The organism is Niveispirillum sp. SYP-B3756 (assembly GCF_009495745.1).
GTDB lineage: Bacteria > Pseudomonadota > Alphaproteobacteria > Azospirillales > Azospirillaceae > Niveispirillum.
In genome coordinates this window covers 225147-336466 of sequence record NZ_WIDQ01000001.1, presented here as the reverse complement: position 1 = coordinate 336466, position 111320 = coordinate 225147, and the positions used below count along the sequence as shown (strand labels likewise).

Below are 111320 nucleotides of genomic sequence, written 5' to 3'. Positions count from 1 at the left end.
AGACTGGATAATCTCTCCGGTCCCAACGGCACCTACACGCTGACGCTGGGCACGGAAGGCCCGGTGAAGCTGGAAGGCAAGGCCGAACAGGTCTTCAAGGGGCTGCGCAAGGGTACCAAGGTGACGGCGACCCGCAGCCTGCTGGCCGGTGATCCCGGCTATGGCGTGCTGGTGCTGACGGTGAAGGGGCCGGAAGGCTACAGCCTGACCCGCCGCCTGCCGGTGAATATCCGCCCCGCCCATCCGCTGACGGTGGTGGAGGCCCGTGGCCGCATCGCCCCCGGTGCCCAGGTGGCGCTGACCGCGCCTAAGACCGATGGCCCGGTGGCCGGCAATGCTACCCGTGTGGCGATGCTGGGCAGCCGGCCGCTGCTGGACGCGGCGGCCAGCCTGTTGGCGCTGGACAGCCAACCCTTCGGCTCGGCCGACCAGTTGGCGGCCCGCCTGCTGCCCCTGGCCGGTTCCAATGAATGGGCCAAGGCCGCCGGCCTGCCGGCGGATGACAAGCTGAAGGCCAAGGCCGACGATCTGGTGGAACGGCTGGTCAGCCACCAGCGGGCCGATGGTGCCTTCTCGCTCTGGTCGCATGACGGGGTGGGTGATGTCTGGCTGACCGCTTTTGCCCTGGATGTGCTGACCCGGTCGCGGGAGGCCGGCTATGCCGTGCCCGACGATGCCTATCGCCGGGGCATGGATTATCTGGTCCGCTCCATCGGCAATAGCTGGATCGAGGATGCGGAACTGCCGGCACGGGCCTATGCGCTCTATACGGCGGCGCGGGCCAAGGCGATTGATATCAAGCCGCTGCGCTTCTTCCAGGAAACTTTCTATGCCCGCACGCCCACCCGGCTGGCACGGGCCCAGGTGGCGGCGGCCTATGCGGCGCTGGGGGATGGGGAGCGCGCGGCCGGCATCTTCGCCCGGCTGGATGAGCCCTTGCCGGTGGCTGTCGGCATCCATGATTTCGGCAGCACCCTGCGCGACCGCGCCGCCGTGTTGGCCCTGCTGATCGGGGCCAATGCCGATGGCGGGCTGATCGATGCCGAACTGGCCGCCTTGGAACCGCTGCTGCGCGATGCCGCCCATACCTCCACCCAGGAACATGCCTGGCTGCTGCTGGCGGCGGAGGCGGTGGCCGGGCGGGGTGGGCCGCTGAATCTGGTGATCAACGGGCAGGCGGTGACGGGTGACCGGCCGGTGATCCGCCCGCTTGCCGGGGCGGAAGCCAAGCTGACCGTGCGCAATAATGGCGACCGCCCGGTCAACAGCCTGACCGCCACCGCCGCGATCCTGGCCAAGGCCGACAAGGAAGCGGCGGAAGGCCTGTCGCTGACCCGTCAGATCATGGACACCAAGGGCAAGCCGGCCAATCTGGCCCGCATCCGCAATGGCGACCTGCTGGTGGTGGTGCTGGAAGGCAAGGCCGACCGGCCCATCACCACGCCGCTGCTGCTGACCGACCCGCTGCCCGGCGGTCTGGTGGTGGAGAATGTGCGGCTGGCCGGCAGCGCGCAGTTGGGGGACTTGTCCTGGCTGGGTGAACTGTCGGATGCGGCGCGGGTGGAGTTCCGCGATGACCGTTTCATCGCCGCCCTGGACGGGATGCCGGAAAGCGGTAGCTTCCGGCTTGTCTATCTGGCACGCGCCCTGACACCCGGCAGCTTCACCCTGCCGGCGGCCCGCCTGGATGATCTGGTGGACGGCAGCCGTTTTGCCCGTACCGCGTCGGGCAGCCTGACGGTGCTGGCCAAGTAATACCAATCTGCCAAGGCAGCAGATGCCGCCGCCCGGCGCTCGAGGGAATATGAAATCCGTCTTGATCGGTCACGATCAAGACGGATTGGTATAAATGGCCGGCATAGATGACAGAAGATTGGAGGCGGCCGGCTGGACCGCCTCCAATTCGTCTGGTGCAAACTGGTCGGAAATCGTTGACAATAATGGCTATTGTACAGCTTCCCGACGTTCCTGCTCCGCGTCTTCTGCGGAACACGCCACCACGACTTTGCCCGTTATGCCACCGCTTTCCACCAGCCGGTGGGCCTCGCGCAAACTGGCGGCGTTTAGCGGTTGGAATATGCGGTTGGCAGTGGAGCGCAACACGCCAGCATCGACCAGTGCGGCCACTTCCTTGAGGACGCGATGCTGCGCCACCATGTCCGGCGTGCCAAACAGCGGGCGTGTGAAGACCATTTCCCAATGCAGCGACACGCTCTTGGCCTTGAACGGTACGGCATCTAGCGTATCATGATCGGTAATGATGCCGAGCCGTCCCTGCGGTGCAATCAACGCCGCCAGCTCGGCCCAGTGTTCAGCCGTGTTCGACAGCGCCGTGATGTGCGTGACAGGGGGCACCGGCAGCGCAGCGACTTGTGCCGGTAGGGACTGCCGATGGTCAATGACGTGATGGGCACCCAGGGCCAGGCACCAGTCACGGCTTTGCGCGCGTGACGCCGTGGCGATCACTGTCAACCCCGTAAGGCGGCGGGCAAGCTGGATCAGCATCGAACCGACCCCGCCGGCACCGCCCAGTACCAGCAGGCTACCGGTATCGGTCGGCTTGCCGGGTTGCACGCCCAGGCGCTCGAACAGCAATTGCCAAGCTGTCAGCGAGGTCAGCGGCAGCGCCGCTGCTTCGGCAAAGCTCAGGCTTTCGGGTTTGTGTGCAACGATACGCTCATCGACGATGTGCGACTGTGCGTTGCTGCCGGTTCGGTCGAATGATCCAGCGTAATAGACCTTATCGCCAGGCCGGAACAGTGTGACCGCCTGGCCCACAGCTTCCACAATCCCGGCGGCATCCCAGCCCAGGCTGTGGACGATATCCGGTGCTGCGACCAGTCCCGCTCTTATCTTGGTATCCAAGGGATTAACCGAGACGGCGCGGACGGCAACGCGCAGATCGTGCGGCCCGGGTGCCGGGCGCTCCCTCACCACGTCAACAAGGCAGTCCGGATCGTCCAGCCTGGAGTGCTTGCGAAACACCACGGCGGCGACGCTGGGAGATGAGATCGTCATCATCACCGCCCCCTGCCGGCCACAGGTCCATTCCAGCGCATGGCGCGGGAATGGTTGGCGTTGTGCGAACCGACATGCAGCCGATGCGCCTGAATGTCGGTGGAAATACGGAGAGGCATCCCGGACAGACCCTTCGTTGAGAGGTAAGGCCGTGACGTTAGAGGTCTCCGTATTAAAGAGAAAGCCGGGTACAGTTCCTTTCTATGCGGTATTTTCTGTCCGCAATCGAGGTGTGAAATGGATAGCCTGAGCGGCTTTGTGGTGTTCGTGCAGGTTGCGGAAACGGGTAGTTTCGTGGCGGCTGGCCGACTGTTGGGCGTGTCCGCCTCCGCTGTTGGCAAGAGCGTGGCGCGGCTGGAGGATAGGCTGGGCGTGCGCTTGTTCCACCGCAGCACCCGCAGCGTCATGCTGACGGCTGAAGGCGCGCTCTTTCTGGAACGCAGCCGCCGCATCCTTGCCGAGATCGAAGCCGCGGAAATGGAATTATCTCAGGCAACGGCGGCTCCGCGCGGTCGTTTGCGCGTCAGTTTGCCGATGGTGAGTTCACTGATGCTGCCGGTACTGGGGGAGTTCATGCGCGAATACCCTGAGATCGTACTGGATCTGGATTTCACCGACCGGTTGGTCGATGTGGTCGAAGAAGGTTTCGATGCCGTTATCAGGGCCGGCGAGCCGGCAGACTCGCGCCTTGTCGCTCGAAAACTTGGTTCGTTCCGCTCGGTGCTGGTGGCTTCCCCAGACTATCTGCTGCGCCGTGGCACCCCCCAGGTTCCCGCCGATCTGCTGGGGCACGCCTGTCTGCATTATCGCTTTCCTCATACCGGAAAGCTGGAGCCGTGGGAGCTGCACCGTGTTGCCGGAGAGCCCGAGCTGCAATTGCCCGTCTCCATGATCTGCAACAACATCGAGACGCGACTGCGCTTTTCGCTGCAAGGCTTGGGGATTGCATATTTGCCCGAATTTGCCGTCAAGAAGCCCCTGGCGGATGGGCGACTACGCGCGATATTGGAGGGATATGCACGGCGATCAGGGGTGTTTTATGTGCTCTGGCCTGCAAGCAAATACCCGTCACCGAAAGTGCGGGCTTTCGTGGACTTTCTCAGTAAGCACGTATTCTCTGCACCCTGCCCGACGTAAAAGTTAATCGGCACTGACGACCGATAAGACCATTGGTCATCATTGATAACCGTTGGCACTAAGACGACGAGTGCTGCCTTCGTGCTAAATTTCATCACGCCGTCAGCAGGTTGCCGGAGGTGACCAGCACCTTCCGCCCGGCGATGGACAGCAGAATATCCCCCGGCCCGGCATAGCGGCATTGCCGGCGGGACCAGACGGGGCCGTCGGTGCCGGCATGGCAAAGGTGGCGCTCCCCTGTTGCCGGGTCCATCACCGTCGCCACATGCTGGCCGGCCGTGACCTGATCCCCCAGCGCCACATGATAAAGCGCCACCCCGCCCACCGGTGTGCGCACCCGGTCCACGGCGGCCAGCGGGGTGGCAAGGGTAAGGTCCACCTCAATGGTGGGGGCGGGCAGGGCCAGCACCCCGCGCCAGGCCAGATGGCCGATGATGGCGGCGGCATCCTGTGCGGCCAACCCCTCATCCACATCGCTTTCGCCGCGCAGTTCCACTGTGGTGGCGTGACAGCCGACGGGGATGGGGGTTTCCGGCGTGTCGAACAGGGCGCGCAGCCGGTCCCATGGGGTGGAACAGGCCTCATCAAACGGCTCCCCGCCGGAGCTTTCCGCCAGCAGGGCGGCCAGACAGCCCAGCCGGGTGGCCAGATCGGCAAAATCGGGCCAGCAGGCCGGCGTGGTGTAGAGATGCATGGCCGCTTCGCTGTCGCAATGCAGATCCAGCATCAGATCGGCATCCACGGCATTCAGCAGCAGCAGGCGGCGCAGCGCATCCGCCTCCGTTCGCGGTGTCAGGGCCAGGGCGGCGTCGGCCAGGGCCTGCTGAATCAGGCGCCGGTTGGCATCGGCATCCGGTCCCAGCGGGCCGGCGCGGCCATTGCGCAGGGCCTGGGCCACCGGTTCCCACAGGTCGGCAAAGCTGCGGTTGAAATTCACCCCCGCCGCCAGATCGAATCGGCCCAGATGCGTGCCCAGCAGCATCTGGTCCAGCCCGATCGGGTTGGCCATGGGGACCAGCACAATCTCCCCCGTCACGGCCCCGGCCGCGTCCAGCGCTGCCAGATGCCGCACCAGTTGCTGGGCCACCAGCATTCCCGGCAGTTCGCCGGCATGAAGCCCCGCCTGGATATAGGCCTTCGGCCGCGCGCCCGGCTGGCCGAAACGGTGAATGCGGACCGTGCGGCTGGTGCCGGGGCGACCATGCGGCAGGGTGATGGTGTCGATCGCGTGTGTCATGGTCCCGGATTTGGCCTCAAGCCCGGCTGATTGTCCATTCACCTTTGCAGCCGGATGCCGGCATGGCATGGTCGGGCATGGTTGCATGACGGATATGGATATCGGCTTGAAGGCGATCGGCGGATGGCGTGCGGGGGCGCTGGCGGCGGCCATCCTGGCCTATGGCGCGTTCAGTGCCCCGGCCCCACCCGGCCTGCGCCCGCAGGAAATGCTGATCTTCGCCGGGCTGATCCTGTTCATCGGCTGGCGTGGGCCGCTGCTGCTGGCCAGCGGGCTTTCCCTGTTCAGCCGCTTGTCCGGTCCCACGCTCGCCTTTCGCCTGGCCTCCCTGGTGCTGGTGTTTCTGCTTTGGCTAGGGGTGCTGCGGGGCCTGTGGAATGGTTGGGGCGTCACCGACATGGCGCGGGATATCCTCCCCTTTCTATTTTTATCGCTGCCCGTGCTGCTGGCCCCGGGCCTGTCCCGCCTGTCACCGGCCCAGTTCACCCGGATGGTGGATTGCGCCGGCTGGGCCGGCTGTGCCCTGGCCTTGCGCTGGTGGGTGGGGGCGGGGCTGACCCTGTCGGCCCTGGGCAGCACGTCTTTGGGGGAGGGCAAGGACTACCTACTGAACAGCGCCCTGGTTCCCTTCGCCGGTGTCTGGCTCTGCCTGCGGGCCTTGTCACGGCCGGGCGGTGACGCGGGGCGGCTTTGGCGGCTGGGCCTGCCGCTGCTCTATGGGGTGGGCGGGCTTGCCTGCCTGCTGGCGCTGGCGGCCACCATCCACCGGGCCGCCCTCGGCCTGTCGCTGCTGGCTATCCTGCTGGGCCTGTGGCGGGTGCTGGCCCGCCGCCCGCTCTTTGCCCTGTTGCTGGGTGGTGGGCTGGTGGTGCTGGTTGTTGTTGCCGGGGTGCCGCTGGCGGGTGTGGCCGGGCTGGTGGCAGCGAAGACCGAATCGGTCGGCATGAACAACCGGGTGGGGGAGGTGCTGGCGGTGCTGGATCAGGTGGGGCGCGATCCGCTGGCTTTCGTGATCGGTGATGGCTGGGGGGCGCTGGTCGCCAATCCGGCTGTTGGCTATTGGCGCGTCTCCTACACGCACAGCGCGCTCAGCTATTTCCTGCTGAAGGCGGGCCTGCTGGGCCTGATCGGAATGGCACTCTATGCCGGTGCCTTGGCGGGGCAGGTGCTTCGCCGGCTCTCCCTCCAGCCGATGCTGTTCCTGGCAGCGCTACCACCGTTACTGATTGGCAGCTTCCTGCATACAAGTTTTAAATATATTTGCTTCAGCATCATCCTCTCGTTGGTCGTTTCAACGCCAGAAATACCCTTTACAAGGGAGTAAATGGTATTCAATCTTCACGATAGGTGATGATAAGAGAATTCAGTCTCGTGCCTGACAGTGTCGCCACCCCTATTGACTTTCCTGTCCAAACCCCCGGGTTGGCGCCTGGGCTGGCACCGTTACTGTTGGCCCTGGGGCGGGCGTGGCGTTGGCTGGCGCTGGCAACACTTGTCGGTGCGGTCTTGATGTCCCTGGCCCTGCATGTCGTGCCGCCGCAATTCACCGCCACCATGGTGGTTGGGCCGACCGGCCGCAGCGGGCCGGTCTCGATGGGGCCGCGCACACCGGCCCTGACTCCGGCTGCCGGCCGCTCCATCGCCGAACAGGGCACGGCGGATGAGCTTGTATCTGATTTTTCCCGCTATCTGGCGCTGCTCACCTCTGTTCCGGTGGCGGAAAAGCTGGAGGGTGATCCGGAGATCATGCGGGAGATATTTCGGACCTCCTGGGATGTGGAGGCGGGGCAGTGGCGCCCGCCCACCGGGTTGGCGTCACGGTTGGGGCAGGCACTGCGCTGGCTGGCCGGGCACCAGACCTGGGCACCCCCGGATGCTGCCGATCTGTCACGCCATCTCAAACGCCAACTCTCCATCGAATCGGTGTCTGGCGGACCGCTGCGTCGGCTTGTTTACCGTCATGAAAAGCGGGATTTCGCTATCGTGCTGCTGACCCGCCTGCATGGGGCGACGGAGGCACATTTGCGCGAGGAGGCGGCGCGCCGGGTCAAGGCTGAAATGGACCATGTCGGTCGTCGCCTGGAAAGCCTGTCCAATATGGAGAATTCCCGTGCGCTGTCCGCCCTGATGGGGGAGCAGGAACGATTGCTGCTGATGCTGGATGTGGGCTTGCCCTATGCGGCTGATGCGCTGGAGGCACCATCCGCCCTCAGCCTGGCGGATTGGCCTAATCCGATCCTGCTGGTGCCGGCGGGGGCCGTTGGCGGGCTGTTTCTGGCCCTGTTCGGCATTGGGGCCTATCATGGCTGGCGGCGGGGGTAGCGAGATGCCAGCAGCACACCCGATCCCAGTTTCCGTGGTCGTGATGACCCGCAATGAGGCGACGAATATCGCTGATTGCCTGAGTTGCCTGGATGCCTTCGCCCAGGTGCTGGTGGTGGACAGCCACAGCAGCGACGATACCGCCAGCATCGCAGAGGGGATGGGGGCGGATATCGTGCTGTTCCGCTGGAACGGCCGTTATCCCAAGAAAAAGCAATGGTCGCTGGAATGGCCGGGGCTGGCGCATGACTGGGTGCTGTTCGTCGATGCCGATGAACGGCTGCCCCCTGCCCTGGTGGCGGAAATCGCCGCCCTGATGACGCAACCCCGCCCGGAGGCGGCATTCTTCATCGACAGCCGGCCGGTCTGGCTGGGGCGGATGCTGCGCTATGGCAGCCCTTACCGTAAAATGGCGCTGCTGCACCGTCGCCGCAGCCATTTTCCGGTTTGTGATGACCTGCAGGTCAGCGCGATGTGGGAGGTGGAGGGCCATTACCAGCCCGAGATTGACGGGCCGGTCGGGCATCTGCGCACGGCGATGATCCATGCCGACGAGAAACCACCCTTTGCCTGGTTCGACCGGCATAACCGCTATTCCGACTGGGAAGCGGCATTGGATATGGCCGGTACGGCCGAATATTGCCGGCTGGCCGGGGAAAGGGGCTGGCGTCGTCTGGCCAAACGGCTGGTGGCATACCTGCCAGGTCGCCCGCTCTGGGCCTTCCTGCACTCTTATGTCTTGTATCTGGGATTTCTCGATGGGCCGCCGGGCCTGCACCATGCGGCGGCCCGGGCTTTCTACTACTGGTCGATCAGCCTGAAGCGTGACTGGCTGCGGGCGCGGCGGACAGCATTGCCACCCGCCTGCCCGCCAGCGACTCAGGCATCCTTGCTGGATTCGTTCGTGTCACCGGCCAATGCCTTGACCAGTTCGAAGGTGCGCCGCCGCACCATCTCTTCCGGAATGCGATAATAAGCACGGACCAGTTCCAGCGTTTCGCGCCGTGCCATGGATTCGAATTCCTGCGTCTCGCTCGGCTCTTCCATCGCGGTTTCGACATCCTGCACCGGCAGATCGTCGAAGAAGAAGGTCACCGGAACGCCAAGAACCTGACTGAGGTTGAACAGGCGGCTGGCGCTGATGCGGTTGGCCCCCCGTTCATATTTCTGCAGCTGCTGAAAAGTAATGCCAACAGCTTCGCCAAGAATTTCCTGGCTGAGACCAAGGAGGGTGCGGCGCAGGCGCAAACGCTGACCCACATGAATATCAATGGGATTGGGGCCCTCCCCACGCTTGGAGAGAGAGTAGGGCTGCGCCAGCCCGTTCTTGGTCACCAGCTTTTTCTCAAGCATCACGCACTCCATACAAAAACCTATCCTTAGGTATATAGCAGCGCGCGCACCGGTCAAATACGACAGGTTGCATAGCTCGCGCATATTCGTGCACACAACTTTGATTAAAATTGTTTACTTTTAATGGAAAGGTTGCGGGTCGATACCCCCTAAGCCCATGTAAATGGTGAATTAACAGCCTTTTGATGAGTGGACATGCCGAATCAATGGTCCCGAAACCTCAGAAAGGCATATGCCTTCGGTACGTGTTTGCGAAAAATGGATGCGACACTTTGTAGCAGTTTCAGGGCGAGCGAAAAGCTTGGAGACAGCCTTAGCTGGTACATTCTGATCCGATGTTGTTCATCCCGACCCCGCGCTGCCTGTTGTCGGGACAAGCCGCCGGGGGCGAAGCAGGCAATCAGCAGGGGAATCCGTCGGATTGAGTCGGCGCGGGCCAGGGCTTGCAGGGTCACCGCATAGTCACCCGCGATGCGATAGCCGCAATTGAAATGCAGACCGGCCAGCAGGTGCCGGCGGTAGAGGATGGCGCAATGATGGGCTGGCATCCCATAGAAGGCCCAGCGCCAGTGACGGGCCGGTTTGCGCCGCATCACCCCGTCGCCCGGATCCTCGGCCGCGTCGCCATAGATCAGGTCGGCCGCGTCAGCGGGCCGTGTCAGTGCCAGCAGGGTCGGCAGGACCGACGCATCGGCCAGCCGGTCGCCGGCGTTGAGGAACAGGACGAACCGGCCCGTGGCCTGCGCCAGGCCGCGATCCATGCCGCCAAACGGGCCGCCATCGGCCCGGCTGTCCAGCCAATGGGGCCGGGGACCGGCCCCCGCCAGGGCGGCCAGCGTATCGTCGCTGGAGCCCCCATCGACCACCAGCCATTCCACCCCGACCGGCAAGATCCCGAGGCTGGCACGCGTGGCCGCCAGCCCGGCACGATCATGGCGCACCACGGTGATGATGCTGAGGTCGGGGGCGGTCATTTCAATCGCTGATGCTGGCGATGGCGGCGGCGCCGAAGGCGATCTGGCTCAAGATGGTGGTGATGCTCTGGGCCAGGGGCAGGATTTCCAGCGGTTCGGCGTCGCGCGGTACCACCAGCATGGCCCCCGGCGTCACCGCCACCCGGCCATGACGGCCGCGTGGCTGGTCCAGCGGCTCGGCGCTGCCATCGGGATGGATCAGGAAGATGCGGTCATCATCGGCAAAGCGGGTCAGGCCGCCGGCATCCCGCAGGTAATCCTCCGCCTGTTTTTGCGGATCGAACAGCAGGCTGGCCGGGGCCAGCACCTCGCCCGCGACGGTGACGGTGGCAGGGCGCTTGGGGATATAGAGCCGGTCACCGGCCTGCAGGCTGATATCCAGCTCCGGTCGGCTGGCCAGGATCTCAGGGTCAATCTGCACTGTGATGCGTCCCAGGCCGCTGGTGCTGCGCAATTCCTCCGCCAATTGCCGGGCGAGCGCCACGCGCTGTGGATCGGGCGGGTTCTTGCCACCCAGCATCTGCGCCAGTTCCCGATCCATCTCACGCGCAGCCCGGCGCAACCCTTCCTCCTCGGCCACCCGGGCGCTGTCGCGGGTGAAAATGGCGCCGGCCGGATAGGCCTGGGGTGTCAGGCCCCCCGCCCGTGCCAGCAGGCTGGACAGTTTTTCCCCTGGTGCCAGATCGAACCCTCCTGGTTCCATCACCTCTCCCGCCACCATGACGCTGCGCAATTCCGTCGGGCGGCGGTGCAGGGCCACCCGCAACGCCTCACCGGGGCGGATGGGGCGCTCCGCCCCCACGCCGCCAGCCAGCAGGCTGGTGGGCGCGTCGGTTCCCGCTGCGGGCACCAGTTCCACCCGGTTTGGGTCCGCTTCATCCCGCAATCCCCCCGCCGCCCGCAACAGCGCGGCCAGCGGCAGGGGACCGGCCACCGGATAATCACCCGGCATCGCCACAGCCCCGCGCACGCTGATGATACGTTCTGCCAGTAAGGCACGGATCTCCGCTGACAGGGGGATGGGGGCAACTGCCTGTGCTGCTCGTTGCGCCACCGGTGTTCGTTCCGTATTGGGAATGATGTCTCGTTCAACGCTCGGAAAGGCCAGCCGCACCTGATCGCGGGACAGGATGGTGAGCCGGTCACCGTCGCGCAGGCGCAGGTCGAAATGCCCGGCCACCACCTCGGCCGGGGCGAACAGCAGTTTTTGGCGCGCGATATTTGCGCTGTCGAAACGGTCCAGAATGGCGACAAGCCCATAGGCATCATCGCGCAGCAAAGCACCATCCCCCAGCAGGCTGACCAGCGTGCCGGCTGTGGTCAGGGGGCGGAGCCCTGGCTGCCGGACGGCCCCGGAAAGGGAGACGCCATCGCCGCCAATATCCACCACCTCCCCCGGCTGCAGGCGGTGATCGTCCATCGCGGCCGCACCTGCCAGAGGGGCGATCAGGCTCAGCTTTGCGCCGGGCAGGATCGGATAAGGGCCGGGACGCAGGGCACCCTGGCGCAGAAAGGCCGACTGGCTCAACAGAAAGGGCAACAGGTCCGGCTGATCCTGGAACAAGGGGGGGCAGGGCAGGTCAGGCCCTACCATCTCCCGCGCGGCCAGCGCCAGGGGGCCGGCGGCCAGCGGGCCTGCCGGGTCGGCGGTCAGTGCGGCAGAAAGGCTGCGCAGGCCCGGACAATCGCCCTCCTGTGCTGGCGTAGCCTTGGTGAATTCCGACAGCACTGCGCGCGAGCGTAAAAAGGCGATATCGTCCGCCCCCAGCAGCACCAACTCATCCCCATCCTGGCTGGGAATGTCGCTGCGCCCGGCCAGCATTTCCCCCAAATCGACCGCTCGCATCTCTGCCGCACCGCCGGCCCGGTTGCGTCGCAGCAGCACGGCCAGCGGTTGATAGAGATCGGGCGGCAGGTCGTTCCGGTCGATCAGATCAACCAGACGGGCGGCAAAGGGCCGGGCCCCCGGCGTTTCCACATGGCCGGAGAGGGACAGGCTGCCGGCCCGTGTGCCGCCATCGGGCGTATGCAGCAACAGGTCGCCATCCTGCATTCCCACCATGTCGGGTGCGGGCAGGGGCCTTGCCGCCTCCACCCCCTCACGGTCATAGCGCAGCAGCACGGTCCGGTCTCCGCCCGGTCGCAGGGGACCGCCGGCCAGGGCCAGCGCCATTTCCCCATCGATGATGTCATCGGCGGGCAGCTCATAGATGCCGGGCCGTTTCACTGCACCGGCCACGGCGATGGTGGGGCCCAGCGGCGGCACCACCAGCCGCGCCCCGTCGCCCAGCACCTGGGTGGCCGGTCCGTCCCCCTGTTCCAGCAAGGCGTAAAGGTCCAGCACCAGCGGTTCTTCGCCCGGTCGCAACAGCCGGATGGCACGCAGGCTGCCCTGGGGGCCGATGCCGCCGGCCGCCAGCAGCGCATCCAGCGGGGTGGCGAAAGCGTTCAACTGCTGGCGGCCCGGCCGCGCCACCTCCCCCAGCACCAGTACCCCCACCTGCCGGGTGCGCCCGATGGAAAGATAGGCCTGGGTTTGCAGATGCGCGGCGGACACCGCCTCTTCCACCTCCCGCCGCAGGTCACCCAGGGTACGGCCGGTGGCCTGCAGGGGGCGCAGATCCTCCACCGTCAGCAGCCCGTCCTGGCCGATCAGGTGGCGGCTGCTGCGGCTGACCTGTCCGCGCAGATGCAGAACCAGTTCATCCCCCGGTCCCAGCCGGTAATCGTCGGCGATGGCACCCATGGGCGGCAGGATGGCCGAATCCGCGCCTGGCCTGAACAGATCGCGGCCATAAAGCCGCAATTCCTGCCCAGCGCGGCGGCTGAACAGCAATTCCACCGCGCTGGGGGCCTCTGCCCCCCACACCGCATTGCCGCTCAGCGCGCAGAACGCGAGTGTGAAAAGGGTGATCAGTATTTTCAGCGGCAAATCCACGGCATATGCAGGCGATGAATAGTATATGACCCATCATACACAATTCATCGCCTGCTGCCATGTTGGCAGTGCAACCTTATATGAGCGGGTTGCGGCCGTCGGCCCCCATGATGGGGGCATAGAGCGCCGGCCGACGGTCGCGGAAGACGCCCCAGCCATTGCGGGTGCGGGCCACCGCATCCAGGTCGAAGGTGGCGGTCAGCAGGGCCTCGCCCGTGCGCTCCGCCTCGGCAATCTTCTCTCCTTTCGGTCCCGTAATGAAACTGGAACCGTAGAAGGTGATGCTGCCTGTCTCGAATGTTTCGGTACCGATCCGGTTGCTGGCCACCAGCGGCACCAGATTGGCGCCGGCATGGCCCTGCATGACGCGCTGCCAATGGTCGCGGCTGTCCAGGCTGGCATCCTGCGGTTCAGAGCCGATGGCGGTGGGGTAGAACAGGATTTCCGCCCCCTGCAGGGCCATCACGCGGGCGGCCTCGGGGAACCATTGATCCCAGCAGATGCCGGTGCCGATACGGGCATAGCGGGTCTGATAGACCTGGAAGCCGCTATCGCCCGGGGTGAAATAGAATTTCTCCTGATAGCCCGGCCCGTCGGGGATATGGCTCTTGCGATAGATGCCCAGGATGCTGCCGTCGGCATCAATGGTGGCCAGCGAATTATAATGCGCATTGTTGGCCTTCTCAAAAAAGCTGAGCGGCAGCACCACCGAGAGTTCGCGGGCCAGTTCGCACATGCGGGCCAGCAGCGGGTTGCCATCCGCCGGGGCGGCCAGCTCAAAATATTCCGGCTTCTGGTCCTGGCAGAAATAGGGTGTTTCGAACAGTTCCTGGATCAGGATGATCTGTGCGCCCTGGGCGTGGGCGGCACGGATCATCGCCTCGGCCTTGGCGATATTGGCTGCACGGTCCCAGCTGCAGGCAAATTGCGTGGCGGCAACGGTCACTTGGCGCATGGATGGGCTTCCCGGCTGAGGATGGTTGTCCCCACCATAGCCAAGCCGGCCCCCTGCTGCCCAGGGGGCTTTGGCATGTTCGTTTTATGACAGTTGATTGTATCATCCCAAGGGGCATGGGACATGGCCCTTGGCGGCCAGCGACTGCTGGCCCGCCGCACGTGCGGCGTGAGCCAAGGGCGCGGATGCGCCCGCCCGGCGATTGAGGGAACGTATAGAATCACAAGAGCCATGATCAATGGCTCTTGCGATCACGCCAAATTGCGCCGGTGGCGCAGCACCAGGGCCAGGAAGAAGGGGGCACCCAGCAGGGCGGTGACCACACCCAACTTCAGTTCCGGTCCTGGTCCGCCCAGCCGCACGGCGATATCGGCTGCCAGCAGCAAGGCCGCCCCACCCAGGGCCGACAAAGGCAGCAGGCGGGAGGGCTGATAGCCGGCCAGCGGCCGCAACAGATGCGGCACGATCAGGCCGATAAAGCCGATGGCCCCGGCCACGGCGACGGCCGCCCCCACGGCCAGCGCGGTGCCGCCAATGGTGAACAGGGCCAGCCGCGCGGTGGAAAAGCCCAGGGAGCGGGCGGTATCCTCCCCCAATGACAGCGCATCCAGCCCGCGCCCGACCGAGAGCAGGGCCAGCGATCCCGCCAGCATGAACGGCGCCGACACATATATATGTGTCATCGATCGATCGGCCAGAGAGCCCAGCATCCAGAACACGATCTCCGACAGGGCGAATGGGTTGGGGGACAGCGACAGCGCCAGGGAGGTCAGGGCGCCGGCCAGGGAGTTGATGGCCACCCCGGCCAGAATCAGCGTCAGCATCCCCGCCTGTTTGCCGGCCAGCAGATAAAGCAGTGTCACCGCGATCAGGGCCCCGGCGATCCCCCCCGCTGGCAGCGCCAGCGGGAACAGCAGGCCGGCCCCGCTGTAAAAGGCGATGACGGCGCCCAGCCCGGCACTGGCGGAAACGCCGATCAGGCCCGGTTCGGCCAGCGGGTTGCGCAGCAGCCCCTGCAAGGCGGCACCGGAAAGGCCCAGCACCGCCCCGATCATCAAAGCCAGCAGGGCGCGTGGCAGGCGGATATCGGCAAAGATAATGGCGGCGGTGCTGTCCCCGCCGCGCCACCAATCAGCCAGGGCCAGCGGCAGAGAGATGGCGCTGGGCCCCACCGACAGGGACAAGACGAACAGCGCCACCACCAGCAGCAGCAGGGCAGGGACCAGCCAACGTCGCATCATGGCCGCCGCTCCGTTGCCAGAAGATCGCGTGCTGCCGCCAGCCGGCGCACGGCTTCGGCGGTGAAGGGGCCACCGCAGGTCCAGAGCCGGGCGGGAACGGTGGGGCGGCGTGTTACAGGTACGGCATGGGTCAGGGCGGGATGGTTCAACAGCTGGCCATTCAACGAAGGGGCTTGCCCTTCGTCCCTATCCATCAGCAACAGGTCTGGCGGATCGGCGGCGATGCTTTCCAGGGGCAGATAGCCGTAACCGGCCAGCCCCTTGGTGGCCGCGTAATTTTCCATCCCGGCCGCCTGCATCGCCGAATCGGACAGGGTACCACTGCCGGCGGTGAAGGCACCGGGTGCCAGCGCCAGCACGCGCAGCCGCGCCTGACCAGGGGGCGGCCGTGCTTGATCCAGCGTGCTGTCCATGGCGGCGATCACTGCTTCCCCCCGTTCTACCGTGCCCAGGGCGGCGGCGACGCTGCGTATCTGCTGGCGGATGGCCGTGAAATCAGCGGTCAGACCAACCTCCACCACCTTGATGCCATGGGCGCGCAACAGCGCCACGGTGGGGCGCGCGGTATATTGCCCCGCCAGCACCAGATCGGGCCGCAGTGGCAAGACCTCCTCCGCCTGGCCACGCAGCAGCGGCAGACCCGCCGCCTCCGCTGCCAGGGCGGAAAGGCTGGGGTCGGCGGCCAGGAAGGACAGGCCGGCAATCCGCTCCCGCGGGGCCAGCGTCAGCAACAACTGATCGGTGCAGAGATTCAGTGAGACGATGCGGCTCGGCGGTGTGTCCGCTTTTGCCATGATTGGATCGAGAATCGCCATAAACAGAACAAAGAGGCCAGCAAAAAAGGGGTGGTGGCCCCACCTTCGCTCTGGCTTTGCCCCGGCGGATGGCGGTGGTCGCACGATCAATATCCCCCTCCCGGCGTGGCAGGCGGACTTAAGCCGCCCTGCCACGCTTATAGGGTGGGGGCCGGGCAGGCTGCAACCGCGCAAGGGGCGGCATGGCGTCATGGGGGTGACAATGGGACGGGGACATATCGGCCTCACCGGCAGTGCCGGCACCGGCAAGACGACGCTGGGCAAGGGGCTGGCGGCACGGCTGGACCGGGAACTGGTGGCGGAGGCGATGCGGGCCAGGCTGATGGCCGGCTTCGATCTGCATCAATTGACGCGGGCGGGGCACCGGAGCTTGCTGCTGGAGGACGCCACCAGCCTGGCGCGGCGGCTGACCAACGACAATACCCCGCTGCTGACTGACCGGACACCGCTGGATATGGCCGCTTTCTGGCTGGCCAATGGGTACGGTGTGGAGGCTCCGGCGGCGACGGAGGCGTTGCTGGCCCGCGCCATCTGCGCCATGGCTGACTATGAGCGGGTGATTCTGTTGCCTTGGGGGGCCTTGCCGCTGGCCGATGACGGTATCCGCAGCACCAATCCCTGGATGCAGCTGCACTTCCAGACGATACTGGAAGGTCTGTGCCGGCGCTATGTGGTGCCGGAACGCTTGGTGCTGCTGCCCGAAACGATCACAGCTCCGGCAGATCGGCTGGGCTGGGTGCTGGACCAGCTTGATCGGTAGTACCAGGGGTCATGTCACATGCCCCCTGCAGGCCAGCGACCGCTGGCCCGCGCCCGCGTGGGCGCGTGAGCCAAGGCGGCGGATGCCGCCGCCCGGCGCTGAGGGAGCTGATAAATACCAATCGACTCAGAGGAAATCATCCTCGTCATCGTCCGGTTCCGGCAGGCTGGCACCGGTGGTGATGGCATCGGTCAGCTTGGCGCCCCGTATATTGGCTTCCAGCAGGTTGGCCGATGTCAGATCGGCCCCGCGAAGATCAGCGCCCGACAGGTTGGCCCCGCGCAGCATGGCGCGGGTCAGACTGGCCTGGACCAGAATGGTATTGGACAGGTTGGCCGGCCATTTGCGCCCGGTGCCCCGGCCGTTTGGCCCCTTGATTTCCACCGAGCCGACCTTGGCGGCATCCAGCTTGGCTCCTGTCAGATTGCTGCCGCGCAGGTTGGCGCCGTCCAGCGTCGCCCCCGTCAGGTCGGCAAATTGCAGGCTGGCCCCGGACAGGTCGGCCATCACGAACATGCCGTCGCGCAGCTTGGCGCCGGAAAAATTGACGCCCTTCAGGTTGGAGCCGCCCAGATTGGCGCCGATCAGATCGATATGGGAGAGATCCTGGCCTTCCAGATCGGCCCGCTCCCCCTTTTCGCCATTGCTGACGATCCATTGCTGGTGCGCGGTCAGGATGCGTTGGATGGTGGCGGAGAAGCTTTCCGCCGAGCGGCTGAAATTAGCCCCCAGCATATCGACGCTGGACAGGTCCACCCCTTCCAGGTTGGCCCCCTGAAGGTCGGCATTGCGCAGATTGGCCCCGCTCAGCATGGCGCCCGTCAAATTGCAATCCCGCAGCCGGGCCCCGGCCAGGTTGGCTCCGGCCAGATTGACGCCGCGCAGGTCGCTGCCGGAAAAATTGGTGTTCTTCAGCGCCGACCGGGTCAGGTTGCAGCCAGCCATCTGCGCCCCGGAGCAATCGGCTCCCACCAGGGAACATTCCGACAGGTCGGCCCCGGCCAGATTGGCATTGGCCAGGGTGGCATCCTCCATCTCTGCGCCGCGCAGATCGGAGGGTTCCATCTTCACCGAACCGGGGTTGCGCCGGTCCAGCAGGGCGCCGCCGCGCAGGTCCGCCCCGCGCAGGATAGCGCATTTCATCCGCGCCCCCCGCAGATGGGCACCGCGCAGATCGGCGTTGGTCAGGTTGCAATTGATCATGATGGCGCGGTTCAGCCGCGCGGCGAACAGATCGGCCGCCGTCAGATTGACGCCGGTGAAATCGCATTCGGTCAGGTTGGCCCCCGACATCTTGCAGTTCTGCAGGTTGGCGCCGGAGAAATTATGCCCCTGCAGGTCAGCCAGGGCCAACATGGCGCGGGCCCCGCCCATCTGGCGTTTCAGCCAACGTTCGTGCTTGTCGATGACGGCGATCAACTCGTGCGGGGTCATGTGGCCGACAATCCCGGGAACGGGGCCTAATGCCCCAAGATGAACTTTCCTTGAACGTGCCACATCCAAAGTGAAATGTGTTAGAGAGTTCGGAGATTTTTCCGCATCGCCCGCCCGCCGGGCATCAGCTTTCGGAGTCTGTTCCCGTGGACGATAAGATCAGCGCCGTGCCGACCCGCCATATCGTCACCGCCTATGACGAACAGCTGAACAAGCTGCATGGCTTCATCCGCGAGATGGGGCAGCTGGCCGGGGCGCAGATCGTGGATGCCGTGGCCGCCATGACCGACCGTGACGGCGCGCTGGCCACCCGCGTGATGGAGCGGGACCGCCGCCTGGATGAACTGGAGCGTGAGGCGGAGGCCCAGACCATTCGCCTGCTGGCCCTGCGCCAGCCGGTAGCCAATGATCTGCGCGTGGTGGTGGCAGCCCTGCGCATTTCCAGCAATCTGGAACGGATCGGCGATTTTGCCAGTAATGTGGCCAAGCGCAGCCTGGCGCTGGACGCGCTGCCGGAAATATCGCTGACCCATTCGATGAACCCCATCGGCCGCGCCGTCAGCGAAATGTTGTCCAACGTCATGCAGGCCTATGAGACAGATGATCTCCAGGCTGCCCTTGCCGTGCGTCAGCGCGATGAAGAGGTGGATCGCGCCTATACGGCGCTGTTCCGCGAATTGCTGACCTATATGATGGAAAGCCCGCAGCGCATTACCGCCTGCACCCATCTGCTGTTTGCCGCCAAGAATTTGGAGCGGATCGGCGATCACACCACGAACATCGCCGAAACCATCTGCTTCCGCATCCAGGGGGAGGCGCTGGCCGTAGAGCGGGCCAAGGGCGATGACACGTCCACCGTCACGGTGATGCCGGGCTGATTCTGGCCTTCGGTCCTGGCACAAGGTTTGCTTTGCCTTAGGGGTAAACCAGAACCGGAACCGATCCCATGCCCCGCCAGACAGCCAACACCCAGTGCGACTTTTCCAGGCCGGTCGGGCGTCATGGGCGCCGGGCCGGCCTTTTCTGTGCGGCATTGGCCCTGTGCCTGGGTTTGGGCGGCTGTACGGCGCGGCCGATGGCCACCAGCATTCCCATGGCACCGCAGCCGGTTTTGCAATCGGCCGGGCAGTGGCAGGTGGTGGCGGAAGATGTCGCCTCGGCAATTTCAGCCCATCTGGAATTCCAGATGGGCAGGAAGGTGCCGGTCCAGCTTTATATGATGCGTCGGGAGGACACGCTGTTCGCCGACGCATTCCTGAACGCGGTGACGACCCGGCTGGTGCAGAAGGGCCATCCGGTGGCCGTTGATTCGCGCCCCGACGTCACGTCGGTGGGAATCGATGTGCTGACGGTGAAAAGCAATGCGCCGCGCCTGGATGCCGCCCCGATCCCCGGTCCCTTGACCTTTCTGGCGGCCGGTGTGGGGGTGGCCTCGGCCCTGTCCGGCGGCACCTTGTCGAAATTCCCCTGGGGGATCACCGCAGGGGCGGCGGCGGCCAGCCTGGAAATGTGGAACAACAAGGCGCCGGAAACGGATACGGAGCTGATTCTCACCGTCTCCATCGCGCGGGAGGGTTTCTATACCTTCCGCACCAGTGCGGTCTATTACGTGAATGAAGCCGATATCTGGCAATATATCGGCAATAACGGCGTTGCGGGTGGCGCGCGCGGGGTCAATCTGAACAGCGTGCCACAGGGCGTGGTGCGCTATGACCTCGCTGGCAAGCCATACGTTATGAGGAATTGAAGGCCTGTCTGCCTCAGGGGGAGGCGCGGGCGGGGCCGCTGGTGCCGGTTGTCAGGATTGAACTGACGACCTACCGCTTACAAGGCGGTTGCTCTACCACTGAGCTAAACCGGCTGACCAGGGTTCGACCGGTTGCAGGGGACTTCCCTGCAACCGGGCCGGGACATTAGCGCCGTCGCGCGACCTCGTAAAGAGCTACAGCAGCTGCATTCGAAACATTCAGGCTGCCGATGGGGCCGCCGGTCGGCAAACGCACGATTTCATCGCAACGTTCGCCCGTCAGACGGCGGATACCTTCGCCCTCAGAGCCCATGACCAGGGCGCTGCGGCCAGTCAAGTCAACCTGATGCAGGTTGCGCACGCCTGATTCGGCCAGACCGACGGTCCAGAAGCCGGCGGCCTTCAGATCATCAATGGCCCGGGCCAGGTTGGTGACGCGCACCAGCGGCACCACCTCCACCGCACCGGAGGCCGTTTTGGCCAGGGTGCCGGTGACGGGCGGGGCATGGCGATCCTGCACAATGACGGCCTTGGCGCCGAATGCAGCGGCAGAGCGCAGCACAGCGCCGACATTGTGCGGATCGGTCACCTGATCCAGCACCACCACCGTGGCGGATGGATCATTGGCGGCGGCGATGCAGATATCCTCGATCTGCACTTCCGGCAGCGGGGCGCAGGACAGCGCCACGCCCTGGTGCACGGCACCCGGCGGCAGCAGCTTGTCCAGGTCGTCCTTTTCCACCAGCTGCGGCTCCGGCCGGTCCAACTCCGCCTGCGAGGCCTTGTCGAAGGCGCTGTCCAGCGCCTCCAGCCCGGCCTCGGTCACGAACAGGTCACGAATCTTGCGGGCCGGGTTGGTCCAGGCGGCGGCGACGGCGTGAATGCCATAAAGCAGATTGTGCTTATTCAGTGCCGGGCCGACGCTGGCGCGCAACGGGGCTGATTCTTCCAGGCCCAGTTCCTCGGCGGCCGAGAGCGGCCGGCCGGGATTGCTGCGAACCGGGCGACTGTCACCGCGCGGCGGGCGCGAGGGGGCGCCATCGCGGCTGATGCGTGCCGGTCCGCCATCGCGGCCGGGACGCCCGCCGGAGCGGGCGTCGTCGCGGGCAGGGGCACGCCCGCCGGGGCGGGTATCATCACGGCGGGGACCGCGTTGGGGCTGGCGATCATCCCCCTGATGTTCTGCGCGCTCACGCGTGACGCGCGGGCCACGGGCGGGCCTTTCCTCGTCACGGGTGAAGCTTTTGGCCGCGCGGGGGCCCTTTGCGGGCGCGCCGGGCTTGCCACGACCAGTGTCGCGGCCGGTGGTGGAGGGGCCGCTTTTGCCGCGGCGGTCGGATTTGGAGGAGGGGGGTCGGTTTCTCATAGGCGCACTTTCCGTCAAACCCAGCATTTCCGCCAGCCATGAAAAAATCTTGAGGGGTGTGTAAGAAAGTCATTGACGGAAAAATCCGAGCCTTTATAAAGCGCCCCGTTCCGGCCGCTGGCCGAGAGCGGCACCGAGGAAGGGTGGCCGAGTGGTTAAAGGCAGCAGACTGTAAATCTGCCCGCATAGCGTACGCTGGTTCGAATCCAGCCCCTTCCACCAGTTCAGGCGCGCCTCAGATGATGGGGCGCGCCGTTCTGCTTGTGGTGCGCTCTCTTAAGGTAGGCGACGGGGCGTTCCCGTGCGGGTGTAGCTCAATGGTAGAGCAGAAGCCTTCCAAGCTTACGACGAGGGTTCGATTCCCTTCACCCGCTCCAACGTTTCAAGTTTTCCACGACCCGGCGTCTCAGGACGGATCAGGCAAGGGCACAGGATACCATGGCGAAGGCAAAGTTTGAGCGGACGAAGCCGCACTGCAACATCGGCACGATCGGCCACGTTGACCACGGCAAGACGTCGCTGACCGCGGCGATCACCAAGGTTCTGGCCGAGAAGGGCGGCGCGACCTTCACCGCCTATGACCAGATCGACAAGGCCCCGGAAGAGAAGGCTCGTGGTATCACGATCTCGACCGCACACGTTGAGTATGAGACGGACAACCGTCACTATGCGCACGTGGACTGCCCGGGCCACGCCGACTATGTGAAGAACATGATCACCGGTGCCGCCCAGATGGACGGCGCGATCCTGGTTTGCTCTGCCGCTGACGGCCCGATGCCGCAGACGCGCGAGCACATCCTGCTGGCCCGTCAGGTCGGCGTGCCGGCGCTGGTGGTGTTCCTGAACAAGATGGATCTGGCCGATCCGGATCTGGTTGAGCTGGTCGAGCTGGAACTGCGCGAGCTGCTGTCTTCCTATGGCTTCCCCGGCGACGATATTCCGATCGTTCCCGGCTCTGCCGTTTGCGCCCTGAACGACACGCAGCCGGAAATCGGCCGCGAAGCTGTTCTGAAGCTGATGGCCGAGGTTGACCGTTACATCCCGCAGCCGGAGCGTCCGGTTGACCTGCCGTTCCTGATGCCGATCGAAGACGTGTTCTCGATCTCGGGCCGTGGCACCGTGGTGACCGGTCGCGTTGAGAAGGGTATCGTCAAGGTCGGTGAAGAAGTTGAAATCGTCGGTCTGAAGGACACGGTGAAGACGACGGTGACCGGCGTTGAAATGTTCCGCAAGCTGCTGGACCAGGGCCAGGCTGGCGATAACATTGGTGCGCTGCTGCGCGGCACGAAGCGTGAAGACGTTGAGCGCGGTCAGGTTCTGGCCAAGCCGGGTTCGATCAAGCCGCACACGGACTTCGAAGCCGAGACCTATATCCTGACCAAGGAAGAAGGCGGCCGTCACACCCCGTTCTTCGCCAATTACCGTCCGCAGTTCTACTTCCGTACCACGGACGTGACGGGTTCGGTGACCCTGCCGGAAGGCACGGAAATGGTGATGCCGGGCGACAATATCCGCTTCGCCGTGAAGCTGATCGCCCCGATCGCCATGGACGAAGGCCTGCGCTTCGCCATCCGTGAAGGCGGCCGCACCGTCGGCGCCGGCGTCGTGTCGAAGATCGTCAAGTAATCACGCTGCCTTCGGGTGGTTTGTGAGGGGAAGAGGCCGCTGGCAACAGCGGCCTCTTCCTTATTATAGGAGGCCATCCTCGGGATGGTTTTCGTATGCGGCGGGCGCAACGTTCCAATGCGATGAAAATTCGACAGACAGTGTCATCTGACTGTTGCGTCGCGGCGTTATCTGCGCTATCAACCCGCACTCCCGAGCGGGTGGGCCGGATTGGAAATAAAATTCCATGACAGCCAGCTGGTATCGGGCGCGTAGGAGTGTAGCTCAATTGGTAGAGCACCGGTCTCCAAAACCGGGGGTTGGGGGTTCGAGCCCCTCCACTCCTGCCATCCCTTCAAGGGGACGGCACCTCGCAGAAAATCGGCTCCTTCGCCGATGCCCGTGCAAGGAGCGCAATGTCGGGTTATTCCCAATCAGGAATGATGGCTAAAGCCGCCATGGCGAAGACAAATCCCGCAGAATTCTTGCGCGAGGTGCGCCGTGAGGTCGCCAAGGTCACTTGGCCGACGCGGAAAGAGACGACCGTTTCGACCATCATGGTGTTTGTCATGGTCATCCTGGCGTCCGTCTTTTTCCTGGGGGTGGACCAGATCATCGGGCTTGGCATCCGCCTGATTCTCGGCATTGGAGGCTGACCATGGCGATGCGCTGGTACGTCGTTCACGTTTATTCCGGTTTCGAGAAGAAGGTCGCCCAGGCGATCCGCGAAAAGGCCGCTCAGAAGGGCCTTGAAGACAAGTTTGGCGACATCCTGGTTCCGACCGAAGAGGTCGTTGAGGTTCGTCGCGGCGCCAAGATCAACTCCGAGCGCAAGTTCTTCCCCGGCTACGTGCTGGTGAAGATGGAGCTGGAGGATGAGACCTGGCATCTGGTGAAGAATGCGCCGAAGGTGACAGACTTCCTGGGCGGTGGTGGCAAGCCGCAGCCGATTTCGGAAGCCGAGGCGCTGCGCATCATGAATCAGGTGCAGGAAGGCGTGGAGCGGCCCAAGCCCTCCATCAGCTTCGAAGTGGGTGAGCAGGTGCGCGTCACGGACGGGCCGTTTACCTCCTTCACCGGTCTCATTGAGGAGGTCGACGAGGACAAGGCCCGCGTCAAGGTCGCGGTCTCCATCTTCGGTCGCGCCACCCCGGTGGAGCTGGAATATACCCAGGTCGAAAAGATCTGACCCCATTCCGGCCGATGCTCACATCGGCCGGATTTCATGCGTGGGAGGCCGGGCCCCAGAAGTCCAGGGGCAGCCGCACCACGCGATCCCATGATGGGGCGGCCTGGCCGCCCTGTCAGTTTTTGAGGATTGTGTCATGGCGAAGAAAATCGTCGGTTACATCAAGTTGCAGGTTCCGGCCGGCAAGGCCAACCCGTCGCCGCCGATCGGCCCGGCGCTGGGTCAGCGCGGCCTGAACATCATGGAATTCGTCAAGCAGTTCAATGCAAAGACGGCCCAGCTGGAACAGGGTATGCCGATCCCGGTGGTCATCACCGCTTTCGGTGATCGTACCTTTACCTTCGTTACCAAGACCCCGCCGGTGACCTACTTCCTGAAGAAGGCCTCGGGCATCACCAAGGGTTCGTCCACCGTCGGCAAGTCCGCCACTGTCGGCAAGGTCACGACCTCTCAGGTCCGCGCCATTGCTGAACAGAAGATGGTCGACCTGAACGCGAACGACGTGGAAGCCGCGATGAGCATGATCATCGGTTCCGCTCGTTCCATGGGTCTCGAAGTGGTGGAGGGCTGATAAATGGCCATCGGTAAGCGTCTGAAGAAGGCCAACGCCAACGTTGACCGCACCAAGTTCTACGCCCTGGGCGAGGCTGTTGCGACCGTCAAGGGCAATGCCACCGCCAAGTTCGACGAAACCGTCGAAATCGCGATGAATCTGGGCATCGATCCGCGTCACGCCGACCAGCAGGTCCGTGGCATGGTGGTGCTGCCGAACGGTACCGGCAAGACCGTGCGCGTCGCCGTGTTTGCTCGCAACGCCAAGGCTGAGGAAGCCAAGGCCGCTGGTGCCGATCTGGTCGGTGCCGACGATCTGGCCGAGCAGATCCTGGCCGGCAAGATGGATTTCGATCGCTGCATCGCCACCCCGGACATGATGGGCGTGGTCGGCAAGCTGGGTAAGGTGCTGGGCCCGCGCGGCCTGATGCCGAACCCGAAGCTGGGCACCGTGACCCCGAACGTGACCGAGGCCGTCAAGGCTGCCAAGGGCGGTTCGGTCGAGTTCCGCGCCGAGAAGACCGGTATCATCCATGCCGGTGTTGGCAAGGCCAGCTTCACCGCTGAAGCCCTGGAACAGAATGTCAAGGCCTTCGTGGCTGCGATCAACCGTGCTAAGCCGACCGGCGCCAAGGGCACCTATATCGAGAAGGTCTCGCTGTCCTCCTCGATGGGTCCGGGCCTGAAGGTCGATGTGGCCGATCTGGTTGCTGCGCTGCAGGGCTAAGGCCTTACAGATTTCCCGTCATCCGGCTTGCCGGGTGACGGGCCGGGTTCGGGGGCGCTTTACCCCGGGCCCACCCTGTCCGAGACTGCCGCGCGCCGATGGGAACCCGTTCCCTGACGCTTAATAATCCAGCCGGCATAGACGGGAGCGGAAGAACAATTCCGGGATGGTTCACCGTGGTGGATCGCTTCGGACATGATGTTTGTATGCTTCTGGGACAGGTAAGCCTGGTCTGGTTCGGCCGTTGTCGGATCGGACTTTTCGTGTGACCGGACGGAGGGGGTGACCCACCCGTTCATTCGTGGAGGCGAACCGTGGATCGTTCACAAAAGGAAGCGACGATCGCGGCCCTTAATCTTGAGCTGCAGTCGGCAGCCCTCGTCGTCGTGACTAAGCAGTCCGGCATGACGGTGGCTGAAGTTACCGATCTGCGCCGCAAGATGCGGGCCGCGGGTGCCAGCTTCAAAGTGACCAAGAACCGGCTCGCCCGCATCGCCCTCAAGGGCACGCAGTTCGAGAAGACCGAGGACCTGTTCAAGGGTCCGACCGCCATTGCTTGGTCCAAGGACCCGGTTGCGGCGGCCAAGGTTGCCATTGACTACGCCAAGACCAACGACAAGTTCAAGGTCATTGGCGGCGGTCTCGGCTCGACGGTTCTGAATACGCAGGGTGTTGAAGCCCTGTCGAAGCTGCCGTCGCTCAACGAACTGCGCGCGTCCCTGCTCGGTATGATCCAGACCCCGGCGACCCGTATCGCTGGTGTTCTGCAGGCTCCGGGTGGCCAAGTGGCTCGCGTTCTCGCGGCCTACGCCAAGAAGGACGAGGCGGCCTGAGCCGCATCCTGTTTTCAACAAAGTCAGTGTCCCTAGGAGAACACCATGTCCAAGCTCGAAAAGCTGGTTGAAGAACTGTCCGCTCTGACCGTCATCGAAGCGGCCGAGCTGTCCAAGCTGCTGGAAGAGAAGTGGGGCGTTTCCGCCGCCGCTCCGGTGGCCGTTGCCGCTGCGCCGGCCGCTGCCGCTGCCGCTGCCCCGGTCGAAGAGCAGACCGAGTTCACCATCGAACTGGTTGACGGTGGCGACAAGAAGATCAACGTCATTAAGGAAGTCCGCGCCATCACCGGCCTGGGCCTGAAGGAAGCCAAGGACCTGGTCGAAGGCGCTCCGAAGGTCGTCAAGGAAGGCGTGCCGAAGGAAGAAGCGGCCAAGATCAAGAAGCTGCTGGAAGACGCCGGCGCCAAGGTCGCCGTCAAGTAATAGTGGCGTTCTTCGCTGCATAAGAGGGCGCCGGACGGTGGCTATCCTGAAAGGGATGCCCGCCGCCCGGCGTCGTCTGTCTTTTCTGGACCGGGCTTTCCCGCTATCATCGCGGGCTCGCCCGGGACAGATCCAGGGTGAGGGTTCTGGCAGCATCGGCAATACCGGTGGGGTCGGGCCAAAAACCAAGCATTTCCTCGCTTTTTGCCCAGCGCCGAAGAGCGGAAATGCCGGTTATACGACGCGGAACGGTGGTGCCCCGGCAGGGGTTCCCGCCCGCGTCGATTCGCGTTTTGGCAGGGGGAATCTATTCCGCCTGTCATCAGGGCACTGAATTTTAGCGCGCGACAGCACCGGGCGAGTTCACGAGAGGCACCATGGCCAAGTCGTTCACGGGACGTAAGCGTATCCGCAAGAGCTTCGGACGTATTCCCGAAGTGACCCGTATGCCGAACCTGATCGAGGTTCAGCGCAGCTCCTACGACCATTTCCTGCAAATGGATGTGGCGCCGGAGAAGCGGGCGGTTCTCGGCCTCCAGGAGGTCTTCAAGTCGGTATTCCCGATCAAGGACTTCTCTGACCGCGCCGTTCTGGACTTCGTGCGGTACGAGTTGGAACAGCCGAAGTATGACGTCGAGGAATGCCAGCAGCGCGGCATGACCTTCGCCGCCCCGCTGAAGGTGACCCTGCGTCTGACCGTGTTCGATATCGACGAAGATACGGGCCTGCGCTCCATCCGCGACATCAAGGAGCAGGACGTCTATATGGGCGACATGCCCCTGATGACGGCCAACGGCACCTTCATCATCAATGGCACCGAGCGCGTCATCGTGTCGCAGATGCACCGCAGTCCCGGTGTCTTCTTCGACCATGACAAGGGCAAGACCCACAGCTCGGGCAAGTATCTCTTCGCCGCGCGCGTGATCCCCTATCGCGGTTCCTGGCTGGACTTTGAGTTCGACGCCAAGGACATCGTCTATGTCCGCATCGATCGCCGCCGCAAGTTGCCGGCCACCACGCTGCTGTACGCGCTGGATGGGGCCGACACCGAAGAGCTGCGTGCGCAGCGTCGCGGTCTGGGCAAGGATCTGCTGCCCTATGAGGCGCAGGGCATGACCAAGGAGGAAATCCTTGGCAATTTCTATGAAACGGTGACCTATCAGCGTGCCCGCGACGGCTGGACGACCAAGTTCGACGCCGAGCGCCTGAAGGGCCAGAAGCTGGCGAATGATCTGATTGATGCCCGGACCGGCGAAGTGCTGGCCCAGGCTGAAACCAAGATGACCCCGCGCGTGCTGAAGCGCCTGGTCGAAGGGGGGCTGAGCGACGTCAAGGCCTCCATCGAGGAGATCATCAGTCGCTATCTGGCCGTCGATATCATTGATGAGAAGACCGGCGAAGTCCTGTACGAAGCCGGTGATGAGATCAGCAGCGCTGCTCTGGACCGTCTGGAAAAGATGGGCGTGGAAGAGCTGCCGGTTCTGGCCATCGATCATTTGAATATCGGCGCCTATATGCGCAACACCATGGCGGCGGATCGCAATGCCAGCCGTGAAGATGCGCTGATCGATATTTACCGCGTCATGCGTCCGGGCGAGCCGCCGACGCTGGAAAGTGCAGAAGCGCTGTTCCGGGGTCTGTTCTTCGACCAGGAACGCTATGACCTGTCGGCCGTTGGTCGTGTGAAGATGAACGCCCGCCTCAATTTTGAGACGGACGATCAGATGCGCGTGCTGCGCAAGGAAGACATCCTGAAGATCCTCCGTATTCTGGTGGAGTTGAAGGATGGCCGCGGCGAAATCGACGATATCGACCATCTGGGCAACCGTCGCGTCCGCTCTGTCGGCGAGCTGATGGAAAACCAATATCGTGTCGGTCTGCTGCGCATGGAGCGCGCGATCCGCGAGCGTATGTCGTCGGTGGAAATCGATACGGTCATGCCGCATGACCTGATCAATGCCAAGCCGGCCGCTGCCGCTGTGCGTGAATTCTTCGGCTCCTCGCAGCTGTCGCAGTTCATGGACCAGACCAACCCGCTGTCCGAGATCACGCATAAGCGTCGTCTTTCGGCCTTGGGGCCGGGCGGTCTGACCCGTGAGCGCGCCGGCTTCGAAGTCCGCGACGTGCATCCCACGCACTATGGCCGTATCTGCCCGATTGAGACGCCGGAAGGCCCGAATATCGGTCTGATCAACAGCTTGGCCACCTATGCCCGCGTCAACCAGTACGGCTTCATCGAAAGCCCCTACCGCAAGGTGGTGGACCAGAAGGTGACGTCGGAAGTGGTGTACCTGTCGGCCATGGAAGAAGGCCGCTACATGGTGGCCCAGGCCAACGCGCCCTTGCATGGCGATGGCAAGTTCGCCGAACTGCTGGTGTCCTGCCGTAAGGGTGGTGAATATCTGTTGGCCCGCCCCGACATGATCGACCTGATCGACGTGTCGCCGAAGCAGGTTGTGTCCGTCGCCGCGGCGCTGATCCCGTTCCTGGAGAACGACGACGCGAACCGCGCGCTGATGGGTTCCAACATGCAGCGTCAGGCCGTGCCGCTGATCAAGGCTGACAGTCCGCTGGTCGGTACCGGCATGGAAGCCACGGTTGCCCGTGACTCAGGCGTGACCATCGTGGCCCGCCGCGCCGGCATCGTCGACCAGGTGGACGCCACCCGTATCGTGGTCCGCGCGACCGAGGATACGGACCCGGCGGCCCCCGGTGTCGATATCTATAATATGCTGAAGTTCCAGCGCTCCAACCAGAACACCTGTATCAACCAGAAGCCGCTGGTGAAGGTGGGCGACCGGGTGCAGAAGGGTGACATCATCGCCGATGGTCCCTCCACGGACCTGGGCGAACTGGCGCTCGGCCGCAACGTGCTCGTCGCGTTCATGCCCTGGAATGGTTACAACTTCGAAGACTCGATCCTGATTTCCGAGCGGATCGTGCGCGATGACGTCTTCACCTCGATCCATATCGAGGAGTTTGAGGTTGCCGCCCGCGATACCAAGCTGGGCCAGGAAGAAATCACCCGCGATATTCCCAATGTGGGTGAAGAGGCGCTGAAGAACCTCGACGAGGCTGGCATCGTCTATATCGGTGCCGAAGTCCGTCCGGGTGACATTCTGGTCGGCAAGGTGACGCCGAAGGGCGAAAGCCCGATGACGCCGGAAGAAAAGCTGCTGCGCGCCATCTTCGGTGAAAAGGCCTCTGATGTGCGCGACACGTCGCTGCGTCTGCCGCCGGGCGTGGTCGGTACGGTCGTGGAAGTGCGCGTGTTCAGCCGCCGTGGCGTGGACAAGGACGAGCGTTCCTTGGCCATCGAGCGGGCCGAAATCGAGAAGCTGGCCAAGGACCGCGACGACGAAAAGGGCATCCTGGAGCGCAGCTTCTATACCCGCCTGAAGGAACTGCTGGTCGGTCAGACCACGGTTTCCGGTCCGAAGGGTATCAAGGCGGGCGAAGTGATCGGCGACGATCTGCTGGCTGGCCTGACCCGTGGCCAGTGGCGTCACATCTCTGTGGCCGACGACCATGTGATGGAGTTCATCGAACAGACCGGCAAGGTGTTTGACGAGAGCGTCCAGCGCCTGCAGGAGAAGTTCGAGAACAAAGTCGAGAAGCTGCAGCGCGGCGACGAGCTGCCGCCCGGCGTGATGAAGATGGTCAAGGTCTTCGTGGCGGTGAAGCGCAAGCTGCAGCCCGGCGACAAGATGGCCGGTCGTCACGGCAACAAGGGCGTTATCTCGCGCATCACCCCGATCGAAGACATGCCGTACCTGGAAGATGGCCGGAATGTCGACATCGTGCTGAACCCGCTGGGTGTGCCGTCACGCATGAATGTCGGGCAGATCCTGGAGACCCATCTGGGCTGGGCTGCTGCCGGTATTGGTCGTCAGATCGGCGCGATGCTGGACAAGATGCGGGCCCAGGCCTCGGATGCGGCCGTCAAGTCCAAGACCCTGGACGAGCTGCGTCAGCGCCTGCGCCACATCTATGGCGAAGATGTCTATGGTGATGACATCTCCGACATGACCGATGCCGAGCTGCTGGAACTGGGCAACAACCTGCGTCGCGGCATCCCCTTCGCCACCCCCGTCTTTGACGGTGCGCGCGAAGAGGATATCTGCCGGATGCTGGAAGAGGCCGGTATTGACCGCTCGGGCCAGATGCAGCTGATCGATGGTCGTACGGGTGATCCGTTCGACCGCCGCGTTACGGTTGGCTACATCTACATGCTGAAGCTGCATCACCTGGTCGACGACAAGATCCACGCCCGCTCCATTGGCCCCTACAGCCTGGTTACCCAGCAGCCGCTGGGTGGTAAGGCCCAGTTCGGTGGTCAGCGCTTCGGTGAAATGGAAGTGTGGGCGCTGGAAGCTTACGGCGCGGCCTATACGCTGCAGGAAATGCTGACGGTGAAGTCGGACGACGTGTCCGGTCGTACCAAGGTTTACGAAGCCATCGTCCGTGGCGACGATAACTTCGAAGCCGGCATTCCCGAAAGCTTCAACGTTCTGGTCAAGGAACTGCGGTCGCTGGGTCTGAATGTCGAGCTGAGCCAGCGCGACTTGTAGGACCGGTCCGGTTTGAGGGAAAGCGGCGGGCAGGGGTCCGCCGCTTTCCGGTTCCCGATGATTTTCGAGGCCAGGGCCCGATCCGGCCCACCCCCTGGGGAGACGGCATATGAATAATGAGTTGATGAACATCTTCGGCCAGCCGCAAGGGCCGCAGAGCTTCGACCAGATCCGCATCTCGATCGCCAGCCCGGAGCGCATCCGCTCCTGGTCGTTCGGCGAAATCAAGAAGCCCGAGACGATCAATTACCGGACCTTCAAGCCGGAGCGCGACGGCCTGTTCTGCGCCCGCATTTTCGGTCCGATCAAGGATTACGAGTGCTTGTGCGGTAAGTACAAGCGCATGAAATATCGCGGCATCATCTGCGAAAAGTGCGGCGTGGAAGTGACCCTGTCGAAGGTCCGCCGCGAGCGCATGGGCCATATCGAACTGGCCTCGCCCGTTGCCCATATCTGGTTCCTGAAGTCGCTGCCCTCCCGTATCGGCCTGTTGCTGGACAACACGCTGAAGGATCTGGAGCGCGTCCTTTATTTCGAAAACTATGTCGTCATTGAGCCGGGCCTGACCGACCTGAAGCAGGGTCAGTTGCTGTCCGAAGATGATCTGGTCGACAAGCAGGACAAGTTCGGCGAAGACGCCTTCACCGCCAAGATCGGTGCCGAGGCCCTGAAGGACATGCTGTCCTCGCTCGACCTGATCACCGAGAAGGCCAATTGCCGCGACGATCTGCGCGAAACCGCCTCGGAAGCCAAGCGCAAGAAGCTGGTCAAGCGTCTGAAGATGCTGGAAAGCTTCCTGGGCGAGCCGGTCGAGGTGGAGAATGGTCCCGCCTATGAGGCCTTCGAAGGCTACAAGGAGCGGATCGAGCGCGCCGACGGCACCACACTTTATAAGACCTATCCGAACGCCACGCGTCCGGAATGGATGATTCTGGATGTCGTGCCGGTCATCCCGCCGGAACTGCGCCCGCTGGTGCCGCTGGATGGTGGCCGTTTCGCCACGTCGGATCTGAATGATCTCTATCGCCGCGTCATCAACCGCAACAACCGTCTGAAGCGGCTGATCGAGTTGAAGGCGCCGGACATCATTGTCCGTAACGAAAAGCGTATGCTGCAGGAGGCCGTCGACGCGTTGTTCGACAATGGCCGCCGCGGCCGCGTCATCACCGGTGCCAACAAGCGTCCGCTGAAGTCCATCAGCGACATGCTGAAGGGCAAGCAGGGTCGCTTCCGTCAGAACCTGCTGGGTAAGCGCGTCGATTATTCCGGTCGTTCGGTTATCGTGGTGGGCCCGGAGCTGAAGCTGCACCAGTGCGGCCTGCCGAAGAAGATGGCGCTTGAGCTGTTCAAGCCCTTCATCTACGCCAAGCTGGAGCTGTACGGTCTGGCCAGCACCATCAAGGCCGCCAAGCGGATGGTGGAAAAGGAACGTCCCGAGGTGTGGGACATCCTGGAAGAGGTCATCCGCGAGCATCCGGTGATGCTGAACCGCGCGCCGACCCTGCACCGTCTGGGCATCCAGGCCTTTGAGCCGACCCTGATCGAAGGCAAGGCGATCCAGCTGCATCCGCTGGTCTGCACGGCGTTCAACGCCGACTTCGACGGTGACCAGATGGCCGTGCACGTGCCGCTGAGCCTTGAGGCTCAGCTGGAAGCGCGCGTCCTGATGATGTCCACCAACAACATCCTGTCGCCCGCGTCGGGCCGTCCCATCATTGTGCCGTCGCAGGATATCATCCTGGGTCTGTACTACATCACGATGGAACTGCCGGGTGCCAAGGGCGAAGGCATGGCCTTCGGTTCCATCGGCGAGATTGAGCACGCGCTGGCGGCCAAGGTCGTCACCCTGCATTCCAAGGTGCAGTCGCGCTATCACACGGTGGATGCCGAGGGTAAGCCGATCACCGTCCGCGTCACGGCCACGCCTGGCCGTATGCTGCTGTCGGAAATCCTGCCGCGCCATCCGGCCATCAAGTTCGAGCTGATCAACCGCCTTCTGACCAAGAAGGAAATCGGCAACATCATCGACGTCGTCTACCGCCATTGCGGTCAGAAAGAGACGGTGATTTTCGCCGATCGGCTGATGCGCCTGGGCTTCACCAACGCGTTCAAGGCCGGCATCTCCTTCGGTAAGGATGACATGGTCATCCCGGCGGAGAAGGGGATTCTGATCAAGGAAGCCCAGGATCGCGTGAAGGAGTTCGAGCAGCAGTATCTGGACGGTCTGATCACCCAGGGCGAAAAATACAACAAGGTGGTCGACGTCTGGTCGGAAACGACCGAAAAGGTCGCCGGCGCCATGATGAAGGTGATCGAGCAGCCGCGTCCCGGCTTCGGCGTGAACTCGGTCTATATGATGGCCCATTCCGGTGCCCGTGGTTCGCCCGCCCAGATCAAGCAGCTGGCCGGTATGCGCGGTCTGATGGCCAAGCCTTCGGGCGAAATCATCGAGACGCCGATCATCTCCAACTTCAAGGAAGGTCTGTCGGTTCTGGAGTACTTCAACTCCACCCACGGTGCCCGTAAGGGTCTGGCCGACACCGCCTTGAAGACGGCGAATTCCGGTTACCTGACCCGCCGTCTGGTGGACGTGGCGCAGGACGCCATTATCACCGAGACGGATTGCGGTACGAAGAACGGCCTGACCGTGAAGGCAGTGATCGATGGCGGCGACGTCATTGTGCCGCTGTCCGAGCGTATCCTGGGCCGCACGGCGACCTTCGACGTGGTTCATCCGCTGAGTGGCGATGTGATCGTTCCGGCCAGCGAGCTGATCACTGAGCGGGAAATCGAACTGATCGATCGCGCCGGCATCGACACGGTGCATATCCGCTCCGTGCTGACCTGCGAAACCGAGGACGGCGTGTGCGCCCACTGCTATGGCCGCGATCTGGCACGCGGCACGCGGGTGAACATGGGTGAGGCTGTCGGCGTCATCGCCGCGCAGTCGATCGGTGAGCCGGGCACCCAGCTGACGATGCGTACCTTCCACATCGGTGGTGCGGCGCAGCGCGGTGCCGAGCAGAGCTTCATCGAAGCGACGCTCGACGCCAAGGTGATCGTCCGCAACCGCAACCTCGTGCTGAACAGCGAGGGTGTGCCGGTGGTGATGGGCCGTAACTGCGAACTGGCATTGCTGGATGAGCAGGGCCGTGAGCGCGCCAAGCACCGCGTGCCCTACGGTGCCAAGCTGCACAAGGCGCTGGCGGCGGACGGTTCTTCCGTCCAGCGCGGCGACCGTCTGGCGGAATGGGATCCGTATACGCTGCCGATTCTGACCGAACGCGAAGGTACGGTCACGTATGTCGATCTGGTGGAAGGCGTCTCTGTCCGCGAGGTGATGGACGAAGCGACGGGTATTTCCAGCAAGGTCGTGGTCGATTGGCGTCAGCAGCCGCGCGGTGCCGACCTGCGTCCGCGCGTCACGCTGCGCGATGAGACCGGCAACGTGATCACGCTGCCGAATGGCACCGAAGCCCGTTACTTCATGAGCGTCGATGCCATCCTGTCGGTGGAGAATGGCGCGAAGGTCCGGGCCGGTGACGTGCTGGCCCGTATCCCGCGTGAAAGCTCCAAGACGCGTGACATCACCGGCGGTCTGCCGCGCGTGGCCGAGCTGTTTGAAGCCCGTCGTCCGAAGGACTTCGCCATCATCGCGGAGATCGACGGCCGGGTGGAATTCGGCAAGGACTACAAGACTAAGCGCCGCATCGTCGTGAAGAGCGACGAGACGGGGGAAGAGCGCGAGTACCTGATCCCGAAGGGCAAGCATATCGCCGTTCAGGAGGGCGATTATGTCCAGAAGGGCGACAGCCTGATGGACGGTAGCCCGGTGCCGCACGACATCTTGTCGGTCATGGGCGTGGAAGCGCTGGCCAATTACCTGATCAATGAGATCCAGGACGTCTATCGTCTGCAGGGCGTGAAGATCAACGATAAGCATATCGAGGTGATCGTCCGCCAGATGCTGCAGAAGATTGAGGTCACGGATCCCGGCGATACCACGCTGCTGATCGGCGATCAGGTCGACCGCTTCGAGTACGAGGCGGAAAACCGCGCCGTGCAGAAGCGGATGGATGAAGGTGAACTGGACCTGCGTTCTGCCACGGGCAAGCCGGTTCTCCAGGGCATCACCAAGGCCAGCTTGCAGACCCGTTCCTTCATCTCCGCCGCGTCGTTCCAGGAAACCACTCGCGTCCTGACGGAAGCGGCCGTCCAGGGCAAGAGTGACAACCTGGAAGGCCTGAAGGAGAACGTGATCGTCGGTCGCCTGATCCCGGCCGGTACCGGTTCGGTGGTGAACCGCCTGAAGGCCATCGCTGCGGAGCGCGACCGTGCGCTCCAGGCGCTGGAAGATGGTGGCGATGCCCCGGCCCTGCCGCCGGAAGCAGCCGAGTAAGGATCGCTTCTATCATGCTGGAAAGGGCCGCCTCACAAAGGCGGCCCTTTTCTTTTTGGCGCGGGGTGTTCCGGCTTGGCAGGAATGCCGCTGCCGACTACATAAGCCCGGTCACGGGAAGAGGGAGCAACGGCGATGGCTTCGGTCTGGTCAGGTCGGTTGGGGTTGCTGTTTGCGGCATTGGCGGGGGCCGGCGCTGCCAGCGTGGTCAGCAGTGGCCTGCGTGCCCTGCCGGGTGTTGCTGCCGTGGCAGCAGATCATCCGAACCTGCTGATTTTCGCCCCACTGCCAGTGGGGGCGCTGGTGGCCATCGGGCATATTTTCTGGCTGCGCGGGCTGTTGGCCCGACGCCCCGTTCAGCGCAATACGCTTCCGTCGGCAGCGCCCCGCCAATCCGCTGTCGCCCCTGCCGGCAGCCTGCGGGCCCAGGTGGAGGCAGCCAAGGCGGTGGAGGGGGAAGCTCCCCCCCGCTGGGTGCCGGAAGAACGCAACTGACGGTCAATACGATGAACCGCACCCAACTTACCAACGCGCTGGACCGGATGGACCGGCTTTATCCCAATGTGTTGCGCCCGGATTACCGGGATGAGGTGCTGGGGCTGGGAGCCTCATTTCCGCCCCTGGTGCGCACGGCCAAGAAGCTGTCCGATCTGCTGCACCGGCTGCGCGGCGTGAAGCTGGACGCGCTGACGGATGCTCAAGTGGAGGATATCCGGCATCTGCATGACGCTTTGCGTGTCGGCGGCCAGAAGCTGCTGGCCGCCAGGGACTGGCCCTATGACAGCTGATTAAAGCGCGAAATTCATCGCCACCGAAATGCGGATGCCGTCGCCATGATAGGGGGCGACGCTGTGCAGCAGCCAGGATGGAAAGATCACGATCAGCCCCGTCTCCGGCCATACCCGCTCGGCCAGACCGGCGGACAGGAAGCCCGGCGCATCCACCTTCACCGTGGGGGCGTACATGATGGGCAGGGCGCCGCGCGGGTCGCTCAGTTCCAAACAGCCGCCCAAAGACTGGCCGCCATTGATTCCGCCGTCATCGACATAGACCACCGCTGACCAGACGGCACCGGGATGATAATGCGGCATGTTGCCATCGCCGCGTCGGTTGATATTGGCCCAGGCATTGATGCGCCAGGGCAAGGGGCGCTTTTCCAGCTTGCCACCTTCTACAATGGTGGTCAGGCGGTTGATCATCTGGGTGACGCCATCCACTAGGGCTGCACCAGCGGTCCCTGTCCAGGCGATGAAATCATCGTGGGATTGCCAGCCGCCATCATTGCTGTGCTGGATGCCGCCGGGTTCCGTTACCTCCCGTGCCAGGATGATCTCCCGCAGGCTGGCGAGCATCGGGGAACCCCTGCCTAGATTGGCAGTCACGAGGGGCGTGGCGAAAAGCGGCTGGATCTGCACGGGGGGCGGGCTCCGACGGAAAGTTCCGCCATCATAATCCGCGTTTGCCCGTGCAGGCAAACGGGCTTAACCGCCGAACATCACCCGGTACATCAGCCGACCGGGCAACAGGGTGAGGCCACCGGTGATCAGCAGGCCGAGAATATAAAGCAGGATCATGCTGCGCTTATGCTGGGCGATGCGCCCCTGGCGTGCCGCCCTGATCGCCTTGACCAGCGTGTATAATACAAAAATCGACAGCAGATGAATGGGGCTGAAGGGCCCGATCACACGCAGCTCGTGAATGGCAAAGGAAGAGAGGGCCACCAGGCCCATGCCGGCAACCCAAATGTAGCCAAGGCCGCGATGCTGTGCTGTGCCCTTGGGCATGGCGAACTGAAACGCCCCCAGCACAATTGCCAGAGCGGCCAGGACTGCATGTGCTTGAATAATTGGTGTGGCAGCGCTGAATGCCGCCCAACCCCCATTCCCCATGGTACCCCCTGTGACATTCGTTCGGGCCAGCTTTGCGACAGGCCATTATCTCCAGGGGGTAGCAGGAAACGGATCGATAGGAAAGGCTCAGCCGACCCGGCTGCCCCAGAGGTCGTACTCGTCAGATTCCTCGATCTTGACGCGCACCATGTCACCCGGCTTCAGATCGGTCTCGCCATTCAGGAAGACATTGCCGTCGATCTCCGGCGCATCAGACCAGGAACGGCCGATGGCCCCATCTTCGTCCACCTCGTCGATCAGCACATCCATTTCGCGGCCAACCTTGGCGGCGAAACGTGCAGCGCTGATTTCCTGCTGGTGGGCCATCAGGCGGTTCCAGCGTTCCTCCTGCACCTCCGGCGGCACCGCACCGGGGATTTCGTTGGCGGGCGCGCCCTCCACCGGCTCATATTTGAAGCAGCCCAGCCGGTCGATCTGGGCTTCGGTCAGCCAGTCCAGCAGATACTGGAAATCCTGCTCCGTCTCGCCGGGGAATCCCACGATGAAGGTGGAGCGCAGCGTCAGGTCCGGGCAGCCCTGGCGCCACATCTTGATCCGATCCAGCACTTTGTCGGTATTCGCCGGCCGCTTCATGGCCTTCAGCACATTTGGGGCGGCGTGCTGGAAGGGGATGTCCAGATAGGGCAGCACTTTGCCGTCCGCCATCAACCCGATCACCTCATCCACATGCGGATAGGGATAGACATAGTGCAGGCGAATCCAGGCGTCGAGATCGCCCAGCTCGCGCGCCAGATCAATGAACTTGGCGCGGACCTGGCGGCCCTTCCACTTGCTCTCGGCATAGCGGGTATCCATGCCATAGGCGGACGTATCCTGGCTGACCACCAGGATTTCCTTCACCCCGGCCTTCACCAGCGCTTCAGCCTCCGCCAACACCATGTTGGCGGGACGGGAGACCAGATCACCCCGGATGGAAGGGATGATGCAGAAGGTGCAGCGATTGTTGCAGCCCTCGGAAATCTTCAAGTACGCGTAATGGCGCGGCGTCAGGCGCAGACCCTGCGGCGGCACCACATCCAGGTAAGGATCGTGGCGGGGCGGCACCACATCATGCACCGCATTCACCACCTGCTCATATTGGTGCGGGCCGGTGACGGCCAGCACATTGGGGTGGCTCCGCCGGATCAGGCTTTCTTCCTTGCCCAGGCAGCCGGTGACGATGACCTTGCCATTCTCCTTGATAGCCTCCCCGATGGCCTCCAGGCTCTCTGCCTTGGCAGAGTCCAGAAAGCCGCAGGTATTGACCAGCACCACATCCGCCCCGTCATAGGAGCCGGAAATCTCGTACCCTTCCGAGCGCAGCTTGGTCAGGATGCGTTCACTGTCCACCAGCGCCTTGGGGCAGCCGAGCGAGACGATGCCCACCTTGGGGGCGGCGGGAAGGGAGATGGCGGGCTTGGTCATGGGGGTAGGTCCTTCGCGGGAAGGCGCCTATATAAGGCCAGACAGGCCGTACCGCCAGCCCATGCGCCGCATGACGGGCCGGCGGTGGCAGCAAATGGCGCATGGGCCGGGCGGGACAGCGGCGTTGGCATGGTATAGAATGCCTGACGTTACCGGCCCTGCGGGGAGGCTCCCATGGTTCAGACAGCGCGGTGCGACGGTGGACGGATGAGCGTCGAGGAATTCCCGGTCTGGGATTCCGGCGATGATCTTCGTTATGAGCTGGTGGATGGGGTGCCGGTGGCACAATCGTCCGCGTCGTCCATTCATGCCGGGATTGTCGTCAAGATCAGCGCGTCGCTGCACAGGCCGGAAATTCGCATCCATCGCCGGGATGGTGACCGCTGGGTGATCGAAACCGCCCGCGGGTCGGAGGGGGTGCTGGCGCTGCCGAGTCTGGGACTGGAAATACTGTTGGCAGAGCTCTATGCCGATATTCTGCCCGATGACGCCCCTTTGGATGCCACGGTGGACGCCTGAGCGGCGTTCATCGCGGTCTGGCGGCCTTCCACCCAGCCCTGCGGACTCCGGAGGGGGCCGTTGCGCGCTGAACGTGGCGGAAATCCAAGGGTCGTGCTTGACGGTCCCGTGACTCATCCATATAGTCCCGCAACCTATTTCGGGGGGGAAGGCAAGGTGTACCCATTGGGTGCCCGGGCATATCCCCCAGACCTGGCTTGATCCCTGTGCTGAGGGGCTGGCTGGCGCTAACCGGAACAGTCGATAGCCGCAACCGAGTCCTTGTTCGGACGGCGTATGGAAACAACCCCGCGCGGAGCCGTCGGTTTCGCAAGCGGGTATTTTTCGTCCGTCGTCACGAGTGCCGAATCAGGGAATTGCGCGTGGCCTGGATTGGAATTCGATTCCCCGGTGACGGGGACGACAGCAAGAGCGAAGGGCTTTCATGCCGACGATCAGTCAGTTGATCCGCAAGCCGCGGGCTCCGTTGGTGGCCAGGGACAAGGTGCCGGCCCTGCAGGAGTGCCCGCAGAAGCGTGGCGTCTGCACCCGTGTTTACACCACCACCCCGAAGAAGCCGAACTCGGCACTCCGTAAGGTCGCCCGCGTGCGTCTTACGAACGGCTACGAGGTCATCAGCTATATCCCCGGTGAAGGTCACAACCTCCAGGAGCACTCGGTCGTCATGATCCGCGGTGGTCGTGTGAAGGATCTTCCCGGTGTGCGTTATCACATCATCCGCGGCACGCTCGATACTCAGGGCGTTAAGGACCGTAAGCAGCGTCGTTCCAAGTACGGCGCGAAGCGGCCCAAGTAAGGAGATCGAGTTATGTCCCGTCGTCGTAAAGCCGATAAGCGCGAAGTTCTGCCCGACGCCAAGTTTGGCGACATCGTGCTGACCAAGTTCATGAACTGCCTGATGTATGATGGCAAGAAGTCGGTGGCCGAGTCCATCGTCTATGGTGCCCTCGATCGTATCGAGCAGAAGGCCAAGCAGGATCCCCTGCAGCTGTTCCATGACGCCCTGAACAACGTCCGTCCGTACCTGGAAGTGCGTTCCCGCCGCGTTGGTGGTGCGACCTATCAGGTTCCGGTGGAAGTCCGTACCGACCGTGCGCAGGCCCTGGCGATCCGCTGGATCATCGGTGCTGCCCGCAACCGTTCGGAAAACACCATGACCGAGCGCCTGTCCGGTGAACTGCTCGACGCTGCCCAGCAGCGCGGCACCGCCGTGAAGAAGCGCGAAGACACCCACCGTATGGCAGAGGCCAACAAGGCCTTCTCGCACTACCGTTGGTAATGACGAGAGCCTGAAGGCGGATATTCCCGAATGCCCCGTTCCCACCCCATCGAACGTTATCGGAATATTGGTATTGCCGCGCATGTTGATGCCGGCAAGACCACGACGACCGAGCGCGTTCTCTTCTATACGGGGCGGTCCTATCGCATTGGTGAGGTCGATAACGGCACCGCCACGATGGACTGGATGGAGCAGGAGCGGGAGCGGGGGATCACCATCACCTCAGCGGCCACGACCTGTTTCTGGAAGGATCACCGCGTCAACATCATCGACACACCGGGCCATGTCGACTTCATGATCGAGGTCGAGCGCAGCTTTCGTGTTCTTGATGGCGTGGTGGCCCTTTTCGATGCCGTGGCCGGTGTGGAGCCACAATCGGAAACCGTGTGGCGGCAGGCGGACAAGTACCGCGTGCCGCGCATCTGCTTCATCAACAAGATGGACAGGGCGGGCGCCGATTTCCACGGCACGGTCAGCATGATCCGGGAGCGTCTTGGCGCGAACGTGGTTGTGCTGCAACTGCCGCTGGGGGTGGAGCAGGGCTTTACTGGTGTCATCGACCTCATCGCCTTCAAGGCGGTGGTCTGGGATGATGACATGCTGGGGGCCCGGTTCCGCACCGTGGATGTTCCGGCCGATCTGCTGGAAGAGGCCAAGGCGCATCGCGCCCGCCTTGTCGAGCAGGCGGTGGAGATGGATGAAGCGGCGACCGACGCCTATCTCTCGGGGCAGGAACCCGATGAGGCCGGGCTGCGGGCGTTGATCCGCAAGGGCACGGTGGCGCAGCGGCTGGTGCCGGTGCTGTGTGGTTCTGCGTTCAAGAACAAGGGTGTTCAGCCGATGCTGGATGCCGTGGTGGATTATCTGCCCTCGCCGGTGGATGTCGCCGCTGTTCAGGGCGTGGGGCTGGACGGGGCCCTTGTCAGTCGTGCTGCCACCGATGCGGCGCCGTTCGCGGCGCTGGCCTTCAAGGTGATGGACGATCTGGTTGCCGGTACCTTGACCTTTGCCCGCATCTATTCCGGCAGCTTGCGCCAGGGGGCCGTCATGGCGAACCCCGGCAAACAGTCGGAAGAGAGCATCGGCCGCATGTTGCTGATGCACGCCAACAGCCGGGAAGAGATCGAAGAGGCCCATGCTGGCGACATTGTCGCCTTTGCGTCGCTGGAAGCGACGAGCACAGGCGATACGCTCTGCGATCCTGCCCATCCGATCCTGCTGGAACGGATGGAATTTCCCGAGCCTGTGATCGAAGTGGTGGTGGAGCCGCGCACCGATGCGGACCATGACCGGATGGCGGTGGCATTAGGTCGGCTGGCGGCGGAGGATCCGTCATTCCGCGTCGGTCGTGATGCGGAAAGCGGTCAGGTGGCGTTGCGCGGCATGGGTGAACTCCATCTGGAGATCATCGTTGACCGTCTGCGCCGCGACTTCAAGGTGGATGCTTCTGTCGGCAAGCCCAAGGTGGCCTACCGGGAGGCGCTGACCCAGCGGGCCGAGGCGGATGTCACCCATAAGCGCCAGCTGGGTGCGACGGGACAGTTCGCCCGGTTGAAGCTGGTGGTGGAACCGACCCCGAAGGGGAGCGGCTTTGCGCTGGTGAATAAGGTGCCGGCTGAACAGTTGCCGAAGGAGTTCCTGCCCGGTATCCGGGCGGGTCTGGAGGCGGCCTTGTCGGGTGGCGCGGTGGCCGGTTACCCCGTCATGGATGTGCGGGTGGAACTGGTGGAAGCCGGTTGCCACGATGTTGACAGCTCGCTGCCGGCATTCGAGGCGGCGGCGCGGATGGCGATGCGCGAAGCCTTCGCCAGGGCGCGGCCGGTGTTGCTGGAACCGGTGATGAAGGTCGAGGTAACGACCCCGGAGGAATATCTGGGCGACATTATCGGTGACCTGAACAGCCGCCGGGGCCAGATTGCCGGAATCGATCAGCGGGGCAATGCCCATGTGATCGGGGCGGCAGTGCCGCTGGCGACGATGTTTGGTTATGTGAACACGCTGCGGTCCGTCAGCCAGGGGCGTGCCCAGTATACGATGCAGTTTGACCGTTACGAGCAGGCGCCCCAGGCGATTGCCGATGGAATCCGCGCCAAGGTGGCTTGAAGCCAACCGGCCGTAAACCGATTGAATAGAGGACGAGAAAATGGCGAAGGCAAAGTTTGAGCGGACGAAGCCGCACTGCAACATCGGCACGATCGGCCACGTTGACCACGGCAAGACGTCGCTGACCGCGGCGATCACTAAGGTTCTGGCCGAGAAGGGCGGCGCGACCTTCACCGCCTATGACCAGATCGACAAGGCCCCGGAAGAGAAGGCTCGTGGTATCACGATCTCGACCGCACACGTTGAGTATGAGACGGACAACCGTCACTATGCGCACGTGGACTGCCCGGGCCACGCCGACTATGTGAAGAACATGATCACCGGTGCCGCCCAGATGGACGGCGCGATCCTGGTTTGCTCTGCCGCTGACGGCCCGATGCCGCAGACGCGCGAGCACATCCTGCTGGCCCGTCAGGTCGGCGTGCCGGCGCTGGTGGTGTTCCTGAACAAGATGGATCTGGCCGATCCGGATCTGGTTGAGCTGGTCGAGCTGGAACTGCGCGAGCTGCTGTCTTCCTATGGCTTCCCCGGCGACGATATTCCGATCGTTCCCGGCTCTGCCGTTTGCGCCCTGAACGACACGCAGCCGGAAATCGGCCGCGAAGCTGTTCTGAAGCTGATGGCCGAGGTTGACCGTTACATCCCGCAGCCGGAGCGTCCGGTTGACCTGCCGTTCCTGATGCCGATCGAAGACGTGTTCTCGATCTCGGGCCGTGGCACCGTGGTGACCGGTCGCGTTGAGAAGGGTATCGTCAAGGTCGGTGAAGAAGTTGAAATCGTCGGTCTGAAGGACACGGTGAAGACGACGGTGACCGGCGTTGAAATGTTCCGCAAGCTGCTGGACCAGGGCCAGGCTGGCGATAACATTGGTGCGCTGCTGCGCGGCACGAAGCGTGAAGACGTTGAGCGCGGTCAGGTTCTGGCCAAGCCGGGTTCGATCAAGCCGCACACGGACTTCGAAGCCGAGACCTATATCCTGACCAAGGAAGAAGGCGGCCGTCACACCCCGTTCTTCGCCAATTACCGTCCGCAGTTCTACTTCCGTACCACGGACGTGACGGGTTCGGTGACCCTGCCGGAAGGCACGGAAATGGTGATGCCGGGCGACAATATCCGCTTCGCCGTGAAGCTGATCGCCCCGATCGCCATGGACGAAGGCCTGCGCTTCGCCATCCGTGAAGGCGGCCGCACCGTCGGCGCTGGCGTTGTGTCGAAGATCGTCAAGTAATACTGCGTCCCGATGGGCCCGTCCCATCGGGACTTAGTACGGCGGCGTTGGCGACCGATCTTCCGCTCTCAGCTGTGATGGCTGGGGCGAAAGGTCGGTCGCATGACGACGCATTACAGCAATGTGAAGGAGCCGGCCCGAAAGTGCTTGGGGCCGGCTCCTTCTTTGGGTATAAACCCTGCTCTTTTTGGGGTCTAGGACATGGACAATCAGAATATCCGGATCCGCCTGAAGGCGTTTGATCATCGCGTGCTCGACCAAAGCACCAGCGAGATCGTCAACACCGCAAAGCGGACCGGTGCGCGCGTCCGCGGTCCGATTCCGCTGCCCACGCAGCTGGAAAAGTTCACGGTCAACCGCAGCCCGCACATCGACAAGAAGTCGCGGGAGCAGTTCGAAATCCGCACCCACAAGCGCCTGCTCGACATCGTCGATCCGACGCCGCAGACCGTGGATGCGCTGATGAAGCTCGATCTCGCCGCCGGCGTCGACGTCGAAATCAAGCTGTAAGAGTTAAGTACCTGGTTTTGTGCGTACGGGACCTCTCCCGATCCTGAGGATGTCCCGAGTGAGGAGAAAACAGATGCGATCCGGATTGATCGCGCAGAAGGTCGGCATGACCCGCGTCTTCACCGATGAAGGCGAAAGCGTGCCGGTGACTGTGCTGAAGCTGGACCAGGTCCAGGTCGTCGCCCACAAGACGGAAGAGAAGGATGGCTACACCGCCCTCCAGCTCGGTGCCGTCAAGGCCAAGGTGAAGAACGTCGCCAAGGCCCAGCGTGAGGTGTTCGCCCGGGCCAAGGTCGAGCCGAAGAAGAAGCTCGTGGAATTCCGCGTCGAGCCCGCCAACCTGATCGAGGTTGGTGCTGAGCTGACCGCGGATCATTTCGTTGCCGGCCAGTTCGTCGACGTGCAGGGCACGACCCTCGGTAAGGGTTTTGCCGGCGGTATGAAGCGCTGGAATTTCGGTGGTCTGCGCGCGACCCACGGTGTGTCCGTGTCGCACCGCTCCATCGGTTCCACCGGTGGTCGCCAGGATCCCGGTAAGACCTTCAAGAACAAGAAGATGCCCGGTCAACTCGGTTCCGAGACCGTGACTGTGCAGAATCTGAAGGTCGTGTCGGTTGATGCCGAACGCGGTCTGATCCTGGTCAAGGGCGCCGTCCCGGGCCATGAGGGCGCTTTCGTCCTGGTCAAGGATGCCGTCAAGAAGAAGCTGCCCGAGGGCGTGCCGTTCCCCGGCGCTTTCCGTGCCCCGGCGGCCGAAGCTCCTGCGGCGCAGGAGGGCTGATAAATGAAGACGTCCGTTAAGAACCTGAAGAACGAGACCGTTGGCGAGATCGAGCTGTCGGAAGACGTGTTCGGCCTGCCTTCTCGTCAGGACATCCTGGCGCGCATGGTGCTGTGGCAGCTCGCCAAGCGCCGCGCCGGTACGCACAAGACCAAGGGCATTTCCGACATTTCCGGCACCACGAAGAAGCCGTGGCGTCAGAAGGGCACCGGCCGTGCTCGTCAGGGCTCGCTGCGCTCGCCGCAGTTCCGTGGCGGTGCGCGCATTTTCGGGCCGGTCGTTCGTTCCCACGAACATGACATGACCAAGAAGGTCCGCAAGCTGGCGCTGAAGACCGCTCTGTCGGTCAAGGCTGCCGAAGGCAAGCTGGTCGTTCTGGAGAGCGCTGTCACCGAAACGCACAAGACCAAGGTGCTGTTCGGCCAGTTGCAGGCCCTGGGCCTGACCTCTGCTCTGATCATCGACGGTGCGAACCTGAACGAGCAGTTCACCCGCGCCGCTCGCAACATCCCGCACATCGATGTGCTGCCGGAGCAGGGCGCCAACGTGTACGACATTCTGCGCAAGGACGTTCTCGTCCTGACGCGTAATGCCGTCGAGCAGCTGGAGGCTCGCCTGAAATGAGCACTGCCAAGAAGACGATTGTCTCGGCCGAGCGCATGTACGATCTGATCGTCGCGCCCGTGATCACCGAGAAGGCCACCATGGGCTCCGAGCATAACCAGGTCACCTTTAAGGTGCGTCTGGATGCGAAGAAGCCGGAAATCAAGGCCGCGGTCGAAGGCCTGTTCAAGGTGAAGGTCACGGCGGTTAACACCGTTGTGGTCAAGGGGAAGACCAAGCGCTTCCGTGGGACGATCGGTCGCCGGTCGGACTACAAGAAGGCCGTGGTCACCCTCGCCGAGGGCAGCACGATCGACGTGACCACCGGGGTGTGAGGACAGAGCGATGGCACTGAAGACTTTCCGTCCCATTACGCCGAGCCTCCGCCAGCTGGTTATGGTGGATCGCTCCGAGCTGTACAAGGGCAAGCCCGTCAAGATGCTGACCGAGGGTCTTTCCTCCTCGGGCGGCCGTAACAACACGGGTCGTATCACTGCCCGCCGTATCGGCGGCGGTCACAAGCGCACCTACCGTATCGTCGACTTCAAGCGTCGCAAGTTCGACATGCCGGCGACGGTTGAGCGTCTGGAATACGATCCCAACCGTACCGGCTTCATCGCTCTGGTGAAGTACGAGGACGGCACGCTCTCCTATATTCTGGCGCCGCAGCGCCTGAAGGCCGGCGATGTGATCATCGCTGGTGAAAAGGTGGACGTGAAGCCCGGCAACGCCATGCCGCTGAAGAACATCCCCGTTGGCACGATCGTGCACAATGTGGAGTTGAAGGCGGGCAAGGGCGGTCAGCTGGCGCGTTCCGCTGGCACCTACCTGCAGCTGGTCGGTCGCGACCAGGGCTATGCTCAGCTGAAGCTGCCCTCGGGCGAGCTGCGCATGGTCCGCGGCGAGTGCATGGCCACGATCGGCGCCGTCTCCAACCCCGATCAGTCCAACATTGTGATCGCCAAGGCCGGTCGTAATCGTTGGCTGGGCAAGCGTCCGTCAGTTCGTGGTGTTGCCATGAACCCGATCGACCACCCGCATGGTGGTGGTGAAGGCCGCAGCTCCGGTGGTCGTCATCCGGTCACCCCGTGGGGCAAGCCGACTAAGGGCAAGAAGACGCGTCAGAACAAGGCCACGGATAAGCTCATTATCCGTCGTCGCGCTAAGTAAGGAGTGCTGCCGTGACTCGTTCCGTTTGGAAGGGGCCGTTCGTAGACGGCTACCTGTTGAAGAAGGCAGACAAGGCGCGTGCGTCCGGCCGCAACGAGATCATCAAGATCTGGTCGCGTCGTTCCACCATTCTGCCGCATTTCGTTGGTCTGACCTTTGGCGTCTACAACGGCCAGAAGTTCCTGCCGGTGCTGGTGACTGAGAACATGATCGGTCACAAGTTCGGTGAATTCTCGCCGACCCGGACGTTCTATGGCCACGCGGCCGACAAGAAGGCGAAGAGGAAGTAATCATGGGCAAGCCTGCTGCAGAGCGGCGCCTCAGCGAGACTGAGGCCTCGGCGTTCGGCGGAATGATCCGCACGAGCCCGCAGAAGCTGAACCTGGTTGCACAGCTGATCCGTGGAAAGTCCGCTGGTGAAGCCGTCGCCCTTCTTACATTCTCCAAGCGCCGCATCGCCGGTGAGGTGAAGAAGGTTCTCCAGTCCGCTATCGCGAACGCCGAGAATAACCACCAGCTGGATGTTGATCGTCTTTTCGTCTCGCACGCTTCCGTGGGCAAGGCCCTGGTTATGAAGCGTTTCCATGCCCGCGCTCGCGGTCGTGGGGCTCGCGTCGAAAAGCTGTTCAGCAACCTGACCGTGATCGTTCGTGAGCGCGTCGAGGAGAAGGCCGGGGAGGCCGCTGAGTAATGGGTCAGAAAGTCAATCCGATCGGCCTTCGCGTCGGTATCAACCGCACCTGGGACAGCCGCTGGTTCGCTGATCGCGACTATGCCAAGCTGCTGCACCAGGATCTGCGTCTGCGCAAGTACCTGCAGGCTCGCCTGCAGGCCGCTGGTGTCAGCCGCGTGGTGATCGAGCGTCCGGCTAAGAAGGCCCGCGTGACCATCCACACCGCCCGTCCGGGCGTGGTGATCGGCAAGAAGGGCGCAGACATCGAAAAGCTGCGCTCCGAACTGTCGAAGATGGCCGGTTCCGAGGTGAATCTGAACATCGTCGAGATCCGCAAGCCGGAACTGGACGCGCGTCTGATCGCCGAGAACATCGCCAGCCAGCTGGAACGCCGTGTGGCTTTCCGTCGCGCTATGAAGCGCGCCGTGCAGTCCGCCATGCGTCTGGGTGCCCAGGGTATTCGTATCAACTGCTCCGGCCGTCTGGGCGGGGCTGAGATTGCGCGTATCGAATGGTACCGTGAAGGCCGCGTGCCGCTGCACACGCTGCGCGCTGACATCGATTATGGTGTTGGTACCGCGATGACCACCTACGGCACCTGCGGTGTCAAGGTTTGGGTGTTCAAGGGCGAAGTCCTGGCTCACGATCCGATGGCGCAGGACAAGCGCGCCGCGGATCAGACCTCGGCCCGCTGAGACGTCCGGATACTGGCAGGGATATAGAGAAGGCTACATGCCATGCTGAGTCCGAAGCGTACTAAGTACCGCAAGGCGCACAAGGGCCGTATTCACGGCGCGTCCAAGGGCGGCACCACGCTGAATTTCGGCGCTTTCGGCTTGAAAGCTGTCGAGCCGGCGCGTATTACGGCACGTCAGATTGAATCTGCGCGTCGCGCCATCACCCGTCACCTGCGCCGTCAGGGCCGCGTGTGGATCCGGATATTCCCGGATCTGCCCGTTTCGTCCAAGCCGGCCGAAGTGCGAATGGGTTCCGGTAAGGGTTCGCCCGAATTCTGGGCGGCCCGCGTTGCGCCGGGGCGTATCATGTTTGAACTCGACGGTGTGCCGGCGGATCTCGCCAAGCGCGCCTTCGAACTGGCCGCTGCAAAGCTGCCGATCAAGGTGCGTATGGTCACCCGTATGGGTGAAGGGGGTGAGGCATGACGAAGGCTACCGACCTTCGGGCCAAGAGCGCGGACGAGCTGAACGATCAGCTCCTCTCGCTCAAGAAGGAACAGTTCAACCTGCGTTTCCAGAAGGCCTCTGGCCAGCTGGAGAACACGGCGCGGGTTCGTGAGGTGCGTCGCGATATCGCCCGCATCAAGACCATTCTCGGCCAGCAGACCTCGTCTGCTGCCGCCGCGTCCTAAGGGAGGGGTTACAAGATGCCCCGTCGCGTCCTGCAGGGTACCGTGGTGTCCGACAAGGCTGACAAGACCGTCACTGTACTGGTCGAGCGCCGCGTTATGCACCCCGTGTATAAGAAGTTCATCAAGCAGTCCAAGAAGTACGCCGCTCACGACGAGTCGAACAGCGTCAAGATCGGGGACACTGTCCAGATCGAAGAATGCCGTCCGATTTCCAAGTCCAAGCGGTGGACCGTGCTGGCGACCCCGGTCGCCGACAACGGCTGATTGAACCCGGCGGCTTCGGCCGCCGGTCTTCATTGGCCAAAACAGCTGAATACATAAGGAAGATATTCCATGATTCAGATGCAAACCAACCTGGAGGTCGCCGACAATAGCGGCGCGCGCCGGGTGCAGTGCATCAAGGTGTTGGGCGGCGCAGGTCGTCGCTTCGCCGCCATCGGCGATGTTATCGTCGTGTCGGTGAAGGAAGCGATTCCGCGCGGCCGCGTGAAGAAGGGTGATGTGCATCGCGCCGTCATCGTTCGCACCGCCAAGGAACTGCGTCGTGAAGACGGTTCCGTCATCCGCTTCGACCGCAATGCTGCCGTGCTGATCAACAAGCAGGGTGAGCCGATCGGTACCCGTATCTTCGGGCCGGTCACTCGTGAGCTGCGCGGTAAGAAGTTCATGAAGATCATTTCGCTGGCGCCGGAGGTGCTCTGATGGCTGCGAAGATCCGCAAGAATGACCGTGTCGTTGTCATCGCTGGCAAGGACAAGGGCAAGACGGGCGAAGTCATCGAAGTGCTGCCGACCGAAGGTCGCGTCAAGGTGCGCGGTGTCAACCTGGTGAAGAAGCACCAGCGTCAGACCCCGATGCAGCAGGGCGGCATCGTCGAGATCGAAGCTGCGCTGGACGTGTCCAACGTTGCGCACATCGACCCGAAGACCAACAAGCCGACCCGCGTTGGCTTCCGGACCCTGGAGGACGGCCGCAAGGTCCGCTTCGCCAAGGCTTCCGGTGAAGTGATCGACCAGTGAGGCGCACAATGGCTGCCCGTCTGAAGGAACAGTACGATACGGTCATCCGGGCCAAGTTGAAGGCGGAGTTTAACTACGCCAACGACATGCAGATTCCGAGCCTGGAAAAGATCGTCATCAACATGGGTGTCGGCGAAGCCGCCGGCGACAGCAAGAAGGTGAACGCCGCCGCCGCTGAGCTGGCTGCGATCACCGGTCAGAAGCCCGTGATCACCAAGGCCCGCAAGTCCATCGCGCAGTTCAAGCTGCGTGAAGGTATGCCGATCGGTTGCAAGGTGACCCTGCGCCGTGACCGCATGTACGAGTTCCTGGACCGTCTGGTCACCATCGCGCTGCCCCGCGTCCGCGACTTTCGCGGTATCCCGGCGACCAGCTTCGATGGCCGGGGGAACTACGCCATGGGTCTGAAGGAACAGATCATTTTCCCGGAAATCGATTACGACAAGATCGATGAAATCCGGGGCATGGACATCATCTTCGTGACGACGGCTGAGACCGACAAGGAAGCCAAGGCTCTCCTCAAGGCTTTCCAGATGCCGTTCATCGGGGAGGCGGGGAATCATGGCTAAGAAGAGCTCTGTCGAGAAGAACAAGCGTCGCACCGAGCTGGCGGCGAAGCACCGCGAAAAGCGCGCCGCCCTCAAGGCGACCGCCCGCAACCGTGATCTGCCCGATGACGAGCGTTTCGCGGCCGTGCTGAAGCTGGCGCAGTTGCCCCGTAATGGCAGCCGCACCCGCATCCGGAATCGTTGCGAACTGACGGGGCGTCCGCGCGCCTTCTATCGCAAGTTCCGTCTCTGCCGCGTCGCCCTGCGTGATCTTGCCAGCAATGGCCAGATCCCGGGCATGACCAAGTCCAGCTGGTAAGGAGGGTCGGGTAATGAACCTGAGCGATCCCCTGGGCGATATGCTGACTCGTATTCGTAACGGTCAGAAAGCCCGCATGTCGGTCGTTAGCAGCCCGGCCTCCAAGCTCCGCACCAATGTGCTGGAAGTTTTGAAGCGCGAAGGCTACATCCGCGGTTATTCCGTTGAGGATGTGAAGCCCGGTGTGAGCAATCTTCGCATCGAGCTGAAGTATCACGAAGGTGAACCGGTTATTAAGGAAGTGCATCGCGTTTCCAAGCCGGGCCGCCGGATTTACTCCAAGATCGCCGATCTTCAGCGCGTGTATAACGGGCTGGGTATTGCGATCCTCTCGACGCCACGCGGCGTCATGTCTGACAACGAGGCCCGCGCCGCCAATGTTGGCGGTGAAGTCCTCTGCAAGGTGTTCTAAGGAGCACGGCCATGTCGCGTATCGGAAAGCATCCGGTGCCGGTTCCGGCCGGGGTAACCGTTCAGGTCACCGGTCAGACTGTCACCGCCAAGGGTAAGCTGGGTCAGCTCAGCCTCCTCCTTATCGACGAGATCGAAGCGAAGCTGGAGGATGGCAAGCTTGTCGTCGCTCCGCGCAACGAAACGGTTCGCGCTCGTCAGAATTGGGCCACCGCCCGCACCAACCTTGCCAATCTGGTGACCGGTGTGGAGAAGGGCTTCACCAAGAATCTCGAAATCACCGGCGTCGGCTACAAGGCCGCCGTTGCTGGTTCGGAGCTGGTGTTGAACCTGGGCTTCAGCCACGACATCCGTTACCCGATTCCCGCGGGTATCACGATGAAGTGCGAGAAGCCCACCTCCATCTCGATCTCTGGTGCTGACAAGCAGCAGGTGGGTCAGATCGCTGCGGAGATCCGTTCTTATCGTCCGCCTGAGCCCTACAAGGGCAAGGGTGTGAAGTATGAGAACGAGATCATCGTCCGCAAAGAAGGCAAGAAGAAGTAAGGCGGTCGTCGATGAGCAAGCAACAGGATCTCAACCAGCGTCGCAAGGCGCGGGTGCGCACCCGGATCCGCAAGTTCGCGGGTGGTCGCGTTCGTCTCTCGGTCTTCCGGTCGAGCCAGCACATCTATGCCCAGATCATCGACGACACGGCGGGCCACACGCTCGCCGCTGCCTCGACCCTGGACAAGGATCTCCGCGACGCCCTCAAGACCGGCGCGGATATCGATGCGGCCAAGGCCGTCGGCAAGCTGATTGCCGAACGTGCCCTGGCCAAGGGTGTGAGCGCCGTCGTGTTCGATCGCGGTCAGTATCTGTTTCACGGTCGTGTGAAGGCTTTGGCCGACGCCGCCCGCGAAGCCGGCCTGCAGTTCTAAGGGGGTAGCAATGGCTCGTAATGAGAACAGCGCGGCCGGCGGCGAGGGTGAGCGGCGTAACCGCGATCGTGGCGAACGCCGCGATCGTGGCGATAACCGCGATCGTCGTGAGGAGCGCGAAGGCGACGATCTCGTCGAGAAACTCGTCGGGATCAATCGTGTCGCCAAGGTGGTCAAGGGTGGTCGTCGCTTCGGCTTCGCCGCCATTGTCGTTGTTGGTGACGCCAAGGGTCGCGTCGGTGTCGGCTCGGGCAAGGCCCGTGAAGTGCCGGAAGCCATCCGTAAGGCCACCGATCAGGCCAAGCGGTCCATGATCCGCGTGCCGCTGCGCGAAGGTCGCACGTTGCATCACGATGTGTACGGTCACTTCGGTGCCGGCAAGGTCGTGCTGCGTGCAGCCCCGCCGGGTACCGGTATCATCGCCGGTGGCCCGATGCGCGCCATCTTCGAAGCCCTGGGCGTGGCGGACGTGGTGACCAAGTCGGTCGGCACCTCCAACCCGCACAACATGATCAAGGCGACCTTCGACGCCCTGGCGCAGTGCGTCAGCCCGCGTGCAGTGGCCGCCCGTCGTGGCCGTCGCGTTTCCGATATTCTCGGCAAGCGCGAAGGTGAGAAGGAGGCCGCGTAAATGGCTGAGAAGACCACCATCGTCGTGACCCAGATCGGTAGCCCGATCGGTCGCCAGGGCGACCAGCGCGCCACCCTGATCGGCCTGGGTCTGAACAAGCTGAACCGCACCCGTGAGTTGGAGGATACCCCCTCCGTTCGCGGGATGATTAACAAGGTTCGGCACCTCGTGCGCGTCGAGGAGGCCTCGTAAGAGGCTCCCTCGATACGGCTTGAAGGATAGACACCATGAAGCTCAACGAAATCCGCGAAAACGAAGGCGCCCGCAAGGGTCGCATGCGTATCGGTCGCGGCATCGGGTCCGGCAAGGGCAAGACCGGTGGCCGTGGCGTTAAGGGTCAGAAGTCCCGTACGGGCGTCTCGATCAAGGGCTTCGAAGGCGGCCAGATGCCTCTGCATCGCCGTCTGCCGAAGCGCGGTTTCTCGAACGTGCCGTTCGCCAAGGACTACGCTGTGGTCAATGTCGGCTCCGTGCAGAAGGCCATTGAAGATGGTCGCCTGAACGTTGCCGAGACGATCACCGCCGACGTGTTGGTTGCGGCCGGTCTGGTTCGCGCCGCCCGTGATGGCGTGCGTCTGCTGAACAAGGGCACGATCACTGCCAAGGCCACGTTCGACGTGGCTGGCGCTTCGGCTGGCGCTATCGCCGCTGTTGAAGCGGCCGGTGGCAGTGTGAAGGTTGCGGCGGCAGAAGAAGCCACTGAAGCCTGATCGACGTCAGTGTCGATGTTGGAGCAGGGCTCCGGGGCAACCCGGGGCCTTGTTTCATTTGGGCGATCCTCATGCCCTATGCGGTCAGCGCCATGCGGCCATGGTACCGGGTGGCACTTGTCGCATTGACCCCCGTCCCGAATATGGTTAAGCGATAAAGGGAGTATGGAAGCAGGCTGCGGCGGAACTGGCGGGCGTGATTTAACGCGCGCTTAATACCCCCTCATGTCACTTTCATGTTGACCGCGACGCGCTGGCCCTGTTCAAAGCCATATTTAAGAGTGGCCGGATGTGCCGGCCGGGTGTGCGACTTCAAGGGGCCTTTCATGGCATCAGCTGCCGAGCAACTTGCCGCCAATATCAATTTCGGTGCCTTCTCCAAGGCCACTGAATTGAAGAAGCGGATTTGGTTCACCCTGGGGGCGTTGATCGTCTACCGGTTGGGAACCTATATCCCGCTGCCGGGCATCAATAGCGGCGCCTTTTCCAGCTTCTTCGCCAATCAGGCGGGCGGCATTCTGGGCATGTTCAATATGTTCGCCGGCGGTGCCGTGGAACGTATGAGCATTTTTGCGCTCAACATCATGCCCTATATCTCCGCCTCGATCATCATCCAGCTGATGACGGCGGTGTCGCCGACGCTGGAGACCTTGAAGAAGGAAGGCGAATCGGGCCGCAAGAAGATCAACCAATATACCCGCTACCTGACCGTGGTGCTGGCTCTGGTGCAGTCCTATGGCCTGGCGCTGGGATTGGAGGGCATGAACCAAGCCGGCGGCTCGGTGGTGATTGATCCGGGCTGGTTCTTCCGCATCTCAACCGTGCTGACCATGGTGGGCGGCACGATGTTCCTGATGTGGCTTGGTGAGCAGATTACCGCGCGTGGCGTGGGCAACGGCATTTCGCTGATCATCTTTGCCGGTATTGTGGCAGCGCTGCCGCGTGCTTTCGCCCAGATCCTGGAGCTGGGCCGCACCGGTGCCATGAGCAGCTGGTTCATCATTGCGCTGCTGCTGCTGGCGGTGGTCGTCATCACCGGTATTGTGTTCTTCGAGCGTGCGCAGCGCCGTCTGATCGTGCAGTACCCGAAGCGCCAGGTCGGCAACAAGATGTTCGGTGGCGAGGCTTCGCACCTGCCGCTGAAGCTGAATACCGCCGGTGTCATTCCGCCGATCTTCGCCTCGTCGCTGCTGTTGCTGCCGCTGACCATGGTGGGCTTCTCCGGTGCCAATGCGGGGGCCGGGAATGGCTCCTGGTGGTCGACAGCGCTGGAGATGGTGACCCGCCATGTCGCCCATGGCACGCCGCTCTACATGCTGCTCTACACCTCGCTGATCGTGTTTTTCAGCTTCTTCTATACCGCCATCGTCTTCAATCCGACCGAGACGGCCGAGAATTTGAAGAAATATGGCGGGTTCATTCCGGGCATTCGGCCCGGCAAGAACACGGCTGACTATCTGGACTATGTGCTGACGCGTCTGACGGTGATCGGGGCTGCCTATATCACAGTCGTCTGTCTGCTGCCGGAGATCCTGATGGCAGAATATGGTGCCGCCTTCTATTTTGGCGGTACCTCTCTGCTGATCTTGGTGACGGTGACGATGGATACTGTGGCCCAGGTTCACTCCCATCTGCTGGCGCATCAGTATGAAGGCCTGATTAAGAAGGCCAAGCTGCGTGGGAGACGTGGATGAATCTGATCCTGTTGGGGCCGCCGGGGGCCGGTAAGGGGACGCAGTCCCAACGCCTGGAAAAGAAGTACGGCACCATCCAACTGTCCACCGGGGACATGCTGCGCGCCGCCGTGCGCAGCGGTTCCGCGTTGGGCCAGCGGGCCGACGCCATCATGAAGGCCGGACAGCTGGTGCCGGACGAGGTGATGATCCAGATGATCTCCGAGCGGATCGATCAGCCGGATTGCGCCAAGGGTTTCATTCTGGATGGTTTCCCGCGCACCGTGCCGCAGGCACAGGCGCTGGATATCATGCTGGAGGAGAAGGGCCTGAAGCTTGATCATGTGATCGAGATGAAGGTTGATGGCCCAGCTCTGGTCAGCCGCGTCACCGGGCGTTTCACCTGTGCGAAGTGCGGTGCCGGCTATCACGACACGTTCCATCCCACTAAGGTGGCCGGCACCTGCGATAATTGTGGCTCCACGGAGTTCACACGCCGGGCCGATGACAATGCCGAGACCTTCGGTAAACGGCTGGCTGCCTATGAGCGTGATACGGCACCCATCCTGCCTTATTACCGTGAGCGCGGTGTGTTGCAGCAGGTCGATGGCATGGCGGAGATCGATGAGGTCACCCGCCAGCTGGAAGCCATCATCGGCTGAACGTTGAGTGAGATGTGAAAGTCAGGGGGCGGGCCGTCAGGTTCCGCCCCTTTGCTTTTGCGGGGGGAGGGTGGCCAAGGTCGCATGGCTTGCCCTGGCGTGCAGCTTGACTTGGGCCAAGGTCTGCATATACTGCGCGCCTTCAATCCGTCACAGGATTGGATGTGCATGATGAACGCCGTTCCAGGGCTGCTGTCCGGGGTCGGTGTTTTTTCATGCGTAGGCATTTGAAGACCCCGGTTCGCCGGGACTTCTTCGGATGAGATGTCCCGAAGCCTCTTGATCGCCCCGCCACGGGTGACGGGTATGGCAGGCGGGATGTGGACGAAGACGGTGCGGCAGTCGCCGCACCATAACGAGGAGAAGACACGTGGCGCGTATCGCTGGCGTGAACATCCCCACCGCGAAGCGTGTGGTGATCGCCCTTCAGTACATCCATGGCATTGGCCCGAAGTTCGCAAGCGAGATTTGCGAAAAGATCGGGATCCCGGCCGAACGTCGTGTCAATCAATTGACCGACGATGAAGTTCTGCGCATCCGCGAAACCATCGATGCCGATTATCGCGTGGAAGGCGACCTGCGCCGCGAAACCGCGATGAACATCAAGCGTCTGATGGACATGGCCTGCTATCGCGGCCTGCGTCACCGTAAGGGCCTGCCGGTCCGCGGTCAGCGCACGCACACCAACGCCCGTACCCGCAAGGGTCCGGCGAAGCCGATCGCCGGCAAGAAGAAGTAAGACGGGAGACCAGATAAATGGCAAAGCCCAACGCCGCTGCTCGTCTCCGTCGTCGCGAGCGCAAGAACATCACCTCTGGCGTCGCTCACGTGAACGCCAGCTTCAACAACACGATGATCACCATCACCGACGCGCAGGGCAATACCATTGCCTGGTCGTCGTCGGGCACCATGGGCTTCAAGGGTTCGCGTAAGTCGACCCCCTATGCCGCCCAGATGGCTGCCGAGGACGCTGGCCGCAAGGCACAGGAACACGGCATGAAGACACTGGAAGTGGAAGTCAAGGGTCCGGGTTCGGGCCGTGAATCCGCTCTGCGCGCGCTGCAGTCGATCGGTTTCCAGATCACGTCCATCCGTGACGTGACGCCGATCCCGCACAACGGCGTTCGTCCGCCGAAGAAGCGCCGCGTCTGATCCAGACCGAGGCATTCCGACACCCGCACCGTTCGGGAAAGGTGGGCGCACGCCATCGCGCCCACCCACGCATTGAACGGTTGGCCCCAGGGGCGAAAGCCTTTGGGGCCGTGGTGTGCCGGGATGTTGCTTTGACCCGATGGCAAGAGGCATAGCCGTGATCCAGAAGAACTGGCAGACTCTCGAAAAGCCGAACAAGTTGGAAATCACGCCGGGTAACGACCCGAAGCGTGAAGCCGTCATCGTCGCCGGCCCGCTGGAGCGGGGCTTTGGCCTGACGCTCGGCAATTCCCTGCGTCGCGTTCTGCTCTCGTCCCTGCAGGGCGCTGCCGTCACCTCGATCCATATCGATGGTGTGCTGCACGAATTCTCCTCGATCCCGGGCGTCCGTGAGGACGTGACCGACATCGTCCTGAACATCAAGGCGATGGCCCTGAAGATGGGCGCCGAAGGCCCGCGCCGGATGCGGCTGCGCGCTGAAGGCCCGTGCAACGTCACGTCTGGCATGATCGATACCGGTGCCGATATCGAGGTGCTGGATCCCGATCACCTGATCTGCACGCTGGATGCTGGCGCGCGCTTGAACATGGAATTGACAGTCCATTCCGGCAAGGGCTATGTCCCGGCCGCCATGAACCGTCCGGAAGATGCCCCCATCGGTCTGATCCCGGTGGACAGCATTTTCTCCCCCGTGACCAAGGTCGCCTACAAGGTGGAAAACACCCGCGTCGGCCAGACCACGGACTATGACAAGCTGCTGCTGACCGTTGAGACCAACGGCGCCGTCACGCCGGAAGATGCGGTGGCCATTGCCGCCCGTATCCTGCAAGACCAGCTGCAGATGTTCATCAATTTCGAGGAGCCCCAGGCAGCGGTGGCCGAGTCGAAGGCGGACGAAATCCCCTTCAACAAGAACCTGCTGCGCAAGGTGGACGAGCTGGAACTGTCGGTTCGCTCGGCCAACTGCCTCAAGAACGACAATATCGTCTATATCGGCGATCTGGTGCAGAAGACCGAGGCGGAGATGCTCCGTACCCCGAACTTCGGCCGCAAGTCGCTGAACGAGATCAAGGAAGTGCTGGCCCAGATGGGTCTGCATCTCGGCATGGAAATCCCGAACTGGCCGCCCGAGAATATCGAGGATCTGGCCAAGCGTCTGGAAGAGCCGTACTGAGCTTGATTTTACGGGCGGAGCCTTCTAGGTTCCGCCCCCTGTTTTACCCAGGGCATTCCGCCCACCCCCGCCGTACTGGCCCGAAAGGGTACCGGCGCCCACGGGGATTGCCATCGGTTCCGCCCAGCGGGGCCAGGATCATGAAGGAGAGTACCCATGCGTCATGGTATGTCCGGGCGTAAGTTCAGCCGCACCACCTCCCACCGTCTCGCCATGTTCTCCAACATGGCCAACGCCCTGATCAAGCACGAGCAGATCAAGACCACCCTGCCGAAGGCGAAGGATCTGCGTCCGATCGTCGAGAAGCTGATCACGCTCGGCAAGAAGGGCGGCCTCGCCAACAAGCGTCTGGCCTATGCCGAGCTGCGCGACAACGCCATGGTGGACAAGCTGTTCACCGTGATCGCCGAGCGCTACAAGGACCGCAACGGTGGTTACACCCGCGTTCTGAAGGCCGGCTTCCGTTATGGCGACAACGCCCCGATGGCCGTCATCGAGCTGGTTGACCGTGATCAGGCCGCCAAGGGCCTGGATAGCGGCCCGGTGCTGGTGAAGGACGAGGACGGCGAAGAAGCCGCCGTCTGATCGGTTCTTTCAGGTCCGTATGACAGAAACCCGCCGGGGCAACCCGGCGGGTTTTTGTTTGTGCGCGACAGATGCAGCACCGTCTGCCGGACAGCGCCGATCATGCCTGTCAAAGTACGCTCAAGGGCGTAGGATGTTGATGCAGACCAAGAAACCACCCTTGAGGAACATCGCCATGATCGATCTGTACACTGCCGCCACGCCCAACGGCTATAAGGCCTCCTGCACACTGGAAGAGTTGGGCCTGTCCTATAATGTGCATGTGCTGGCGCTGGCCAAAGGGGAGCAGAAGGAACCCTGGTTCCTGGCCATGAATCCCAACGGCCGCATTCCGGTGATTGTCGATCGGGCGGAGGATTTTACCGTCTTCGAATCGGGTGCGATCATGGTCTATCTGGCGGAAAAGACCGGCCGGCTGTTGCCGACCGACGCCAAGGGCCGTAGCCGCGTGCTGCAATGGCTGATGTTCCAGATGGGCGGCGTCGGCCCGATGATGGGACAGGCCAATGTCTTTTATCGCTATTTCCCGGAAAAGATTGAGCCGGCCATCCAGCGTTATCAAAATGAAACCAAACGCTTGCTGAGTGTGCTGGATGGGCATCTGGCATCCCATGAATATCTGGCCGGGGATTTCTCCATTGCCGATATCGCCAACTGGTGCTGGGCGCGAACGCATGACTGGTCCGGCGTGACCATCGACGACCTGCCGCATCTGACCCGCTGGATCAACCAGATCGCCGCCCGTCCCGGCTGCGCCGCCGGCCTGAACCAGCCGCCGCGCGTGGTCAGCGGGGAGGAACTGGTGAAGACTGCCCAGACGATGATCGCGCGGTGAAAAATTTTATCGGACCGGCGTAACCTTTTCCGGGTGGCGACGAATGACAGGGTGGGACCGCTTCCGGTCCCACCGATCTGATCATCAAGGAGCCATCGCCATGAAGTCCGCCACCAGCCTGACCATCCTGACCCTGGGCGCTGCCGTTGCCGGTGCGCTGTCGCTGGCCGCCATCAGCGTGCCCGCCCAGGCCGAGGAAAAGGTGAAGTGCTATGGCATCGCCAAGGCCGGTGAGAATGACTGCGCCAACAAGGCGGCCGGCCATTCCTGCGCCACCGAATCGAAGGTCAATTACAGCGGTCAGGACTTCAAGGCCGTCACCAAGGCTGCCTGTGAGGCCGACGGTGGCAGCCTGACCCCGTTCGAGGGCACCAACCCCAAGAAGGCGGCCAAGTAAGCCGGACCGGCGGAACCAGCGCGCCATGCGGCCCGCCCCCAGCCATCGCCCTGATGCCGTGCCGCTTGCGGCCGGCATCGGCCTGCGCCACGCCCATGTGCTGGATTTCCTGACGGCACCGCAGGAGGTGTCGTGGCTGGAGGTGCATTCAGAGAATTATCTCTGCGCCGGGGGGCCGCGCTTGGCGCAACTGGAGCGTATCCGGGCCGATTATCCGCTGTCCTGCCACTCCGTCGCCCTGTCATTGGGGGCGGCGGAGGGGGTGTCGCCGGATCATCTGGCCCGGCTCCGCGCCCTCTATGACCGCTTCCAGCCCGGATTGATTTCCGATCATCTGGCTTGGTGTGGCGTGGCGGGAATGCACGCGCCCGACCTGTTGCCGTTGCCGCTGAACGGCGAAAGCCTGGATGTGGTGGCGCGCAATGTCGAACGCGTGCAGGAGGGGCTGGGCCGCCGGCTCCTGGTGGAAAACCCCTCCCTCTATCTCCGCTTCCAGGCGGATGAGATGGATGAGGCGGATTTTCTGGCAGCGCTGGCGGCGCGCACCGGCTGTGGCCTGCTGCTGGATATCAATAATCTCTATGTCAGCTGCCAGAATCGCGCGCGGGATGCTGCCAGTCTGCTGGCCCGGTTCCCCGCCGCCGCTGTCGGTCAATATCATCTGGCCGGTCATACCCGGTTGATGGTCGATGATGCCGTGCTGCTGGTGGATGACCATGGTTCCCCGGTATCCGATCCCGTCTGGGCGCTTTATGGCCAGGCGCTGCGGCTGATCGGCCCCCGGCCGACCCTGGTGGAATGGGATACCGAGGTGCCGCCGCTGCCCGTGTTGCTGGGGGAGGCGGCCCAGGCCCAGGCGTTGCTGGGGGAGGTGGGGCCATGCTGAAACAGCTTCAGCAGGCCATGTTGGGGGCGGTCTATGGCGATGCGGCGGGCTTTGCCCGTGTCGTCGACGGGCTGGCCCCGGCGGCGGTGGACCCGGTGCGGGCCCTTTACCTGCATACCGCCACCGTCACCGCCGCGCTGACGGGCGTGCTGGCCCAGGCCTATCCGGCGGTTCATGCCGGCATGGGGGAGGAGGCGTTTAGCGCACTCGCCACCCGCTTTGCGCGCCAACAGCCGCCAGCCCTGCCGGTGCTGTCCGCCTATGGCGCCGGATTCGCCGAGCTTGTGCCGCCCGCCCTGCAAGGGATGGCGCGGCTGGATTGGGCGGCGCATCTGGCCTATTTCGCCGCTGATTGCCAAATTTTCAGCCTGGAGGCTCTGGCCTTGATCCCGCCAGACCGGCTGGGTGGGCTGGATCTGCGGCCGGTGCCGTCCACCAGCCTGCTCCCGGCGCTTGATCCAGCCCCCTGGCTGTCGCAGCGGCCGGACTTGGCGGTTGTGATTAACCCTTTCGAGTCGCCCCCCGCCGGGGCGCTGGTCTGGCGGCGGCCCGATTTGCGGGTGGCGGCCTGTCCGCTGACGGATGGGATGCTGGCCTTGCTAAACGGGCTGGCGGCGGGGCTGGGGTTGTTCGCGGCGGCAGAATCGGCGCTGGTCGCCGGATTGCCGGACCTGCCGGCCTCACTGGCCTTTTTGCTGAATCAGGGTCTGCTGACCCGGCATGAGGATGCGGCACCATGATTGCCCAATTGTTCCGCTTTGTTATCGATCCTGGTCCCAGCCTGAATTTGCCGCCGCTAGGACGTTACGGTTCGGCAATAATCCTTACTTGGGGCCGTGTCTGGCTGGGGTTGCCCTTCCTGAAGGCGGGGCTACACCGGCTGGGCAGTTGGGAGGCGCAATCCTTCCTGTTTACAGAAATACACCCCGTCCCCTTCCTGCCGGCGGCCATCGCGGCCCCGCTGACCACGGGGGCGGAGCTGGTGCTGGGGGCCTTGCTGCTGCTGGGGCTGACGGGCCGGCTGGCCGCGGCGGGGTTGGGCGTGATGGCGGCCAGCCTGTTTTTCATCATCGGCCGCACGGTTCAGGGCATGGAAAACGGTATCGCCATTGCGGGAGAGCAGATTCCATGGATGATCATTGCGATCGTTTTGATTGTGGCCGGTCCCGGCCTGCTGTCGCTGGATGCGTTCATCGCCCGGCGTTGGCAGCGGGTGGGCAGGGCCGGGTAAGATGGGGGCAAGCTTTGCGACATATCCTGACCCGTGCCGGCCTGGGGCTGGTACTCTGCCTTGGTTGGAGCTTATCCGCTGGCGCACAGACGGAGCCGCCCAAACCCAGCCCCGGCCTGACGGCAGCGGAGAAAACCGCCAAGCAACAGGCTTACGAGGAGGCGGAACGGCTCTGCCGCGCCATCAAGGACCAGGACAAGTTCAACGAGTGCCTGGACCTCTATTTCCTGGATGCCAAGAAGTTCAAGGCGTTCCTGGACGAACATGGGGTGAAGGAGGCCAAGCCGCCGCAGAACTGACCTCGCCCTTGCGCGCGTCAAATGTCAGCCGCGAGGCGATGGAGGATGCCGACCTGGCCGCCCTGCTGGTGGCGGCCCAGGAAGGGGATCGGCGCGCCTATGCCGCTTTTCTGAATGGGGTGCTGCCGTTGCTGCGCGGTATGGGCCGGGGTAAATTGGCCAGTGCTGCCGATATGGATGATTTCGTGCAGGATTGCCTGTTGAGCCTGCACCAGGCCCGCGCCACCTATCAGCCAGGGCGGCCGGTGCTGCCCTGGCTGCAGGCGATTGCCCGTAACCGCCTGTCCGATGCGCTGCGCCGCACCTATCGCCGCCGCGATGTGGAAGCCCAGGGCCATGATTCGGAGTTGCTGGAAAATGTGCCGCAACCCGCAGCCGAGGAGGTGGAGGGACGGGAACTCGGTCCCTTGCTGGCGCAACTGCCGGATCGGCAGCGCGCCGCCCTCGACATGCTGAAGGTACGGGGGATGAGCCTGCGCGACGCCTCGGCCGAAAGCGGCATCAGTGTCGGGGCCTTGAAGGTGGCGGTGCATCGCGGCATTGCCAGCTTGCGCCAGATGCTGGGCCGGGAGAATGAGCATGACTGATACCACCCGCCTGATCGGCCAGTTGGCCGCCCACAATGATGGTGTGCGCCGCTTGCCCCACCCGCGCTGGCGCCTGTTGCGCTGGCTGTGCCTGTGCCTGCCGCTGGTGCTTATAATGGTGGGGATTGAGGGGGTGCGGCCCGATCTGATGCTGGTGGTCCGCCAACCGCTGTGGCTGGCGCAGCAGGGCTTGGCCCTGGGCACGGCGCTGGCGGCCGCCTATGCCGGCATCAGTTTCAGCGTGCCGGGGCGGGAACGGTGGGCCAAGCTGGTCTGGCTGCCCATCCTGGGATTCTGGCTTTCTGTCATCGGCATCAGCCTGGGTCCGATGGGCGGCGCCATGGTCGTGACCGGCTTCTCTGAAATCTTCTGTCCGCTTTGTTTCCCGGTGATCAGCATCGGCAGCGCCTGCCTGCTGGCCTGGGACATGCGCCGCGCGGCCCCCATTGCGCCGGTGCGGATGATGGGGCTGTTGCTGGTGGCGGGGGGCAGCCTCGCCCTGTTCGGCGAGCGGCTGATCCATGATGGATTCGAGGCACCCTTGCTGATGCTGGTGCAAATCCTGGCCATTCTGGCAGCGGGGCCCCTGCTGGCTCCGCTGGGCCGCGCAGTTTTTCGCTGGAAACGCGGTTGAGTAAATAGTTGCCGCTGCGCGCCGGTCGCCCCCCAATCACGCAATGATATTCCCCTTTTGGCGGTAGCTGTTGCGATATGCTGCCGACATTCGTACTGTTGTCGGCAGTTTCATCGGCTGCCGGCCTGGGCGCATCTTGCTGCCGGGCGGGCCCCCCCACAGCATTGGTGTTTACTGCGAAATGGCGCTCCAACAGCGGCTTGATATTCGACAGTCCCAGTCGTTGGTGATGACGCCGCAGCTGCAGCAGGCCATCAAACTGCTGCAGCTGTCCAACATGGAACTGGCTGATTTCGTTGATAAGGAATTGGAGCAGAATCCCCTGCTGGAACGGGCGGAGGGGGAGTGGAGCGACGCCGCCCCCGACGGCGTGGACCGGGAGGAGGCACCCGCGCCCGTCCCGGAAGGCAGGGTGGCCGATACGGTGGAACTGGCCACCAGCGACCGTATGGCATCGGACAGCGACGCCCCGCTGGATACGGATTTCGAGAATGTCTACACCAACAGCTCTGTTGCCGATCTGGATGGCGCAGGGCTGGGGTCGGGCGAACAGTTCGGCGATTGGTCATCCCGCAGCGGCGGGTTTGAGGATGATGAGAGCGGGTTTGAGGCGACGCTGACCGAGCGGCCGAAGCTGCGCGACCATCTGGAAGAACAGATCAAGATGGATCTGCCCGACCCGATGGACCGCCTGGTCGCCTATGCCCTGATGGATCATCTGGACGAAACCGGATATCTGGTCGCCGATCTGGCGGAGGTGGCCACCACACTGGGCTGTGAGCCGGCGCGGGTGGATGCCGTGCTGGCCCGGTTGCAGCGCTGTGATCCAGCCGGCATCTTTGCCCGCACCCTGTCCGAATGTCTGGCCATCCAGCTGCGGGAAAAGAACCGGCTGGACCCCTGTATGCAGGCGCTGCTGGATCATCTGCCGCTGCTGGCCGCCCGCAACCTTCAGCAATTGCTGAAAGTGTGCGGCTGCGATGCCGAAGACCTCTCCGACATGGTGGGGGAGATCAAGGCGCTGAACCCCAAGCCGGCGCTTTCCTTTGATTTTGAGCCGGTGCAGACGGTGGTGCCGGATATATTGATGCGGGCGGCCCCCGGCGGCGGCTGGCTGGTGGAACTGAACACGGAGACGCTGCCGCGCGTGCTGGTCAACCAGCGCTATCACAGCCGGGTCTTGTCGGGTGCCCGCAACAAGCAGGAAAAGGAATATATTGCCGAACAGTTCCAGTCGGCGAGCTGGCTGGTGAAAAGCCTGCACCAGCGCGCCACCACCATCCTGAAGGTGGCGACGGAAATTGTTCGGCAGCAGGATGCTTTCTTCCTGCACGGGCTGCAATTCATGAGGCCGCTGATTCTGCGCGATATCGCCGAAGCCATCGGGATGCATGAAAGCACGGTCAGCCGCGTGACCACCAACAAGTTCCTGTCCAGCCCGCGCGGCGTGTTCGAGCTGAAATATTTCTTCACCTCCGCGATCCAGGGGGCCGATGGTCAGGCTGCGCATTCCGCAGAGGCGGTGCGCTTCCGTATCAAGGCTCTGATCGATGCGGAGAAGGCGGATGACACGCTTTCCGACGATAAAATTGTCGAAATCCTCCGGGCTGACGGGATCGACATTGCACGCCGGACCGTTGCAAAGTATCGTGAGGGTATGAAGATCCCCTCTTCAGTCCAGCGCCGTCGGGAGAAGGCCCTTGGGTTGTAGACCCTGCGCTGACCGTTCGAGGAAGACCTGTCCGTTGGATTTCTCCCGGTTCTGGATGCCGGTCCCGGATGGCGGTTCCCCGAAAGCGGTTCATGCGCCCTGAAAGAACAGGTCGAATATGCAAGTCACCGTCAAAGGCAAGCAACTGGATGTGGGTGATGCTCTGCGGACCCATGTGAAGGATCAGCTGGCAACATTGGTGGGCAAATATTTCGGCAACCCTATGGAGGCGACTGTCATCCTTTCCAAGGATGCACATCTGTACAAGGCGGATATTCAGGTTCATGTCGGACGTGGCATCCTGTTGCAATCCTACGCCCAGGCGAATGAGCCCTACCCAGCCTTTGATGAGGCGGCGGAAAAGGTGGCCAAGCGTCTGCGCCGCTACAAGCGTCGGTTGAAGGATCATCACGAGCGTCAGAACCTGACGCAGTTGCCGGTGATGTCCGCGCGCAAATATATTCTGGAGGCCGACGGGGCCGATCACGAGGATTTTGAGGAGGAGACGGAGAGCACTGCGGAAGTCAATGGTCATCAGCCGGTGGTCGTTGCGGAGATGGAAACCGCCATCGAAATGCTGACCGTCAGCGAAGCGGTGATGCGGATGGACCTTGCGGAATTGCCCGCTTTGATGTTCCGTAATCGGGCACATGGCGGTCTGAACATGATCTACCGCCGTCCGGATGGCAATGTTGGCTGGGTCGATCCCGCTGGCACCCCCGGACCCGTGAAGCAATAAGGTGATCTGTACCCCATGGCTGTTTCCTTGCGTTCCCATTCCCCTTCCCCGCAACAGACGTTTCCGGCAGCGATGAATGATCTATTGAAGCCGGAGGCGATCCTCCCGAACCTGAAGGCTGGCTCCAAAAAGCAGGCTTTGCAGGAACTGGCAAAGAAGGCGGCCGAACTGACCGGTCAGCATGAACGCGCCATTTTCGACGTGCTGGTGGAACGGGAACGGCTGGGCACGACAGGCGTGGGCCGTGGCATCGGTATCCCGCACGGCAAGCTGCCCGGTCTGGATGGCGTGATGGCGATTTTCGCCCGGCTGGAGAAGCCGGTCGATTTTGAAGCCATCGACGAACAGCCGGTGGACCTGATTTGTCTGCTGCTGGCCCCGGAAGGGGCGGGTGCCGACCATCTGAAGGCGCTGGCCCGCGTGTCGCGCCTGCTGCGTGATCAGGTTCTGTGCGACAAGTTGCGTGGGGCCGAATCCGGCGATGCGCTTTACGCGGTGCTGGTCCAGACGGAACATAGCAACGCGGCGTAAGCCGGGTTCTGCTGGTTGAAAGAGAAAGGGCGGCATCCGCGCGGGTGGCGCCCTTTTTCGTTTTTTTGGGTGCTCTTCCCTCACCGTCACCCCGGCGTAGGCCGGGGTCCAGTGTCGTAGAGCAATGCGCCCGTGGCCCCTGGACCCCGGCCTACGCCGGGGTGACGGTGATGAGCACTATTTCGTTTCTGTTGAAGCCGGCCAAAATCCCCTCACCGCCGCAGCAAAAACTCCCGCCCCACCTTCACTCGCTTCACCCCGTCATATTCGACGATATCGGCGGTGGCGTAGGTTTCCGACCATTTGTCGGGCAGATAGCTGCCAGTGCCGATAATGTCGATCGGCGCCAGGGCGTCGGCCATGACGCGGCATTTTTCTGGGGAAAAGCCGCTGCTGGCCACGATCTTCACCTTGGGGAATCCGGCCTGATCCAGCTTTTCCCGCATCCAGTGGATAGCGGCGGCGGACACACCGGCGCCGATCAGGTGGCGCTGTTCGCTTTCATCCCGATAGCCCCTGATGCTGTCCGGCGCGTGGCGGTCCAGCACGGCATAGCTGGTGGGCGGGTCCAGCCCTTCCACGAAGCGCCCGCCCGGCGTGTCCAGCCGCAGGGCCAGATCGCCGCTGGCGGCCAGATCGGGGAAGCGGCGGCACACCTCCAGACTGTCACTGACCTCCCGCCCGAAATAATCCACCAGTACCGTCATCGGCTGTCCGGTGAAGGTTTCGTGATACATCTCCGCCGCGCGCACGGTGGACCCGGCATAGCCGATCAGGGCATGGGGCATGGTGCCCAGCCCCTGGTCACGGCCGAAATAATGCGCGGTGGCGTCGGTGGCATTGCCGACAAAGCCCACCGCCCCATCACGCCGCCGGGCCCGGGCGGACCCGACAGAGGCGGCATAGGCCATGATCTCCGCCATCTCCGTCCCGGCGCAATGGCGGGCATCCATGGCCAGGAAGGCCGCCTTGGGCAGGCCGGCACACATCATATAGGCATTGTAGGCGGCGACACAGGCGGGGCCCAGCTTCATCAGGAACAGGGTTTCCAGTTCCGCCATCTGGCTGAACGGGCCGGTGATCCAGAGCATCGGCTCACCGGCCCCCACCCATTTCCCTTCCGCGTAATTCTGCTGAATCACCGGCGTGAAGCCGCGCGCGGCGGCCGTCTGCCGCAGCCAGTCCAGCGCCAGCCGGGGCGCGAACACCACCGGCCGGCGCATGAACACGGCATAGGTCACGCTCTGGTCGCCGAATTTCTCCACAATGGCGCGGGTGCGCTGGAAATAAACATCGGTCCAGCGGCTGACATCATCGGGGCCGGGCGGGGTGCTGGTCATCGGATTGGTTCCAGGACGAAACGGGAAGCCGATCATAGACTGTCTGTCATGTCCGGATCAAATCCGCCAGCGGGCGCACATTTCGGCCATCGGGGAAGACATGGGCATCCAGCGCACGGCCGGAAACGCCCAGATGGTCCTTCAGCACGGCTTTCAGCAGGGCGCGCATGTCGGTGGTGGGGGCAAGGTCGCGCCCTTCATAGAGTTTGTCATCGCGCAAGCCCGGCCATTTGCCCAGCATCCGCCCACCTTCAATGGCGCCACCGGCCAGCAGGGCCACGCCGGCCGTGCCATGATCGGTGCCGCCGGTGCCGTTGGGGCGCACGGTGCGGCCGAATTCAGTCACCACGGCGATGACGCTCTTGCTCCATGCCTCGCCCAGCCCTTCCCGCAGCAAGCCCATCACCTCCGCCAGATCGGTCAGCGCGTTGGGCAGCCGGCCCTTGATGGAGCCCTGGCCGACATGGGTGTCCCAGCCCTGCATATCCATCACCGCCACGCGGGGGCCGGCGGGATCGGCCAGCATCCGGCCGGCGGTGGTGGCCATCAATTGCCGATCCTTGGGCTTGGGCTGGCCCGCCGGCACGCCGCTGGCCATCTGCGCCATGTCGGCAATGCCCAGGCCCGACGACAAAGCCGGGCCCAAAACCTTGTCCTTCTGATAGATATCCATCACCCGGTTGAGGAAATCGGTGGTCGGTTCCGGCAGCGGCGACGGTGCCCAACTGGCTACCGGTACCGCACCGCGCATCACCAGTGGCACGCCCTGGCCCAGCGCCAGACCTAAGCCCGTGCCATGGCCATGCACCTGATCCAGCGCCCGATTCAGCCAGCCGGTCTTCTGCCCCGTCGGTTTGGCCCCACCGCTTTCCAGCAGATCCTGTGCATCGAAATGGCTGCGTTCCCGATAGGGGGTGGCGATGGCGTGGACGGCCAGCAGCTGCTTTTCCGCCCACCAGCCATGGATGGGCGCCAGGGCCGGGTGCAGGCCGAAATACCCGTCCAGGTCCAGCAGCCCGTCGGGCTGGCCCGGCTCGGCCAGGGCCAGTTCGCCCCTTATGCTGCGGTAATCCGGATCAGCATAGGGGGCGACGGCCCCCAGCCCGTCCATGGCCCCGCGCAGCACGATCAGCACCAGCCGCTTGTCGGTGGCGGCATCGGCGAAGGCCACTTTCAGCGGGCTGGCGGCCAGCAGGCCGGCAGCCAGACTGGCGCCGAGGAAATGACGGCGATGCATCCTTACCTCCGTTGAAAGGCGGGGGACGAAAGGGCCAGGGCCAAAGCCTCGGCGGGGGAGGGGGCGCGGGCCACCATCTGCACCAGTTCTGCATCGGCCAGATCGCCCAGCGTAGCGGCCAGCAGCAGGCGGGCATCCACCCGCCCGCCGGCCCGCTGCCCCAGGGCCAGCGACCAGTCGACCCGGCGCACCACGGCATCCGGCCCGGCCCAATCGGCGGCCCGGTCGGGCCAGCCGGCGGGGGAAGGCGCGGCAAAGGGCATCTGGCCCAGCAGGTTCAGGGCATTGACCACCTGCTTCTCATCCAGCGGCAGCTGGGTGGCGCGCAGGGCGGCGGTCAGGAAATCATTGGGGCTGCGCAGCTTGGCCAGCGGCTCGTCCCAGGCGGCATCCAGCCCCACCAGCGTAGCCGTCACCGCCCCCAGATCGCCGCCCGTTTCCTTGAACTTCCGTTCCAGGGCATTGACGGCAGAGGCCGGTGGATCATCGGCGATGAAATGCCGGGCCAGCTTGACCGCCACATGCTTGGCTGTGCCCTTGTGGTTGGCCATCATGGTGATGGCGGCCGGCGCCTCTGCCGCCCCTTCTTCCGGGAAGGTGCGGCCCAACAGGGTTTTCGGTCCCGGCTCATGCGTGTTGGGATTAAAAAAGGCGGTGCCGTCGCCATCCTGCCGGTCGATGGTCCAGCCGGTCAGGATCAGGGCCAGGGCCCGCACATCATCCTGATCGTAACCGCCATGTACCCCCAGCGTGTGCAACTCCAGCGCCTCCCGGCCCAGATTCTCGTTCAGGCCGCGCTTGCGCTTCTGCCCGGCCTTGCTGTTGGGGCCGATGGATTGGGCATTGTCCAGATAGACCAGCATGGCCGGATGCAGGATGGCCGCCCTGGCCATTTCCTCGAACCGGCCCAGCACATAGGGCCGGATCGCTTCATTTTCAAAGGCGAGGGCAAGGGGGGCCACCTCGCCCCGCTGGGTGGAAACGGTGAAATGGTTGGACCAGAACTGGGTCAGCCGTTCGATCAGCGGCCGGTCGCTGCCGGCCGCCACCCGGGTGCGGATGGCGGCATCGCTGCGATAGGCCTGCTGCAGCGCCTTGCGCCGGGCCATTGCCTCCTCACCCTGACCCAGCTTGCGGACGGCCAGCAGTTCCATCAGGCGTGGGGCACTGCCGGGATGATCGATGAATCCGGCGGGCAGGCCAGGCGGCAAGCCACCGAGTTGGGCTTCCACCCAGCCGCGCGGATCGCTGCTGATCTGGGCAAGGTCACCCGGTGCGGCACCATAACCGAACCGGGCAGTGGCATGGGCCGCCAGTGCGGCCGATGCGGGACCAGTCATCACCATGGAACGATCCTCCAGTGGGGAACGCCCTGGCCCGGTCCCACGGAACCGGGTTATTCACCCGGTGGCGGGGGAGGGGGACCGTGAGGGGGAGGGGGAGGGGAAGCGTGAGGCGGTGGCGCAGCCCCTCCCGGCATACCCGGCGGGGGCGGGCGGGGCGGGCCATCGGGCCGACCGTCGGGCCTGCCATCCCGCCCGCCCTTTGTTGGCGGTGGGGGCAGCGTGCCGTCGGCTTGGGCCTGCGCCATGGTTTCAATCAGGACCTGATGGAACTTTTCCTGCGCGCGGGTAGTCTCTCCGCGGAATGTGGCAAAAGCCTGCTCGGCGGCTGTGACATCGAAGGGACGCGCCCGCAAAGCGTCATTGACGGCGCGGCGGGCGCTGCGCATCGCCTCCATCCGTTCCCGCACCTCCGGCGTGCGGGGGGAGGAGCGCATGGCCTCGCGGATGCGCTCATGGATGGGGGGCGGCACGGCGCCCAGCACCCGGTCGACGGGGCCTTCCGGTTCGCCGCGCAGCCAATGGCCTGCCCACAGGCCGGCCACCCCCAGATTGATGGAGACCGACAGCACCAGCGCCCCGGTCAGCAGAAGGGTGGACCGTTTCATTGTGCCTGCTCCGTATCGGCCGTGTCGTAATCGGCGGCCGCATTCAGCATGGTAACCAGATTATCGCTGCTGGCCATCTCCGTCCCCGACATCGGGGGCAGCATCTGGCCATAACCCAGTACGAAGCCCAGCACGGCAGCGGCACTGGCGGTGGCCATGCCCATCGACCATTGCCGCCAGCTTGCCGTCATGCTGCGCCACAGCTCGGTCGGCAGACCGGGTGCGGCAAACGGGCGGGGATGGGCCAGTGGCAGGGCCATGATGCGTTGGCGCAAATCGGCAGAGGCAGCAGCGACGGGCGGCAGATCGGGCAGACAGGCGGCCAGCAGCTGCTCTGCTGCCAGCAGATCGATCAGCGATGCATCCGCCGCCATGGCTTGTTCGGCCGCACGGCGCCTGTCGGCCGGCCATTGCGAAAGATCCGCGCCGAACCGGTCGAGAAGGTTATGGAATTCCGTTTCGTTCATGGGTCCAATCCCCCTTCTCAACGTTCTGTGCCGGCCCTGGGGTGCCCGCCATTGCCGCCAGCGGCACCCCAGGCGGCCAGCCGGTCCCGTAAGGAACGGCGGGCACGTACCAGCAGACTTTCAAAGGCTTTTATACTGATATCCATGCTGCGGGCGGCTTCCGCATTGGACAGTCCGGCATCATAGGTCAAGGTCACCGCCGCGCGCAGCCGTTCCGGCAACTCCGCCACGGCAGCCAACACGGCGTGGCGGGTGCGCTGGCTGACCAGGGCGGTTTCGGCATCGGCGCTCGGATCGGTCGGATCGCCCGCCGCTTCCAGCGCCAGCGGCTTCGGCCGGCGCGTGCGGTCAAGGCACAGGTTGGTGGTGATCCGATAAAACCAGGTGGAAAAACGTGCAGCACCGGGGTCGAAACGGTCGGCATGGCGCCAGAGCCGCAGGAAAGCCTCCTGCGCCACATCTTCCGCCTCGGCCCGGTTGTTCAGCACACGCTGGGCGATGGTGATGGTGCGGTCCAGATGGCGGGTGACCAGGATACCATAGGCGCGGCGGTCACCGGCGGCCACCAAGGCCACCAGCGCCTCGTCACCCATCGCCTCCCGCTCGTCCCCGCTCTCCATCATTCCCCGCTGCTTGCTGGCCTGATCCATGCCGGCCGCCGCCGGTACCACCCGTGCTCCGTTATCCGTCGGGTCGGGCGATGTCGGCAAGGGGCGTGCCCTGGCGGTGGCCGGCATGGTCATGGCCCACCGGATCAATTGCGCTTGTGACGGCGCGGGCCATCCTTGCCGGGCCAGTCCGGCTTGAAGGCGGCAAATTCCTCTGCCGTGATATAGCCGTCCTTATTGGTGTCGATCTTGTCGAACATTTCGGCCTCGCGCCGGGTGCGTTCGGCCTGGCGGGCGGCTTCCATGGCGGCGGGGAAGTCGGCCTTGCTGATCTTGCCGGTGCCCTTCTTGTCCATCGCTTTGAAATGATCCATCCGCATGGCAGCGCGCTCGCTCTCGTCCAGCTTGCCGTCCTTGTTGGTATCATACTTGGCCAGCATCTCCTGACGCAGCGGGCCGGGGCCATGAGCCATCGGCCCGGGGGCACCCGGCGGCGGCGGGGGCGGCGGTGCATCCTGGGCCTGAACGGCGACGGTGCCCAGCAACAGGCCGGCGGCGAGCGTGGTCCACAAAAGGGTGCGGGAAGAGCTATTCATGGTTGCGATCTCCGAGTTCAGGAAAGCGGGCGGTGGTTCCCCACCGCCTGGTCCCGAGGCCGGACACGGCGCCATGCCGCCTCGTTCATTGCTGATACGGGGGCCGGGGCGCGACCCTGCATGGGAATTTTCCAATTTCCGGGACGCCGCCCCCGCTTTCTCTGCCCAGCCGGATTGGGGGGTGAAACAGGTCACACCCTTTCAGGATTGGGGATGTCCATTACGCGAATCGCCGTGCGCCCCATCGCCTTTGGTGGTAATAACGAAATGTTAACGGCGGGCCGCAGCCAGCTCGCTCGGTTGGTCGGATCACTGGGGTTGGAAAAGGGGCGATGCCGCCGTCAGGGGAATCCAAGCTGAAGGGCGTCATTTACGGGCGCAGCCTTGATTTCCGGCCCGCCCCGCCGACGGCTGAGACATTGGGCAATCCCATCAAGCTGACGGATGTGGAATATGTCCGCCTGCCGCAGAAGACATGGCGCGACCATGTGCGTCTGTTCCTGCAATCCAGCGGGCTCAGCACCATTCCCTTTACCGTGCGTCTGCGCTGGCAGGCGCATGACATGGTGGAATGGTTGCAGGCGGCCCTGCTGGGCAAGGGGCGGGCGCGCCGCGCCGCCATTGTGCATCCGGCCCAGCTGATGCCGGCGATGGATTTCCTGATGGGGCTGCCGGCGGAATTGGATGTGGAACGCCGGATGATCCACACGCTGGTCGGCCGCGCCCTGATTGATTACCGCAAGCGGATGAGCGCGGGGCGGGAACGCCCCCTGCTGTTTGGCAAGGAAGCCTCTAACCATTTTCATGCTGGCTTTAAAGAACAGCAACTGCTGAGCAAGGCCAGCAGCCCGAATGAACAGTTCCATACCATCCAGCGTATCTATAACAGTTATTATTTCTTCCGGCTTTATTATATCTGCGCCATCATCTCGCGTGAGCCGCCGGAATCGGCGGCTAAGCTCTTTTCAAAATTCATGCGGGTGTCGTTCTTTCTCTCCACCATCCAGGATGATGGCAGCATCAGCACCAAGCCGTCCTACCGCCAATTGCCGCCTAAGGAACATGTGGTGTTCCTGGCCAAGCGCGATGCCGCCTTGCAGGCGCGGCTGCGGGAGGATGAGGCGCTGCGGGCGGAATTGCAGAACCTGCTGCGCTATTTCCGCCCCTTGCGCTGAACCTTTCCCACCGGTCCTGCCGGCACCTTTACGGTTCAGCCAGGGCCAACCGTGCTGCCAGATCGCGCAGATATTTGCTGTCGTCGGGCAGCAGGCTGCCTTGGTCGGCCTGGGCCTTCATCTCCAGCAGGTCACCCCGCGTCATGTCGGACAGGTCGTAATCCCGCAGCAGCCGGTCGATCAGGTCGGCATCAGGCTCTTCCTCCGCCACCGGAAGGGTGGGGAGGACAGGGCGTGGAGTGGAGGCGTCGGGCGGGGCGGGCTCGTCGCTGCTCCCCCCGGCCGGCAGCAGCAGCCCGTCCCAGCCGAAGCGGGATTCGGCGACACGGGCATGGATGGTGCGGGCGGCGGCCAGTACCACCTGATCATCGCCATCGCCCAACCGGTTCAGCAGATCGATGAAACTCTCGCGGTCCATAAAGGGCATGGTCTTCTCTCCGTCGCAGGGTGCCAAGCAAACACCAGTCAGGGGGCGAACTGTTCCTTCAGGATGCGTTCTTCCAGGGCCAGTTCCGGATCGAACAGCAGGGTGCTGGCGACCCCGCGATCTTCATGGATGTCCACCCGTGCGACATCGCGCACCTCGGTAAAGTCGGCCACGGCGCTGACCGGCCGTTTGCTGGCTTCCATTACATCAAAGCGGATTTTGGCCGTATGGGGCAGCAGGGCACCGCGCCAGCGGCGGGGGCGGAAGGCGCTGATCGGGGTCAGGGCCAGGATATCCGCTCCCAGCGGCAGAATCGGCCCATGGGCGGACAGGTTATAGGCAGTGCTGCCGGCAGGCGTGGAGACCAGGGCGCCATCGCAGGTCAGTTCCGCCAGCCGTTCCACACCGTCCACACTGATCCGCAGCTTGGCGGCTTGGCGGGTTTCGCGCAGCAGCGACACCTCGTTGAAGGCCAGCCCTTCCTCTACCCGCCCATCATTGCTGGTGGCCGTCATCCGCAGCGGGTGCAGGGTGACGCGCTGGGCGCGCAGCAGCCGGTTGGTCAGCCCATCCTCGCTGTAATCATTCAGCAGGAAGCCGACAGAGCCCCGGTTCATCCCATAAACGGGGGTGCCGCGGGTCAGGAACCGGTGCAGCGTTTCCAGCAGGAAGCCATCCCCCCCCAGCGCCACGATGATGCCGGCTTCTTCGGCTGGCACCCCGCCATAGCGGATGGCCAGCCGTTCCCGCGCGCTGCGGGCCTCTGCCGTATCGGCGGCAACGAAGGCAAGGGGGACAGAACCGGGGGAGGCGGGGAAACCGGGCAAGGGCTTGTTTCCAACAAGGGCTGACGGGGGCGGCGGTACCTTATACCGCTTCGATGCCCTGGTCAGCCCCCGGTGACACTCATATGCCGGCCCACGGCGGGACCGCGCCGCCGGTCGATGATGAAATCGTGCCCCCGGGGCTTGCGGGTGATGGCATCCCGGATGGTCTGGATCAGGGCGCCGTCGCCGCTTTCCGCCCGCAAGGGCGTGCGCAGGTCGGCCGCATCCTCTTGCCCCAGGCACATGAACAAGGTGCCGGTACAGGTGACCCGCACCCGATTGCAGCTTTCGCAGAAATTGTGGCTGAGCGGGGTGATGAAACCGAGTCGCCGCCCGGTTTCCTGCACCGTGACATAGCGGGCGGGGCCGCCGGTACGGTGGTCGCTGTCCCGCAGGGTCCAGCGCTTTTCCAGGTCTGCCCGCACATCGCGCAGGGAGAGGAACTGTTCCTCCCGCACCGCACCACCGCCATTGCCATCCATGTCGCCCAGCGGCATCACCTCGATCAGCGTCAGGTCAAATCCCTGCCGGCCGCACCAGGCCAGCATCTCGTCCAGTTCCCCGTCATTGACACCCTTCAGGGCCACGGCATTGATCTTCACCGCCAGCCCGGCCTGGCGGGCGGCCTCCAGCCCCTCCATCACCTGGGCCAGCCGGCCCCAGCGGGTGATGGCCTGGAACCGCGCCGGGTCCAGCGTATCCAGGGAGACATTGATCCGGCGGATGCCAGCGGCGCGCAGCTCATCCGCATAGCGGGAAAGCTGGCTGCCATTGGTGGTCAGGGTCAGTTCCTCCAGCGCGCCGCTGGCCACATGCCGGCCCAGATTGCGCACCAGCTCCATGATATTGCGCCGGACCAGCGGCTCGCCCCCCGTCAAACGCAGCCGCCGCGTGCCCAGGCGGATGAAGGCGGTGCAAAGCCGCTCCAGCTCCTCCAGCGACAGGATGTCGGCCTTGGGCAGGAAATGCATGTCTTCCGACATGCAGTAGGTGCAGCGGAAATCGCAGCGATCGGTGACGGAGACCCGCACATAGGTGATGGCGCGCCCGAACGGATCGATCAGGGGGGCGGGCACGGCAAAGGGCTGGCCATCGGCAAGCGGCATGGGACGGGGCAACTCCGGATGGTCGGGGCGGGTTGGTGACAGCAGATATAGAGCCTTGGCCCCCGCCCTCCAAGGTGGTGTGCAGGGGCGTTGGTGTATCCGCCCAACGGGGCGAAGCAGAAATGTCCCAGATCAATGCAAAGCGGGGTCGTCCTCGTCCACAACGGTCAGGGAGACGGTAGCGATATTGATCAGCAATTTTCCGGCATTTTCGAAATTGACCGTCACCCGGGGGCCGATGACGGACTGAATCTGCCCCAACCCCCAATCGGGCTGACCCGGATGGCGGACAAAGGCGCCGGGTACCAGGGTATCATCCATCTGCTATTTTCCTTCCTGTCAGGCGGTGATCTCAAGCTGACCGCCAACTGTCATTGAAATGATATGGTTATTTCGTAAACAAAAGATCAGGACGGGAGGCAGATGATGGAGGCGATTTTCAGTGTCCGGGCGGTGGAGCTTCTCTGCTCCCGGCTGTGCCATGACCTGATCGGCCCCGTCGGCGCCATCAATAACGGGGTGGAGCTGATTGAAGAAGGGGATGGTGGAGAGGCGATGGGGGAGGCGCTCGACCTTGTTGCCGACAGCGCCCGCACCGCCGCCCGCCGTCTGGCCCTGTTCCGGCTGGCGCTCGGCACCGGGGCGGGCGGCGGTGTGCTGCCCATTCCCGGCACGCGTGAGGCGCTGGAGGGGTGGTTTGCTGGCGGTCGCATCCAGTTCGTCTGGCGGCCGGCGCTGGTCGTGCCACCACCCGGCCTGTTGAAATTGGCGCTGTTGTCGGCCCTGATCGCGGAAGAGGCGCTGCCGCGGGGCGGCACCCTGACCCTGATGGGGGATGATGCGGGGCTGGAATTGGTGGCAGCCGGCACCGGCTGCGGCCTGCGGGAGGAGGCGTTACGGGTGCTGCATGGCGGGGTACCGGAAGCGGAACTGACACCACGCGGTATCCTGATGCACGCGAGCCTGGTGATGGCGCGCTTCTACAAGCTGGCTTTCACACCGGCGCGCGATTTCATGGAGGGGAAACTGACAATTTCGCTGGGGCAAGAGCATTAATGCTATCTTAAGGGTGGGTTCGGCCATAATCGGATGGTCGAACCTACCCGAAAAGAGGTAATCTTCCGCTTGCAATGCCCCCCCTCGGCGCGTCATCAATTCAGGCAAGGGTAAGATGATTTAAACGAGATTCTGGCACTATCGTGGCTGACAGGCCGTAATCGACCAGGGGGCTGATCCTCTGGAAGGCTGGCACGAATTGGCGACATCGCGGAAACAGAGTTTTCCCGGAGCGGGGCGTGGACCATGGATGATCTGCTGAGTGAATTCCTCACCGAGACGAACGAAAATCTCGCCGTTCTCGACGTGGAACTGGTCAAATTGGAACAAAACCCCAATGATCCGGGGTTGCTGAGTAACATTTTCCGTCTGGTTCATACCATCAAGGGAACCTGTGGTTTCCTGGGGCTGCCCCGCCTGGAATCGGTGGCGCACGCTGCTGAGAATGTGCTGGGCAAGTTCCGCGATGGCGAACTTCATGTGTCGCCCTATGCCGTGTCGCTGATCCTCGAATCGCTGGACACAATCAAGGGTATCCTGTCGGTTCTCGAACAGACCGAGGCGGAACCGCCGGGCAATGATCAGGATCTGATCGACCGGCTGAACGCCATGGCTGAAGGCAAAGAGCTGCCGCGCGCCGGTGCGGCTGCCGCACCGGCCCCGGTGGTGGCGACCACCGATCCCGACCAGCTGTTCGAGCCGGTGCCGGCCGCCCTGACCCATACCTTGGCGCCGGTTGCCCAGCCGGAACCGAAGAAGGAAGAGCCGCCGCCGCCGCCGGTGCCCGTGGCCACCAAGCCCGCCGCCAGCCGCGATGTCGCCCCGGTGGCGGAGCCGACGCCGCCCGCCGAACCCGCCGCCCCGCCGCCGCCGCCGCCGCCCCGCGCCGAAGGCGCTTCCAACAATGAAGACGTGCGTGGTGAAGGGGCCAAGGAAAGCGCGCTGGCCCAGCAGACGATTCGTGTGCATGTCGATCTGCTGGAAAACCTGATGACCATGGTTTCCGAGCTGGTGCTGACCCGCAACCAGCTATTGCAGATCCTGCGCTCGCAGAAGGACAGCGAATTCGCCGCCCCGCTGCAGCGCCTGAACCATGTGACGTCGGAGCTGCAGGAAGGAGTCATGAAGACGCGGATGCAGCCCATCGGCAATGCCTGGGCCAAGCTGCCGCGTCTGGTGCGCGATCTCAGCCACGAACTTCATAAGAAGATCGATCTGCAGATGCTGGGTGCCGAGACGGAACTGGACCGTCAGGTGCTGGAGCTGATCAAGGATCCGCTGACCCATATGGTGCGCAATTCCGGCGACCATGGGCTGGAAATCCCGGCGGAGCGTATCGCTGCCGGCAAGTCGGAAACCGGCCGCATCACCCTGAACGCCTTCCATGAAGGCGGTCACATCATCATTGAGATCAGTGATGACGGTAAGGGGCTGCCGCTTTCCAAGATCAAGTCCAAGATCGTTCAGAATGGTCTGGCGTCCGAGGCTGAACTGGCCCAGATGTCGGATCAGCAGATCCAGCAGTTCATCTTCAAGCCGGGCTTCTCCACCGCCGCCAAGGTCACGTCCGTTTCCGGCCGTGGCGTCGGCATGGATGTGGTGAAGACCAATATCGAGAAGATCGGCGGCACGATTGAGATGCGGTCGATTGAGGGTCGTGGCACGACCTTCACCATCAAGATCCCGCTGACGCTCGCCATCGTTTCCGCCCTGATTGTGGAATGCGCGTCTGAACGGTTCGCCGTGCCGCAGATCAGCGTGGTGGAACTGGTGCGCGCCGCCGACGACAGCGAGCACAAGATCGAGCGGATCAACGGCGCGCCGGTGCTGCGTCTGCGCAACCGCCTGCTGCCGCTGGTCAGCCTGCAGCGCCTTCTCAAGCTGGGCTCGGCGCAGGATGACGATAAGCGTGAAACCTTCATCGTCGTCAGCCAGGTTGGCAACTATACCTTCGGTATCATCGTTGATCGCGTCTTCGACACCGAAGAAATCGTGGTCAAGCCGGTGGCGCCGATCCTGCGCCATATCGAACTGTTCTCTGGCAACACGATCCTGGGCGATGGCTCGGTGATCATGATCCTGGACCCGAACGGTATCGCCACGGCGTCGGGCAATATGGCCACCCTGCAGGATACCCAGGTTGCCACCCAGGAAGCCGCCAAGGCCACCCGCCGGGAGGATGACAAGATGGCCCTGCTGCTGTTCAGCGCCGGGGAAGGCGGGCCGAAGGCCGTGCCGCTGTCGCTGGTCGCCCGTCTGGAAGATGTCGATCTCAACCATGTCGAACTCTCCAACGGGGAACCGGTGGTGCAGTATCGCGGCAAGCTGATGCCGCTGGTGCCCATCGATCCGACCTGGAAGATCGTGCGCGACAAGCGCCAACCGGTGGTGGTGTTCGCCGATGGCGAACGGTCCATGGGTCTGGTGGTGGACGAGATCGTCGATATCGTCGAGGACAAGCTGGCGGTTGAACTGGGTACGGAGCGTCCCGGCTTCCTGGGTTCGGCCATCATTGCCGGCAAGGCCACGGATGTCATTGATGCCGGCTTCTACCTCACCCGCGCCTTCAAGGACTGGTTCGGCAATGCCCATGAAGGGTTTGAAGATCTGCGGCAGCACCGCGTGCTGCTGGTGGATGACAGCCCGTTCTTCCGCAACCTGCTGACCCCGCTGCTGACCGTCTCCGGTTACGATGTCACGGCGGTTGAAAGTGCCGATGAAGCGCTGGCATTGTGCGAATCGGGTGAGGATTTTGATGTCATCGTCTCCGACATCGAAATGCCCGGCATGAGCGGTCTGGACTTTGCCCAGGCCGTGCGCAGCAGCTCCCGCTGGGCCTCCACCCCGCTGGTGGCCCTGTCCAGCCATTCCACCCCGCGCGACCTGGATCGCGGCCGTGAGGCCGGCTTCAACGATTATGTCGCCAAGTTCGACCGTGAAGCCCTGCTCTTCACCCTGCAGCAGACCATCACCGAAAAAGGTGCCGCATGAGCGCGCGTCTCCCCGCCGTCAAGAAGGCCGGCTCCCAGGAAGTCGCCACCATCAAGAACGAGGATTTCGTGACGGCGACCATTGCCGGTCAGCTGTTCGGCATCCCCGTCCTGCAGGTACAGGATGTGCTGGGTCCGCAAAAGATCACCCGCATTCCGCTGGCCCCGCCGGAAGTGGCGGGCAGCCTGAACCTGCGCGGTCGCATCGTCACCGCCATTGATGTCCGCCTGCGGCTGGGCCTGCCGCCCCGCCCGGCGGATGGCAAGCCGGTGATGAGCATTGTGGTGGACCATAAGGGGGAGCTTTACTCCCTGATGGTCGATCATGTTGGTGAGGTGCTGAGCCTGACCAGCCATGATTTCGAACGCCACCCGGCCACCATGGATCAGCGCTGGCGAGAGATCTCCACCGGCATTTACCGTCTGAAAGAGACGTTGCTGGTTGTTCTCGATGTCTCCAAGCTGCTGAATTTTGCTAATATCGAAGCGGCGTAACCAACGCGCCCCCTTGGCGAGGTCGATTGATGAAGTCCTGTCTGGTCGTTGATGACAGCCGCGTGGTCCGCAAGGTGGCGCGCAAGATCCTGGAAGAGCTTGGCTTCAACTGCTCCGAGGCAGAAGATGGCAAGCAGGCCATGGATCATTGTGCCAAGGCCATGCCCGAAGCCATCCTGTTGGACTGGAACATGCCGGTCATGACCGGTATCGAATTCCTGCGCCGGTTGCGCAAGATGACCGGGGGACAGGCGCCCAAGGTCGTCTTCTGCACCACGGAAAACGACCTGGCGCATATCCAGGAAGCGCTGTCGGCCGGGGCGAATGAGTACATCATGAAGCCCTTCGACAGCGACATCATCCAAACCAAGTTCCAGCAGGTCGGGCTCCTCTGAGCCTTCCGGGATTGCAAACAATGAATGAGCTTCCCGGAAAAACCGGGGCCGCAACGGTCCCGGCCGGAACAGAACCCTACAGAGTCATGGTGGTGGATGACAGTGCTGTCATCCGCGGTCTGCTGACCCGTTCGCTGGAAGGCGATCCGGAGGTGAAGGTTGTCGCCTCCGTCGCCAATGGGCAGATGGCGATCAATACGCTGCAACGCCAGACGTTTGACGTGATCGTCCTGGACATCGAAATGCCGGTGCTGGACGGGCTGTCGGCGCTGCCGCATCTGTTGGCGATTGATCCGAACGTCAAGATCGTCATGGCATCGACCCTGACGGCCAAGAACGCGGATATCAGTTTGCGGGCGCTGAAGGCCGGGGCGGCGGATTACATCCCCAAGCCATCCTCCACGCGGGAATTGACCAGTGCGGCGGACTTCAAGCGGGAACTGACCGAAAAGGTCAAGGCGCTTGGCATGGCCGCGCGCCGGGCGGACCCGCGCAAGGCTGGTCCTGCCCCGACACCGGGTGCACCGGGTGTGGCACCGCGCCCGGTGGGGCCAACCCCCAGCGTGGCGCCGACCACCAGCTATACGCTGGCACCGATCGTGCGGCCCAAGCCGGAACCCGCACCGATCTCCCTCCGCCCGATGCCGGACTTCCGGCCGGATGTGCTGGCGATCGGCAGTTCGACCGGTGGGCCGCAGGCCTTGTTCGAGGTGTTGAGCCACCTGAAGGATTTGAAGCAGCCGATCCTGATCACCCAACATATGCCGGCTACCTTCACCACCATCCTGGCCGAGCATATCACCCGCCAATGCGGTATCCCTTGTGCGGAAGCCAAGGAAGGGGAACCGATTGTCGGCGGTCGGGCCTATGTGGCGCCGGGTGACTTCCATATGCTGGTGGTCCAGAAGAACGGGGTCAATTGCCTGACCCTGACCAAGGATCCGCCGGAGAATTTCTGCCGCCCCGCCGTGGACCCGATGCTGCGCAGCATCATCCGTTCCTATGGCAAGCGGGTGTTGGTGACAATCCTGACCGGTATGGGCCATGATGGCCAGCGCGGGTCGGAAAATGTGGTGCAGGCTGGTGGCGCTGTCATCGGCCAGGACGAGGCATCCAGCGTCGTCTGGGGTATGCCGGGTGCTGTGGCGACCGCCGGTCTCTGCAGTTCGGTATTGCCCTTGAAAGAAATCGGACCCTTTATTCGGAAGATCGCATTGAGGCAGGCAGCATGAAGGTCGAAGACTTCGATATGTTCTGCACCCTGCTTCGGCAGCGGTCGGGATTGGTCTTGACCTCGGACAAGGCCTATCTGCTGGAAAGCCGGCTGATGCCGGTTTCCCGCAAATGGAACCTGAAGGGGTTGGAGGAACTGGCCGCGGCCGTCCGCAGCAAGCGCGATGAAGCGATGCTGCGCGACATTACGGAGGCCATGACCACCAACGAATCCTCCTTCTATCGTGATCAGAAGCCGTTCGACCAGTTCAAGGCGGTCGTGCTGCCGATGCTGCTGGCCAACCGGCAGGCGAAGAAGACGATCCGCATCTGGTCTGCCGCCTGTTCGTCGGGGCAGGAGGCCTACTCGCTGGCCATGCTGCTGAACGAGGAAGGCGCCAAGCTGGCCGGCTGGAAGATTGAGATCATCGGCACCGACCTGTCGGGCGAGATGGTGGCGAAGGCCCGTGCCGGCCTTTACACCCAGTTCGAGGTGCAGCGCGGCCTGCCCATTACCCTGCTGGTGAAATATTTCAAGCAGACAGGGGACAAGTGGCAGATCAGCGATGAGATCCGCAATAAGGTCCAGTACCGGGAATATAACCTGCTGGGCGATCTTTCCCCGCTGGGTCAGTTCGACGTGGTGTTCTGCCGCAACGTGCTGATCTATTTCGATCAGCCGACCAAGGGCAAGGTTCTGGAAGCCATCGCCAAGCAGATGCCCGCCGATGGTGTGCTGTATCTGGGCGGGGCGGAGACGGTGCTGGGCATCACGGAAAAGTTTAAGCCGATGGATGGTCAGCGGGGGCTTTACACCCTGTCCGCACCTGTATCCAGGTGATCAAGTAAGGATAGGATCAGCGATCCGTGTCTGAAAGCCGGCCCGAAAGGGCCGGCTTTCCTTGTTTATTCGCCGAAATGAATCCTCGGATAGGGGGTGAATCATCCCCTATCCTTACCTGAAATCAGAGTCGCGGGCCTTTTCAGGCTGCTCCGATTCGGCCCTTGGGCTCACCCGCCATAAGCGCCACCGCCCGGCGTGACGATGACGAAGGCGTCACCCGGTTGCATCGCCGCCTTCGCGGTGGCGGGCAGTTCCTCCACCCGGCCATCAGCCCGTTCCACCCGTGCCGCCCCCGGCTGCGCGTCACCCCCACCGGCGAGCCCGAACGGCCGGTTGGTGCGGTTGTTGGACAGGATGGCGGCAGTCATCGGCTCCAGGAAGCGGATACGCCGTTCCACACCCTCACCGCCCTTGTGCCGCCCCTGACCGCCGGAACCCTGGCGGATGTGGAAACTCTCCAGCCGGACGGGGAAACGCCATTCCAGCACCTCTGGGTCGGTCAGGCGGGAATTGGTCATGTGGGTATGAACGGCGTCGGTACCGTCGAAGCCCGGCCCGGCGCCGGCCCCGCCACAGATCGTCTCGTAATATTGGTGGGTATCGTTGCCGAAGGTGAAATTGTTCATCGTGCCCTGGGCGGCGGCCAGCACCCCCAGCGCGCCATAAAGCGCGTTGGTCACGGCCTGGCTGACTTCCACATTGCCGGCCACCACGGCGGCGGGGGCGTGGGGGTTCAGCATGGAGCCTTCGGGGATGGTGATTTCCAGCGGGGCCAGGCAGCCATCGTTGAGCGGAATCTCATCATCCACCAGGGTGCGGAAAACATAGAGCACGGCCGCCCGCACAATGGCCGAAGGGGCGTTGAAATTATTCGGCTGCTGCGGGCTGGTGCCGCTGAAGTCGATCTTCGCTGTGCGGCGTTCAGGATCAATGCGGATGGCAACGGCGATGCTGGCGCCATTATCCATCGCTACCTTGAACTGCCCATCCTTCAGCACCTTGATGACGCGGCGCACCTGTTCTTCGGCATTGCGCTGCACATGGCCCATATAGGCGGCCACGGTCTCCAGCCCGAACAGGCTGACCATCTTCATCAACTCATCCCGGCCGCGGGCATTGGCGGCCACCTGGGCGCGCAGGTCGCCCAGATTCTGGCTGATATTGCGGGCGGGGTAGGGGCCGCTGGACAGCAGCTCCACCACCGCCTGTTCGCGCAGGCGCCCCCCTTCCACCAGCAAAAAATCATCGATCAGGATGCCTTCCTGGTCGATGCTGGTGCTGTCGGGCGGCATGGAGCCGGGGGTGATGCCGCCAATATCCGCCTGATGCCCGCGTGAGGCCACCCAGAACAGGATATGCCGCCCCCCCTCATCAAAGACCGGCGTCACCACCGTGACATCGGGCAGGTGGGTACCGCCGCGATAGGGGTTGTTCAGCATCACCGCATCGCCGGGGCGTAGGGTGCTGCGGCGGGTTTCAATCACCGCCCGCACGCTGTCGCCCATGGAACCCAGATGCACCGGGATATGGGGGGCATTGGCGATCAGATTGCCGCCGGCATCGAACAGGGCGCAGGAGAAATCCAGCCGTTCCTTGATATTCACCGAATGGGCCGTGTTCTCCAGCGCCAGCCCCATCTGTTCGGCGATGGACATGAACAGATTGTTGAACACTTCCAGCATCACCGGATCGGCATCGGTGCCGATGGCCACCCGCGCCGGCAGCGGCACCACCCGGCGCAGCACCAGTCCGCCGCGTGCCGTCACGTCGGCCCGCCAGCCGGGTTCCACGATGGTGGTGCCGGTGGGTTCGCGCAGAATGGCGGGGCCGGGCACCTGGGTGCCGGGGGGCAGGCTGCCCCGGTCATGAACGGGCACGTTCCGGGTTTTCCCACCCAGCCACAGGGGCACCTCGGCCAAAGGCGGCGGCGGGGTCAGCGGGCTGGGCGCATTGGCCGGGCCAGGGCCGCCGATATCCACATTCTCTCCGCTGGTGGCCACGGCTTCCACCGACAGGCTTTCCACCACCAGGGCGCGGTCGGGCACGTCAAAGCCGAAGCGCTGGCGGTGCGCCTCGGCAAAGGCGGCGCGCATGGCTGGCACCTCCCCGAAGGTGATCTCCAAGGCGGCATCGGTGCCGGCTACCTTCACCCGCGCGGTGGGGTGCAGGCCGATGCGGGCGGGCGCCACCCCCTGGGCCTGCAATTCCGCCGCGGCCTCCCGCCCCAGTACCCCGATGGTCTGGATCAGGCTGGGGAAGCTGCTCTCGTCCAGCACACTTTCCACCGCCCGGTCACGCAGGGCCCCCAGATCGGCCAGCCCCATGCCATAGGCCGACAGCACGCCGGCGAACGGGTGCAGATAAACGGTTTTCATACCCAGCGCATCGGCCACCAGACAGGCATGTTGCCCGCCGGCCCCGCCGAAACAATTCAGCGCATAGCGGGTGACGTCGTAGCCGCGCTGGACGGAGATATGCTTGATGGCATTGGCCATATTCTCCACGGCGATCCGCAGGAAGCCCTCGGCCAGCGCCTCCGGCGTCATCGCCGTACCGCTGGCGGCGGAGACCTCGGCTGCCAGTTCGGCAAATTTCTCCCGCACGATGGCGGCGTCCAGCTTCTCCTTCCCTTCCGGTCCGAAGACGGGGGGGAAGAAATCCGGATGCAGCTTGCCGACCATGACATTGCAATCCGTCACCGTCAGCGGCCCACCGCGACGATAGCAAGCAGGGCCGGGGTTGGAGCCGGCGGATTCCGGCCCCACGCGCAGCCGCGCCCCATCAAAGCGACAGATCGAGCCGCCACCCGCCGCCACCGTATGGATGCGCAGCATCGGCACCCGCAGCCGCACCCCGGCCACCACGGTTTCCAGCGACCGCTCATACTGCCCGGCATAGTGCGACACATCGGTGCTGGTGCCGCCCATATCAAAGCCAATGATCTGGCCGAACCCTTCGGCTGCCGCCGTGCGCACAGCACCAACAATGCCGCCAGCCGGGCCGGACAGGATGGCGTCGCGCCCCTGGAAGCGCTGGGCCTCGGTCAGCCCGCCATTGGATTGCATGAAGTAAAGCGGGATGCCCGGCAGTGCATCGGCCACCTGCGCCACATAGCGGCGCAGGATGGGGGAGAGATAGGCATCGGCCACCGTGGTATCGCCGCGCCCCACCATCTTCATCAGCGGGCTGACCTGATGGCTGGCGGATATCTGGGTAAAGCCGATTTCCCGCGCGATTTCCACCACCCGTGCTTCATGCGCGGTATGGCGATAGCCATGAATGAACAGGATGGCGCAGGCGCGTAAACCGGCGTCAAAGGCGGCCTGTAACCCGGCGCGGGCGGTATCCTCATCCAGCGGCAGCAGCACCGCGCCGTCAGCCGCCACCCGCTCCGGCAGCTCAAGCACCTGTGTGTAGAGCTGTTCGGGCAACTGGATATGCCGGGCGAAAATCTTCGGTCTTGCCTGATAGCCGATGCGCAACTGGTCGCCCAGACCGGCTGTGGTCACCAGCAGCACCGGTTCCCCCTTGCGCTCCAAAAGCGCATTGGTGGCCACCGTGGTGCCCATGCGCACGGAATCCACCGCGTCCGCCGGCACCGGTTCCCCCGCTGCCACGCCCAGCAGCTCCCGGATGCCCTGCACGGCGGCATCCCGATAGCGCTCAGGGTTTTCCGATAGCAGCTTGTGGGTCAGCAGGGTGCCATCCGGCCGGCGGGCGACAATGTCGGTAAAGGTGCCGCCACGGTCGATCCAGAACTGCCAACGCGAACCCATGCCCTGATCCTTTCAGCCGGTACCCAGAATGAGGACGGGAGTGTGGCGCGCGTGGTGGCCCGTCGTCCATAGGAGATCGCGCTGCCGGGCTGTCATGCGTGCTCGTCGTCGGCATTGCGGCTTTACACCCGGCATCCCATCCGCACTATAGGCGGACAAAATCAGAAAGCAGGGGTTCAGCATAATGTCCGCGCTTGCCATCACCCATGAGGACGTTGTCGATGCCGCCAAGGCGCTGCACGGGCATCTGGTGGACACACCCTGTGTGCCGTCCCGCACCCTGTCGCAACTGACCGGGGCCAATATCTGGGTGAAGTTCGAGAATCTGCAATTCACCGCCAGCTTCAAGGAGCGCGGGGCGCTGAACAAGCTGCGTCAGTTGAATGCGGAGGAACGGGCGCGCGGCGTGGTGGCCATGTCGGCGGGCAACCACGCCCAGGGTGTGGCCTATCATGCCGGCCGGCTGGGCATTCCCGCCACCATTGTGATGCCGGAGGGCACACCCTTCAGCAAGGTCGAGCGGACGGAGGAACATGGCGCGCGGGTGGTGCTGAAAGGGGCGGTGCTGGCCGAGGCGGCGGCGGAGGCAGAACGGTTGGCGGCGGAAGAGGGTCTGGTCTTCGTCCATCCCTATGATGATCCGGCGGTGATTGCCGGCCAGGGCACCATTGCGCTGGAAATGCTGGCGGCCGCGCCGGAGCTGGACACGCTGGTGGTGCCCATCGGTGGTGGCGGGCTGATCGGTGGCATCGCTGTGGCGGCCAAGGCGCTGAAACCCTCCATCCGCATTGTCGGGGTGGAGGTGGAGGCCTATCCGGCCATGGATCAGGCGCTGAAGGGCCAGCCGATCGAGGTGGGCGGCGATACCATTGCCGAAGGCATCGCGGTGAAGAATGTCGGCCGCCACACGCTGGAAATCTGCCGTGCCCTGCTGGATGACCTGATCCTGGTCAGCGATGCTGATGTTGAAAACGCCGTCGCCCTGTTCTTGAACATTGAAAAGACGGTGGCGGAAGGGGCGGGGGCTGCCGGTCTGGCGGCGGTGCTGGCCCAGCCGGAGAAGTTCAAGGACCGCAAGGTCGGGCTGGTGCTGTGTGGCGGCAATATCGACAGCCGCGTGCTGGCCCAGGTGATCATGCGCCACGCCGTGCGCGAAAGCCGCCTGATCGCCGTGCGGGTGATGATCCCCGACCGTCCCGGCACGCTGGCCCGCATTGCCGGTCTGGTTGGCGATGCCGGTGGCAATATCATCGAGGCGCTGCATCAGCGCCTGTTCACCACCACCTCGGTCAAGGCCACCGATATCGACCTGACCATCGAATGCCGCTCCAAGCGCCATGCTGAGCGGGTGGTGGCGGCCTTGCGGGAGAAGGGCGGGTTCGAGGTGAAGATATTGGCGGGCGGGGTGGATTGACCTACGGCGAGGGAATGCCCGGTAGAGTACGATAGTAACCAGATGGGATATCGCATCATAATTGATTAATCGCACTTGATTGTGGTACTTCGAATGCTCCATTTCGGGGGCATTCGAATGAAAAGGCGTATTTTTAAGAAAGTTCGTCCTGGCGCGGCGATGCTTATCGGCGTAGGCGGCGCGGCAATTCTATTGAGTGGGTGTGCCACTCCGGATTCGGCGCCAAAGGCCGTGCAGGCACCGGCGGCTGTTGCCGTCGCGCAAAAGCAGCTGCAGCAGGCGGTTCCCGAGGTTAAGGCGCTGAAGCGCAAGATCGCCATCGGGCGGTTCACCAACGAAACCCGTTATGGCAAGGCGCTTCTGACAGGGCAGCAGCTTGACCCGCTGGGCAAGCAGGTCTCCGATATGCTGATGGCCCGTCTCGTGGATTCCGGGCGTTTCGTTGTTCTGGAGCGGTCCGACCTCAACATTGTGATGAACGAGCAGAGGCTGTCGGGCATCAGCACCAACATTGTTGGATCGGATGTTCTGGTCATTGGTTCCTTGACGGAATTTGGTCGTCAGAACGAAGGCCAGGCGGGTTTCCTCAGCAACACCAAGAAGCAGGTTGCCCGTGCCAAGGTTGAGGTGCGGCTGGTCGATGTGAAGACCGGTGTTGCCTTCTTCACCACGTCCGGTACGGGTGAGGCCTTTGTCGAGAAGGGCACGGTCATGGGGTTCGGCAGTCAGGCCGACTATGATGCGACGCTGAATGATCGCGCAATCGCGGCGGCCATTTCCGACATGATGAACGGCCTGGTTTCAAAGCTGGAAGAACGCCCGTGGCGCGCCGATGTGCTGAAGGTTGAAGGCAACCGGCTTTATATCAGCGGTGGTCAACGCCAAGGGGTGAAGGTGGGTGACCGGCTGGCCGTGATGGTACCGGGCGAGCGAATCAAAAGTCCCCAGACAGGTTTTGACATAGAGTTGCCACCCAAGAAACTTGCTGAAGTAGAGGTGGATGCCAATTTCGGCGACAATGACACCAATGAAGGGTCTGTCGTCCATCTGGTGTCCGGCACCGTGCCGGCTAATGCCACCAACCTGATCGTCGGTGAAAACAAATGAGGGGCATGATGCGGAAAACAGTCACTTCACTGCTGTTCATGCTGGGTCTTGCTGCCTGCTCCTATCCGCAGGTTGGCGTGAAAACCGTTGAGACGCGCCCGGCCCTGGCTTTCACCAACGCATCTCCGACCGCCCAGCTGAGCATCGATGGCGTGTATATCGGGCAGGCTGCCCTCTATGACGGAAAGAAGCAGACGCTACAGCTGGATCGCGGCACCCACAAAGTTCTGGTTGAAGATCGTGGCCGTATCCTTTTGGAGCAGACAGTTTACCTCGGTGATGAGGTGACTAAAACAATCGCTGTTCCGAATTAAGGGTGCTCTAATATGAATAAAATTTTCGTGCTGGCAGCGGCCGCTTTGTTGATGAGCGGTTGTGCGGCCAAGGCCGTTGGTAAGTACCATTGGGGTGAATATTCCAGTTCTCTCTATGAATATCAGCAGGATCCAACCAAGCAGGCTGAGTACGTGGCTGCACTGGAAAGAGCTGTAATTTCGACGCCTTCACATCAGAAGTTGGCGCCGGGTCTGCTGGCTGAGCTTGGCTACATCAAGCTGAGCAAGGGTGACACAGAAGGGGCCGTCCAACTCTTCGAGCGTGAGAAGGCCGCTTGGCCCGAAGCAGCGAAATTTATGGACAGGGCCATCGCTTCGGCGCGTGGCGCATCGGGTGCTGGGTCGGGTAATGCCACCGGTGCCGCCGCTACCCCGACCAGCTGAGGATTATCATGAAGATTTGGAAAACAATCCTCGCGGCAGCCGCCTTGGCCATGCTGTCCGCCTGCGCTAATCAGGCGCCGCCCAAAAAAGACTTCTCGGCCTTTCGTGACCAGCATCCGCGCTCAATCGTGGTGGTCCCGGTTGTCAACAGAAGTACGCAGGTCGATGCACCGGATAACTTCCTGGTCACCATTCCAGGCTATCTGGCAGAGAAAGGCTATTATGTCTTTCCTGTGCATATGGTGAAGCGTTTCATGGAAGATGATGGGTTGGCTGATGCTGACCTTGTACATAAAGCAGACCCGGTGAAGGTTGCGGATCTGTTTGGTGCAGATGCCGTCATGTTCATTACTTTAGAGACATGGCAATCGTCTTATGCTGTTATTGCAACAACAACGACGGTTTCTGTTAAATATACTCTGAAGCATGGGCATACAGGCCAGACGATCTGGGAGGATCAGGTGACGACCGCCTACTCTCCACAGCAGCAAAACTCGTCTGGTAACCTGCTTGCCAATCTTATTGTTCAAGCCGTTGCCGCAGCGGTAGAGCGCGCCAAGCCCTCCTACCTGCCGCTGGCCCAGCAGGCGAATGCGATTGCCTTCTATGGTCCAGAGCATGGAATGGCGACAGGGCCCTATGACCCCCTGTATGGCAAGGACTATTGAGCGGTAGAGAAGTATGAAGCGGAGGCTGACCAGCCTCCGTTTTCATTTGAGGCGCACAATCTCCACCCCCACCGCCTCACACTCCTGAAAGGCATCCGGCTTTTCCAGCCGCACCATCACGCTGGCGACCCTTTGGTCGGTCAGCAGCAAGGTGGCCAGCCGTTCGGCCAGGCTTTCCAGCAGGTTGGTGTGGCGGCTCTGGATATGCTCGGTCACCTGGGTGGCGATCTGGGCCGGGTCCAGTGGCAGGCTGTCGGGCAGCGAGGTCAGGTCCAGGTTGATGCGCAGGCGCTGGGGTCGGGTCAGCTCGTGATCATAAATGCCGATCAGGGCGTCGATCACCAGATCAACCACGCGTGCGGAACCCCGCGGGCGGGGGGCCGGCGGGGTGTTGTTTTCCAGGCCAAGGGGCGATGGCTGCGTCATCATGGGCGGCATGTATCATTCCCCTCGATCCGGCACAAGCAGGCGGCCAAGCGCGCCTGCCTTGAGCGTTTGACCGCCGGCTTTCCCACGCGAAAGATGGGGCGCCTACCCTTGCGCGGCAGGCACCCGTTACGCCATGATTAAGGCGCACATACGGGGACATTCATGCGCTACGAACAGGAAGCGGCCCAGCGGGCAACGGTCTTGCGGCATTTGTCGCAATCGCTGGCCGGTGCGGTCAGCCTGTTTGAGAAGCAGGAAGGCACTAAGCTGCCGACCTTCCCCGCCTTCAAGAAGGCGCGGGCGCGCTATCTGGAAATCCAGGCGATGATCTTCACCATCACCGAGAAGGCGGCCGAGGCGCCGAATCGGGGGGTGCCGACGGAATTGACTGGCTGGCTGGCGCGGATGCGGCTGCGCGGCATTGCCACCTTCACCCGGCTCTCGCTTTCCTTTTTCCAGAACCCGCCGGACCTGCTGATCCATGCGCTGGGCGCCTATGATCTGTTGCAGGAGGAGCGGGAGAGCCTGCAGAGCCTGCTGAATGATTTTGATAATCTGCTGATGGAAGCGGCCTTGGATGACAAGACATCCATGGAACTGGACAAGGTGCGGGAGCAGATGGAGGCCATTCTGGTGCTGTTGGACAGTCTGCTGAAAACGGCGCCACCGCCCTTGCAAACTTTTGAGTAATCCTTACCCGCCGGTCCTGGGCACCGGCACCATATGGGTATTCTTCACCTCCTCCATCACCATGTAAGTGTGGGTCTGGGCCACACCCTGGATGGAGGAGAGCTTGTCGCCCAGAAAGGCGCGATATGCTGCCATATCGGCCACCCGTACCTTGATCAGGTAATCGAAACCACCGGCCACCATATGGGCTTCCTGGATTTCATCCATCCGTCCCACGGCATCGGCGAAAATCTGGAACACGTCGGGGGTGGTGCGGTCCAGCCGCACCTCGATAAAGGCGGCCAGCCCGCGTTCCAGCTTCTCCGGGTCCAGCAGGGCGACATATTGCCGGATATAGCCATCCCGCTCCAGCCGCCGCACCCGTTCCAGGCAGGGCGTGGGGGAGAGGTTGACGCGCCGCGCCAGCTCCACATTCGCAATACGGCCATCCTGCTGCAGGATGTGCAGAATGTTCAGGTCGATCCGATCAAGGCTGTCGCTGGCGCGCATGATGAAATCCGGTGAAAGGCTGATTTTACCGGATAATATCTGGCCAAACGCCTAAGTTTGGAGAAAAATCGCCCGGCTTCTCTGCGATAATCCGGCATATCCCCTGATACTTAGCCGCCGGAACCATCCAGATGACGACGCTCGACGCCATCCGCACCACCATGCGCCAGACCAAACATGCCGATGAGGTGGAGGCCGTGAAGGGCCTGCTGCGCGGGCTGGGGTTGAGTGCGGCGGAACGGGACGGCATCCATGCCCGCGCCAGTGCTGTGGTGAACGCGGCCCGTCTGCGCCGCAAGGAGCTGGGGCCGCTGGACAGTTTTCTGCAGGAATTCGGCCTGTCCAATAATGAGGGCATCGCCCTGATGTGCATCGCCGAATGCCTGCTGCGCATCGCCGATCCGGAGACGGCGGACCGGCTGATTGCCGAGAAGATCGCGCAGGGCCAGTGGGATGCCCATCTGGGCCGCAGCGACAGCGCCTTTGTCAATGCCGCCGCCTGGGGCCTGATGCTGACGGGCAAGATCAGCGATCTGGAACGCGGCGGGGAACGCGATGCCGGCAATTTCCTGAAGCGCATGGTGGCCCGGTCGGGCGAAAGCGTCATCCGTGCGGCCATGGGGCAGGCCATGCGGGTGATGGGCGGCCATTTCGTGCTGGGCCGCACCATCAAGGAAGCCATGTTGGAAGCGCGCAAGGCCAAGCCCGCCGGCACCGTGCATTCCTATGACATGCTGGGCGAGGGCGCGCGGACCTGGGAACAGGCCGAGCGCTATCTGGAAGCCTATCAGAAGGCCATTGATGCGGTGGGTGAGGAAGCGGCGGGCCGGGGCCCGATGGCGGCCCCTGGCGTGTCGATCAAACTGTCGGCCCTGCATCCGCGCTATGTCTATGCCCAACAGGAAGACGTGCTGGTCCGGCTGGTGCCGGCGGTGAAGGGGCTTGCCCTGCAGGCCAAGCGCTGGGACATCAACCTGACCATCGATGCGGAGGAGGCCGACCGGCTGGACCTCAGCCAGGAGGTGCTGGCCGCACTCGCCTATGACGCCGACCTGAAGGATTGGGAAGGGCTGGGGCTGGCCATCCAGGCGTACCAGAAGCGCACCACCCACACGGTTGACTGGCTGGTGGCGCTGGCCCGCGATGCCGGTCGCCGCTTCATGGTGCGGCTGGTCAAGGGCGCCTATTGGGACAGTGAGATCAAGATGTCCCAGATCGCCAGCCATGCCGATTATCCGGTCTTCACCCGCAAGGCGGCGACGGACCTGTCTTATTTGGTCTGCGCGCGAAAGATGCTGGCGGCCAAGGACGCCATCTTCCCGCAATTCGCCACCCATAATGCCTATACGATCGCCGCCATCCTGCATCTGGCCGGCGATAACCGTGACCTGGAATTCCAGCGCCTGCATGGCATGGGCGAACTGCTGTACACGGCGGCGCGCGAGGTACTGCCGAACATGCCGCGTGTGCGCATCTATGCGCCGGTCGGCACCCATGAAGATTTGCTGCCCTATCTGGTGCGCCGTTTGCTGGAAAACGGCGCCAACAGCAATTTCGTCAACGCCTATATGGACCCCGATGTGCCGGTGTCCGATGTGGTGGCCGATCCGGCCGCGTTCCTGGAGAATGATGGTATGCTGCGTCACCCGCGTATCCCGCTGCCCGCCGACATTTATGGGGCTGAACGCGCCAATTCCATGGGCATCGATCTGACCTCCCCCGACCGGGTGGCGGCGCTGCAGGCGGAGATGACCAAGGCGTTGACGCGCAGCTGGACGGCCGGCCCCATCATTGGCGGGACGGAACTGGCCGGGGCGGTGCAGGATGTGATCGACCCCGCCAATGGCACCTTCGTGGTGGGCAAGGTGGCGCTGGCCGATCAGGCCGGGGTGGACCGGGCGCTGTCGCTGGCCGTGGCGGCCCAGCCGGCCTGGGACCGGGCCGGGCCGGATCATCGCGCCACCATTCTGGATCGTGCCGCCGCTCTGATGGAGGCCAACCACGCCGCCCTGATGGCGCTGCTGGTGCGCGAGGCGGGCAAAACTCTGCCCGATGCCGTGGCAGAAGTGCGGGAAGCGGTGGATTTCTGCCGCTATTACGCCGCCCAGGCGCGCGGCGGGCTGAAGCCGGTGCTGTTGCCCGGCCCGACGGGGGAGCGCAACGAACTGCATCTGGCCGGGCGCGGTGTGTTTGCCTGTATCAGCCCCTGGAACTTCCCACTGGCCATTTTCATCGGTCAGGTGGTGGCAGCCTTGGTGACGGGCAATGCCGTGGTGGCCAAGCCCGCCGAACAGACGCCATTGGTGGCGGCAGAGGCGGTGCGGCTGCTGTTGCAGGCCGGCGTGCCGGGCGATGTGCTGCATCTGCTGCCGGGCGACGGCGCGGTGGTGGGGGCGGCTCTGGTGGCCGACAGCCGTGTCGCCGGTGTCTGCTTCACCGGTTCCACCGAAACCGGCCGCGCCATCAACCGCAGCCTGGCCAACCGAGAGGGCGCCATCGTGCCGCTGATCGCCGAAACCGGCGGGCAGAACTGCATGATCGTCGATTCGACCGCACTTCTGGAACAGGTGGTGGATGATTGCGTCACCTCCGCCTTCCAGTCCGCCGGTCAGCGCTGTTCGGCCATGCGGGTGCTGTTCGCACAGGACGACATTGCCGACAAGCTGGCCCATATGCTGGCCGGTGCCATGGAACTGATCCACCTGGGCGACCCGATGGATCTGGCCACCGATGTCGGCCCGGTGATCGATGAAGAGGCCAAGGCCCTGTTGGCCGCCCATGCTCAGCGCATGGATAAGGAAGCCAGGCTGATCAAGGCAGTGGCGGCACCGGCCAAGGGCAGCTTCTTCGGCCCGCGCCTTTATGAAATCCCGTCGCTTTCCGTGCTGAAGCGGGAAGTCTTTGGCCCCATCCTGCACATCGTCCGCTTCAAGGCCGCTGATCTGGACAAGGTGGCGGCAGAGATCGCCGCCACCGGTTATGGACTCACCTTTGGCGTGCATAGCCGACTGGAAGGTCGGGCACAGGCCCTGTTCCGGTCGTTGCCGGTTGGCAACACCTATATCAACCGTAATATGGTGGGGGCGGTGGTTGGTGTGCAGCCCTTTGGTGGTCAGGGCCTGTCCGGCACGGGGCCGAAGGCAGGGGGGCCGCATTATCTGCACCGTTTCGTTACGGAAAAAACCCTGACCGTCAACACCACAGCCTTTGGTGGAAACGCTTCCCTGCTGGAACTGGGAGCGTGACCGATGCTGGCGGCGCGGCAATGACTGCCGCGCCGCCGCAATGATGGCTGATTTTCCTTATAGTTCCTCACATTAACCAAAATTAAACTGTATTTTATCTATTGCACTGACTTCATTTCCATGCGGAAACGCGGTATAGGCGTTGACATGGTGTCGCACGCGGTCTGTCTTGCGTGACAGCGTGACTGACGCCGGTCTAGGCATGGAGATTGTTCCGGTATGGCTGAGATCGCCGACGCGCCCCTGGTTCTGATCGTTGAGGATGAGCCGGCCACCCGTGCGTTGCTTGCCGGCTATTTCCACGAGGCTGGCTTCATGGTGGCGGAAGCGGAAAACGGCAAGCAGACGCGCGAAGCGATGCTGCGCCAGCCGCCCGATCTGGTGCTGCTGGATATCGAACTGCCGGACGAGGACGGGTTCACGCTCGCCAAGTCGATCCGGGAGATTTCCAATGTCGGCATCATCATCGTTACCCAGCGCACCAATGATGGCGACCGCGTCTTCGGGCTGGAGACGGGTGGCGATGATTATGTGACCAAGCCGCCCAACCCGCGTGAATTGCTGGCCCGCGCCCGCAACCTGCTGCGCCGTACCCATCCCAGCAAGATGTACAAGGCCGAAGGCACCGTGCGGTATTTCGGCGGTTGGACCATGGATCTGGCCCGCCGCCGCCTGTTGGACCCGGCGGGCCTGGAGGTGCGGGTGACGCGCGGGGAGTTTGAACTGCTGGGCCTGCTGGTACGGTCCGGCGGCCGCGTGGTGACGCGCGACCAGCTGATTGATGCCGTCAGCGGCACCGACCGCAACCCGAATGACCGCACCATTGACGTGCTGGTCAGCCGCCTGCGCCGCAAGATGCAGGATAGCGGCTCCCTGGACCTGATCCTGACGGAAAAAGGGCTGGGGTATCGCCTGTCGGTCGAGGTCACCGATCAGATTTGACGGCTGGGGGGTTACAGCCCCTGGCGGAATCGGGTGAGGGCTGCCTTGGCTTCCAGCCACTGGGCGGGAAGTGCTTGTGCCTGGGCCAGGGCGGCATCCCCTTCATTGCGTTTGGCGGCAGTGTCGATGCCCTTGGCCAGGGCGGCCAGCGCGGCAGCCCCCACGGTCAAGGCGCCGCTGGCCAGCTTGTGGGCGGCGCGGCCCAGATTATGCACATCGCCTTCCCGTGCTGCTTTGGCGGCATTCTCCAGCGTCTCCGGTCCGTTGGACAGGAAACTGTCGATGATCTGACCCAGCCGTTCCGGTCCCAGCAGGCGCAGATGATCGGCCAGCAGTTCCTGGTTCAGGTCGGCCCCATGTCCCACGGCCGGTGATGCCGCCTCTGCGGGGCCCCTGCTGGCCTGGAAGGCATCTAAAATGGCTTCCAGGCGCGCCGGCGTCACCGGCTTATCCAGCACGCCGCGCAGCCCGGCCCGCTGGATATCTGCCTCCATCGCCCGATCCGCCGGTCCGCGCAGCAGAATGACCGGCGGCCCCTTGCCGCGATGGATGCACCAGGCAAGCGCAAGGCCGCGGTGGCGGCCGATGCGGGAACTGATCAGCGCCAGTTCCGGCCCTTCCATCAGGGCCATCTCCAGCGCCATCTTGGCGTCGTCGGTCTCCTCCACCTCGTGTCCATCCTTCTCCAGCAGCAGCCGGGTCAGGGTGCGGCCGACCACATCATCATCCACCAGCAGGATGGACAGGGCGCGCCGTACGGGTGGGGGCGCGGATGCTGGCGGTGCTGCTGCGGCACTGGCCGGCGCGGGATCGCGCAGCGGGCGGGCCGGCTGCTGCGGCGGGGCACCCAGCGTCTGTTCCACCGCGATACGGATTTGCTTCACCTCGATGCACAGGGGGCGGATACGGGCGCCATCGGCCCCATAGGCCAACCGGTCCAGCCCATCGCCCAGCACAGCCAGCCGGGCCTGGATTGTGTCCCCGGCGATGCGCAAAACCGGCTTTGGCACCGATTCTACGGCCCTGAGGTCGGGAGTGCCTTCGCCATCGGGGGCGCTGTCGACGGGAAATAGATTGTCGAATCGGAAGATCCGACCCAGCAGGATGGCCGGCAGGCTGAGCGCCAGCCCGCCGGCCACCAGCAGCGGTCCCGGCGCCCCCCCCTTGGCCCAAAGTGCGATGGAAACGGACTGTCCGGCCAGGGCGGTCAGCGCCGTCAACCCGGCCAGGGGCCACCCGGCCGGACGTCCGCTGATCCAGCCCAGCAGGCAGAGCAATGCCGGAAGCCGGCAGAGCAGGATGCCGGCACTGGCCCCCAGGGTCAGCAGATCGGTAACCAGCAGCACAGCCAGCCAGACCAGACCGGCCCAGCGGATGGTACGCAATGTTTTGACGGGGGAAGCGGACAGGGGGGGCAAAATGGCCATCGAATTGTCTCAATCACCGCCAATCCTACAGGCTTCACCGGTCATGGGTCCATCGCTGGCGATGATCGTCCGCCGGTTCTTGATATCGCTGGCCAGAAGTGCCATGGTCGGGCGTCATGCCGCATTGCGGCAGCGGCCTTTCGCAGGATATCCGCCAAGTGTCGATGTCGCTCCCCCGTTCCCCGCTCTTTTCGCGCGCTGCCCGTCGTGGTGCTGTTCTGCTGGTGCTGTCCAGCCTGATCCTGACCGCACCTGCGGCGCGGGCACAGGACAAGCAACCCAACAGCGCGACCATTCAATGGGCCCAGCAGATCCTGGATCAGCAGGGCCTGTATCAGGGCCGGGCCAGCGGCAAGATGGACAGTGCCACGGCTGCGGCCATTTCCGCCTATCAGCGCAAATATGGGCTGAAAGCGACGGGCCGGCTGGATCAGGAAACCATCGACCAGTTGATGCGGGACCAGCCGGAACGCAAGGGCGTGGGCAATCTGGCTGATCCCAACAGCCGCGCCCGTTCCTCCGGTCCCATGCTGAAGGAGAGCGAGGTGAAGCCCCACGCGGCCCCCGCCGCCCCCGGTGTGGATCGTGGTCAGGGATCGGAAAGCACGCTGCTGGGGGCCAGCCGCGCCACCGGTGCCGCCGCTCCGCCCGCTGCTGCGGTGGAAAAGGGGCTGGGGGGCGGGCCTTCCATTCTGGGTCATGCGTCCCCGCCGGCCCCTGCCAACCGGTCGGCCGCGGCGGAGACCAGCACGCCGGAAGCCGCCCCGCGCAGCGATGTGCAGGCGGAGGGGCTGGATGGCGGCGGGTCGGCGGACCCGGCTGGCTTTGATCCGACTAACGTGACCGTGCCGGACTGGGCGCGGTACGGGCTGATGGGGGGCATTGGCGTTTTCATCCTGGGAGTTGTCGCCAATCTCTGGTGGAGTGGCCGCCGGCGTCGTCCGGCCGCCCGCCGCCCCGCCGCTGCCCGTCCGGCCGCCCCGCCGCCGCCCCGGCCCGCAGCCAGTGCCGGTCCGGCAGGCGTGCGGCGTGAACCGACATTCGGCGCGCCCACCGGACCGACGGCGCGGCGGGAGCCGGCCTTCACCGCCCCCACCCGCGACCCGCGCCGTCTGGGCTGATCCCGCCTGCGCGGGACATGGAATTACCCGAACGGGCGGTTGGGTGGTCGAAACGTGCATTCGGCCCCCCAACAACGAAATCGACCCCGGACCTCTCCCAGGCCTAGACTTGCCCTTGCCGACCGGTCGTGAAAGGCCGGCACTGACAGGGCTTTGCGGGCTGGAGATTCCGACAATGCTGTTTGATTTCCCCGACTTTGATCATCATGAACTGGTACTGTTCGGCCGTGATGCCGACAGCGGCCTGTCGGCCATCATTGCTGTGCATTCCACGGCGCTGGGGCCGGCCTGCGGCGGCTGCCGCATGTGGCCCTATGCCAGCGAAGCCGATGCGGTGAAGGATGTACTGCGCCTGTCGCGCGGTATGAGCTACAAGAACGCCATGGCTGGCTTGCCGTTGGGCGGCGGCAAATCTGTCATCATCGGTGACAGCCGCAAGGACAAGTCTGAAGCACTGTTCCGCGCCTTCGGCCGGGTGGTGGAAAGCCTGGGCGGCCGCTATATCGCGGCCGAAGATGTGGGCATCAGCGTAGCCGACGTGATGCAGATGGGCCAGACCACCCGCCATGTTGCCGGACTGTCCAGCGGCCATGATGCCAGCGGCGATCCCTCGCCCTTTACGGCCTATGGCGTCTATCTGGGCATCAAGGCCGCTGTCCGGCACAAGCTGGGCAGCGACAGCCTGAAGGGTGTGCGCGTGGCCGTGCAGGGGCTGGGCAATGTCGGTTCCAACCTGCTGCGCCGACTGGCCGAAGATGGTGCGGTGCTGACCGTGGCCGATATCCATGCCGATGCCGTGCAGCGCGCGGTGGACCAGTTCGGCGCCACGGCCGTGGCCGCCGACCATATCCATGCGGCCGAGGTTGATGTCTATGCCCCGTGTGCGCTGGGCGCGGTGCTGAACCCGGTCAGCCTGACCGAGCTGAAGGCCAAGGTGGTGGCTGGCGGGGCCAATAACCAGCTGGCCACGGCGGAAATCGGTGAGGCACTGCGCCAGGCCGGCATCCTCTATGCGCCGGACTATGTCATCAATGGCGGCGGCATCATCAATGTCTCGGCTGAGGTGACGCAATCCTATGACAAGGATGACGTGCTGCGGCAGGTGGAGCGCATTCCCGTCACCCTGACGGAGATTTTCCGCCGGGCCGACCGCGACAGCCGTCCCACCAGCGATGTGGCGGATGAGATGGCGCGGGAAATCCTGACGGCTGCCAAGCAGGGCAAGGACGCCAAGCGCGTTGCTGCCTGAGGCAATGCGTTATGCCAAGGGGCATGGGACATGCCCCTTGGAGGCCGGCGACTGCCGGCCCGCCGCACGCCCGGCGTTGAAGGAGATTAGTATTGAAGAAAACGGGGTGCGGGCCTTGTTCCGCACCCCGTTTTTCATGCGTCCGTCAACGGTAGGGTCAGGTGACATTTCAGGCCGGTTTCGGCCCATTCCATTTCCATCTTGCCGCCCAGCTGGTGGCGCAGCACCTGGCCCAGCAGGGTGGAGCCGAAGCCCTTATGATCGGGCGGGGCGGTTACTTTCGGGCCGCCATGTTCTTCCCAATGCAGGTTCAGCACCTGGCGCTGTACTGACCAGCGCACGCTGATATAGCCGTCGCCGGCCGAGAGAGCGCCATACTTGGCGGCATTGGTCGCCAGCTCATGGAAGGTCAGGCCCAGCGATTGTACCAGATCGGCCCCCAACTGAACGGCCGGACCGGACAGCACCAGTCGGCCCGGCCCTTCGACAAAGCCGTTCAGCTCATCCTCCAGCAGCCGTTTCAGGTCGGCCCCCGACCAGGAGGCCTGGGCCAGCAGGCTGTGTGAACGCGCCAGGGAGGAGATGCGGCCTTCCACGGCGCGGGTGAATTCGGCAATGCTGTCACCCTTGCTCAACCGTACCACGGCCTGGGCCACGGCCAGGGCGTTCTTGGCCCGGTGATCCACCTCCCGCATCAGCAGGCGCTGACGATCCTCCGCCTCATACCGGGCGGTGACATCGACGACGGTGGCCGTGCAGCCGATGACCTGCCCGCCCGGATCGCGGATGGCGGCGGCATTCACCGACAGTACCTGCCGCGCGCCGGTGCGCGGGTCGCGCACGGCATATTCCATGTCGCTGATCGCCTCCCCCGCCAGGGCGCGGGCTACGGGATGATCCGGTCCGGCCAGGGGCTGCCCATCGGGCAGGGCGGCTTGCCACAGGGGCGCATCATGGCTGAGGCCGGCCAACGCCTCCTTCGACATGCCGAAAATGCGCTCACCCGCCGCATTTATGTCGGTGATGATGCCGCTGGCATTATATTCCACCACCCCCACCGGGATGGTGGCGACCAGCCGGCTCAACCGTTCCTCGCTGCGGCGCAGATCGGTCAGGGCGGAATGCAGATGGTTGGTGCGCTCCGCTACCCGGCTTTCCAGGGCGCTGTTGGCCTTGCGCAGGTCTGCCTGGGCCTGTTCGGCCTGTTTGGTCTGCCGCATGGCGATGGCCGCCAGCGGCAATAACAGCATGGTGGCCACCAGGGCGAAGCCGATATGGCCCAGGGCCGATTGCAGCCACACCTCATCCAGATGGTCCTGCGACAGCCCATAGATCACTTTGACCGGCAAGCGGTCCACCCCGGCCACGGCGTAATAGCGCCGCACCCCGTCAAAGGGGGAGGCGACATTGAACAGCCGGTCGCTCACGGCGCCCGACGCTTCTGCCTGTCCGGCCTGCGCCAGCAGGGCGGCGACCCCCGGCAATTCCGGCTCCGCCACCATGCCAGCCGGATGGCGCGCCAGCACGGTGCCATCATCCAGCACCAGCATCACCTCCGTCCCCGGCATCAGGGCGACGGAGGCATAGAAGCTTTCAAAATAGCTGGGCCGCAGCGAAACCTGTGCCACCCCCTGAAAGGAGCCATCGCGCCCCTCAATCCGTTGGCTGATGGGGAAGAAGATTTCCGGATGGATGCGCCCGATCATCCGGGGACCGATATAGGGGCCGCTCTGATGATCGACATGGAAACTGAAATAGGGCCGGTCGGCGACATTCAGCGACTGGCCGGGCCAGCGCAGGGTATTGATCCTCACCTCTCCTTTGGCATCCACCAGCCAATAGGACTGGACCTCCGGCGCCTCGGTCGCCAGGTGGCGCAGCCAGTCATACAGCGACGGCGTTGCTGCCATCTGGTCCCAGCCTTCGTTCTGGAAGACCCATTCGGCATTCTTCAGGATCAGGGCATGGGTGCCGATCACCTTGGCGGCATGTTCGGCCAGTTGCCGCGCCCCAGCCCGCGCATCGGAGGCGGCGCGGTCCATCACCCGGTCGCGCCCCACTACCAGTTCCATGCCGAACAGGGCCATGGCGATCAGCAGGGCGGCGACTGCCAGCCAGATCACCGCCCGCGACGGGGCCGCTTCCAGAATGCGGGGAGAGGAGGAGGAAGGGGTTGCTTCCTCGGCGGTTTGTGTCGGCACGATGCGGGTAGACCAGTCCTGTCGACGAAACAACTGAGGGACGTTATCGGTTGCCTGGGGCACAAGCAATCATTCCGTGCAGAATATTACGCACCAAATGAAAAGGCCCGCCGTATGATGGGAAAAGGAATGTTTCCCTCGGCACCCGTCTGCGCATATTGGCCGATTGTCTCCGAAGGGAGCGGGGGGTATGGTGCGCCGCCTTTTCGTGACAACCGAAGCCAGCGCCATGACCCCTGTTGCCCCCGCCCGTGAAGCCGATTCCGGCCGCATCAACCGCCGCTTCGCCCGGCTGAAGCAGGAGGGACGGGCCGGGCTCGTCACCTTCATCACCGCCGGTGACCCGGATCACGAGACCAGCCTCGCCATCCTGAAGGGGCTGCCGGGGGCCGGTGCCGATGTGATCGAGCTGGGGATGCCCTTCACCGATCCCATGGCCGACGGCCCGGCCATCCAGGCCGCCGGCCTGCGGGCGCTGAATAATGGCGCCCGCATGACCCGTACCCTCGCCATGGTGCGCGATTTCCGCGCCCAGGATGACGAAACGCCGGTCGTGCTGATGGGTTACTACAACCCCATCTATAGCTATGGCGTCGACACGTTCCTGGCCGATGCCCGCGCCGCCGGGGTGGACGGGCTGATCGTCGTCGATCTGCCGCCCGAAGAAGATGGCGAGCTGTGCGAACCCGCCCTGAAGGCGGGGGTGAATTTCATCCGCCTGACCACGCCCACCACGGATGATGCCCGCTTGCCGGCCGTGCTCGCCAATACCTCGGGCTTTGTCTATTACGTTTCCGTCACTGGCATCACCGGTGCCGGCAGCGCCAGCAGTGCGGCGATTGAAGAGGCGGTGACCCGCCTGCGCCGCCATACGGATCTGCCGCTGGCTGTCGGCTTCGGCATCTCCACGCCGGAAGCCGCCGCTGCCGTCGCCCGTGTGGCCGATGCCGCCGTGGTGGGCAGCGCCATCGTGCGCAAGATTGAAGCCGGGCTGGATGACGACGGCAAGCCGGGTGCCGCCCTGGTGGCCGATGTGTTAGGATTCGTCGAAACGCTGGCCCAAGGGGTGCGCAACGCCCGCATCTGACGGCACCAGCCGCGGGGTGATGCCATGGTTTATGCGTTCGAGATTGGTGACGACCTGCCCGATCCGCCTACACGCGCTTTGGTGGAGGCGGATCTGGCCGACTGGAAAGCCCGGCTGGATCGCTTGATAGCGGATATCTGCCTGTGGGCAGAGGCATTTCCCGGTGTCGTGTGCGAACGGGGAAGCGTCGCCAAGATCGAACGCAAGATGCAGATGGTCGGGCTGAGCAAGCCGGTTGAGCTGCCCGCCTTGCTGCTCCACCGGCTTGTGACCCAGTCCGTCCGTCCCCTGCCGGTGGAACAGCGCACCGAACATATGGTGCAGCAGGGTTTGCCTGGGCGTATTGTCCGCCACGAGGCCACCCTTTCCATCACGCCGGATGCGCGTTGGGTGGTGGGCACGCGGGGGCAGGTCTGGATACGGTCGGACAAGATTTTTGACACGATTGCGGATATCGGCACCCCAGAGCAACCGGATTGGCGTCTGATCCGACGCGGCGATCCCGAACATCTCATCCCTTTCACCCGGGATGTGCTGCATGACTTGCTGGGGCGTCTTCAGTGACGCTGTTCACGGATATCCTGCTGGCACATGCGACGGCGGATCAGGTGATGTTCGATCACATCCGGCAGGCCCTGGATGCAGGCGATGACACTCGCCTTCAGGAACTGAACCTGATGTCGGAAGTGAATGACAATGCTTATTGCTTCCTGCTGTTCGCCCGGTTCGAAGCGGCCATCAAAGCGCGCTCCCAGCAGGTAATCAGTGCAATGCGTTGTCAGGCGCAAGGCCCCGAAAGGCGGGCGTGGGATGTGGTCAGTCATGACGGCTTATACTTCCTGAACCACGTCGCCTTATTGACGGACAAGGGTGGTTCGGATTACCGAGACATCCAAGAGCTCTATAAGGACCGCAACGCCATTGCCCACGGCAGGTTTGCTGAAACCAAGCCGAATGTGCCCGCGATTGCGGCCAAACTCAGCGGGATACTCTCCCGCCTTGAAGGTATCCCATGAACTGGCTGACCAACTTCGTCAAACCCAAGATCCAGGCCCTCGTTGCGAAGAAGGAGGTTCCGGACAATCTTTGGCACAAGTGCCCCTCCTGCGGCGCGATGATCTTCCATCGTGATCTGGAAGAGAACCTGCATGTCTGCCAGCATTGCGGCCACCATATGCGGCTGGACCCGGCCCGCCGGCTGAAGATGCTGTTCGATCCGGGCTATCAGGTGATTGAGCTGCCGAAGGTGCTGGTCGATCCGCTGAAGTTCCGCGACCAGAAGCGCTATACCGACCGGCTGAAGGAAGCCCAGTCCAAGACCAACCGGCAGGACGCCATCGTCGTCGCCCATGGCAAGATCGACGGCCAGGGGGCCGTGGCGGCCGTGTTCGACTTTAACTTCATGGGTGGTTCCATGGGGATGGCGGTGGGTGAGGGGCTGTTGGCCGCCGCCAAGCTGGCCGTGCTGCAACAGGTGCCCTTGATCGCCATCCCGGCATCGGGTGGCGCGCGGATGCAGGAAGCCATCCTGTCGCTGATGCAGATGCCGCGCACCATCATCGCCGTGGAAATGGTGAAGGAAGCCGGCCTGCCCTATATCGTGGTGCTGACCGATCCCACCACCGGTGGCGTGACGGCCAGCTTCGCCATGCTGGGCGACATCCATATGGCGGAGCCGGGTGCCCAGATCGGTTTCGCCGGTGCCCGCGTCATTGAAAGCACCATCCGGGAAACGCTGCCGGAAGGGTTCCAGCGCTCCGAATATCTGCTGGACCATGGCATGGTTGACATGGTGGTGCATCGCAAGGAGCTGCGGGAAACCCTGGCCCGCGTCATCGATCTGCTGCGCCGGCCGGGGCCGGGGGCGGAGATCGTGCGGATGCCGCGCGGCGATGGGCCGGATCGTGGCGGGCCGTCCCGCAAGCCGGTCAGCATCAAGGGTGGTGCCGGCGCGCGATGATCAAGGCCGCCCCCATCGTGCCGGGCTCCCCCCGGCTGGAGGCGGTGCTGGAGCGGATGCGTCTCCTGCACCCCAAGGTGATCGACCTGTCGCTGGGCCGGATCGAGGGGCTGCTGGCCAAGCTGGGCAACCCGGAACGCCGGTTGCCGCCCATCGTGCATGTGGCCGGCACCAACGGCAAGGGCAGCACCGTCGCCTTCCTGCGCGCCATGGCGGAGGCTGCGGGCAAACGGGTGCATGTCTATACTTCTCCGCATCTGGTGCATTTTCACGAGCGTATCCGGCTGGCCGGCCGCTTCATCGCCGATGACCGGCTGGCCGACCTGCTGGAGAGGATCGAGCAGGTCAATGGCGGCGATCCGATCACTTTTTTTGAGATCACCACCGCCGCCGCCTTCCTGGCCTTTGCCGAGGCACCGGCGGACCTGCTGCTGCTGGAGGTGGGGTTGGGCGGACGCCTGGATGCCACCAATGTCATCCAGGCGCCCGCCGTCTCTGTGCTGACCCGCATCTCCATGGACCATATGCAGTTCCTGGGGGAGACGATTGAGGCCATCGCGGCGGAGAAGGCGGGCATCATTAAGCCCGGCTGTCCGGCGGTGGCGGGGCCGCAGGCCGATCCGGCGGTGACCGGTGTTTTTCAGGCCAGTGCTGACGCTGCCGGGGCGCTGCTGTCGCTGGCGGGGCGGGACTGGCGGGCGGAAGCGCTGGGCGCCGATGGCTGGCGTTATAGCGATCGTCACGGCACCCTGGACCTGCCCCTGCCGGGCCTGCCGGGGGCGCACCAGATCGACAATGCCGGCACGGCCATTGCCGCCACCCGGCATCTGCCCTTTGCCATTCCCGATGCGGCCATCCGCCGGGGGGTGGCGGCGGTGCAATGGCCGGCGCGACTGCAGCGCCTGCACCGGGGGCCGCTGGTGGAACTGCTGCCGGTGAGGTGGGAACTGCACCTGGATGGCGGCCATAATGACAGTGCCGGCCAGGTGCTGGCCCGCCATCTGGCCGCCTGGACCGCCGATGGCCGCAAGCTGGACCTGATCTTCGGCATGTTGGGCAGCAAGCGCCCGCTGGATTTCCTGGCCCCGCTGGCCCCTTACGTGCGCCGCCTGCGCGCCGTGGCCATTCCGGGGGAGGCTGCCAGCGTGACAGCAGAGGATGCCGCCGCTCTGGCCCGGCAGGCAGGGATAGAGGCATCATCCTGTCAGGATGTAGCCGGTGCGGTGGCGGAACTGACCGCCCTGGGGGCAGGGGAACCACCAGCCCGGCTGCTGATCTGCGGCTCGCTTTATCTGGCCGGGACGGTGCTGGCGCAGAACGGGTAGGGCGGCTTTCGCCCGCCCGGATCACACCGCCACATCCGCCTTGATCGGCGGGTGCGGGTCATAGCCCTCCAGCACGAAATCATCGATCCGGTAGCCATCAATGCTGTCCGCCTTGCGCGCCAGCGACAGGCGGGGGAAGGGGCGGGGGGCACGGCTGAGCTGTTCGCGCGCCGGGTCCAGATGGTTCAGGTAGAGATGCACATCCCCGCCCATCCAGACAAACTCACCCGGCTGCAAACCTGCCTGCTGCGCCAGCATCAATTGCAGGGCCACCGCCCCGGTGAAGTTGAAGGGCGCGCCCAGCAGCAGATCGCAGGAGCGTTGGAACATCAGGCTGTTCAGCTTGCCATCTGTCGTCACATGATACTGATAGACCATGTGGCAGGGCGGCAGGGCCATGTCCGGCACATCCGGCACGTTCCAAGCATGGAACAGCAGGCGGCGGCTGGCGGGGGTCTGTTTCAGCCCGTGGATCAGGGCCGCAATCTGGTCATGTTCACGCCCATCCGGCCCCAGCCAGCGCCGCCATTGCTTGCCATAGACGGGGCCGAGTTCACCCCAGCGGGCGGCGAACTCATCATCTTCGACAATGCGGCGTTCGAAATCGACCTGGGAGATTTCCTCCCCCGTGGCGCGGCGATAGGCCGCCAGCGGCCAGTCGGTCCAGATCGTCACCTTTTCCCGCAGCAGCGGCTGGATATTGGTGCCGCCGGTCAGGAACCACAGCATCTCCTTCACCGCCATCTTCCAATAGACCCGCTTGGTGGTCAGGATGGGGGCGGTACCGTCCGACAGGTCGAACCGGACCATGGCGCCGAAGCTGGACAGGGTGCCGACACCGGTGCGGTCCACCCGGCGGTCGCCCTTTTCCAGGATATGGGCCATCAGGTCGAGATACTGATATTCGGGATGGCGCATTGAAGGTCGGTTCCGTTGGCAGCGATATGCAGCAAGACCTGTTCATTAACGCGGCCCATCGCTAATGTCACCCCGTCACGCCTGCATCTTGGAGAAGCTGTCTTGTTGATTACCGTGATCGCCGCCGTCGCCCGCAACGGGGTTATCGGCCATCAGGGCCGGATGCCCTGGAAGCTGCCCAGCGACCTGCGCTTCTTCAAACAGGTCACCATGGGCAAGCCGATGATCATGGGCCGCAAGACCTGGGACAGTTTCGGCGGTAAGCCGCTGCCCGGTCGCCCGCATATCGTGCTGACCAAGGACGAGGCGTTTCAGGCCGAGGGCGCCATCGTCGCCCATGATATGGACAGCGCCATTGCCAAAGCCAGGCAACTGGCGGAAGAGGCCGGCGGGCAGGAGATCATGGTGATTGGCGGGGCGCAGATTTACGCCGCCTTCCTGCCCATCGCCGACCGGGTTTACCTGACCGAGATCGCCGCCACGCCGGAAGGGGATACGTTCTTCCCGGCATTTGACCGTACCGGCTATCTGGGGGAGGAACTGGGCACCCAGAACCCGGAGGAAGGCCGCCCGGCCTTCCGCGTCATGCGCTTTCACAAGATGCGCAAACGCAATGGCTGAACTGCTGCCCTGGCAGTTTTTGACGGTGGAGAGCGGCCTGCTGCTGGCGGCCGCCTCCAGCATTCGTCTGGATGCGGCCGAACTGCACCGCCAGACCATGGCCGCCATCGCCGCTACCCCGCCGGAAGCGCGCAACCGCTATGGCAGCGAGGATGGCGACTGGACGGCGATCCCCCTGCTGCAAAATCCCGGCGCCTATGGCGATAACAAGCGCCTGCTACGTATGCCGGCGCTGGATCATCTGCCCCTGCTGGAAACGGCGGTGCTGTCCCTGCCGGGCTTGCAGGTGGAGGGATGCCATATCATCCGCCAGCCGGCGGGCGGTTATCTGCGTTGGCATTATGATAACCAGGCGCTGCACCTGTCCTTCGCCCGCTTGCTGCTGGCGGTACAGGTGCCGGATGAGGCTTTCACCTGGATCGGGCATGAGAGGCTGGCCTTTCCCGCCGGCACTTTGTGGACGGGGGATTTCTCCCAACCCCATCAAGTAGAGAACCCATCCGATCTGGACCGGCTGGTCATTGCGGTGGATGTCAGCACCAATGATATGGTGCGTTCATTGTTCCCGCCCGCACTCTATGCAGATGCCGCTGGGCGGCAATACCGGGCGCAGGAAGGTATCAATGCCCTGTTGGCGGCCCGAAACAGCTAGAATAGTCCCCGATACTGTTCCCTTGCCGCTGAAGCCTTTGTCATCATGCAACTGACCCCCATCCCCGACGATATCCTGCCCCAGGCCCTGGCCAGTCTTCGCGCCCATCTGTCACCCGACAGCTTGGCCCTGGCCGTGTTCGAGCGGATCGCAGCGACGCTGGATCTGGTGCCGCTGGGCGTGGATACGCCGGCACACCGGGCGGCGGGGGTGAAGCTGGCGCAGGATTTCGGCATCGGCACCATTGATGCGGAACCGATGGAAGCCTTCTCCTATGACGGGCAGTCCATCCGCACCCGGTCAGAGGCCTATGTGCTGATCCATGAGGTGGCGCATTGGCTGGTGGCCCCGCCGGAGCGGCGCGGCATGATCGATTTCGGCCTCGGCGCCGGCCCGGAATCGGGCCGGGTGGAGGAGGCCAACCGCGCCATCGCCGTGGATAAGGAGACCCAGATTGAGGAAGAGGCGCTATCCTCCCTGCTGGGCATCCTGTGGGAGGTGGAGTTGGCCCAACCGGCCATCCTGGCCTTTCTGGAACAGAACTGGCTGGAAGGCTGGGAACGCCCGGCGGGGTGCGCCGGCAATTTCATCAGCCATGTCGAATTGCTGCACCGCCGGGGTTTGATAGATGCCGACGGGCGGCCTTTCCCGCCCGAATCTGTCACCGGTGCGGTTCGCGCCGCAGCTTGATTGCGCATTTCCAGCGGCCCTTGCCGACCGGCCTTTTTGGTTGTTCCCTGATGTGAAAGAACGTCCAGGGAGGACAAGCATGAATGCCAGCACCAAGGGTCCGGCCATCCTGTCCATGATCGGCAATACGCCGATCATCCGGCTGACCCGCTTCGATACCGGCCCGTGTGAGCTGTATCTGAAGCTGGAAAATCAGAATCCCGGCGGTTCCATCAAGGACCGTATCGGCCTGCGCATGATTGAGGCGGCAGAGGCTGACGGGCGGCTGAAACCCGGCGGCACGGTGATTGAGGCGACGGCCGGCAATACCGGCCTGGGGCTGGCGCTGGTCTGCGCCGCCAAGGGTTACCGCCTGATCCTGGTGATCCCGGACAAGATGGCGGTGGAGAAGATCAACCATCTGCGGGCCCTGGGTGCGGAAATCCACATCACCCGGTCGGACGTGGGCAAGGGCCACCCGGCCTATTATCAGGATATTGCCGAACGGCTGGCCAGCGAAATCCCCGGTGCCTTCTATGTCAACCAGTTCGCCAACCCGGCCAACCCCCAGGCCCATGCCGATTGGACGGGGCCGGAAATGCTGCAGCAGATGGGCGGCGATATTGATGCCGTGGTGGTGGGGGTGGGCTCCGGCGGCACCTTCACCGGGCTGGGCCGCTTCTTCGCGGCGGCCAGCCCCAAGACGCAGATGGTGATCGCCGATCCCGCCGGCTCCATCATCGCCGATCTGGTGAACAAGGGGACACATGGGGAGCCCGGAAGCTGGGTGGTGGAAGGGGTGGGGGAGGATTTCGTTCCTCCCAATTGCGACCTGCAGCACGCCCGGGCCGCCTATACCGTCACCGACACGGAAAGCCTGAACGCGGCGCGCGACCTGCTGCGCAAGGAAGGCATCCTGGCCGGTTCCTCCAGCGGCACCCTGCTGGCCGCCGCGCTGAAATATTGCCGGGATCAGACGGAGAGAAAGCGCGTCGTCACCTTTGTCTGCGACACGGGCAACAAGTACCTGTCGAAAATGTTCAACGATGCCTGGATGGAAGACCAGGGCTTCACCCCCCGCGACCG

The 111320-nt window shown here is 63.7% G+C and carries 118 protein-coding genes and 4 tRNA genes (2 of these 122 cut by a window edge); 91 read left to right on the top strand and 31 right to left on the bottom strand.

Annotated elements, in window-relative coordinates; all coding sequences use genetic code 11:
- On the top strand, positions 1-1755 hold the end of the coding sequence (locus GE253_RS01630; protein WP_153202376.1) for an alpha-2-macroglobulin. It extends 3090 nt beyond the left edge of the window; 1755 of the gene's 4845 nt are visible here — the last part of the coding sequence; the start codon falls outside the window, past its left edge; the stop codon is at positions 1753-1755.
- A gap of 189 nt (positions 1756-1944) precedes the next feature.
- On the opposite strand, the gene GE253_RS01625 is transcribed toward GE253_RS01630, so the two are convergent.
- Positions 1945-3021, bottom strand: a complete 1077-nt coding sequence (locus GE253_RS01625) for a zinc-binding alcohol dehydrogenase family protein (RefSeq protein ID WP_153202375.1) — start codon at positions 3019-3021, stop codon at positions 1945-1947.
- A 234-nt stretch (positions 3022-3255) separates the two neighbouring features.
- On the opposite strand from GE253_RS01625, the gene GE253_RS01620 reads away from it, so the two are divergent.
- Complete coding sequence (locus tag GE253_RS01620; RefSeq protein ID WP_153202374.1) at positions 3256-4155, top strand: LysR family transcriptional regulator; 900 nt, start codon at positions 3256-3258, stop codon at positions 4153-4155.
- Between the two features lie 94 nt (positions 4156-4249).
- On the opposite strand, the gene GE253_RS01615 is transcribed toward GE253_RS01620, so the two are convergent.
- Positions 4250-5392 (bottom strand): succinylglutamate desuccinylase/aspartoacylase family protein, encoded by a 1143-nt coding sequence (locus tag GE253_RS01615; protein ID WP_173012440.1) that lies wholly within the window; start codon positions 5390-5392, stop codon positions 4250-4252.
- 85 nt (positions 5393-5477) lie between these two features.
- On the opposite strand from GE253_RS01615, the gene GE253_RS01610 reads away from it, so the two are divergent.
- From GE253_RS01610 to GE253_RS01600, 3 genes are all read left to right on the top strand, one after another.
- The gene (locus tag GE253_RS01610) at positions 5478-6716 is read left to right on the top strand and encodes a hypothetical protein (protein ID WP_153202372.1); all 1239 of its coding nucleotides are present in this window, start codon (positions 5478-5480) and stop codon (positions 6714-6716) included.
- A gap of 185 nt (positions 6717-6901) precedes the next feature.
- On the top strand, positions 6902-7714 hold the full coding sequence (locus GE253_RS01605; protein ID WP_153202371.1) for a hypothetical protein: 813 nt from the start codon (positions 6902-6904) through the stop codon (positions 7712-7714).
- A 4-nt stretch (positions 7715-7718) separates the two neighbouring features.
- Positions 7719-8687 (top strand): glycosyltransferase family 2 protein, encoded by a 969-nt coding sequence (locus GE253_RS01600; RefSeq protein WP_153202370.1) that lies wholly within the window; start codon positions 7719-7721, stop codon positions 8685-8687.
- On the opposite strand, the gene GE253_RS01595 is transcribed toward GE253_RS01600, so the two are convergent.
- The 6 genes from GE253_RS01595 to GE253_RS01570 form a co-directional block, all read right to left on the bottom strand.
- Positions 8594-9067: a helix-turn-helix transcriptional regulator gene (locus tag GE253_RS01595; protein ID WP_153202369.1), complete on the bottom strand. Its 474-nt coding sequence runs from the start codon at positions 9065-9067 to the stop codon at positions 8594-8596. The two genes, GE253_RS01600 and GE253_RS01595, sit on opposite strands and share 94 nt — an antisense overlap.
- A 203-nt stretch (positions 9068-9270) precedes the next feature.
- Complete coding sequence (locus tag GE253_RS01590) at positions 9271-10041, bottom strand: glycosyltransferase (protein ID WP_153202368.1); 771 nt, start codon at positions 10039-10041, stop codon at positions 9271-9273.
- A 1-nt stretch (position 10042) separates the two neighbouring features.
- Positions 10043-12979, bottom strand: a complete 2937-nt coding sequence (locus tag GE253_RS01585; RefSeq protein ID WP_153202367.1) for an SLBB domain-containing protein — start codon at positions 12977-12979, stop codon at positions 10043-10045.
- 76 nt (positions 12980-13055) lie between these two features.
- On the bottom strand, positions 13056-13934 hold the full coding sequence (gene aguB, locus GE253_RS01580; RefSeq protein ID WP_153202366.1) for an N-carbamoylputrescine amidase: 879 nt from the start codon (positions 13932-13934) through the stop codon (positions 13056-13058).
- Between the two features lie 251 nt (positions 13935-14185).
- Positions 14186-15175, bottom strand: a complete 990-nt coding sequence (locus GE253_RS01575; protein ID WP_153202365.1) for an iron ABC transporter permease — start codon at positions 15173-15175, stop codon at positions 14186-14188.
- Positions 15172-15969 carry an ABC transporter substrate-binding protein gene (locus GE253_RS01570; RefSeq protein WP_173012439.1) on the bottom strand — a complete coding sequence of 266 codons (798 nt, stop codon included), beginning with the start codon at positions 15967-15969 and terminating at the stop codon, positions 15172-15174. Before GE253_RS01570 ends, GE253_RS01575 begins: the two co-directional genes overlap by 4 nt.
- A gap of 223 nt (positions 15970-16192) precedes the next feature.
- On the opposite strand from GE253_RS01570, the gene GE253_RS01565 reads away from it, so the two are divergent.
- Positions 16193-16750, top strand: a complete 558-nt coding sequence (locus tag GE253_RS01565; RefSeq protein ID WP_173012438.1) for an AAA family ATPase — start codon at positions 16193-16195, stop codon at positions 16748-16750.
- 126 nt (positions 16751-16876) lie between these two features.
- On the opposite strand, the gene GE253_RS01560 is transcribed toward GE253_RS01565, so the two are convergent.
- Positions 16877-18184 (bottom strand): pentapeptide repeat-containing protein, encoded by a 1308-nt coding sequence (locus GE253_RS01560; RefSeq protein WP_153202362.1) that lies wholly within the window; start codon positions 18182-18184, stop codon positions 16877-16879.
- 146 nt (positions 18185-18330) lie between these two features.
- Between GE253_RS01560 and phoU the strand changes: the two genes are divergently transcribed.
- Positions 18331-19062, top strand: a complete 732-nt coding sequence (gene phoU, locus GE253_RS01555) for a phosphate signaling complex protein PhoU (RefSeq protein WP_348770758.1) — start codon at positions 18331-18333, stop codon at positions 19060-19062.
- Positions 19063-19130: 68 nt separating this feature from the next.
- The gene (locus GE253_RS01550; protein ID WP_153202361.1) at positions 19131-19931 is read left to right on the top strand and encodes a hypothetical protein; all 801 of its coding nucleotides are present in this window, start codon (positions 19131-19133) and stop codon (positions 19929-19931) included.
- Between the two features lie 39 nt (positions 19932-19970).
- Here GE253_RS01550 and GE253_RS01545 read toward each other — a convergent pair.
- Both GE253_RS01545 and rlmB read right to left on the bottom strand, forming a co-directional pair.
- Positions 19971-20045 (bottom strand) — tRNA-Thr (locus GE253_RS01545).
- A 52-nt stretch (positions 20046-20097) separates the two neighbouring features.
- Positions 20098-21297: a 23S rRNA (guanosine(2251)-2'-O)-methyltransferase RlmB gene (gene rlmB / locus GE253_RS01540; protein WP_153202360.1), complete on the bottom strand. Its 1200-nt coding sequence runs from the start codon at positions 21295-21297 to the stop codon at positions 20098-20100.
- 137 nt (positions 21298-21434) lie between these two features.
- Between rlmB and GE253_RS01535 the strand changes: the two genes are divergently transcribed.
- The 14 genes from GE253_RS01535 to GE253_RS01470 all read left to right on the top strand — a co-directional run bounded on the left by GE253_RS01535 (position 21435) and on the right by GE253_RS01470 (position 36384).
- Positions 21435-21519, top strand: a tRNA-Tyr gene (locus GE253_RS01535).
- An 81-nt stretch (positions 21520-21600) separates the two neighbouring features.
- Positions 21601-21674: transfer RNA gene (locus GE253_RS01530), tRNA-Gly, on the top strand.
- Between the two features lie 61 nt (positions 21675-21735).
- Positions 21736-22923, top strand: a complete 1188-nt coding sequence (gene tuf / locus GE253_RS01525; protein WP_153202347.1) for an elongation factor Tu — start codon at positions 21736-21738, stop codon at positions 22921-22923.
- A gap of 253 nt (positions 22924-23176) precedes the next feature.
- Positions 23177-23252: transfer RNA gene (locus tag GE253_RS01520), tRNA-Trp, on the top strand.
- A 108-nt stretch (positions 23253-23360) separates the two neighbouring features.
- Positions 23361-23558, top strand: a complete 198-nt coding sequence (gene secE, locus GE253_RS01515; protein WP_153202815.1) for a preprotein translocase subunit SecE — start codon at positions 23361-23363, stop codon at positions 23556-23558.
- Between the two features lie 2 nt (positions 23559-23560).
- A complete protein-coding gene (nusG, locus tag GE253_RS01510; protein WP_089287575.1) occupies positions 23561-24091 on the top strand; it encodes a transcription termination/antitermination protein NusG in 531 nt (176 codons plus the stop codon).
- A 136-nt stretch (positions 24092-24227) separates the two neighbouring features.
- Positions 24228-24662, top strand: coding sequence for a 50S ribosomal protein L11 (rplK, locus tag GE253_RS01505; RefSeq protein ID WP_153202359.1), 435 nt, complete (start codon positions 24228-24230; stop codon positions 24660-24662).
- Positions 24663-24665: 3 nt separating this feature from the next.
- Positions 24666-25370 (top strand): 50S ribosomal protein L1, encoded by a 705-nt coding sequence (gene rplA, locus GE253_RS01500; protein WP_153202358.1) that lies wholly within the window; start codon positions 24666-24668, stop codon positions 25368-25370.
- A 314-nt stretch (positions 25371-25684) separates the two neighbouring features.
- Positions 25685-26203, top strand: a complete 519-nt coding sequence (gene rplJ / locus GE253_RS01495; RefSeq protein ID WP_348770756.1) for a 50S ribosomal protein L10 — start codon at positions 25685-25687, stop codon at positions 26201-26203.
- Between the two features lie 45 nt (positions 26204-26248).
- Positions 26249-26626, top strand: coding sequence for a 50S ribosomal protein L7/L12 (gene rplL / locus GE253_RS01490; protein WP_153202357.1), 378 nt, complete (start codon positions 26249-26251; stop codon positions 26624-26626).
- A gap of 377 nt (positions 26627-27003) precedes the next feature.
- On the top strand, positions 27004-31197 hold the full coding sequence (gene rpoB / locus GE253_RS01485) for a DNA-directed RNA polymerase subunit beta (RefSeq protein ID WP_153202356.1): 4194 nt from the start codon (positions 27004-27006) through the stop codon (positions 31195-31197).
- 109 nt (positions 31198-31306) lie between these two features.
- The gene (rpoC, locus tag GE253_RS01480; protein ID WP_153202355.1) at positions 31307-35596 is read left to right on the top strand and encodes a DNA-directed RNA polymerase subunit beta'; all 4290 of its coding nucleotides are present in this window, start codon (positions 31307-31309) and stop codon (positions 35594-35596) included.
- Between the two features lie 135 nt (positions 35597-35731).
- A complete protein-coding gene (locus tag GE253_RS01475; protein WP_153202354.1) occupies positions 35732-36091 on the top strand; it encodes a hypothetical protein in 360 nt (119 codons plus the stop codon).
- A gap of 11 nt (positions 36092-36102) precedes the next feature.
- On the top strand, positions 36103-36384 hold the full coding sequence (locus GE253_RS01470) for a hypothetical protein (protein ID WP_153202353.1): 282 nt from the start codon (positions 36103-36105) through the stop codon (positions 36382-36384).
- Here the strand turns inward: GE253_RS01470 and GE253_RS01465 are convergent, their stop codons facing one another.
- The 3 genes from GE253_RS01465 to rimO all read right to left on the bottom strand — a co-directional run bounded on the left by GE253_RS01465 (position 36385) and on the right by rimO (position 38910).
- A complete protein-coding gene (locus tag GE253_RS01465; RefSeq protein WP_173012437.1) occupies positions 36385-37011 on the bottom strand; it encodes a TIGR02466 family protein in 627 nt (208 codons plus the stop codon).
- Between the two features lie 66 nt (positions 37012-37077).
- Positions 37078-37485, bottom strand: coding sequence for a DUF2306 domain-containing protein (locus GE253_RS01460; protein ID WP_153202351.1), 408 nt, complete (start codon positions 37483-37485; stop codon positions 37078-37080).
- Between the two features lie 87 nt (positions 37486-37572).
- Positions 37573-38910: a 30S ribosomal protein S12 methylthiotransferase RimO gene (gene rimO / locus GE253_RS01455; protein ID WP_153202350.1), complete on the bottom strand. Its 1338-nt coding sequence runs from the start codon at positions 38908-38910 to the stop codon at positions 37573-37575.
- A gap of 174 nt (positions 38911-39084) precedes the next feature.
- Here rimO and GE253_RS01450 point away from each other — a divergent pair, with 174 nt between their 5' ends.
- The 43 genes from GE253_RS01450 to ptsN all read left to right on the top strand — a co-directional run bounded on the left by GE253_RS01450 (position 39085) and on the right by ptsN (position 66799).
- Positions 39085-39429, top strand: a complete 345-nt coding sequence (locus GE253_RS01450; protein ID WP_153202349.1) for a hypothetical protein — start codon at positions 39085-39087, stop codon at positions 39427-39429.
- Between the two features lie 424 nt (positions 39430-39853).
- On the top strand, positions 39854-40225 hold the full coding sequence (rpsL, locus tag GE253_RS01445) for a 30S ribosomal protein S12 (protein WP_029013599.1): 372 nt from the start codon (positions 39854-39856) through the stop codon (positions 40223-40225).
- A gap of 12 nt (positions 40226-40237) precedes the next feature.
- A complete protein-coding gene (gene rpsG / locus GE253_RS01440; protein WP_089287562.1) occupies positions 40238-40708 on the top strand; it encodes a 30S ribosomal protein S7 in 471 nt (156 codons plus the stop codon).
- Between the two features lie 30 nt (positions 40709-40738).
- Positions 40739-42811 (top strand): elongation factor G, encoded by a 2073-nt coding sequence (fusA, locus tag GE253_RS01435; protein WP_153202348.1) that lies wholly within the window; start codon positions 40739-40741, stop codon positions 42809-42811.
- Positions 42812-42851: 40 nt separating this feature from the next.
- Positions 42852-44039 (top strand): elongation factor Tu, encoded by a 1188-nt coding sequence (gene tuf / locus GE253_RS01430; protein ID WP_153202347.1) that lies wholly within the window; start codon positions 42852-42854, stop codon positions 44037-44039.
- A gap of 201 nt (positions 44040-44240) precedes the next feature.
- Positions 44241-44549 (top strand): 30S ribosomal protein S10, encoded by a 309-nt coding sequence (rpsJ, locus tag GE253_RS01425; RefSeq protein WP_029013602.1) that lies wholly within the window; start codon positions 44241-44243, stop codon positions 44547-44549.
- Between the two features lie 73 nt (positions 44550-44622).
- Positions 44623-45330 carry a 50S ribosomal protein L3 gene (gene rplC / locus GE253_RS01420; protein ID WP_153202346.1) on the top strand — a complete coding sequence of 236 codons (708 nt, stop codon included), beginning with the start codon at positions 44623-44625 and terminating at the stop codon, positions 45328-45330.
- 3 nt (positions 45331-45333) lie between these two features.
- Complete coding sequence (gene rplD, locus GE253_RS01415; RefSeq protein ID WP_153202345.1) at positions 45334-45954, top strand: 50S ribosomal protein L4; 621 nt, start codon at positions 45334-45336, stop codon at positions 45952-45954.
- On the top strand, positions 45951-46268 hold the full coding sequence (locus GE253_RS01410; protein ID WP_089287557.1) for a 50S ribosomal protein L23: 318 nt from the start codon (positions 45951-45953) through the stop codon (positions 46266-46268). Before rplD ends, GE253_RS01410 begins: the two co-directional genes overlap by 4 nt.
- A 10-nt stretch (positions 46269-46278) precedes the next feature.
- On the top strand, positions 46279-47103 hold the full coding sequence (rplB, locus tag GE253_RS01405; protein WP_153202344.1) for a 50S ribosomal protein L2: 825 nt from the start codon (positions 46279-46281) through the stop codon (positions 47101-47103).
- An 11-nt stretch (positions 47104-47114) separates the two neighbouring features.
- On the top strand, positions 47115-47393 hold the full coding sequence (rpsS, locus tag GE253_RS01400) for a 30S ribosomal protein S19 (RefSeq protein WP_029013607.1): 279 nt from the start codon (positions 47115-47117) through the stop codon (positions 47391-47393).
- A gap of 2 nt (positions 47394-47395) precedes the next feature.
- Positions 47396-47794 (top strand): 50S ribosomal protein L22, encoded by a 399-nt coding sequence (gene rplV, locus GE253_RS01395; protein ID WP_089287555.1) that lies wholly within the window; start codon positions 47396-47398, stop codon positions 47792-47794.
- Positions 47794-48471, top strand: a complete 678-nt coding sequence (rpsC, locus tag GE253_RS01390; RefSeq protein WP_153202343.1) for a 30S ribosomal protein S3 — start codon at positions 47794-47796, stop codon at positions 48469-48471. Before rplV ends, rpsC begins: the two co-directional genes overlap by 1 nt.
- Positions 48472-48513: 42 nt before the next feature.
- A complete protein-coding gene (gene rplP / locus GE253_RS01385; protein ID WP_153202342.1) occupies positions 48514-48939 on the top strand; it encodes a 50S ribosomal protein L16 in 426 nt (141 codons plus the stop codon).
- Entirely contained in the window at positions 48936-49145 is a 210-nt protein-coding gene (gene rpmC / locus GE253_RS01380; RefSeq protein ID WP_153202341.1) for a 50S ribosomal protein L29, read from the top strand. The genes rplP and rpmC overlap by 4 nt, the downstream gene beginning before the upstream one ends.
- A 15-nt stretch (positions 49146-49160) precedes the next feature.
- Positions 49161-49409, top strand: a complete 249-nt coding sequence (rpsQ, locus tag GE253_RS01375) for a 30S ribosomal protein S17 (RefSeq protein WP_089287551.1) — start codon at positions 49161-49163, stop codon at positions 49407-49409.
- Between the two features lie 69 nt (positions 49410-49478).
- Positions 49479-49847: a 50S ribosomal protein L14 gene (rplN, locus tag GE253_RS01370; RefSeq protein ID WP_029013613.1), complete on the top strand. Its 369-nt coding sequence runs from the start codon at positions 49479-49481 to the stop codon at positions 49845-49847.
- Positions 49844-50164, top strand: coding sequence for a 50S ribosomal protein L24 (gene rplX, locus GE253_RS01365; RefSeq protein ID WP_211098329.1), 321 nt, complete (start codon positions 49844-49846; stop codon positions 50162-50164). Before rplN ends, rplX begins: the two co-directional genes overlap by 4 nt.
- An 8-nt stretch (positions 50165-50172) precedes the next feature.
- The gene (gene rplE, locus GE253_RS01360; RefSeq protein WP_089287549.1) at positions 50173-50733 is read left to right on the top strand and encodes a 50S ribosomal protein L5; all 561 of its coding nucleotides are present in this window, start codon (positions 50173-50175) and stop codon (positions 50731-50733) included.
- Positions 50726-51031, top strand: coding sequence for a 30S ribosomal protein S14 (rpsN, locus tag GE253_RS01355; RefSeq protein WP_089287548.1), 306 nt, complete (start codon positions 50726-50728; stop codon positions 51029-51031). The genes rplE and rpsN overlap by 8 nt, the downstream gene beginning before the upstream one ends.
- A gap of 13 nt (positions 51032-51044) precedes the next feature.
- Positions 51045-51443: a 30S ribosomal protein S8 gene (gene rpsH / locus GE253_RS01350; protein ID WP_089287547.1), complete on the top strand. Its 399-nt coding sequence runs from the start codon at positions 51045-51047 to the stop codon at positions 51441-51443.
- Positions 51444-51454: 11 nt separating this feature from the next.
- On the top strand, positions 51455-51988 hold the full coding sequence (rplF, locus tag GE253_RS01345; RefSeq protein WP_153202340.1) for a 50S ribosomal protein L6: 534 nt from the start codon (positions 51455-51457) through the stop codon (positions 51986-51988).
- 11 nt (positions 51989-51999) lie between these two features.
- Positions 52000-52362 (top strand): 50S ribosomal protein L18, encoded by a 363-nt coding sequence (rplR, locus tag GE253_RS01340; RefSeq protein WP_153202339.1) that lies wholly within the window; start codon positions 52000-52002, stop codon positions 52360-52362.
- A gap of 10 nt (positions 52363-52372) precedes the next feature.
- Positions 52373-52993 carry a 30S ribosomal protein S5 gene (gene rpsE, locus GE253_RS01335; protein WP_153202338.1) on the top strand — a complete coding sequence of 207 codons (621 nt, stop codon included), beginning with the start codon at positions 52373-52375 and terminating at the stop codon, positions 52991-52993.
- Positions 52994-53185 (top strand): 50S ribosomal protein L30, encoded by a 192-nt coding sequence (gene rpmD / locus GE253_RS01330; protein ID WP_153202337.1) that lies wholly within the window; start codon positions 52994-52996, stop codon positions 53183-53185.
- A gap of 35 nt (positions 53186-53220) precedes the next feature.
- Positions 53221-53703 carry a 50S ribosomal protein L15 gene (rplO, locus tag GE253_RS01325; RefSeq protein WP_153202336.1) on the top strand — a complete coding sequence of 161 codons (483 nt, stop codon included), beginning with the start codon at positions 53221-53223 and terminating at the stop codon, positions 53701-53703.
- Positions 53704-54029: 326 nt separating this feature from the next.
- On the top strand, positions 54030-55397 hold the full coding sequence (gene secY, locus GE253_RS01320) for a preprotein translocase subunit SecY (protein WP_153202335.1): 1368 nt from the start codon (positions 54030-54032) through the stop codon (positions 55395-55397).
- Positions 55394-56038: an adenylate kinase gene (locus tag GE253_RS01315; protein ID WP_153202334.1), complete on the top strand. Its 645-nt coding sequence runs from the start codon at positions 55394-55396 to the stop codon at positions 56036-56038. The genes secY and GE253_RS01315 overlap by 4 nt, the downstream gene beginning before the upstream one ends.
- Before the next feature lie 370 nt (positions 56039-56408).
- On the top strand, positions 56409-56777 hold the full coding sequence (gene rpsM, locus GE253_RS01310) for a 30S ribosomal protein S13 (protein WP_089287539.1): 369 nt from the start codon (positions 56409-56411) through the stop codon (positions 56775-56777).
- A 17-nt stretch (positions 56778-56794) separates the two neighbouring features.
- On the top strand, positions 56795-57190 hold the full coding sequence (rpsK, locus tag GE253_RS01305; RefSeq protein WP_089287538.1) for a 30S ribosomal protein S11: 396 nt from the start codon (positions 56795-56797) through the stop codon (positions 57188-57190).
- Between the two features lie 157 nt (positions 57191-57347).
- The gene (locus tag GE253_RS01300) at positions 57348-58364 is read left to right on the top strand and encodes a DNA-directed RNA polymerase subunit alpha (RefSeq protein WP_348770755.1); all 1017 of its coding nucleotides are present in this window, start codon (positions 57348-57350) and stop codon (positions 58362-58364) included.
- A gap of 156 nt (positions 58365-58520) precedes the next feature.
- Complete coding sequence (gene rplQ / locus GE253_RS01295; protein ID WP_153202332.1) at positions 58521-58949, top strand: 50S ribosomal protein L17; 429 nt, start codon at positions 58521-58523, stop codon at positions 58947-58949.
- Positions 58950-59124: 175 nt separating this feature from the next.
- Positions 59125-59784, top strand: a complete 660-nt coding sequence (locus GE253_RS01290; RefSeq protein WP_153202331.1) for a glutathione binding-like protein — start codon at positions 59125-59127, stop codon at positions 59782-59784.
- Between the two features lie 100 nt (positions 59785-59884).
- The gene (locus tag GE253_RS01285) at positions 59885-60181 is read left to right on the top strand and encodes a DUF2282 domain-containing protein (RefSeq protein ID WP_153202330.1); all 297 of its coding nucleotides are present in this window, start codon (positions 59885-59887) and stop codon (positions 60179-60181) included.
- A 25-nt stretch (positions 60182-60206) separates the two neighbouring features.
- Positions 60207-61067, top strand: a complete 861-nt coding sequence (locus tag GE253_RS01280; RefSeq protein WP_153202329.1) for a DUF692 domain-containing protein — start codon at positions 60207-60209, stop codon at positions 61065-61067.
- Complete coding sequence (locus GE253_RS01275; protein WP_173012436.1) at positions 61061-61807, top strand: DNA-binding domain-containing protein; 747 nt, start codon at positions 61061-61063, stop codon at positions 61805-61807. Before GE253_RS01280 ends, GE253_RS01275 begins: the two co-directional genes overlap by 7 nt.
- Positions 61804-62298 (top strand): DoxX family membrane protein, encoded by a 495-nt coding sequence (locus tag GE253_RS01270; protein WP_153202327.1) that lies wholly within the window; start codon positions 61804-61806, stop codon positions 62296-62298. Before GE253_RS01275 ends, GE253_RS01270 begins: the two co-directional genes overlap by 4 nt.
- A 14-nt stretch (positions 62299-62312) precedes the next feature.
- Positions 62313-62597 (top strand): hypothetical protein, encoded by a 285-nt coding sequence (locus GE253_RS25755; RefSeq protein WP_173012435.1) that lies wholly within the window; start codon positions 62313-62315, stop codon positions 62595-62597.
- A gap of 8 nt (positions 62598-62605) precedes the next feature.
- Positions 62606-63184, top strand: a complete 579-nt coding sequence (locus GE253_RS25750) for a sigma-70 family RNA polymerase sigma factor (protein WP_173012434.1) — start codon at positions 62606-62608, stop codon at positions 63182-63184.
- Positions 63177-63818: an NrsF family protein gene (locus tag GE253_RS01260; RefSeq protein ID WP_173012433.1), complete on the top strand. Its 642-nt coding sequence runs from the start codon at positions 63177-63179 to the stop codon at positions 63816-63818. Before GE253_RS25750 ends, GE253_RS01260 begins: the two co-directional genes overlap by 8 nt.
- A 181-nt stretch (positions 63819-63999) precedes the next feature.
- On the top strand, positions 64000-65529 hold the full coding sequence (gene rpoN, locus GE253_RS01255; protein ID WP_153202324.1) for an RNA polymerase factor sigma-54: 1530 nt from the start codon (positions 64000-64002) through the stop codon (positions 65527-65529).
- Positions 65530-65647: 118 nt separating this feature from the next.
- Positions 65648-66268 carry a ribosome-associated translation inhibitor RaiA gene (raiA, locus tag GE253_RS01250; protein WP_153202323.1) on the top strand — a complete coding sequence of 207 codons (621 nt, stop codon included), beginning with the start codon at positions 65648-65650 and terminating at the stop codon, positions 66266-66268.
- A 72-nt stretch (positions 66269-66340) separates the two neighbouring features.
- Positions 66341-66799 carry a PTS IIA-like nitrogen regulatory protein PtsN gene (ptsN, locus tag GE253_RS01245; RefSeq protein WP_153202812.1) on the top strand — a complete coding sequence of 153 codons (459 nt, stop codon included), beginning with the start codon at positions 66341-66343 and terminating at the stop codon, positions 66797-66799.
- A gap of 212 nt (positions 66800-67011) precedes the next feature.
- Here the strand turns inward: ptsN and GE253_RS01240 are convergent, their stop codons facing one another.
- Genes GE253_RS01240 through GE253_RS01210 form a run of 7 tightly spaced genes read right to left on the bottom strand, consistent with a single transcriptional unit; the run spans position 67012 to position 72998 of the window.
- Positions 67012-68139, bottom strand: coding sequence for a nicotinate phosphoribosyltransferase (locus GE253_RS01240; RefSeq protein WP_153202322.1), 1128 nt, complete (start codon positions 68137-68139; stop codon positions 67012-67014).
- 46 nt (positions 68140-68185) lie between these two features.
- Positions 68186-69376, bottom strand: coding sequence for a DUF1501 domain-containing protein (locus GE253_RS01235; RefSeq protein WP_153202321.1), 1191 nt, complete (start codon positions 69374-69376; stop codon positions 68186-68188).
- A gap of 2 nt (positions 69377-69378) precedes the next feature.
- Positions 69379-70722, bottom strand: coding sequence for a DUF1800 domain-containing protein (locus tag GE253_RS01230; RefSeq protein WP_153202320.1), 1344 nt, complete (start codon positions 70720-70722; stop codon positions 69379-69381).
- Between the two features lie 50 nt (positions 70723-70772).
- A complete protein-coding gene (locus tag GE253_RS01225; protein WP_153202319.1) occupies positions 70773-71327 on the bottom strand; it encodes a periplasmic heavy metal sensor in 555 nt (184 codons plus the stop codon).
- A complete protein-coding gene (locus tag GE253_RS01220) occupies positions 71324-71794 on the bottom strand; it encodes a hypothetical protein (protein ID WP_153202318.1) in 471 nt (156 codons plus the stop codon). The genes GE253_RS01225 and GE253_RS01220 overlap by 4 nt, the downstream gene beginning before the upstream one ends.
- A gap of 17 nt (positions 71795-71811) precedes the next feature.
- Complete coding sequence (locus GE253_RS01215) at positions 71812-72537, bottom strand: RNA polymerase sigma factor (protein ID WP_247878423.1); 726 nt, start codon at positions 72535-72537, stop codon at positions 71812-71814.
- Positions 72538-72548: 11 nt separating this feature from the next.
- Positions 72549-72998: an EF-hand domain-containing protein gene (locus GE253_RS01210; RefSeq protein WP_173012432.1), complete on the bottom strand. Its 450-nt coding sequence runs from the start codon at positions 72996-72998 to the stop codon at positions 72549-72551.
- Between the two features lie 332 nt (positions 72999-73330).
- Between GE253_RS01210 and GE253_RS01205 the strand changes: the two genes are divergently transcribed.
- A complete protein-coding gene (locus GE253_RS01205; protein WP_153202316.1) occupies positions 73331-74173 on the top strand; it encodes a hypothetical protein in 843 nt (280 codons plus the stop codon).
- A 28-nt stretch (positions 74174-74201) separates the two neighbouring features.
- Here GE253_RS01205 and GE253_RS01200 read toward each other — a convergent pair whose 3' ends face one another.
- From GE253_RS01200 to GE253_RS01185, 4 genes are all read right to left on the bottom strand, one after another.
- Positions 74202-74600 carry a hypothetical protein gene (locus GE253_RS01200; RefSeq protein ID WP_153202315.1) on the bottom strand — a complete coding sequence of 133 codons (399 nt, stop codon included), beginning with the start codon at positions 74598-74600 and terminating at the stop codon, positions 74202-74204.
- A 38-nt stretch (positions 74601-74638) separates the two neighbouring features.
- A complete protein-coding gene (locus tag GE253_RS01195) occupies positions 74639-75427 on the bottom strand; it encodes an NAD kinase (protein WP_153202314.1) in 789 nt (262 codons plus the stop codon).
- Between the two features lie 62 nt (positions 75428-75489).
- Positions 75490-76533: a GTP 3',8-cyclase MoaA gene (gene moaA, locus GE253_RS01190; RefSeq protein WP_153202313.1), complete on the bottom strand. Its 1044-nt coding sequence runs from the start codon at positions 76531-76533 to the stop codon at positions 75490-75492.
- Positions 76534-76665: 132 nt separating this feature from the next.
- Entirely contained in the window at positions 76666-76854 is a 189-nt protein-coding gene (locus tag GE253_RS01185; RefSeq protein ID WP_089287515.1) for a DUF3553 domain-containing protein, read from the bottom strand.
- Between the two features lie 102 nt (positions 76855-76956).
- Here GE253_RS01185 and GE253_RS01180 point away from each other — a divergent pair, with 102 nt between their 5' ends.
- From GE253_RS01180 to GE253_RS01155, 6 genes are all read left to right on the top strand, one after another.
- Entirely contained in the window at positions 76957-77589 is a 633-nt protein-coding gene (locus tag GE253_RS01180; protein ID WP_153202312.1) for a histidine phosphotransferase family protein, read from the top strand.
- A 246-nt stretch (positions 77590-77835) separates the two neighbouring features.
- The gene (locus GE253_RS01175) at positions 77836-80580 is read left to right on the top strand and encodes a chemotaxis protein CheW (RefSeq protein ID WP_153202311.1); all 2745 of its coding nucleotides are present in this window, start codon (positions 77836-77838) and stop codon (positions 80578-80580) included.
- Positions 80577-81074, top strand: coding sequence for a chemotaxis protein CheW (locus GE253_RS01170; protein WP_153202310.1), 498 nt, complete (start codon positions 80577-80579; stop codon positions 81072-81074). The genes GE253_RS01175 and GE253_RS01170 overlap by 4 nt, the downstream gene beginning before the upstream one ends.
- Positions 81075-81103: 29 nt before the next feature.
- On the top strand, positions 81104-81469 hold the full coding sequence (locus GE253_RS01165) for a response regulator (RefSeq protein WP_153202309.1): 366 nt from the start codon (positions 81104-81106) through the stop codon (positions 81467-81469).
- 20 nt (positions 81470-81489) lie between these two features.
- The gene (locus tag GE253_RS01160; protein ID WP_247878422.1) at positions 81490-82701 is read left to right on the top strand and encodes a chemotaxis response regulator protein-glutamate methylesterase; all 1212 of its coding nucleotides are present in this window, start codon (positions 81490-81492) and stop codon (positions 82699-82701) included.
- Positions 82698-83522, top strand: coding sequence for a protein-glutamate O-methyltransferase (locus GE253_RS01155; RefSeq protein WP_153202308.1), 825 nt, complete (start codon positions 82698-82700; stop codon positions 83520-83522). Before GE253_RS01160 ends, GE253_RS01155 begins: the two co-directional genes overlap by 4 nt.
- 170 nt (positions 83523-83692) lie before the next feature.
- On the opposite strand, the gene GE253_RS01150 is transcribed toward GE253_RS01155, so the two are convergent.
- Positions 83693-87301, bottom strand: a complete 3609-nt coding sequence (locus tag GE253_RS01150; protein ID WP_153202307.1) for a hydantoinase B/oxoprolinase family protein — start codon at positions 87299-87301, stop codon at positions 83693-83695.
- A gap of 184 nt (positions 87302-87485) precedes the next feature.
- Between GE253_RS01150 and GE253_RS01145 the strand changes: the two genes are divergently transcribed.
- The 5 genes from GE253_RS01145 (at position 87486) to GE253_RS01125 (ending at position 91209) form a co-directional block, all read left to right on the top strand.
- The gene (locus GE253_RS01145; protein ID WP_153202306.1) at positions 87486-88715 is read left to right on the top strand and encodes a threonine ammonia-lyase; all 1230 of its coding nucleotides are present in this window, start codon (positions 87486-87488) and stop codon (positions 88713-88715) included.
- 117 nt (positions 88716-88832) lie between these two features.
- Positions 88833-89822: a CsgG/HfaB family protein gene (locus tag GE253_RS01140; RefSeq protein ID WP_247878421.1), complete on the top strand. Its 990-nt coding sequence runs from the start codon at positions 88833-88835 to the stop codon at positions 89820-89822.
- A gap of 5 nt (positions 89823-89827) precedes the next feature.
- Positions 89828-90136, top strand: coding sequence for a hypothetical protein (locus GE253_RS01135; protein ID WP_153202305.1), 309 nt, complete (start codon positions 89828-89830; stop codon positions 90134-90136).
- 12 nt (positions 90137-90148) lie between these two features.
- A complete protein-coding gene (locus GE253_RS01130; RefSeq protein WP_153202304.1) occupies positions 90149-90541 on the top strand; it encodes a DUF4810 domain-containing protein in 393 nt (130 codons plus the stop codon).
- A gap of 8 nt (positions 90542-90549) precedes the next feature.
- Positions 90550-91209, top strand: coding sequence for a GNA1162 family protein (locus GE253_RS01125; protein ID WP_153202303.1), 660 nt, complete (start codon positions 90550-90552; stop codon positions 91207-91209).
- Between the two features lie 42 nt (positions 91210-91251).
- Here GE253_RS01125 and GE253_RS01120 read toward each other — a convergent pair whose 3' ends face one another.
- Positions 91252-91647, bottom strand: a complete 396-nt coding sequence (locus tag GE253_RS01120; protein WP_153202302.1) for a dihydroneopterin aldolase — start codon at positions 91645-91647, stop codon at positions 91252-91254.
- 153 nt (positions 91648-91800) lie between these two features.
- On the opposite strand from GE253_RS01120, the gene GE253_RS01115 reads away from it, so the two are divergent.
- A complete protein-coding gene (locus GE253_RS01115) occupies positions 91801-92328 on the top strand; it encodes a hypothetical protein (RefSeq protein ID WP_153202301.1) in 528 nt (175 codons plus the stop codon).
- Positions 92329-92331: 3 nt separating this feature from the next.
- Here GE253_RS01115 and GE253_RS01110 read toward each other — a convergent pair whose 3' ends face one another.
- A complete protein-coding gene (locus GE253_RS01110; protein WP_153202300.1) occupies positions 92332-92817 on the bottom strand; it encodes an Lrp/AsnC ligand binding domain-containing protein in 486 nt (161 codons plus the stop codon).
- 131 nt (positions 92818-92948) lie between these two features.
- Between GE253_RS01110 and putA the strand changes: the two genes are divergently transcribed.
- The gene (putA, locus tag GE253_RS01105) at positions 92949-96062 is read left to right on the top strand and encodes a bifunctional proline dehydrogenase/L-glutamate gamma-semialdehyde dehydrogenase PutA (RefSeq protein ID WP_153202299.1); all 3114 of its coding nucleotides are present in this window, start codon (positions 92949-92951) and stop codon (positions 96060-96062) included.
- A gap of 219 nt (positions 96063-96281) precedes the next feature.
- Positions 96282-97004, top strand: a complete 723-nt coding sequence (locus GE253_RS01100) for a response regulator transcription factor (protein ID WP_153202298.1) — start codon at positions 96282-96284, stop codon at positions 97002-97004.
- A gap of 11 nt (positions 97005-97015) precedes the next feature.
- Here the strand turns inward: GE253_RS01100 and GE253_RS01095 are convergent, their stop codons facing one another.
- Positions 97016-98431 (bottom strand): response regulator, encoded by a 1416-nt coding sequence (locus GE253_RS01095; protein WP_153202297.1) that lies wholly within the window; start codon positions 98429-98431, stop codon positions 97016-97018.
- Positions 98432-98595: 164 nt separating this feature from the next.
- Here GE253_RS01095 and GE253_RS01090 point away from each other — a divergent pair, with 164 nt between their 5' ends.
- Together GE253_RS01090 and GE253_RS01085 are read left to right on the top strand one after the other, a co-directional pair.
- Positions 98596-99552, top strand: a complete 957-nt coding sequence (locus tag GE253_RS01090) for a peptidoglycan-binding domain-containing protein (RefSeq protein ID WP_247878465.1) — start codon at positions 98596-98598, stop codon at positions 99550-99552.
- Between the two features lie 175 nt (positions 99553-99727).
- A complete protein-coding gene (locus GE253_RS01085; protein ID WP_153202295.1) occupies positions 99728-100801 on the top strand; it encodes a Glu/Leu/Phe/Val dehydrogenase in 1074 nt (357 codons plus the stop codon).
- A gap of 134 nt (positions 100802-100935) precedes the next feature.
- Here GE253_RS01085 and GE253_RS26645 read toward each other — a convergent pair whose 3' ends face one another.
- Entirely contained in the window at positions 100936-103002 is a 2067-nt protein-coding gene (locus tag GE253_RS26645) for an HWE histidine kinase domain-containing protein (protein ID WP_153202294.1), read from the bottom strand.
- 229 nt (positions 103003-103231) lie between these two features.
- On the opposite strand from GE253_RS26645, the gene trpA reads away from it, so the two are divergent.
- From trpA to GE253_RS01055, 5 genes are read left to right on the top strand one after another with little or no spacing between them, the layout of a single operon-like run.
- A complete protein-coding gene (gene trpA, locus GE253_RS01075; protein ID WP_153202808.1) occupies positions 103232-104089 on the top strand; it encodes a tryptophan synthase subunit alpha in 858 nt (285 codons plus the stop codon).
- A 24-nt stretch (positions 104090-104113) separates the two neighbouring features.
- Positions 104114-104653 carry a hypothetical protein gene (locus GE253_RS01070; protein ID WP_153202293.1) on the top strand — a complete coding sequence of 180 codons (540 nt, stop codon included), beginning with the start codon at positions 104114-104116 and terminating at the stop codon, positions 104651-104653.
- Entirely contained in the window at positions 104650-105105 is a 456-nt protein-coding gene (locus tag GE253_RS01065; protein WP_153202292.1) for a hypothetical protein, read from the top strand. Before GE253_RS01070 ends, GE253_RS01065 begins: the two co-directional genes overlap by 4 nt.
- Complete coding sequence (gene accD, locus GE253_RS01060) at positions 105102-106049, top strand: acetyl-CoA carboxylase, carboxyltransferase subunit beta (protein ID WP_153202291.1); 948 nt, start codon at positions 105102-105104, stop codon at positions 106047-106049. Before GE253_RS01065 ends, accD begins: the two co-directional genes overlap by 4 nt.
- Entirely contained in the window at positions 106046-107374 is a 1329-nt protein-coding gene (locus GE253_RS01055) for a folylpolyglutamate synthase/dihydrofolate synthase family protein (RefSeq protein ID WP_153202290.1), read from the top strand. Before accD ends, GE253_RS01055 begins: the two co-directional genes overlap by 4 nt.
- 21 nt (positions 107375-107395) lie before the next feature.
- On the opposite strand, the gene thyA is transcribed toward GE253_RS01055, so the two are convergent.
- Positions 107396-108292 carry a thymidylate synthase gene (gene thyA, locus GE253_RS01050; protein ID WP_153202289.1) on the bottom strand — a complete coding sequence of 299 codons (897 nt, stop codon included), beginning with the start codon at positions 108290-108292 and terminating at the stop codon, positions 107396-107398.
- A gap of 102 nt (positions 108293-108394) precedes the next feature.
- Here thyA and GE253_RS01045 point away from each other — a divergent pair, with 102 nt between their 5' ends.
- The 4 genes from GE253_RS01045 to GE253_RS01030 all read left to right on the top strand — a co-directional run.
- Positions 108395-108913, top strand: a complete 519-nt coding sequence (locus tag GE253_RS01045; RefSeq protein ID WP_247878420.1) for a dihydrofolate reductase — start codon at positions 108395-108397, stop codon at positions 108911-108913.
- On the top strand, positions 108906-109565 hold the full coding sequence (locus GE253_RS01040) for an aspartyl/asparaginyl beta-hydroxylase domain-containing protein (protein WP_153202288.1): 660 nt from the start codon (positions 108906-108908) through the stop codon (positions 109563-109565). The genes GE253_RS01045 and GE253_RS01040 overlap by 8 nt, the downstream gene beginning before the upstream one ends.
- A gap of 45 nt (positions 109566-109610) precedes the next feature.
- Positions 109611-110255, top strand: a complete 645-nt coding sequence (locus GE253_RS01035) for an elongation factor P hydroxylase (protein ID WP_153202287.1) — start codon at positions 109611-109613, stop codon at positions 110253-110255.
- 79 nt (positions 110256-110334) lie between these two features.
- On the top strand, positions 110335-111320 hold the 5' portion of the coding sequence (locus tag GE253_RS01030) for a cystathionine beta-synthase (protein ID WP_153202286.1). The gene runs 391 nt beyond the window's last position; the window shows 986 of its 1377 coding nt (coding positions 1-986); it begins with the start codon at positions 110335-110337; the stop codon falls past the right edge of the window.

What these genes read in the sequence shown, in the direction of transcription:
- rpsK (WP_089287538.1), top strand. Translation starts at nt 56,795, where the DNA reads ATGGCAAAGCCCAACGCCGCTGCTCGTCTCCGTCGTCGCGAGCGCAAG.
- ptsN (WP_153202812.1), top strand. Translation starts at nt 66,341, where the DNA reads ATGAATGATCTATTGAAGCCGGAGGCGATCCTCCCGAACCTGAAGGCT.
- GE253_RS01120 (WP_153202302.1), bottom strand. Translation starts at nt 91,647, where the DNA reads ATGCCGCCCATGATGACGCAGCCATCGCCCCTTGGCCTGGAAAACAAC.
- GE253_RS01140 (WP_247878421.1), top strand. Translation starts at nt 88,833, where the DNA reads ATGAAAAGGCGTATTTTTAAGAAAGTTCGTCCTGGCGCGGCGATGCTT.
- rpsH (WP_089287547.1), top strand. Translation starts at nt 51,045, where the DNA reads ATGAACCTGAGCGATCCCCTGGGCGATATGCTGACTCGTATTCGTAAC.
- GE253_RS01600 (WP_153202370.1), top strand. Translation starts at nt 7,719, where the DNA reads ATGCCAGCAGCACACCCGATCCCAGTTTCCGTGGTCGTGATGACCCGC.
- raiA (WP_153202323.1), top strand. Translation starts at nt 65,648, where the DNA reads ATGCAAGTCACCGTCAAAGGCAAGCAACTGGATGTGGGTGATGCTCTG.
- rpsN (WP_089287548.1), top strand. Translation starts at nt 50,726, where the DNA reads ATGGCTAAGAAGAGCTCTGTCGAGAAGAACAAGCGTCGCACCGAGCTG.
- rplN (WP_029013613.1), top strand. Translation starts at nt 49,479, where the DNA reads ATGATTCAGATGCAAACCAACCTGGAGGTCGCCGACAATAGCGGCGCG.
- GE253_RS01035 (WP_153202287.1), top strand. Translation starts at nt 109,611, where the DNA reads ATGCAACTGACCCCCATCCCCGACGATATCCTGCCCCAGGCCCTGGCC.
- rpsE (WP_153202338.1), top strand. Translation starts at nt 52,373, where the DNA reads ATGGCTCGTAATGAGAACAGCGCGGCCGGCGGCGAGGGTGAGCGGCGT.
- GE253_RS01615 (WP_173012440.1), bottom strand. Translation starts at nt 5,392, where the DNA reads ATGACACACGCGATCGACACCATCACCCTGCCGCATGGTCGCCCCGGC.
- GE253_RS01475 (WP_153202354.1), top strand. Translation starts at nt 35,732, where the DNA reads ATGGCTTCGGTCTGGTCAGGTCGGTTGGGGTTGCTGTTTGCGGCATTG.
- putA (WP_153202299.1), top strand. Translation starts at nt 92,949, where the DNA reads ATGACGACGCTCGACGCCATCCGCACCACCATGCGCCAGACCAAACAT.
- rpsQ (WP_089287551.1), top strand. Translation starts at nt 49,161, where the DNA reads ATGCCCCGTCGCGTCCTGCAGGGTACCGTGGTGTCCGACAAGGCTGAC.
- rpmC (WP_153202341.1), top strand. Translation starts at nt 48,936, where the DNA reads ATGACGAAGGCTACCGACCTTCGGGCCAAGAGCGCGGACGAGCTGAAC.
- GE253_RS01590 (WP_153202368.1), bottom strand. Translation starts at nt 10,041, where the DNA reads ATGACCGCCCCCGACCTCAGCATCATCACCGTGGTGCGCCATGATCGT.
- rplL (WP_153202357.1), top strand. Translation starts at nt 26,249, where the DNA reads ATGTCCAAGCTCGAAAAGCTGGTTGAAGAACTGTCCGCTCTGACCGTC.
- GE253_RS01185 (WP_089287515.1), bottom strand. Translation starts at nt 76,854, where the DNA reads ATGGATGATACCCTGGTACCCGGCGCCTTTGTCCGCCATCCGGGTCAG.
- rplD (WP_153202345.1), top strand. Translation starts at nt 45,334, where the DNA reads ATGAAGACGTCCGTTAAGAACCTGAAGAACGAGACCGTTGGCGAGATC.
- GE253_RS01150 (WP_153202307.1), bottom strand. Translation starts at nt 87,301, where the DNA reads ATGGGTTCGCGTTGGCAGTTCTGGATCGACCGTGGCGGCACCTTTACC.
- GE253_RS01130 (WP_153202304.1), top strand. Translation starts at nt 90,149, where the DNA reads ATGAATAAAATTTTCGTGCTGGCAGCGGCCGCTTTGTTGATGAGCGGT.
- GE253_RS01225 (WP_153202319.1), bottom strand. Translation starts at nt 71,327, where the DNA reads ATGAAACGGTCCACCCTTCTGCTGACCGGGGCGCTGGTGCTGTCGGTC.
- rpoB (WP_153202356.1), top strand. Translation starts at nt 27,004, where the DNA reads ATGGCCAAGTCGTTCACGGGACGTAAGCGTATCCGCAAGAGCTTCGGA.
- GE253_RS01070 (WP_153202293.1), top strand. Translation starts at nt 104,114, where the DNA reads ATGGTTTATGCGTTCGAGATTGGTGACGACCTGCCCGATCCGCCTACA.
- GE253_RS01040 (WP_153202288.1), top strand. Translation starts at nt 108,906, where the DNA reads ATGGCTGAACTGCTGCCCTGGCAGTTTTTGACGGTGGAGAGCGGCCTG.
- GE253_RS01170 (WP_153202310.1), top strand. Translation starts at nt 80,577, where the DNA reads ATGAGCGCGCGTCTCCCCGCCGTCAAGAAGGCCGGCTCCCAGGAAGTC.
- GE253_RS01575 (WP_153202365.1), bottom strand. Translation starts at nt 15,175, where the DNA reads ATGATGCGACGTTGGCTGGTCCCTGCCCTGCTGCTGCTGGTGGTGGCG.
- GE253_RS01210 (WP_173012432.1), bottom strand. Translation starts at nt 72,998, where the DNA reads ATGAATAGCTCTTCCCGCACCCTTTTGTGGACCACGCTCGCCGCCGGC.
- GE253_RS01180 (WP_153202312.1), top strand. Translation starts at nt 76,957, where the DNA reads ATGATGGAGGCGATTTTCAGTGTCCGGGCGGTGGAGCTTCTCTGCTCC.
- rplQ (WP_153202332.1), top strand. Translation starts at nt 58,521, where the DNA reads ATGCGTCATGGTATGTCCGGGCGTAAGTTCAGCCGCACCACCTCCCAC.
- GE253_RS01220 (WP_153202318.1), bottom strand. Translation starts at nt 71,794, where the DNA reads ATGAACGAAACGGAATTCCATAACCTTCTCGACCGGTTCGGCGCGGAT.
- GE253_RS01085 (WP_153202295.1), top strand. Translation starts at nt 99,728, where the DNA reads ATGCTGTTTGATTTCCCCGACTTTGATCATCATGAACTGGTACTGTTC.
- GE253_RS01460 (WP_153202351.1), bottom strand. Translation starts at nt 37,485, where the DNA reads ATGGGGAATGGGGGTTGGGCGGCATTCAGCGCTGCCACACCAATTATT.
- rplR (WP_153202339.1), top strand. Translation starts at nt 52,000, where the DNA reads ATGAGCAAGCAACAGGATCTCAACCAGCGTCGCAAGGCGCGGGTGCGC.
- GE253_RS01565 (WP_173012438.1), top strand. Translation starts at nt 16,193, where the DNA reads ATGGGACGGGGACATATCGGCCTCACCGGCAGTGCCGGCACCGGCAAG.
- rpsJ (WP_029013602.1), top strand. Translation starts at nt 44,241, where the DNA reads ATGGACAATCAGAATATCCGGATCCGCCTGAAGGCGTTTGATCATCGC.
- fusA (WP_153202348.1), top strand. Translation starts at nt 40,739, where the DNA reads ATGCCCCGTTCCCACCCCATCGAACGTTATCGGAATATTGGTATTGCC.
- GE253_RS01595 (WP_153202369.1), bottom strand. Translation starts at nt 9,067, where the DNA reads ATGCTTGAGAAAAAGCTGGTGACCAAGAACGGGCTGGCGCAGCCCTAC.
- GE253_RS01240 (WP_153202322.1), bottom strand. Translation starts at nt 68,139, where the DNA reads ATGACCAGCACCCCGCCCGGCCCCGATGATGTCAGCCGCTGGACCGAT.
- GE253_RS01270 (WP_153202327.1), top strand. Translation starts at nt 61,804, where the DNA reads ATGATTGCCCAATTGTTCCGCTTTGTTATCGATCCTGGTCCCAGCCTG.
- accD (WP_153202291.1), top strand. Translation starts at nt 105,102, where the DNA reads ATGAACTGGCTGACCAACTTCGTCAAACCCAAGATCCAGGCCCTCGTT.
- GE253_RS01110 (WP_153202300.1), bottom strand. Translation starts at nt 92,817, where the DNA reads ATGCGCGCCAGCGACAGCCTTGATCGGATCGACCTGAACATTCTGCAC.
- GE253_RS01290 (WP_153202331.1), top strand. Translation starts at nt 59,125, where the DNA reads ATGATCGATCTGTACACTGCCGCCACGCCCAACGGCTATAAGGCCTCC.
- GE253_RS01470 (WP_153202353.1), top strand. Translation starts at nt 36,103, where the DNA reads ATGAACCGCACCCAACTTACCAACGCGCTGGACCGGATGGACCGGCTT.
- GE253_RS01620 (WP_153202374.1), top strand. Translation starts at nt 3,256, where the DNA reads ATGGATAGCCTGAGCGGCTTTGTGGTGTTCGTGCAGGTTGCGGAAACG.
- thyA (WP_153202289.1), bottom strand. Translation starts at nt 108,292, where the DNA reads ATGCGCCATCCCGAATATCAGTATCTCGACCTGATGGCCCATATCCTG.
- GE253_RS01160 (WP_247878422.1), top strand. Translation starts at nt 81,490, where the DNA reads ATGAATGAGCTTCCCGGAAAAACCGGGGCCGCAACGGTCCCGGCCGGA.
- GE253_RS01125 (WP_153202303.1), top strand. Translation starts at nt 90,550, where the DNA reads ATGAAGATTTGGAAAACAATCCTCGCGGCAGCCGCCTTGGCCATGCTG.
- GE253_RS01235 (WP_153202321.1), bottom strand. Translation starts at nt 69,376, where the DNA reads ATGCATCGCCGTCATTTCCTCGGCGCCAGTCTGGCTGCCGGCCTGCTG.
- rplK (WP_153202359.1), top strand. Translation starts at nt 24,228, where the DNA reads ATGGCGAAGAAAATCGTCGGTTACATCAAGTTGCAGGTTCCGGCCGGC.
- secY (WP_153202335.1), top strand. Translation starts at nt 54,030, where the DNA reads ATGGCATCAGCTGCCGAGCAACTTGCCGCCAATATCAATTTCGGTGCC.
- secE (WP_153202815.1), top strand. Translation starts at nt 23,361, where the DNA reads ATGGCGAAGACAAATCCCGCAGAATTCTTGCGCGAGGTGCGCCGTGAG.
- GE253_RS01450 (WP_153202349.1), top strand. Translation starts at nt 39,085, where the DNA reads ATGGTTCAGACAGCGCGGTGCGACGGTGGACGGATGAGCGTCGAGGAA.
- aguB (WP_153202366.1), bottom strand. Translation starts at nt 13,934, where the DNA reads ATGCGCCAAGTGACCGTTGCCGCCACGCAATTTGCCTGCAGCTGGGAC.
- rpoC (WP_153202355.1), top strand. Translation starts at nt 31,307, where the DNA reads ATGAATAATGAGTTGATGAACATCTTCGGCCAGCCGCAAGGGCCGCAG.
- tuf (WP_153202347.1), top strand. Translation starts at nt 42,852, where the DNA reads ATGGCGAAGGCAAAGTTTGAGCGGACGAAGCCGCACTGCAACATCGGC.
- GE253_RS01145 (WP_153202306.1), top strand. Translation starts at nt 87,486, where the DNA reads ATGTCCGCGCTTGCCATCACCCATGAGGACGTTGTCGATGCCGCCAAG.
- GE253_RS01285 (WP_153202330.1), top strand. Translation starts at nt 59,885, where the DNA reads ATGAAGTCCGCCACCAGCCTGACCATCCTGACCCTGGGCGCTGCCGTT.
- GE253_RS01055 (WP_153202290.1), top strand. Translation starts at nt 106,046, where the DNA reads ATGATCAAGGCCGCCCCCATCGTGCCGGGCTCCCCCCGGCTGGAGGCG.
- GE253_RS01315 (WP_153202334.1), top strand. Translation starts at nt 55,394, where the DNA reads ATGAATCTGATCCTGTTGGGGCCGCCGGGGGCCGGTAAGGGGACGCAG.
- rpsL (WP_029013599.1), top strand. Translation starts at nt 39,854, where the DNA reads ATGCCGACGATCAGTCAGTTGATCCGCAAGCCGCGGGCTCCGTTGGTG.
- GE253_RS01550 (WP_153202361.1), top strand. Translation starts at nt 19,131, where the DNA reads ATGCCCCGCCAGACAGCCAACACCCAGTGCGACTTTTCCAGGCCGGTC.
- GE253_RS01165 (WP_153202309.1), top strand. Translation starts at nt 81,104, where the DNA reads ATGAAGTCCTGTCTGGTCGTTGATGACAGCCGCGTGGTCCGCAAGGTG.
- rlmB (WP_153202360.1), bottom strand. Translation starts at nt 21,297, where the DNA reads ATGAGAAACCGACCCCCCTCCTCCAAATCCGACCGCCGCGGCAAAAGC.
- rpsC (WP_153202343.1), top strand. Translation starts at nt 47,794, where the DNA reads ATGGGTCAGAAAGTCAATCCGATCGGCCTTCGCGTCGGTATCAACCGC.
- GE253_RS01260 (WP_173012433.1), top strand. Translation starts at nt 63,177, where the DNA reads ATGACTGATACCACCCGCCTGATCGGCCAGTTGGCCGCCCACAATGAT.
- GE253_RS01410 (WP_089287557.1), top strand. Translation starts at nt 45,951, where the DNA reads ATGAGCACTGCCAAGAAGACGATTGTCTCGGCCGAGCGCATGTACGAT.
- GE253_RS01135 (WP_153202305.1), top strand. Translation starts at nt 89,828, where the DNA reads ATGATGCGGAAAACAGTCACTTCACTGCTGTTCATGCTGGGTCTTGCT.
- rplA (WP_153202358.1), top strand. Translation starts at nt 24,666, where the DNA reads ATGGCCATCGGTAAGCGTCTGAAGAAGGCCAACGCCAACGTTGACCGC.
- rpsG (WP_089287562.1), top strand. Translation starts at nt 40,238, where the DNA reads ATGTCCCGTCGTCGTAAAGCCGATAAGCGCGAAGTTCTGCCCGACGCC.
- rplF (WP_153202340.1), top strand. Translation starts at nt 51,455, where the DNA reads ATGTCGCGTATCGGAAAGCATCCGGTGCCGGTTCCGGCCGGGGTAACC.
- GE253_RS01625 (WP_153202375.1), bottom strand. Translation starts at nt 3,021, where the DNA reads ATGATGACGATCTCATCTCCCAGCGTCGCCGCCGTGGTGTTTCGCAAG.
- GE253_RS01605 (WP_153202371.1), top strand. Translation starts at nt 6,902, where the DNA reads ATGTCCCTGGCCCTGCATGTCGTGCCGCCGCAATTCACCGCCACCATG.
- GE253_RS01610 (WP_153202372.1), top strand. Translation starts at nt 5,478, where the DNA reads ATGACGGATATGGATATCGGCTTGAAGGCGATCGGCGGATGGCGTGCG.
- nusG (WP_089287575.1), top strand. Translation starts at nt 23,561, where the DNA reads ATGGCGATGCGCTGGTACGTCGTTCACGTTTATTCCGGTTTCGAGAAG.
- GE253_RS01560 (WP_153202362.1), bottom strand. Translation starts at nt 18,184, where the DNA reads ATGACCCCGCACGAGTTGATCGCCGTCATCGACAAGCACGAACGTTGG.
- GE253_RS01090 (WP_247878465.1), top strand. Translation starts at nt 98,596, where the DNA reads ATGTCGCTCCCCCGTTCCCCGCTCTTTTCGCGCGCTGCCCGTCGTGGT.
- moaA (WP_153202313.1), bottom strand. Translation starts at nt 76,533, where the DNA reads ATGCCGCTTGCCGATGGCCAGCCCTTTGCCGTGCCCGCCCCCCTGATC.
- GE253_RS01115 (WP_153202301.1), top strand. Translation starts at nt 91,801, where the DNA reads ATGCGCTACGAACAGGAAGCGGCCCAGCGGGCAACGGTCTTGCGGCAT.
- rplC (WP_153202346.1), top strand. Translation starts at nt 44,623, where the DNA reads ATGCGATCCGGATTGATCGCGCAGAAGGTCGGCATGACCCGCGTCTTC.
- GE253_RS01100 (WP_153202298.1), top strand. Translation starts at nt 96,282, where the DNA reads ATGGCTGAGATCGCCGACGCGCCCCTGGTTCTGATCGTTGAGGATGAG.
- tuf (WP_153202347.1), top strand. Translation starts at nt 21,736, where the DNA reads ATGGCGAAGGCAAAGTTTGAGCGGACGAAGCCGCACTGCAACATCGGC.
- rplV (WP_089287555.1), top strand. Translation starts at nt 47,396, where the DNA reads ATGGGCAAGCCTGCTGCAGAGCGGCGCCTCAGCGAGACTGAGGCCTCG.
- trpA (WP_153202808.1), top strand. Translation starts at nt 103,232, where the DNA reads ATGACCCCTGTTGCCCCCGCCCGTGAAGCCGATTCCGGCCGCATCAAC.
- rplE (WP_089287549.1), top strand. Translation starts at nt 50,173, where the DNA reads ATGGCTGCCCGTCTGAAGGAACAGTACGATACGGTCATCCGGGCCAAG.
- GE253_RS01230 (WP_153202320.1), bottom strand. Translation starts at nt 70,722, where the DNA reads ATGGTGATGACTGGTCCCGCATCGGCCGCACTGGCGGCCCATGCCACT.
- GE253_RS01570 (WP_173012439.1), bottom strand. Translation starts at nt 15,969, where the DNA reads ATGGCAAAAGCGGACACACCGCCGAGCCGCATCGTCTCACTGAATCTC.
- rplB (WP_153202344.1), top strand. Translation starts at nt 46,279, where the DNA reads ATGGCACTGAAGACTTTCCGTCCCATTACGCCGAGCCTCCGCCAGCTG.
- GE253_RS01275 (WP_173012436.1), top strand. Translation starts at nt 61,061, where the DNA reads ATGCTGAAACAGCTTCAGCAGGCCATGTTGGGGGCGGTCTATGGCGAT.
- rpoN (WP_153202324.1), top strand. Translation starts at nt 64,000, where the DNA reads ATGGCGCTCCAACAGCGGCTTGATATTCGACAGTCCCAGTCGTTGGTG.
- GE253_RS01280 (WP_153202329.1), top strand. Translation starts at nt 60,207, where the DNA reads ATGCGGCCCGCCCCCAGCCATCGCCCTGATGCCGTGCCGCTTGCGGCC.
- GE253_RS01155 (WP_153202308.1), top strand. Translation starts at nt 82,698, where the DNA reads ATGAAGGTCGAAGACTTCGATATGTTCTGCACCCTGCTTCGGCAGCGG.
- GE253_RS01205 (WP_153202316.1), top strand. Translation starts at nt 73,331, where the DNA reads ATGCCGCCGTCAGGGGAATCCAAGCTGAAGGGCGTCATTTACGGGCGC.
- rpmD (WP_153202337.1), top strand. Translation starts at nt 52,994, where the DNA reads ATGGCTGAGAAGACCACCATCGTCGTGACCCAGATCGGTAGCCCGATC.
- rimO (WP_153202350.1), bottom strand. Translation starts at nt 38,910, where the DNA reads ATGACCAAGCCCGCCATCTCCCTTCCCGCCGCCCCCAAGGTGGGCATC.
- GE253_RS01215 (WP_247878423.1), bottom strand. Translation starts at nt 72,537, where the DNA reads ATGACCATGCCGGCCACCGCCAGGGCACGCCCCTTGCCGACATCGCCC.
- rplP (WP_153202342.1), top strand. Translation starts at nt 48,514, where the DNA reads ATGCTGAGTCCGAAGCGTACTAAGTACCGCAAGGCGCACAAGGGCCGT.
- rplO (WP_153202336.1), top strand. Translation starts at nt 53,221, where the DNA reads ATGAAGCTCAACGAAATCCGCGAAAACGAAGGCGCCCGCAAGGGTCGC.
- GE253_RS01095 (WP_153202297.1), bottom strand. Translation starts at nt 98,431, where the DNA reads ATGGCCATTTTGCCCCCCCTGTCCGCTTCCCCCGTCAAAACATTGCGT.
- GE253_RS01200 (WP_153202315.1), bottom strand. Translation starts at nt 74,600, where the DNA reads ATGCCCTTTATGGACCGCGAGAGTTTCATCGATCTGCTGAACCGGTTG.
- GE253_RS01175 (WP_153202311.1), top strand. Translation starts at nt 77,836, where the DNA reads ATGGATGATCTGCTGAGTGAATTCCTCACCGAGACGAACGAAAATCTC.